Source organism: Pedobacter planticolens (assembly GCF_014172375.1).
GTDB lineage: Bacteria > Bacteroidota > Bacteroidia > Sphingobacteriales > Sphingobacteriaceae > Pedobacter > Pedobacter planticolens.
Map to the genome: position 1 here is coordinate 922,744 of NZ_WNXD01000001.1, position 115,343 is coordinate 1,038,086.

The 115,343-nt window shown below is 35.4% G+C and carries 84 protein-coding genes and 1 tRNA gene (2 of these 85 only partly in view); 36 read left to right on the forward strand and 49 right to left on the reverse strand.

Features of this window, described 5'->3' with window-relative positions:
* From GM921_RS03910 to GM921_RS03920, 3 genes are all read left to right on the forward strand, one after another.
* Positions 1-906, forward strand: partial view of a CHASE2 domain-containing protein gene (locus GM921_RS03910; RefSeq protein WP_182921301.1) — the 3' portion only. 258 nt of this gene lie to the left of the window's left edge; 906 of the gene's 1,164 nt are visible here — the last part of the coding sequence; the start codon falls outside the window, past its left edge; the stop codon is at positions 904-906.
* Complete coding sequence (locus tag GM921_RS03915; RefSeq protein WP_182921302.1) at positions 890-1,765, forward strand: hypothetical protein; 876 nt, start codon at positions 890-892, stop codon at positions 1,763-1,765. The genes GM921_RS03910 and GM921_RS03915 overlap by 17 nt, the downstream gene beginning before the upstream one ends.
* A 139-nt stretch (positions 1,766-1,904) precedes the next feature.
* Positions 1,905-1,978: transfer RNA gene (locus GM921_RS03920), tRNA-Arg, on the forward strand.
* A gap of 88 nt (positions 1,979-2,066) precedes the next feature.
* Here the strand turns inward: GM921_RS03920 and GM921_RS03925 are convergent.
* The 8 genes from GM921_RS03925 to GM921_RS03960 all read right to left on the reverse strand — a co-directional run bounded on the left by GM921_RS03925 (position 2,067) and on the right by GM921_RS03960 (position 9,255).
* On the reverse strand, positions 2,067-3,257 hold the full coding sequence (locus tag GM921_RS03925) for a DUF3570 domain-containing protein (protein WP_182921303.1): 1,191 nt from the start codon (positions 3,255-3,257) through the stop codon (positions 2,067-2,069).
* A gap of 12 nt (positions 3,258-3,269) precedes the next feature.
* Entirely contained in the window at positions 3,270-3,506 is a 237-nt protein-coding gene (locus GM921_RS03930; RefSeq protein ID WP_182921304.1) for a DUF4266 domain-containing protein, read from the reverse strand.
* Positions 3,503-4,453, reverse strand: a complete 951-nt coding sequence (locus tag GM921_RS03935) for an FAD:protein FMN transferase (RefSeq protein ID WP_182921305.1) — start codon at positions 4,451-4,453, stop codon at positions 3,503-3,505. The genes GM921_RS03930 and GM921_RS03935 overlap by 4 nt, the downstream gene beginning before the upstream one ends.
* A complete protein-coding gene (locus GM921_RS03940) occupies positions 4,440-4,877 on the reverse strand; it encodes a thioredoxin family protein (protein ID WP_182921306.1) in 438 nt (145 codons plus the stop codon). The genes GM921_RS03935 and GM921_RS03940 overlap by 14 nt, the downstream gene beginning before the upstream one ends.
* Positions 4,878-4,922: 45 nt before the next feature.
* Positions 4,923-5,633: a VIT1/CCC1 transporter family protein gene (locus GM921_RS03945; RefSeq protein WP_235969771.1), complete on the reverse strand. Its 711-nt coding sequence runs from the start codon at positions 5,631-5,633 to the stop codon at positions 4,923-4,925.
* Between the two features lie 444 nt (positions 5,634-6,077).
* Complete coding sequence (locus GM921_RS03950; protein ID WP_182921307.1) at positions 6,078-6,275, reverse strand: hypothetical protein; 198 nt, start codon at positions 6,273-6,275, stop codon at positions 6,078-6,080.
* Positions 6,276-6,451: 176 nt separating this feature from the next.
* Positions 6,452-7,306, reverse strand: a complete 855-nt coding sequence (locus GM921_RS03955; RefSeq protein WP_182921308.1) for a hypothetical protein — start codon at positions 7,304-7,306, stop codon at positions 6,452-6,454.
* Positions 7,303-9,255 carry a KAP family P-loop NTPase fold protein gene (locus GM921_RS03960; RefSeq protein ID WP_182921309.1) on the reverse strand — a complete coding sequence of 651 codons (1,953 nt, stop codon included), beginning with the start codon at positions 9,253-9,255 and terminating at the stop codon, positions 7,303-7,305. Before GM921_RS03960 ends, GM921_RS03955 begins: the two co-directional genes overlap by 4 nt.
* 214 nt (positions 9,256-9,469) lie before the next feature.
* Here GM921_RS03960 and GM921_RS03965 point away from each other — a divergent pair, with 214 nt between their 5' ends.
* Positions 9,470-11,593 carry a hypothetical protein gene (locus GM921_RS03965; RefSeq protein WP_182921310.1) on the forward strand — a complete coding sequence of 708 codons (2,124 nt, stop codon included), beginning with the start codon at positions 9,470-9,472 and terminating at the stop codon, positions 11,591-11,593.
* Positions 11,594-12,068: 475 nt separating this feature from the next.
* Here the strand turns inward: GM921_RS03965 and GM921_RS03970 are convergent, their stop codons facing one another.
* Entirely contained in the window at positions 12,069-12,266 is a 198-nt protein-coding gene (locus GM921_RS03970) for a hypothetical protein (RefSeq protein WP_182921311.1), read from the reverse strand.
* 245 nt (positions 12,267-12,511) lie between these two features.
* Between GM921_RS03970 and GM921_RS03975 the strand changes: the two genes are divergently transcribed.
* From GM921_RS03975 to GM921_RS04000, 6 genes are all read left to right on the forward strand, one after another.
* Positions 12,512-13,921, forward strand: coding sequence for a toll/interleukin-1 receptor domain-containing protein (locus tag GM921_RS03975; protein WP_182921312.1), 1,410 nt, complete (start codon positions 12,512-12,514; stop codon positions 13,919-13,921).
* Entirely contained in the window at positions 13,905-15,437 is a 1,533-nt protein-coding gene (locus GM921_RS03980) for an argonaute/piwi family protein (protein WP_202985624.1), read from the forward strand. The genes GM921_RS03975 and GM921_RS03980 overlap by 17 nt, the downstream gene beginning before the upstream one ends.
* A gap of 421 nt (positions 15,438-15,858) precedes the next feature.
* Positions 15,859-16,935, forward strand: coding sequence for a ComEC/Rec2 family competence protein (locus tag GM921_RS03985; RefSeq protein WP_182921313.1), 1,077 nt, complete (start codon positions 15,859-15,861; stop codon positions 16,933-16,935).
* Positions 16,928-18,049 carry a trypsin-like serine protease gene (locus tag GM921_RS03990; protein ID WP_182921314.1) on the forward strand — a complete coding sequence of 374 codons (1,122 nt, stop codon included), beginning with the start codon at positions 16,928-16,930 and terminating at the stop codon, positions 18,047-18,049. Before GM921_RS03985 ends, GM921_RS03990 begins: the two co-directional genes overlap by 8 nt.
* Positions 18,049-18,507 carry a hypothetical protein gene (locus tag GM921_RS03995; protein WP_182921315.1) on the forward strand — a complete coding sequence of 153 codons (459 nt, stop codon included), beginning with the start codon at positions 18,049-18,051 and terminating at the stop codon, positions 18,505-18,507. The genes GM921_RS03990 and GM921_RS03995 overlap by 1 nt, the downstream gene beginning before the upstream one ends.
* A 3-nt stretch (positions 18,508-18,510) precedes the next feature.
* Positions 18,511-20,661, forward strand: coding sequence for an SMC family protein (locus tag GM921_RS04000; RefSeq protein WP_182921316.1), 2,151 nt, complete (start codon positions 18,511-18,513; stop codon positions 20,659-20,661).
* Between the two features lie 6 nt (positions 20,662-20,667).
* Here the strand turns inward: GM921_RS04000 and GM921_RS04005 are convergent, their stop codons facing one another.
* The gene (locus GM921_RS04005; RefSeq protein ID WP_182921317.1) at positions 20,668-21,432 is read right to left on the reverse strand and encodes an FRG domain-containing protein; all 765 of its coding nucleotides are present in this window, start codon (positions 21,430-21,432) and stop codon (positions 20,668-20,670) included.
* A 154-nt stretch (positions 21,433-21,586) separates the two neighbouring features.
* The gene (locus GM921_RS04010) at positions 21,587-22,885 is read right to left on the reverse strand and encodes a hypothetical protein (protein WP_182921318.1); all 1,299 of its coding nucleotides are present in this window, start codon (positions 22,883-22,885) and stop codon (positions 21,587-21,589) included.
* Positions 22,886-23,324: 439 nt separating this feature from the next.
* On the opposite strand from GM921_RS04010, the gene GM921_RS04015 reads away from it, so the two are divergent.
* On the forward strand, positions 23,325-23,861 hold the full coding sequence (locus tag GM921_RS04015; RefSeq protein WP_182921319.1) for a hypothetical protein: 537 nt from the start codon (positions 23,325-23,327) through the stop codon (positions 23,859-23,861).
* Between the two features lie 39 nt (positions 23,862-23,900).
* On the opposite strand, the gene GM921_RS04020 is transcribed toward GM921_RS04015, so the two are convergent.
* The 3 genes from GM921_RS04020 to GM921_RS04030 form a co-directional block, all read right to left on the reverse strand.
* A complete protein-coding gene (locus GM921_RS04020; RefSeq protein ID WP_182921320.1) occupies positions 23,901-24,215 on the reverse strand; it encodes a hypothetical protein in 315 nt (104 codons plus the stop codon).
* 314 nt (positions 24,216-24,529) lie between these two features.
* The gene (locus GM921_RS04025; RefSeq protein WP_182921321.1) at positions 24,530-25,078 is read right to left on the reverse strand and encodes a hypothetical protein; all 549 of its coding nucleotides are present in this window, start codon (positions 25,076-25,078) and stop codon (positions 24,530-24,532) included.
* Between the two features lie 276 nt (positions 25,079-25,354).
* The gene (locus GM921_RS04030; protein ID WP_182921322.1) at positions 25,355-27,757 is read right to left on the reverse strand and encodes an outer membrane beta-barrel protein; all 2,403 of its coding nucleotides are present in this window, start codon (positions 27,755-27,757) and stop codon (positions 25,355-25,357) included.
* A gap of 716 nt (positions 27,758-28,473) precedes the next feature.
* Between GM921_RS04030 and GM921_RS04035 the strand changes: the two genes are divergently transcribed.
* The 6 genes from GM921_RS04035 to GM921_RS04055 all read left to right on the forward strand — a co-directional run bounded on the left by GM921_RS04035 (position 28,474) and on the right by GM921_RS04055 (position 33,406).
* Positions 28,474-29,172: a DUF1826 domain-containing protein gene (locus GM921_RS04035; RefSeq protein WP_182921323.1), complete on the forward strand. Its 699-nt coding sequence runs from the start codon at positions 28,474-28,476 to the stop codon at positions 29,170-29,172.
* A gap of 171 nt (positions 29,173-29,343) precedes the next feature.
* A complete protein-coding gene (locus tag GM921_RS17430; RefSeq protein WP_202985625.1) occupies positions 29,344-29,499 on the forward strand; it encodes a hypothetical protein in 156 nt (51 codons plus the stop codon).
* A gap of 84 nt (positions 29,500-29,583) precedes the next feature.
* Positions 29,584-29,829, forward strand: a complete 246-nt coding sequence (locus GM921_RS17435; protein ID WP_202985626.1) for a hypothetical protein — start codon at positions 29,584-29,586, stop codon at positions 29,827-29,829.
* 115 nt (positions 29,830-29,944) lie between these two features.
* Positions 29,945-30,685 (forward strand): sugar transferase, encoded by a 741-nt coding sequence (locus GM921_RS04045; protein ID WP_182921324.1) that lies wholly within the window; start codon positions 29,945-29,947, stop codon positions 30,683-30,685.
* Between the two features lie 53 nt (positions 30,686-30,738).
* Positions 30,739-32,340: an ATP-binding cassette domain-containing protein gene (locus GM921_RS04050; RefSeq protein WP_182921325.1), complete on the forward strand. Its 1,602-nt coding sequence runs from the start codon at positions 30,739-30,741 to the stop codon at positions 32,338-32,340.
* A complete protein-coding gene (locus tag GM921_RS04055; RefSeq protein ID WP_182921326.1) occupies positions 32,333-33,406 on the forward strand; it encodes a glycosyltransferase family 4 protein in 1,074 nt (357 codons plus the stop codon). The genes GM921_RS04050 and GM921_RS04055 overlap by 8 nt, the downstream gene beginning before the upstream one ends.
* On the opposite strand, the gene GM921_RS04060 is transcribed toward GM921_RS04055, so the two are convergent.
* From GM921_RS04060 to GM921_RS04070, 3 genes are read right to left on the reverse strand one after another with little or no spacing between them, the layout of a single operon-like run.
* Positions 33,382-34,482 carry a glycosyltransferase family 4 protein gene (locus GM921_RS04060; protein ID WP_182921327.1) on the reverse strand — a complete coding sequence of 367 codons (1,101 nt, stop codon included), beginning with the start codon at positions 34,480-34,482 and terminating at the stop codon, positions 33,382-33,384. The genes GM921_RS04055 and GM921_RS04060 overlap by 25 nt on opposite strands.
* Before the next feature lie 3 nt (positions 34,483-34,485).
* Positions 34,486-35,643: an amidohydrolase family protein gene (locus GM921_RS04065; RefSeq protein WP_182921328.1), complete on the reverse strand. Its 1,158-nt coding sequence runs from the start codon at positions 35,641-35,643 to the stop codon at positions 34,486-34,488.
* A complete protein-coding gene (locus GM921_RS04070; RefSeq protein ID WP_182921329.1) occupies positions 35,640-36,380 on the reverse strand; it encodes a class I SAM-dependent methyltransferase in 741 nt (246 codons plus the stop codon). Before GM921_RS04070 ends, GM921_RS04065 begins: the two co-directional genes overlap by 4 nt.
* A 169-nt stretch (positions 36,381-36,549) precedes the next feature.
* On the opposite strand from GM921_RS04070, the gene GM921_RS04075 reads away from it, so the two are divergent.
* From GM921_RS04075 to GM921_RS04095, 5 genes are read left to right on the forward strand one after another with little or no spacing between them, the layout of a single operon-like run.
* Entirely contained in the window at positions 36,550-38,052 is a 1,503-nt protein-coding gene (locus GM921_RS04075; protein WP_182921330.1) for a B12-binding domain-containing radical SAM protein, read from the forward strand.
* On the forward strand, positions 38,053-38,793 hold the full coding sequence (locus tag GM921_RS04080; RefSeq protein WP_182921331.1) for a class I SAM-dependent methyltransferase: 741 nt from the start codon (positions 38,053-38,055) through the stop codon (positions 38,791-38,793).
* Positions 38,794-38,803: 10 nt separating this feature from the next.
* Positions 38,804-39,844: a radical SAM protein gene (locus GM921_RS04085; RefSeq protein WP_182921332.1), complete on the forward strand. Its 1,041-nt coding sequence runs from the start codon at positions 38,804-38,806 to the stop codon at positions 39,842-39,844.
* Between the two features lie 2 nt (positions 39,845-39,846).
* Positions 39,847-41,310 carry a B12-binding domain-containing radical SAM protein gene (locus GM921_RS04090; RefSeq protein WP_182921333.1) on the forward strand — a complete coding sequence of 488 codons (1,464 nt, stop codon included), beginning with the start codon at positions 39,847-39,849 and terminating at the stop codon, positions 41,308-41,310.
* Positions 41,310-42,137, forward strand: coding sequence for a class I SAM-dependent methyltransferase (locus GM921_RS04095; protein WP_182921334.1), 828 nt, complete (start codon positions 41,310-41,312; stop codon positions 42,135-42,137). Before GM921_RS04090 ends, GM921_RS04095 begins: the two co-directional genes overlap by 1 nt.
* Here GM921_RS04095 and GM921_RS04100 read toward each other — a convergent pair.
* The 8 genes from GM921_RS04100 to GM921_RS04135 all read right to left on the reverse strand — a co-directional run bounded on the left by GM921_RS04100 (position 42,134) and on the right by GM921_RS04135 (position 51,638).
* Positions 42,134-42,868 (reverse strand): nucleotidyltransferase domain-containing protein, encoded by a 735-nt coding sequence (locus GM921_RS04100; RefSeq protein ID WP_182921335.1) that lies wholly within the window; start codon positions 42,866-42,868, stop codon positions 42,134-42,136. The two genes, GM921_RS04095 and GM921_RS04100, sit on opposite strands and share 4 nt — an antisense overlap.
* A gap of 272 nt (positions 42,869-43,140) precedes the next feature.
* Positions 43,141-44,406: an O-antigen ligase family protein gene (locus tag GM921_RS04105; protein ID WP_182921336.1), complete on the reverse strand. Its 1,266-nt coding sequence runs from the start codon at positions 44,404-44,406 to the stop codon at positions 43,141-43,143.
* Positions 44,378-45,511, reverse strand: coding sequence for a DUF1972 domain-containing protein (locus tag GM921_RS04110; protein ID WP_182921337.1), 1,134 nt, complete (start codon positions 45,509-45,511; stop codon positions 44,378-44,380). Before GM921_RS04110 ends, GM921_RS04105 begins: the two co-directional genes overlap by 29 nt.
* Positions 45,508-46,650, reverse strand: a complete 1,143-nt coding sequence (locus tag GM921_RS04115) for a glycosyltransferase family 4 protein (RefSeq protein ID WP_394354292.1) — start codon at positions 46,648-46,650, stop codon at positions 45,508-45,510. The genes GM921_RS04110 and GM921_RS04115 overlap by 4 nt, the downstream gene beginning before the upstream one ends.
* Complete coding sequence (locus GM921_RS04120; protein ID WP_182921339.1) at positions 46,634-47,644, reverse strand: glycosyltransferase family 2 protein; 1,011 nt, start codon at positions 47,642-47,644, stop codon at positions 46,634-46,636. The genes GM921_RS04115 and GM921_RS04120 overlap by 17 nt, the downstream gene beginning before the upstream one ends.
* Positions 47,637-49,301, reverse strand: coding sequence for a hypothetical protein (locus tag GM921_RS04125; protein WP_182921340.1), 1,665 nt, complete (start codon positions 49,299-49,301; stop codon positions 47,637-47,639). The genes GM921_RS04120 and GM921_RS04125 overlap by 8 nt, the downstream gene beginning before the upstream one ends.
* A gap of 107 nt (positions 49,302-49,408) precedes the next feature.
* Positions 49,409-50,827: an oligosaccharide flippase family protein gene (locus GM921_RS04130; RefSeq protein ID WP_182921341.1), complete on the reverse strand. Its 1,419-nt coding sequence runs from the start codon at positions 50,825-50,827 to the stop codon at positions 49,409-49,411.
* Between the two features lies 1 nt (position 50,828).
* Complete coding sequence (locus GM921_RS04135) at positions 50,829-51,638, reverse strand: glycosyltransferase family 2 protein (protein ID WP_182921342.1); 810 nt, start codon at positions 51,636-51,638, stop codon at positions 50,829-50,831.
* 170 nt (positions 51,639-51,808) lie between these two features.
* Between GM921_RS04135 and GM921_RS04140 the strand changes: the two genes are divergently transcribed.
* From GM921_RS04140 to GM921_RS04165, 6 genes are all read left to right on the forward strand, one after another.
* Entirely contained in the window at positions 51,809-52,414 is a 606-nt protein-coding gene (locus GM921_RS04140) for an RNA polymerase sigma factor (protein ID WP_182921343.1), read from the forward strand.
* Between the two features lie 17 nt (positions 52,415-52,431).
* A complete protein-coding gene (locus tag GM921_RS04145) occupies positions 52,432-53,709 on the forward strand; it encodes a porin family protein (RefSeq protein ID WP_182921344.1) in 1,278 nt (425 codons plus the stop codon).
* Positions 53,710-53,961: 252 nt separating this feature from the next.
* On the forward strand, positions 53,962-57,258 hold the full coding sequence (locus GM921_RS04150) for a tetratricopeptide repeat protein (RefSeq protein ID WP_182921345.1): 3,297 nt from the start codon (positions 53,962-53,964) through the stop codon (positions 57,256-57,258).
* Positions 57,251-59,173 (forward strand): DUF3857 domain-containing protein, encoded by a 1,923-nt coding sequence (locus tag GM921_RS04155; RefSeq protein WP_182921346.1) that lies wholly within the window; start codon positions 57,251-57,253, stop codon positions 59,171-59,173. Before GM921_RS04150 ends, GM921_RS04155 begins: the two co-directional genes overlap by 8 nt.
* A gap of 4 nt (positions 59,174-59,177) precedes the next feature.
* A complete protein-coding gene (locus tag GM921_RS04160) occupies positions 59,178-61,148 on the forward strand; it encodes a DUF3857 domain-containing protein (RefSeq protein WP_182921347.1) in 1,971 nt (656 codons plus the stop codon).
* A 261-nt stretch (positions 61,149-61,409) separates the two neighbouring features.
* Positions 61,410-62,756, forward strand: a complete 1,347-nt coding sequence (locus tag GM921_RS04165) for a sensor histidine kinase (protein WP_182921348.1) — start codon at positions 61,410-61,412, stop codon at positions 62,754-62,756.
* A gap of 5 nt (positions 62,757-62,761) precedes the next feature.
* Here GM921_RS04165 and GM921_RS04170 read toward each other — a convergent pair whose 3' ends face one another.
* From GM921_RS04170 to GM921_RS04225, 12 genes are all read right to left on the reverse strand, one after another.
* Positions 62,762-64,156: a c-type cytochrome domain-containing protein gene (locus GM921_RS04170; RefSeq protein WP_182921349.1), complete on the reverse strand. Its 1,395-nt coding sequence runs from the start codon at positions 64,154-64,156 to the stop codon at positions 62,762-62,764.
* 4 nt (positions 64,157-64,160) lie between these two features.
* Entirely contained in the window at positions 64,161-65,093 is a 933-nt protein-coding gene (locus tag GM921_RS04175; RefSeq protein ID WP_182921350.1) for a sugar phosphate isomerase/epimerase family protein, read from the reverse strand.
* 78 nt (positions 65,094-65,171) lie between these two features.
* Positions 65,172-66,683, reverse strand: a complete 1,512-nt coding sequence (locus GM921_RS04180) for a DUF1501 domain-containing protein (protein WP_182921351.1) — start codon at positions 66,681-66,683, stop codon at positions 65,172-65,174.
* Positions 66,684-66,689: 6 nt separating this feature from the next.
* On the reverse strand, positions 66,690-69,428 hold the full coding sequence (locus GM921_RS04185; protein WP_182921352.1) for a DUF1553 domain-containing protein: 2,739 nt from the start codon (positions 69,426-69,428) through the stop codon (positions 66,690-66,692).
* A gap of 60 nt (positions 69,429-69,488) precedes the next feature.
* Entirely contained in the window at positions 69,489-70,502 is a 1,014-nt protein-coding gene (locus tag GM921_RS04190) for a zinc-binding alcohol dehydrogenase family protein (RefSeq protein ID WP_182921353.1), read from the reverse strand.
* Positions 70,503-70,563: 61 nt separating this feature from the next.
* Positions 70,564-72,789: a glycoside hydrolase family 95 protein gene (locus GM921_RS04195; protein WP_182921354.1), complete on the reverse strand. Its 2,226-nt coding sequence runs from the start codon at positions 72,787-72,789 to the stop codon at positions 70,564-70,566.
* A 24-nt stretch (positions 72,790-72,813) separates the two neighbouring features.
* Positions 72,814-75,000, reverse strand: coding sequence for an alpha-galactosidase (locus tag GM921_RS04200; protein WP_182921355.1), 2,187 nt, complete (start codon positions 74,998-75,000; stop codon positions 72,814-72,816).
* 183 nt (positions 75,001-75,183) lie between these two features.
* A complete protein-coding gene (locus GM921_RS04205; RefSeq protein WP_182921356.1) occupies positions 75,184-76,896 on the reverse strand; it encodes a RagB/SusD family nutrient uptake outer membrane protein in 1,713 nt (570 codons plus the stop codon).
* A 21-nt stretch (positions 76,897-76,917) separates the two neighbouring features.
* Positions 76,918-79,956 (reverse strand): SusC/RagA family TonB-linked outer membrane protein, encoded by a 3,039-nt coding sequence (locus tag GM921_RS04210; protein ID WP_182921357.1) that lies wholly within the window; start codon positions 79,954-79,956, stop codon positions 76,918-76,920.
* 24 nt (positions 79,957-79,980) lie between these two features.
* A complete protein-coding gene (locus GM921_RS04215) occupies positions 79,981-81,666 on the reverse strand; it encodes a RagB/SusD family nutrient uptake outer membrane protein (protein ID WP_182921358.1) in 1,686 nt (561 codons plus the stop codon).
* A gap of 16 nt (positions 81,667-81,682) precedes the next feature.
* Positions 81,683-84,787, reverse strand: coding sequence for a SusC/RagA family TonB-linked outer membrane protein (locus GM921_RS04220; RefSeq protein ID WP_182921359.1), 3,105 nt, complete (start codon positions 84,785-84,787; stop codon positions 81,683-81,685).
* Positions 84,788-85,155: 368 nt separating this feature from the next.
* Positions 85,156-86,466 carry a hypothetical protein gene (locus GM921_RS04225; RefSeq protein ID WP_182921360.1) on the reverse strand — a complete coding sequence of 437 codons (1,311 nt, stop codon included), beginning with the start codon at positions 86,464-86,466 and terminating at the stop codon, positions 85,156-85,158.
* Between the two features lie 205 nt (positions 86,467-86,671).
* Between GM921_RS04225 and GM921_RS04230 the strand changes: the two genes are divergently transcribed.
* From GM921_RS04230 to GM921_RS04245, 4 genes are all read left to right on the forward strand, one after another.
* Positions 86,672-89,065: an NDR1/HIN1-like protein gene (locus GM921_RS04230; RefSeq protein WP_182921361.1), complete on the forward strand. Its 2,394-nt coding sequence runs from the start codon at positions 86,672-86,674 to the stop codon at positions 89,063-89,065.
* 4 nt (positions 89,066-89,069) lie between these two features.
* Positions 89,070-90,311, forward strand: a complete 1,242-nt coding sequence (locus tag GM921_RS04235; protein WP_182921362.1) for an MFS transporter — start codon at positions 89,070-89,072, stop codon at positions 90,309-90,311.
* Positions 90,312-90,447: 136 nt separating this feature from the next.
* Positions 90,448-91,812, forward strand: a complete 1,365-nt coding sequence (locus GM921_RS04240; protein ID WP_182921363.1) for a glycoside hydrolase family 88/105 protein — start codon at positions 90,448-90,450, stop codon at positions 91,810-91,812.
* Positions 91,813-91,827: 15 nt separating this feature from the next.
* On the forward strand, positions 91,828-93,087 hold the full coding sequence (locus GM921_RS04245) for a DUF2264 domain-containing protein (RefSeq protein WP_182921364.1): 1,260 nt from the start codon (positions 91,828-91,830) through the stop codon (positions 93,085-93,087).
* A gap of 93 nt (positions 93,088-93,180) precedes the next feature.
* On the opposite strand, the gene GM921_RS04250 is transcribed toward GM921_RS04245, so the two are convergent.
* From GM921_RS04250 to GM921_RS04290, 9 genes are all read right to left on the reverse strand, one after another.
* The gene (locus GM921_RS04250; RefSeq protein WP_182921365.1) at positions 93,181-95,838 is read right to left on the reverse strand and encodes a gliding motility-associated C-terminal domain-containing protein; all 2,658 of its coding nucleotides are present in this window, start codon (positions 95,836-95,838) and stop codon (positions 93,181-93,183) included.
* 177 nt (positions 95,839-96,015) lie between these two features.
* A complete protein-coding gene (locus GM921_RS04255; RefSeq protein WP_182921366.1) occupies positions 96,016-97,233 on the reverse strand; it encodes a hypothetical protein in 1,218 nt (405 codons plus the stop codon).
* A 20-nt stretch (positions 97,234-97,253) separates the two neighbouring features.
* Positions 97,254-98,600 carry a glycoside hydrolase family 2 TIM barrel-domain containing protein gene (locus tag GM921_RS04260; RefSeq protein WP_202985627.1) on the reverse strand — a complete coding sequence of 449 codons (1,347 nt, stop codon included), beginning with the start codon at positions 98,598-98,600 and terminating at the stop codon, positions 97,254-97,256.
* A gap of 10 nt (positions 98,601-98,610) precedes the next feature.
* On the reverse strand, positions 98,611-100,248 hold the full coding sequence (locus GM921_RS04265) for an FAD-dependent oxidoreductase (RefSeq protein WP_182921367.1): 1,638 nt from the start codon (positions 100,246-100,248) through the stop codon (positions 98,611-98,613).
* 20 nt (positions 100,249-100,268) lie between these two features.
* Complete coding sequence (locus GM921_RS04270; RefSeq protein WP_182921368.1) at positions 100,269-101,732, reverse strand: RagB/SusD family nutrient uptake outer membrane protein; 1,464 nt, start codon at positions 101,730-101,732, stop codon at positions 100,269-100,271.
* Between the two features lie 2 nt (positions 101,733-101,734).
* Positions 101,735-104,956, reverse strand: a complete 3,222-nt coding sequence (locus GM921_RS04275; RefSeq protein WP_182921369.1) for a TonB-dependent receptor — start codon at positions 104,954-104,956, stop codon at positions 101,735-101,737.
* A gap of 169 nt (positions 104,957-105,125) precedes the next feature.
* Positions 105,126-106,304, reverse strand: a complete 1,179-nt coding sequence (locus tag GM921_RS04280; protein WP_182921370.1) for a FecR family protein — start codon at positions 106,302-106,304, stop codon at positions 105,126-105,128.
* A gap of 56 nt (positions 106,305-106,360) precedes the next feature.
* Entirely contained in the window at positions 106,361-106,924 is a 564-nt protein-coding gene (locus GM921_RS04285) for an RNA polymerase sigma factor (RefSeq protein ID WP_182921371.1), read from the reverse strand.
* Between the two features lie 79 nt (positions 106,925-107,003).
* The gene (locus tag GM921_RS04290) at positions 107,004-108,233 is read right to left on the reverse strand and encodes an MFS transporter (RefSeq protein WP_182921372.1); all 1,230 of its coding nucleotides are present in this window, start codon (positions 108,231-108,233) and stop codon (positions 107,004-107,006) included.
* 143 nt (positions 108,234-108,376) lie between these two features.
* Between GM921_RS04290 and GM921_RS04295 the strand changes: the two genes are divergently transcribed.
* The gene (locus GM921_RS04295) at positions 108,377-108,892 is read left to right on the forward strand and encodes a DUF2911 domain-containing protein (RefSeq protein ID WP_182921373.1); all 516 of its coding nucleotides are present in this window, start codon (positions 108,377-108,379) and stop codon (positions 108,890-108,892) included.
* Between the two features lie 436 nt (positions 108,893-109,328).
* Here the strand turns inward: GM921_RS04295 and GM921_RS04300 are convergent, their stop codons facing one another.
* Positions 109,329-109,802 (reverse strand): VOC family protein, encoded by a 474-nt coding sequence (locus GM921_RS04300; protein WP_182921374.1) that lies wholly within the window; start codon positions 109,800-109,802, stop codon positions 109,329-109,331.
* 206 nt (positions 109,803-110,008) lie between these two features.
* Here GM921_RS04300 and GM921_RS04305 point away from each other — a divergent pair, with 206 nt between their 5' ends.
* A complete protein-coding gene (locus tag GM921_RS04305; protein ID WP_182921375.1) occupies positions 110,009-110,398 on the forward strand; it encodes a response regulator in 390 nt (129 codons plus the stop codon).
* Positions 110,399-110,464: 66 nt separating this feature from the next.
* Here the strand turns inward: GM921_RS04305 and GM921_RS04310 are convergent, their stop codons facing one another.
* Positions 110,465-110,779 (reverse strand): hypothetical protein, encoded by a 315-nt coding sequence (locus GM921_RS04310; RefSeq protein ID WP_182921376.1) that lies wholly within the window; start codon positions 110,777-110,779, stop codon positions 110,465-110,467.
* Between the two features lie 113 nt (positions 110,780-110,892).
* Positions 110,893-111,588, reverse strand: coding sequence for a FadR/GntR family transcriptional regulator (locus GM921_RS04315; RefSeq protein ID WP_182921377.1), 696 nt, complete (start codon positions 111,586-111,588; stop codon positions 110,893-110,895).
* A 179-nt stretch (positions 111,589-111,767) separates the two neighbouring features.
* Between GM921_RS04315 and GM921_RS04320 the strand changes: the two genes are divergently transcribed.
* Positions 111,768-115,142, forward strand: coding sequence for a SusC/RagA family TonB-linked outer membrane protein (locus GM921_RS04320; protein WP_182921378.1), 3,375 nt, complete (start codon positions 111,768-111,770; stop codon positions 115,140-115,142).
* A gap of 10 nt (positions 115,143-115,152) precedes the next feature.
* Positions 115,153-115,343 carry the beginning of a RagB/SusD family nutrient uptake outer membrane protein gene (locus tag GM921_RS04325; protein WP_182921379.1) on the forward strand. 1,390 nt of this gene lie beyond the right edge of the window, so the window shows 191 of its 1,581 coding nt (coding positions 1-191); it begins with the start codon at positions 115,153-115,155; the stop codon falls past the right edge of the window.

The following is a 115,343-nucleotide window of genomic DNA, read 5'->3' on the forward strand; positions in this document are numbered from 1 at the left end:
GCAGCACAACAACCCAAAGCAATTGGTGTAGATGTATTGTTCAATGAAAAGAAAGATCCAGTAGGAGATAGCCTTTTACTAAAACTATTTTCTACCAATGCTAAACTAGTAACTGCCTTTAACTATACTGCCACCAATAATAAAGGATATTTCTATACTCAAAGCATCAATAAAGGGTATGCCAACTTTGTTGGAGAAGAAGAAGGAGTAATTAGACATTTTACCCCGCACTTAGAAGAAGAGAATCTATCAGCTTTTGCTGCACAAGTTGTAAAACAAGCAGATCCTGAAAGTTATCAAGCCTTAATCAAAAGAAATAAACTAACCGAAACTATTAATTATACACGCAAAGCGGATAAATATGTAGTTATAAACGGTATGGATTTAATTAATGGCAAAGCTGATAGCAGCCTCTTCGCCAATAAAATTGTTTTAGTAGGATATGTAGCCAGCACCATAAACGATGTAGAGGATAAACACTTTACGCCAATGAATGAAAAATACACAGGCAAATCATTGCCAGATATGAATGGTATTTTTATCCATGCTAACATCATCAGCATGATCCAGTCCCATCAATACATCCATCACTTACCCGCTTGGTTAATGTGGGCAATTGCATTCTTATTATGTTGGTTACACATGGCGCTCTTTATTAAAGATTATCTAGAAAACCACATCTGGTTTCACCTCATCGCAAAAATTGCACAAATCATTTCGGCTGTTTTCTTTGTATATTTAGGCTTGCTGAGTTTTCATCAGTTTAATACACAAATGAACATGACCGCCACATTAGCAGCAATTATTTTAGCGGTAGATGTTCTCTATTTCTACGAAGCCTTCGCAATTTGGTTACATAAGAAAAAAGGATTTAAAACAATTTTCACACATGGGAAACACAATTAATAAAATCCTTTTGCTTTTAGTTCTAGTTTGCTTAAGTCTATCCTCTTTCGCAGCAGAACCAGCCTTTATCGTATTTTACAATAGCGGAAAAGCAGTTAAAACAGTTTCAGGGAAATCTATCATCTTAAAAAAGGGCGATAATCTGTTAAGTACCGATCAAATTAATATACCAGAGCAAACTCAATTGGTTTTAGTGTGCGCAAATTTTTCGGTAGTACAATTAAAAACTAAAGGGATATACACTATAAAAACACTGTTGGCAAAGTGCAGTAAAGAAACAACCTCTGCATCATCTGCTTATTTTAAATACATCTGGCATTCATTTTCACATGCACATACAGCGCCAGAGAAAGACCCAAGAGCTTACATGCAAACTTACGGCGCAGCAAGCAGGGGCAGAGGAACATTAATCACAAAATTAAATGCAGATACCATTAACTATTATAATGGTTCACTTTCTATTGGTTGGTTACCTACCAAAGCTGTAAAAACCGAAGTATATAGTGCCGCAACAGATGGAGATTTACTGATAACAGGAAAACCTGCTACTTACATTAAAATAGATTCAATAGCTGCGCAATTAAAAAAGTCAGGCAGTTATTTTTGGGAGATGCAAGGACAACAAAACCCTAAAAGGAAGTACTTAAAACTGTGGACTAAAGCAAGCTATCAAACAGCAATAACAAAGATTTTAAAAGGAGTAGTTGCAACTAGTTCAGCAGAAAAAGCATACCTAACGGGATTTATGCTAGAAGAGCGACATTTCTTAGGTGAAGCCTCAAAATATTATCAAAAAGCTCTTCAATTAGAGTCAAATAATCAAATTTATAAAAGTGCCTTTGCCAGATTTACACCTTAATTGGTTATAAATCAATTAAACACTCTATTTATCGCCAATTAACAACTGATAATTTTAAAAATTTCTTAAAATTATCCTTTCAAAATTATATCTTTGCAACATCATACAGAAATGGTATTCATTATTTTTGTTTTGACACGCATCCATAGCTCAGCTGGATAGAGCACCGGTTTTCTAAACCGTAGGTCATAGGTTCGAATCCTATTGGGTGTACAAGCTCAATTAACACTTGTCAACTGGATTGACAAGTAAAAAAAAGCCACTTAGAAATAAGTGGCTTTTTTGTTTAATGAACTTTTTATTATTTATACTTGATGTTCAATGATATAATATCAGAACTCATATTTATGTTCTTTGTGTAATGACCATATCGCAGTTCGAGCATGCTGATACGTTGTAAACCAAGGATTCCTTTTGGTGGTGAAAAGCGAATGCCAGCGCCATAAAAGTTACTGTTGAACTTTGCTAAATCATAATTGCTATTGTAATATTGTTCTGCAGCAGTATGGGTCTGATAGGGTGCGAAATACTTGGCAGCTGTTTGGGTGTAGTACCTATAGAACGGACTGAGCGAAAAGAACGGTATAATTTTAATTGGTACTTCAATATCTGCCGTATGTGAGGTTAACCCCCAGTTATCTGTGTAAAAACGATAATAGGTTTTGATGATGAACATATCCCCAACAAAATAATTGGCCCTAAAGCCTAAAGGGATTTTTAATCTACTATTAGGTAAATTTTCTTGGTGTACAGAATTATCTTTGAAATAAACCCTGTGAAACGGTAGACTCAAATATCCATTTTGTTGTACCAAATCTGCTAGAAACATGACCTGAAACCTATCGTTGATGATTTGCGAGTAGGAAAGTGAACCAGCAAAAGTATTTCGAGCTGCAGAACCATATTGATCATGACCCATCACATTTGTTCGCAGCTCTACAGGTTGGATGAGCGTTACCTGATCAAGATAGGTCTGTAACTTGGCGGTAAATTCTCCGCTTCTGTCTTTTGTTTTTGCCGAAAAGCTGATGTTAGCCCCAAACGATTGGTAGTCGAACTCAGTTGATGAAGAAAGCCCAAATGCCAAAGTAGTTCCCTTTTTTTCATTTTCTATGCTCCAGCTTAACGAAGGGTACAGTCTAGTATCGGCATGTGAGGCCGAAGAGTTGGCCTGAAGATCGATTTTATCAGATGATGCTGAAGTATAATGATCTATACCAACTTCCAGACCGAAGGTATGTTTACGTGATTTGGAGTCGTACTTAACCAGTTTTACGTCGAAAACATTAGCAATATCTGTAAGTTTTTGTGAGCCGATACCGCCAGTTACAGCTGCATTATTTCCATTTTGGGTATAATAGCTCGATACCAAGTTGACTTCTTCGAGCTTCAGTTTCCTGCTCTGAAAACCCGCTGTGTCCTTTGGTGTAGTTTGTGCAAAGGAATGAAGTAATGCAAAAACTGCTGTTGCGGTAAGAAATATTTTTTTCATCTGATTTACTAATTAGTTACAACCACAACCACCACCACTCTTGCCAGAGTTGGCTCCCGAAGCACCTTCGCGATAACCCTGAAAACTTAACTCTGTTTTTTCAATTTTTCTATTACCAAGAATCATTTCCGCATCATTTAATCGGTTTTTCTGATATTCTTTTACTGCTGTGCATGAAGAAACAACTGTAGCTGTACTGCCTAATGCTAATGTGAACACTAGTGCCTTTTTTATGTTTTTTGTTCTCATTTGAGGTTGATATTTTTACTGGTGTAAATCTTGTTGTTATCGTCTATAATAATGCAGCCTAAGTAATTAATCTGGTTAATCATATCTAGACCAGCCGAAATACCCATAATGGTAACTGGGGTTGCCATGGCATCTGCTATCTCAGCATTCGGACTAATAATAGTAACACTCTTAATCCCAGTTACGGGTAGTCCCGTTTTGGGATTGATGGTATGAGAATACTTTTTACCATTGATCTTTATAAACTTCTCATAATTTCCTGAAGTGGCTATTGCCATATCAGTAACGTTAAGATAGGAGAAAGGCGTTTTTGCATGGTCTGGATTTGAGATTCCAATTGTCCATGGTTCGCCATTTGGCTGATTACCCCAAGTGGTAAGGTCGCCAGAAGCATTCACAATGCCAGATTGAGCACCTTCTTTTTTTAACAAAGCTTTCGCCATTTCTGCAGCGTAACCTTTACCTATACCTCCAAATCCAATACGCATGCCCTTTTCCTTTAACATCACCGTACAGTTTTCAGGGTTAAGAATAATATTTTGATAGTTGATTAGTCTGACCATGGATTTAGCTGTTTCAGCATCAGGCAAACGGTCCATCGTTCTGTCGAAGTTCCATAGTTTTTTGTCAACAGAGCCATAAGTAAGGTCAAAGGCTCCATCGGTAATAGAAGAGATTCTCATTGCCCTTTCAATCAATTGGTAAACCTCGAGGTCTACTTTTACTGGAGCGATGCCTGCATTTGCGTTAATTCGATTTGTTTGGCTACTCTCATCAAAGGTGGTAAACAACTTTTCGATCCTCCTAATTTCATTAACAGCCATTTCCATTTTCTGCTGCGCCCACATTTCATCATCAGCAACAATGGTGAGCTCAAAAGAATTTCCCATTAGGCGTTCGGTTCTCTTAAATGCTCTTTCAATGTTAATCATGTTATTTATTTGCATCACAGATCTTTTTAAGCTCATTTGTAAATTCGGCAGCTGTTTGGTCTGGTAGACCATCGTAGGTTTTAATTACTTTGCCATTGGAGTTAAGAATCAAGGTAAATGGAAATTTTCCCTGCGGATTATATTTGTCCGCCAAACTTTCATTCTGCTTTTTGACGGCTGTTAAAGGCTGGTTTTTCTTGTTCCTCGGAAAATCGGCATTAATAAGTATAAGATTAGCATTTGCCATTTTTAGAAATGCTTGGTCTGCAAAGATTTCACTGTGCATTCTGATGCATGGTCCACACCAATCTGAGCCAGAGAAATTGAGCAGAATCAACTTATGCTGATCAGCACTGTTTTTTTTTGCTACTTCAAAACTAGTTTCCCAAGGTATTGTAGATGAGATTGCAACGAGTGCTATGAATAGTAAATGTTTCATAATAAATAAAATTAAAGTATTTGTTTTTCAATACGTTATATTAATTTAGCCTACCAATTTTGCAATACCAAATGCTGCCGCTGCCGCTATAAGCCCAATCATAGTCACTTTCAGTGCCCCCATAATGGGTGGTTGTGCAGTTACTTTGCTTTTAAAATAGCCAAAAATAAAAAGACAAAGAGTGGTAAAGATAGCCGATACGATAAGCCCATTTTCAGGAGTTTTAGTAAAAAAATAGGCTGAAAGAGGTAGTAATCCTCCTATAAAATAGGCAATCCCAATGGTTAGCGCCGAGTTTCTAGCCCTATTGGGATTTGGTTCTTCTAACCCCAGTTCAAATTTCATCATGAACTCTACCCACTTGGTCTTATCCTGTGATAGTTCTTTTGCCAGCACATCCTGTCCCTGCTCACTTATGCCGTAGCCAGCAAAAATATCTTTAACCTCTTGCATTTCTTTTTCTGGTATATGCTCAACCTCATTGTATTCTCTTTTTAGCTCGCTTTGGTAATGTTCCTGTTCAGTTTTGCCGGCAAGATAACCACCTAAGCCCATTGCAATACAACCAGCCACAATTTCGGCAATCCCAGCGGTTATGATAATAGAATTATTGCTTACTGCACTACTCAGGCCTGCGGCCAAAGCAAAGGGAACTGTCAATCCGTCACTCATTCCTATCACCACATCGGTAATAAAATCCGAACTTTTTAAGTGCTCTTCTTGGTGGTGACCCATAAAATGATCCTGTTTACTCATATTATTTTACTCTATTGATCATGTCTGAAATAATTCCTCTTTTATCTTTTCATTCTGCTAACAATACACCAATAATATGAAGAACGATAAAAGCGAGTATAATGTACATGGAAAATTCGAGTATTTTATTTAGTGAATGGCTAATCAATTTTGTAAGAATAGGCTTGAATTATGAAGATATACTGAAGATTAATAAATTAAGCAATTATTATCTAGCATAGCCAATAGAGTTAATGTGTATTTTACGGTAAAATTCATTCCAGTTTAGCACAAATTATATACTGGTTCCTTTGGTTCGAAAACTATCCTGTTGGGTTGCACTCGAACTCTTCAAACGATGCTAAAAGCCTTAAATCTTCCAATAAGCGGTTCGTACTGGATACTTCTGGGTGTACAAACCAGAAAAAAACTTCCCCATATGGGAAGTTTTTTTAGTTTTAATGCTTATAGCCTTTTTTGGGCTTCCTCTATGTACTTTTCCGCTAGTATAACTTGTTGCTTAATTGCCATTTTAAGAAATTTTTTTATGAATTCTAATGGTATTACAGCCTCTTCTTCTGTCATTTCTGTGCCGTGAGCTTTTAGTATTTCAACAGCTTTTTGAGGCGTAATTCTACTGTTTTCGACATCTGGATAATACATAGTTTTAATTTTTAATATGCATTTATAACGCCTTAAATTAACTTTTGGACATAAGTTGAATGGCTAACTTGCTCATTTTTTAAAACGTTCGATATTTGTTCGTCTGGGTTTAAAAATGGTTGATGATATTTACATAAAATGCTTAAGTACCTTAAAATATTGACGGATTATTTACCTTAATCAATTATTCGTAAATGGGCGTGGTGTTTTCTGTGGAGCCTGAAGCCTTGGGCATCGAAATATTCGCTCCCTGTCATCTTCATATAGGTGATTATCCTAAAAAGGTCATCTTTGAGCATCTGCTCGTCAAGGTTCACTGATTTAACCTGAAGGAAATTAATGAAATTATCCTGACTGCCAAAAATCTGTTTGTAGAAAGGCTCTGCCACGTGAAGAGTTGCATCAGGAAAGTCTTTGCTTTCGGTAAGGTAAAGTGGTCGGATGAAATTATGCAGATAGAAAAACCTGGACCTGTCGTCCTCCAGTTTTGCTTTGACGAGTTTAAGGGATTTGTCGCTCAAATAAATTTTGCTATTATCAAGTCCTGAAATGCAGCTATAAAGGAGCATCATACTCGAATCATCAAGTGTGTGTTCTGCAAGATACCTGCTAAGATAACTTTCATTGAAAGCTAAGATTTCAGTTGCGCTGAAAATTGATGCGATGTGCCTCGATTCAAAGGTATTAGAGTGTCTATACTGTTCCAAGATGAACATACCAAGCATATGCGCTGTTCTAGCATAGGGCTCTACTGCACCGTCGGAAAGTATCTGGGCAATGGCCATCCGTTTTGCTCGAAATTCGATAGATTCAAGATAAGAGTTTTCCTTAGTCAATAGGTCGATAAATACCTTGATTGCAGAATTTGAAAACTTGGATTTCTCGATCAGTACCAATGTAATTTCCAGATAAGATTTGAAATGTCCCAATGTCGACGGCGGACCTGCATTTTGCAGCTGCTTCAACATGGATTCATCTTGGTTCTTTTCTATGACATCCAATATAAGTTTTGCTCTTTTAGATAGAATCATGGTGTTATCGCTTGTGCAAAAGTACTAGCTGGAAGGTTCTTTTCCGCATAAATAAAATAATTCTCAAAATTGTCCACTATTCTAAGCGCTTTGTCGGACTGGTGGTCGGACATTGTAGCTGGGGTAAAAAGGCTGCTGATCAGGTCAGTTAGTGCACGATTTTTCGATTCCAAGATGTCTTCTTTGAGATTGGTGTGGCCAAGTGATCTTGCCGTAAACGTTAAGGTTGAGCGCTGGGTAATAAGCTTGTAAGCTTTTGGCAATGACGAGCTGCTGATGGCCAGATAATTATCTGGGCTCGATAGTTCCAGATAGCAATTATGGTCCATCATCTTGATAAGTTCCAGTATCGCCAGATCAGGAAGGTATACCCATTTCTGGTTTACCTGGAAAATGACCGACATGGAATTTACAAACCTGATGATATCTCGCTTATTGGTGATGACATTCCATATCTGTCCCCTGAAAAGGTTCATTTTTGGATCGGTGGAACTGTTGGTTGCAAAGATTAGATCGCGGAACTGATCCAGAAGTTTTTGTTTTTCCGGAGCTTGCATCACAAGGTTGTCCATTGACGCCTTGAAAACATCGTTAATCAGTTCTTTCAAAAGCATATTCTCTATCTTAGGTAGCATGATCTCAAGATCAAAGATCTTTTGCAGGTACTTGTCCTGGTTAAGAATACTATGTGACTTCAGCGCGTTGCTGAGATAATTCTTGTCATATGCGGCCACAAAGATTATTCGGGGGAAGTTCGCAGTATTTCTAATCAACCTTAGTACTTCCATGACCTCACTATTGTCCAACCTGTCCATATCATCAATTACTACAAGCACGCGTTTTTTTATACGCATCAGCAATTCTTTAACCTCATCATGCTTATCTTTCAAAGAACTTTCGTGTTCAAAAATGCTTGCAATAGATTTAAGCGGATTTTTTTCGACATCAATCTTGGAAAGCGCCCTTCCATATTTCATAATCAGGTTTTCGGTTTCGATATGTTCTGATAATGCCTGGTCGAGCTGAACAAAAAAGTCCATGGTTAAGCCTGACTTCGCTGTTGACATCCAGGGATTGTACTGCAGATAGACCGTATGCGGTTCTTTTTCCTCAAAATCCTTTTTTAATATCTGTAGCAGAGAAGTTTTTCCATACCCCCACATGCTGTTGATGCCGATGGCAAATGCCTGTTCGGTTGAAAATTCAATTGACCTTATCTCATTTACGAGTGGCTCGAAATAAATTTTTCTGTTGAATTTATCATCTTTTAGCAGACTGATCGGCATGTCCTGGATTAATAGGGAGCTGTTCTTAGGTTTTCTTGCAAATCTGAATAAATTGATAGAAAGTATTATGCAGCCAAAGCTTATTAAAGCTACTATGGGATCGACCAGTCCTGATTTAAACAACAATTGAAGGAGTTGGGCAATTCCGGCCAGCGGTGGAGGCATGAAACTGAGGTACTCAGCGATCTTCAAGAAATCTTGTTTGACAGTGGTATCGAACAATTGGGCCTGGACATAATCTGGGCGATGGGTCCAATATAAAATCGTCCCTGCGCCAATCAAGAAGATATGCAAAGGGCGCATCTTGTACATCTTCCGGTAGCAGTTTGCCAATATTTTGAATCCTGGTATGCCTATTACTAGGAAATAGATTAAACTTCCTAAGTACCCCAGATTCATGGGCTTTAAGTTGGCCAGTACCTTTTTTACAAGGAGAGCATCAAAAGATTTCCATAACCACCCGCATGCAAAAAGGTACATAAGAGTGATAAAAAGGATCGACCAGAGCGATTTTTGATAGTAATCGTCAATTAGAATTGATACAATGTTCTTGAAGCTTCTGATAAAAAAATCGTTTATCCTTTCCGAACCTTTTCTTATGATGGCAATACCCCGATTGATATAGGTCGATGCCTGTTGCTTTTTTGTCGAAAACCAAGTCATTTTGAGAGCATAATAAAATAGATCGATGCTGATCTAGCTATTCCAAATATAATCTTTTGGACCGAAGTTAACAATGTGGAATTAAACTAAGCATGGACTGCACAAAAAAGCTTTTGTTGATAAGTTTTGAGAAACTACAGGGATTTAGCTGTTGATTTGAGATTTGTGGAACAGACAATGAAAGCATAATTTAGGAAAAAATGTAACGAGAGGTATGAGCACGAAACCAGAGCAGATTGATATGTTAAAACTTTTGAAAGAGGTTGTGGATTCAGTTACAGAACCACATTGGCCGAAAGATCTGGGAGAGCAATATGCCCAATTAAACCTATCTCATCAAGGCTTTCAAAGCTGGGAAGTGGTTGGGAAAGAGATTGATAGGCGGATTGTCAGCTCGATCGGTTCGCACGTTGCCGATAAGAGCTGTTCCCATATCCGAATTCTTGATCAATTGGTTTCAGAACTGGTGTATAGGGAAGTTTTAGAAGGAGAGCCAGCTTCGGAATATATCAAAGTAATAAATGCACTAAAGTATGCTCTTCGCAATAGCGTTAAGTATTTCAGATCATTAGAAAACAAACCTGAATGGACAAATGCGGTAGAAGATAGCAAGCGATTAATACAGGCTTCTCCAGGTGGCTATGGGCTGATTTATGACGACCTTCGCGAGAGTTTTCCTCGCGAATTCGATGTGGCAGTGGCGGTAAAGTTCCTAGCTGAGAAAGGCTGTAAATATCAATATTTTAACGGCAGATTAGAAATCACCTCTGGCCTGGAAAAAGTTTTTACCGAACTTGAAAGCCTGGTTTCCAGATTTGGAGGGGCAAACCTGATGACGATAATATTTCAACACCTTAACCTGTCAAATCGTTATTCCGATCGATATCAACGATTTCATATCTATAGGACCGCCAGTATGATGGTCAGCGATCAACAGAGGCAAATCCCCTTCGGTTTTTTGCTCCATCTTTGCCTCAAGCATCCAAATTACAAATTTCCTTCCGGCCTAACCCAAGGCTTCGATAATCCCCAGGCAATATTTGAATTTGCCAGTTATGTCGTACAGGCTGCCTATGATGTACAGGTATATAACAGATGGGAATTCATAAACAAGGATGGTGGGGACATCCTTGCCCTATGCAGGCAGATTGTACTCTGGGATAATATCTTCGCGCTTCCACAGGCAAGGATGTCCCTCTCCCTGGAAATAGCAGAGGAGCTCTTCCAGTGCATAGAGGATGGGAGAATAGAAAAATCTCTCGGATTAAAAAAGTCTGAATTTTTTGAAATATGCAGAGCTATCGAAAACATCTGCGGAGATTTTTTAGGTCCGGTCGTTTTTAGCGCTAAGGATCTAAAGCTGATATTGCCGATGATCGAAATGCAAAGATTGGTCAGAGTAATTGGGCTGCTGACCCACCCAAGAGGTTTCAATGAGCGGTATTCTAAGCCAGCAAATTTATTTGAGAACGACTTCTTTAAAAAACCTATCATTCAACTTGCAGATGGCCGTCTGATGATCCCTCAAAAATCTTGGTCTGCTCCGAATTACTTCGAGTCACTTGCATCATCGCTCCGTCCTTACTTTCCAAAAATGGATTCTGATATCGGCCTTGAACTGGAACGTTTTCTGATTAGAAAACTTTCCAGCAAGGGGTTTCAAATCGTTGTTGGTAAATACGCAATTGGGAAAATTGAGGGTGAAACAGATATTCTTTTGGTAACGGACAGCATCCTTGTAATTATCGAATGTAAAAAGAAGAACCTAACCCGGGCTGCAAAATCTGGAACTGCCTATGGCCTGTTAATCGATCTATCAGAAAGCCTTCTATCGGCTCATATACAGACCGGCAAGGTTGAGCTGTTGATGCGACAGGTAGGTTCATTAATCTTTAAAGGTGCAAACAATTTAGAAACCGAGGTGATGCTCTCAGACAGGCAAATAATACGTATCGCACTGACGCTTTCTGATTATGCAGGTTTCCACGATCGGGCTGTGATGGGGAATTTCCTTGAATCTTTGATCTCTCATTCTTTTACGATCTCAAACGGCTCATCGCATCTCGAAGATAGATTTGCAGAACTGGAGAAAAAAAGGCAAAAATGGGTTCGTCAGTTTCAGGAACTCGAAAAGCTTGATACCTTTATCGACACCTACCCATTCCGAGATTTAATGTTCATGAACCTAGTTCAATTTCTGGAAACACTTGAAGACAGCAAAGATCCAATATCCTTTGTTTCCAAATTGATCGAAGGCAGGCATATCAACTATGGTACGTTGGATTATTTTTTTGAAAGAAACCTTGTGTCTCTATTGAAAGATGGCCATCAAGAGTAAAGACATTTTCATACAAGATTAAGGTTTCTGATAAAATCAGCGTCGCAAAACTGAGGATTTGAAATTATATTTTATGTTTCAGCAATTTTCTAGAGTATATTTTCTAATCGTTTCAATCGTGCTCATGTGGTTTCGTATTTCTTTGTGTCACTAGTGTTCAACTAGACGGAGATGATTCTGTATGGGTGTTTAAATAGTTTTTAATTATCATGAGTAATGACAATGGTTTTTGGGAAATTGTGCTTAAAGACAAAGCTCATCAATAAAAATAGGTCTTTCATTCTCGATAGTTACACATTCAAATGATGTCCAATCGTTCAGTGTTTGTTCGCCTGGGATATTTACAATCTATCTTGCGCTTCCCTAAAGCCGAAAATCTTTGTAAATCTGCCATCAAATCCGCAAGATTAAAGTTTTCCGGGGGTACGAACCAGAAAAAAACTTCCCATATGGGAAGTTTTTTTAGTTTTAATGCCTATAGCCTTTTTTGGGCTTCCTCCATGTATTTTTCTGCTAGTATAACTTGTTGCTTAATTGCCATTTTAAGAAACTTTTTTATGAATTCTAACGCTATTACAGCCTCTTCTTCGGTCATTTCTGTGCCGTGAGCTTTTAGTATTTCAACTGCTTTTTGAGGTGTAATTCTACTGTTTTCGACATCTGGATAATACATAGTTTTAATTTTTATATGTATTTATAACGCCTTAAATTAACTTTTGGACATAAGTTGAATGGGATAACACGTACATTTTTAAAACGTTCAATATTTGTTCGCCTGGGTTTCTGGCCAGGAATAAAAATGTTCATAATTTTTGTATTTACTCCTCTACTGTCTTTTATCAATACCTTGAGTAACAATACACATAGTGTTAATAAAAATTATAGGTAAACAAGGTTTAAATTGGTGACCTTTCACAAATGGAAAAAGCAACGATCCGTGATACCCTTTTCATTAGTCACGCTACACCAGAGGATAACGAATTTACCATTTGGTTGGCAACCAGGCTGGAACAACTTGGCTATAAGGTATGGATTGATAAAAATGAACTACTCGGCGGAGAAAACTTTTGGGGGGACATTGAACAGGCAATCAAATACGAGACTGTCAAGTTTCTATTGGTTTATTCAAACAACATTGTTTATAAGCAGGAAGAAATCGAGATTAAATCTGGTATCCTTAAGGAAATTAATTTCGCGAAACAGGCAGCTGCTGAAAACCCAGCTCTTAAAGACTTTTTTACAATCCTTAACATCGACCGGGCGCCAAGGGGTCTTTTTGAAGGCTCCGCAGATACCAACCAGATTTCGTTCGATGAAAACTGGGCCGCTGGCCTAGGGATTTTGGTGAAAAAACTGGAAAAGGATCAAATCGTTAAAGCTTATGAAGGGGAGAAATCAGCGATTGCGAAGTTTTATCTTTCTCAATATCTCTCAGGCAACAAAGTGGTCAAAAAGAAGGAGTTATACTATACCAATTGGTGGAATACGGAAAAACTTCCCAAGCACTTCTATATTTTCAGGTTTGTCAACGAAGTGCAGGCTATCGCCGTGAGTAAGGCTAACAACCTGAAAATCAGTTTCAGGGCTGCAAACTGTATTGTGTGCTTTAGTGAAATTCTCGATCAGATTGTCGACAGCACTGCTGGAAAGGTCGAAATCGAAAATGTTGAGCGATTGGATGTTGAAATCGGAAAGCTCATTGCAGGATATGATTCAGATACCTTCCCAAGCTACCTTGATGCATCAAACTATTTCAAGAGATTGCTCAAAAGAGCACTTCACGTTTCCCTAAGAGAAAAAGGTCTTTCCTGGTATGAGCTTTCCAACAAGAACAATATCTATTTTCATACGATAGAAAGTTTGCCCAAGGGAAAGGTGACATTTGATTTTGCAAAACAGGACCGTAAAAAGACAAAAAACCTTTTCGGTAAACATCTTGAAATCGGAAACTGGCATTTTGCACTATCATTTAGAAGTGTATTGCACCCAGAGCCAGGTTTCCATATCAATAGCCATATCCTTTTTACAAGCAATGGAAAGATTCCCATTGAGAGTAAATCAGTCCAACATAGCCACCGCAGACGAAAGGGAAGACGTATGTTTAATGAGGAATGGAGGGACCAGATGCTCGCCTTTCTTGCTTCGCTGAAAAGATATGAAGATCCGTGTGTCTCGATGAGGACCGATTGTACTTCTGCTATTGAAATGAAAGCATTTCCGGAAATCTTTTGGTCACAGTATGGCTACATGGATCCAAAAGAAAAAGAGAGAATGGAAATTTTTATTGACGAAACCGACTTATACGATCTAGATGATGAAGAGTTTTGAAATCTATAACCAGCAACCCGAGCTCAGTTTTTTAAGAGAACCGACATTATCATTTGGGCATGGGCAAACTACTGCTGATCCTAGAGATGGACTAATGCTCTATGGACCGTTTGATAGCAGAAAAATGAAGGGCCAGGTTAATATTGGGGTCATCGGTAGTTCGACCCAGCGAAGATATATGATAGAATACCTGCAAAAGCTGCATGGACCCGTTCTGCCTTCGGAAACGGCAAGGCCATTTTTTCCTGGGCTTGAAACGGCCTTTGGAATACATATCAATCTTGATAATATCGTTGAGATTGAAGTTAGTGATAATGAAGTGAATAAATACCTGTCTTATGAGGACGGAAACCAACGGGTACATAACCTAACGAATCTATTTGCAGATGCACTTGCAAGGTATGTTCGTGAAGAGGAACGACCGGTAACGCTTTGGTTTGTGGTTATCCAAGACGATATCTATAAGTTTGGAAGACCCAAGAGCCGGCTGCCCAAGTCAGATGGTAACATAAAATTAGGGTTGAAGAAAAAACAGGTTCAAGGCAACCAGTCCCTTTTATTTCCAGAGATGGAAGAGCTTCGGGACGCCTATGATTTCGAGATTAATTTCCATAACCAATTAAAGGCAAAACTGCTATCGGAAAAAATAGTCACCCAAATCATAAGAGAGGGTACGATCGCATATCGACATTTGGAACAGGACGAAAAGAAGATCAAGCAACTGGCAGTCTTTGATAGTGCCAAGGCGTGGAATATCTCTACTACAATGTACTACAAAGTTGGCGGGCTTCCATGGCGCCTGGGAGATATACGTGAGGATGTTTGCTATCTAGGGCTGGTATACAAAAAGCTCAACGACGATCCGAACAACCGAAGTGCCTGTTGTGCGGCCCAGATGTTCATAGATTCTGGCGATGGGATGGTCTTCAGGGGCAATATTGGGAATTTTTTCAATCCCAAAACCAAGGAATTCCACGTTTCGGAAAAAGATGCTATTGACCTGATTACCCAATCGCTCGAAGTTTTTAAAGAAAAACTTGGTAAGGGAAAATATCCCAAAGAGATATTTGTCCATGCAAAGACCTATTTCGATGATAAAGAGTGGAAGGGATTTGCCGATGCTGTTGAGGGAAAATCAAAGATTATCGGTGTGAGGATTCAATCTTCTGGTGCGTTCAAGCTATATCGGCAATTCTCCTTCTGTGTTCCAAGAGGCATGATGATGACTGTTGGCACCACTAAGGCTTTTCTATGGACAAAAGGATTCGTGCCTAGATTACAAACGCAGGTTGGGCTTGAAGTACCAAATCCTATTTCAGTGGAGATCACCAGAGGTAATGCGGACATAAAACAGGTCTGTAAGGATGTTCTAGCACTGACAAAACTCAACTATAATGCCTGCATCTTTGCAGACGGGCAACCTGTAACACTAAGGTTTGCTGATTCGATTGGTGAGGTGCTGACTGCCGGAAAAAACATCACAACAGGAATCTTGCCTTTTAAACATTATCTATAGTTCGTGGAAAGATTCCCCAAAGTAAAGATTAGAATATCCAATGTGGTTCCTGCTGCCAATTGGGCTTCATTCCCATTGCATTCTGGTCGACACTCGGGTATTTTGCAAAGAGTTCGACGAGTTGGACAGTGAGGTTGTTCTGTGTGGTTGGATTACATTTTGTAAATACTTAATGCAGCACAAGGCACATATATTTTTGAAGGCTCTGTATGTGTTGGCATATTTTCATCCTATGGATTTGGTGACACTGTATGGACAGAAGGATTATTTTCCAAAGATAGCGTGTGCTGTTATAGCAATAAGTTTTTCGGTTTATTAATGATTGGATACATTGTTGGAAATAACTATGATAAATGGATTTAATAAGATATATTTAGATTTTATCTGCCTGTAACAAATAAAAAAAACTTAAATAACGTTCTTGAATACTGAAATCCTAATTTTAAAGGCATATCAGGGTGACTGCATTTTAATCAAAACATTCGATGAAAATGAAGACTGCTTTAATATCCTAATTGATGGGGGTACCCCAAACACATTTGATTTTTCTTTGCGGAATGAATTAAAGGATATAGCTATTATTGATCTTTTGGTTCTGACGCACATTGACTCAGACCATATTGGCGGGGTGATCAAATTCTTAAAAAACTCCTTGGCCAATGGAATTGAGATAAGAAAATATTGGGTAAACTGCTTAAACTTGATCGAGGTAGGTTTTTCAAGTGGCAAGATCAGTTACGGACAGGCAAAGAGCCTCGAAGAACTATTGTTGGAAAAGAAGGAACCTTTATCAAAATTCAATGAGGCCATTTTTTTTAGTTCGCAAATTCGACAGGACAGAGGAATAACTATTACAGTTCTCTCACCAACATCAGAAATTATTGACTCATTGAAGAAAGGTTGGCCCGAACTGAGTGAGGAGTACCAGAAAAAACTAAAAGAGGTCAAAATCTCCGGTACGGTATTGTCACAGGTATCTAAAGGCAGCCTTAGGGATTTAGCCAAAGAAGATTTCCGGCACCAGAAAACCATTGAAAATGATATTGTCAATAGTTCCTGTATTGCAATGTTGATTAAAGGAATCGATTTCAGCTTTCTTGCATTAGGTGATTCCCGTGCCGAAGTCGTGGAGCAGAGTTTAAGAAAACTCGAATACAATGATACCGATAACAAGCTAAAGGTAGATTATGTGAAAATATCCCATCATGGCAGCAAAAATAATACCTCAGCTAGTCTATTGGATCTAATAGAAAGTGAAAAGTTTATCATATCGACAAATGGCGGCGGAGCCGCAACTAGACATCCAGACCGTGAAACAATAGCCAGAATATTATTTCACCCCAAAAGGGATTTTACAAAGAAGGTCACAATCATTTTCAATTATCCTTTGTCCAACATTGCATCAAAGTCGGGTGAGTTGTTTACAGAAGATGAAATGGAAGATGGAAATTGGTGCATCCAGCAGGATATAACTAACCTTGAATTAAACGATGCCTAAGAAAATTTTAAATCAATGTTGCGTCAGGACCTATTTGATGCACGATGGCAAAAGAGTGAACCAAGGTAGCGGGGTAATTGTCACTCACGACGAGAAATTTTTCGTACTGACTGCTGAACACTGTATTGCAGGAGAAAATGATGAATTTAAAGATATAGATCCTGAAAATATTATCATAGAATATCAGGATGATTTTTCAGCTCCTTTCCAAAAAATAAATGTGCTGTCGGTTTTCGAATTGGATAAAATAAATGATTGGGCACTTTTGGAAATTGAAAAGCCGAATATCGATTGCGATTTTATGCAGGTTAAACTTGGTGATAAATTCGTGATGGATGAAGGCATTTATTTTAGGGGGTATCAAAGTTACAATGATTCATCTCCAAGGACATGGGAAGGAAGCATTATAGACCTTGCACAAAAGGAATTCAAGATTACAATCAAAGGAACTTTTGAGCAAGGCGGTGAATTAGGAGCCAATCTTGCTAAGGGATTATCGGGAAGTGGCGTATATATGATCAGGGGAAATACTCTTTATTTAATAGGTCATCTAAAAAATGTTATTGGTGAAATTGCGTTAAATAATGATATAATGTGCTGTAAGCTCACAAATCTCAATGAAAAGCTAAACAAAAGGGATTGGACGGATATGGGCTCTCTTAATGAGTTGGATGTCTGGGAAAAAACCAATCAAAAATTGGTTACTGAAGAGGACGTTAAAGGCTGGATCGAAGGGCATGACGAATACTTTGATAAGCTACTTAGGAAGTCGAAAACACTTTACCCAGATGAAAAGGCCGAAACTGTAGCGAGGGAAAGGATTTTAAGTTTTCTGGAACAAGAATATAAAAATGACCAGATAAGGAATGTAAGTGACCTTATCAGCAAGTATGAGGCAACTTCTGAAGTATTTGAACAGGCTGTAAAATCGGATTATACAAGAACAGTAAATACAAGAAATGAGGCGAAGGACCTATTGTTAAAACTGCAGACAGAGTTTTCCGAGCATATTAAGGACCTGGTTAACGATAAGAGTAACAAGCGCAATTTGGAGTTGGCAAAGCATAAAGTGACATGGTGGTTGATGAATTGTTCATTTAATTTTGTTGAGTGATGATAGAAGTCAAATTAGATATAAAAGCAATACCCGTTCCGTTGCGGTACCAGCCAATTTATAAGATCATAATATTATTAGCTATATTAAGATATGGTACTTCCAGGCCTTATAACTCAACATTTCTCAAACTGCATCTATATATGTGGGCTTTGAGATCAGAGGAAAACTACGAAATTTTGCTGTCGGTAAAACAAAAAAAACGTGATACTATTGTCCCTTGGATTTTTGAACCTTCCTTGGACAAAATCGTTACTCTGGCAGTTATCAATGGGCTCTGTAAACGAGAGATTTTAAGCAATGAATTGCAAATCCAAATTGTCGATAGTGGGTTAGAACTCTTGACGAAGATTGAGCAAATGAACTTGTTTAATGAAGATATAGGTAAAATAAAGCAAATAGGAATCATACCACAAACTTCTATTTCTAAAGCAAACAGTAATTGGGAAATTTTTTAGATTATGTTCAGAATAAATAGATTAAGATTAGAAATACAACCAAATGAAAGTCAACCTTCCAATGAAAAATATGGGTTTGATATTTCTTTTAAGTCTGGATTGAACATAATTGCAGGTCAAAATTCAAAAGGTAAGTCTACTATAGGTTCGAGCATTTATTACGCCCTTGGTATGGAGGAGTTATTAGGAGCGAAAAATGAGGCTGCACTTGGTAAAGCCTTGAAAACTGAATTTGATATAATGGATACCAAGACTAATGAGCTTGTTCCACACAGAATTTTGTATTCCAAGGTATTTATTGAAATTTCGAACGAAAGAGGAGAACTAGCAACAATAAGAAGATACATCAATTCGAATGAGAAAGATTCGAATCAAAATGATGTCAACACCAAAAAAGCAGTTGTCTATTTTTCTTCCTACGATGATATTTCTCCGGAAGTCAAAAGTCAGCCACTTTTTCTTAGAAATAACAATAACAATAGTGATAATTATGGATTTTACCACTGGCTTGCTGAATTTATAGGATTTGAACTCCCTGAGGTGTTGAATAGTTCCGCAAAAGAGGGTAAAAGTGTGCTTTATCTCCAAACCATCTTTACAGCAATCTTTATCGAACAAACAAAAGGTTGGTCAGACTTTTTAGCGACGATACCCTACTTCGGCATACCGAAAAACAAAGAAAAGGTCATCGAATTTTTACTTAACCTGAATGAATTGAATATTTCCTCAGAACGAGATCGTTTGGAGAAGGAAGAAAACCGTATTCAGTCCAATTGGGACAGAATTACAGCTAAACTTGAAGTGCTAACCTCAGAATATGGAGGTCGACTTTCTTCACTACCGGAGAATCTCACAGCGGATGAAGGCAATTTAAAATTAACTTCATTATTCCTTAAAGATGATACAGCTGAAAACAGCGAAAAATCAATAAGGGCGTTACGAGAAAAATATACTGCTGACCTTGATGCACTGAGGAATATTCCCGTGAAAAAAGTTGGTGACAACAAGGATTATATACGCACCCGATTGGAGACTTTATACAAGGATCAGTCACTGTTTATGAAAAGGTTCGAGGAATTTGACCTTGCTCTATCTCTGCAAAAGAGCCAGCATGATACAATTCAGAAACACTTAAGTAATATTAATAAAGAACTTGCCTCACAAAAAGGAATACAAAATGTAATCGATGAGTCTTTGCTGATCACTGATGTGTATGATAAATGTCCAACATGTAAACAAACTGTTTCCGATGATCTTTTGCTCGAAGAGGGAGTTACCATTGAGAAATTGAGCCTCACCCAAAATATTACCTACTTAACCGGTCAGCAAAGAATTATCAAGAATTCAATAACGTCGTTAAATTCGGTTATAGATGAAAAAGATGTTATGCGCAAATATTATCTCAGAAAGCAACGCGAACTGGAAGAAGAAATAAAAATCATACTTCAAGAGTTGATAACTGATGATAGAGATTACTCTGACACTGACACGTTAGTTCGTGTACGTTTGGAGAAAAAATTAAATGAATTAAGCGCGATAGATGACAGATTTTCTCATTACATCTCTCTGTTAAAAGAAATAGCCGTGGCTTATAAAAATCTTCTAAATCAGAAAAGTAATCTGGAGGGAAGTTCTGCCGTTGACAATAGAAAATTAAATGAACTTGAAACAATGTTCAAATCTGATTACTTATTCCCATTCAAATATTCAAGCAATAAACCATATAATATTTACATCCAAAAAAACCAACCATTCAAATATTATCCGGTATTTAAGTATAGTGAAAGTGATGATTTGCCCCAATCAATTAAAACCAATTCATCCGCCTCTGACTTCATAAGGACTATATGGGCCTACTCTTTAAGTTTATTGAACAAGGGTTCAAACCATCCAGGTATTGTATTGTTCGATGAACCGGGGCAGCATTCAGTTAGTAGCGAAAGCTTGAAAGTTTTGTTTGAGAAAAGTGCAGCGGTGAAAGCTAAACAGATTATAATATTTACTTCTATTCAAAAGGTGCTCATAAAAGATGGTGACAAAGACACAGATACCCTGGACTTGGATTCACTATTATCCAATCTACAAGTAAATACAGATTATCATATTTATAGGTTACCAGAGATAGGAAAAAGCATCAATTTATTGCAAAGTTAATTATAATTAAAACTTTTCATCTTCTAGCTTTGAATATCTCCATTCCAGATTCTTGCAAAACCCATCAATGTCTGGAAATACTGAGGCATTATTAATTCCAAGGATGCTAAGTTGTTTCCTGATAGACGCAAAATCTTCCCCTTTTATATGAATTGGGATTAGTTTTTTCTTAAATACCTTATTGTTTTCAAATCGGACAAAGCCATCTGAGTCTAAAATCTTGTGTACTGTAAATACCCCTGATTGCGCAGAGATTCTCTTACTTATTATGGTAGATTTGAAAACCTTCGTAATGTTGTTGTTGAGTGGGTCGGCAGTAGTAGTATCGGTTCGGTAATCAGTTGATGTTGGTGCAAACACCCATACAATACCATTCAAAGCTTTACCATATTTATTTATAACTGGAGGCTTACAGACTGCAAACCATAAACCTATCAAAGCACTACAAGACCAATCTAATAAACGGGTAGGTAATCCATGATGCTGTGCGAGAGCGAGTAGGTCCCAGTTGTTTTCTGGTTTAAACTCGGATAGCGGTAGTATTCCCCGCCTAAATTCGTCAAGAATTAATTTCTCCGTTTTGATTTTGCTATCAGTTTTCTTCCTTAGATTTAACCTTCCAATCTTAGGAATTAATGGTAAATCCACAGTCTGACCTCTAAAAAGAAGTTCTGAGTTAACTTCTTTGTCGCAATATAGCATATATAACATGTCAACTTCATCTATATATTGGGATACATTTTTAATAACTATAGGTTCATTCTCGCTCATGGTTGTTACTTTAGCTCATCTAATATAAGTAATTAAATATCAACTTGATTTGGATTCTGAACAGCCGATAATTTATCGCCGCAAATTCTTTTCTATGGTCCAACAGGCGAATCTCAAAAGCGATTTAAGAGAAATATATAATTTCCAATTAGGATTATATTTCTACCACCGAATGTAGGTTAGCCCTCCATTGTTCAAAGTTTTCCTGTACCCCCTTCGTAATGCCACGATGGTTAATCCGACTGAAAAGAATATCCTGATCGACTGCCCTTTCAACATATCTGCTGCGGTATTTACTTCTTCCAATCTCCAGTACCAGTTTCAGGCTTTCATCAATTCTTTCATAGGAATGATTTGAACTTTTGGAAACAGACCAGATATATGTCGCATTTTTATCCAACAGTTCCCAACAAAAATGCATATGTTCGCTTCCTTCCACATGGAACAAAAAGCCAAATGACGGCCTGATTGTATATCTGAGGTTATGGACATTGGATTGTTTATGGGCAGAAAGGTATTCAAGTTGTTCCCTGTTACGGATGCGTCGTCTATTGCTCAGTAGATGCACGATCTGCTTGGGCTCCACGATCAAAAGATGATTTGGGTCGTCGCCCAATAATTCGTTGAGCTGGATTCCAGATATAGATGGGCCATGGGTCTCAGGCGAATTCCTGTCGGGAGAGATCCTTAAGATCCTTTCTGTTGCAATGGCTTCAATCAGCTCGGATGTTATCTGGGCAATTTCCACTGATGTGCCATCGATATGGAGTAGCTGGAGCCCTTCAATGGAAACCTCGTAGCTGACCACAAAATAATTCTTTCCATTGATCTTCTTTCCAAAATAAGACTTGATGGTGTCGAACTCCTTTTTAAGGAATGTATTTTTCACTCTTAGGGTTATTGGTTGTGACTGCCATTCAACTTTAATTTGAACGCTTACTTTTCCATCTTCGAATATCGCATCGCTGTATTTAATCTTTCCTAGATACATCCGTTTGCGGACTTGCCAGGTTTCGGAAGCTGACAGCTGTTCAAGATCTGTTAGCTGGTTCTTTTCAGGTCCTTTCTTACTTGAATTGCTATCGTTCCTCATTGACTCTACATTCATTTTTTCAATTGTCTTTGGATCGATGAATTTTAGTAAGGATATCTTTTGGTACATGAACAGCAACTTTGAGAATTCCCTCCAATCGAGGTTCTGGAATTCAATCCGGTCTATAGCTACACGCACCTGCTGGTTGTAGAAAGCGGAAGTTCGGGTGGGGTGGTAGTTGGTGATGATCATGATGGCTATTCCCACCATAAAATGGAGCTCGACTTCAAGAAACCTGTCCAGGTGTGGCGAAAAATTGACAGATCCGTTCGGGAAGGTAGTTTGCTCAATTGAAAAGGACGTTTCTGGATTGATGAAAATCCTGCCGTCCTTGATTTTTATGATCCTTCTGTTGCGCATTGAGAGAATAATTTAGAGTTCAATTTATTAAAAAATCTATTAGGAAAAAATATTTTACCTAGTGTCGGTTTGTCAATGTGGCGATATATCTTCCTATTTCCCATATTGGTTTTTACCTTGCTCAATAGGTGAAAAAATCCAATATGGGAAAACTTCGCCAACTGATTGCTCATCTTGTGGAGATGGGATATTGACTGAAGAAATATAGATTACATTATCTCCATAACGAATCGTTCAATATTTGTTCGCCTGGGATATTTAAAATGTGCTTTTAGGCTTTCCTAAAGCCGAAAACCGCTGTAAATCTGAAATCAAATTCATCAAATTAAAGTTTTCCGGGTGTACAAATAAGAAAAAGCTTCCCATAAGGGAAGCTTTTTCTTATTAAGTCCGATTTTAACAAATCATCTCATAAAATCAGTATTTTTAAACGATGAGAATGAAAAATATATCCTTTTTTACGCTTAAGCTAATTTTCCTGCTGACATTTTTTTCTTCGTGCCAACAATCTAGTACTAACAGAAAAAAAGTACTCACAGATAGCCTGATAAAGGCGACTGAAAATATCGCGATTGGCAACGCTAATTTTGGTATTACAGAAAAAGAATTTAATCTCTTGTTCCCAGATTCCCTTGTTGAATTAGGCGGTAATAAACATATTATAAGTTCGTATTTTGATGAGATTGGAGGGCTTAACAAAGTTTACATGATTGATATGGCCACTTTTCATAACCTAAGATTTGATGATAAATTATTTGAAAGAATGGAGTTGCTTAAGCGATATTTTATGGCTACTTATGGTGCTCCAAAAGAAGATAGGGGATATCCGGTACAGAAAAAAATGAAAGATGGTAAGGTATTCGAATCTTGCATATGGGATGTTGGTAGAAAAAGAATTTCGATTGGGATTGCTCTTGAAAAAACTGATCGCGGCAATATCTACTATGTGCTTTCCCATGTTGACAAAAAGGAATAGTACAAATCGTTCTGTCTCGTTCCGAAATAGGTTTACAGATTAGGCGTTATTCCCCTTCAAAATTTCAACTTTCTCTCGCTCACTAGCCGACAACCTTTCATAAAGTTCTTTATTAGCGTCTAAAGCCTGCATTAACTTTTCTAAAGGATTAAATGTGCATTGGAAGTTCAATGATGCTGAATTATCAAGATATGTATTACCAATAATGTTGAATACTGTCTCTTCATTGAAGTTTTTAATCGCTTCAGCCGAAAGCCCTAACACCTTCGCCACTTTCTCCAACGTACTATCCTCAATTTCTTCGCTCTGCTCTAATATTAGCGTAAGAAACAACTCGGTAATTGTTTTTAACAATTGGTAGTGGTTTGGTACGGGCTTTAGTAAAGCTAATTTAGGTTTTTATTCACAACCTACAGCTATGAAAAACAAAATTAACTTAAACGAAAATAAGCAGTCCACAGGCTTTACTACCCTAATTGAGCTTTTGGTAACTACCCATTTCATTGGGTATTGTTAAGGTCTTGTTCGGGTCTTGTTCGAGAAAACAGCCCCTTCCTCGAACAAGTCTCGAAGGAGACCCGAAGCAGACTCGAAGAAGACCTTACAGAAAGGGTTTCGGTTTAGTTGGTTTTAATTGTCTTTGTCGCTAATCACGAGACCCCTAATCCTTAACAACGGTTATTTTTGCTAAAGTCACGTTTAAAAAGCACCTTATTATTTTGCGCAATATAGTCGCCCGATACTATTAAATATGGATGATTAGGCGAATACCCTGCGCTGTGGCTTCTTACACTAATTTTGTCGTTAACCTTCAGGTCATTTAACTGCTCAAATTCCTTAGGAGTAAATTGCATCATGTATTCTTCGCCATCAATCCTGACGATAAGCCATTTTATTCCTGATGATTTCCCGCTGCGCTGAAAAGTAACAGAGGTTACCACGGCCTCCATATTGGTGAAAGCCTTTATGTACTTCCTTATTTTATCATGACTGGCATGTACCTTTTTACCTTCAGGAGAAACCTCCCATTCTTTATACTTTATACCTTCAGGAGAAGCCTCCCATTTTTTCTTGTCATCCACTAGGCGGGCTTTCCTGTCAGCAATAGACAAGGGCTTTGAGGATGGCTTGGTTTCATTTTTAATTTCGCGATTAGCAAATACTAGTCCGCTCACCACAACCAGCGGTAAGATCAGCACATAGATTGTTTTTTTCATATGTTTCATATCCTTTCAAATTGATTAAGCGAATCTAGTTTGATATTTTTCGGATTGAATGATTTCGATTGTAAATAAAAATGTAAATTTTGTAAATAAATCGTAAATAGTATTTAATATGGGGGTTATTCCAAAAGAGGTCACATCTTTTGCCCAAAAGTGACTCATTTAATATTTTTATTTTTTAAAAAAGAAGCTTATAAACTAAATAAAAATCAGCTTAATTGAGTAAAAGCTTGGAGCGCCTATTTTCCGTTCAACGCTCCAAGCCCTCCACTACAAACTTGTACCTTCAGAAACGTCGTTGTTGTTAATTCCTTTTTTGTTTTTCTTAATGCTATCTTTCAATCTACCGAAGCGGTAATTTAAGCTTGTGGTAAAATTACGCTGATAATTTTGACTGTAATTCTCTTGAGTAAAGCCGGTTCCGTTGATATATCTAATATTATCTCTGTACTTACTAAAGGCATTATTAGCAGCAAATGAAAGTGAAAGTTTGTTATCTAAGAAGTCTTTATTCACACTAAATGAATAGAAAACAAAAGAGTTTGAAGTACCTTGGATAGATAGGTTAGGGCCATTATAATTCACACTTCCGCTAGCTTGCCAAGTTTTAGTTGGACGAAACGTTAATGAAGTAAAAGCACGTCTCATTAATCCTTTTTTCTCTATGTCTACGCCATTAATTTCAGCTGTTACCATACCATAATTCGCCATGGCGCCAAGAACTCCCCTTAATTTGTTATTAAATGGATAGTTCAAATTAAGATTTAACCCTATTAAAGTAGCAGTACCCGTGTTTGCATAACTATTCTGCGTAACAGTGCCTACTGTTATAGCACTTGGCATAATAATATTGGTACCTCTAAGTGCACGTATACCTATATTGATGGCTAATTTTTTAAATCGGCTATAACTAACCTCAATGCTATGTCCTTTCATTGCCTTTAAATCAGGATTTCCTGATGAGGTAAAGTTTGGATTAGAACGATCAACAAATGGATTCAATTGATTGATACCAGGACGTTGTATTCTAGAAGTAAAACCGAAATTGATACTGCTCTCTTTAAATTTACGGTTAACAGAAATGGAAGGAATTAAATTTAAAGAATTTTTATCTAGGATTGTACCAGATGAATTTGCATCAATTTGGGTCTGTTCTAATCGAACTCCAGCTTTAACACCCCATTTTTTGATAGTAAATTGATAGGTATTGTATGCCGCATATACATTTTGCTGATTATCAAAAACATTTGTTCTTAATGGATCAAGTATATAATTTCCTGAAGAGTTTAACGATAAATACTCGAAATCACTGCTATTATCTCTAAAAATAGCTTTGATACCTGCTTCCATCACTACTTTTTTAAATGGATGCACATAATCTACCTGAACGGTTTGCTCTACAGAACCACCTGTATTGTCTTGTTTATAATTAGGCTCAGGATAGGCAACCGGGTTAAATACACCAACATTGTTAAACTGATTATTACTAAATTGATAGTAACGATAGGAGAAAGTTAATAATCTATTTTTATCTTTTTTAAACCCTAACTGATAGTTCAAAGCGGCATCAAAACCATCTCCAGAACCTTCTAAACTATTGCTAAGGCCATAACTTTGGATCAATGAAGTTGTATTGTTAAGGATAGAATTTTGCGTGCTTAAGCTTTCATTCGAATTGGCATTATAATTTAACTGTCCAGAAATTAAATTCAAACTATCAATCTCATAACTCAATTCTGCTCCCACATATCCACTTTTCCCAGAAAAATCACTGGTACCAGTTTGAAATAGCTTAGTCGGATTATTTTCTTGAGTAAGTCTTAAAATAGTATTATTTAATTGTGGAGTACTGTTTAAGCTTCCACCAGCATTCGTTGCAATTCCAAATTTTCCAGCCTTAGCTGTAAATGTGCCACCAATACCAGGGCCACCAACAGGGAAACGCTCACTTACATTAACAGTACCATTAGTGCCATTATCGGCTTTCTTATAGGTAATGATATTAATAATTCCTGCTAATCCTTCTCCATCATATTTTGCAGGCGGAGTGGTGATTACTTCTATTCGCTCAATACTAGAAGCAGGCATGCTTTTTAAAATATCTTTTGGGTTTCGCTCCATCATTCCAGATGGCCTTCCATTAATTAAAATCTTATAGTTGCTATTTCCTTGTAGTTGTATGTTGTCGTCTCCATCAACAGATAGCATTGGTACTTTGCGCATCATTTCTAAAACGTTATTTACTTTGCTTTCTGGATCAGCCTTAACGTCATAAGAAATACGATCAATTTCTTGTTTAATAAGCGGACGATCTCCAGTAACCGTTACACCCTTAAGCTGAGTAGGAGATGGGATTAAAGAAATAGGGTTTAAATTTTTTGAAGTAGTACCTAACGCTACTGGGATCGTTTTGGTTTGGTAACCTACATAGACAATAACAAGTCCGTAATTTCCGGCTGTTAAACCTGTAAGTGCAAAAGAACCATCCTTTGCCGATACAACCGATTTTACTTGAACCTTTTTGTCGTTTTTAAGTAGAACAGTAGCAAAACTGATTGGTTTTTGAGCTACTGAATCTGTTATTTTGCCGCTAATTTGTAAAGTCTGATTAGTCTGGCTCCTTGCGCCTAAACTTAAGAAAAGGCAACAAATTAAAAGTAATAGTGGTTTCATATACTTGTGTTAAAGTTAGTGTATTAGTTAAATAGTACACAAGTATACGTACTTTTTTTATTCTTCCAAATTAAATGTGATAAACAGCTTAAAAAATGTGACGAAGGTGGGATTTTTGGAAAGGTGCTGAGCTAGACTAAGAATATTCGAAGAAACCTTAGTTCTTCATCTGATGATTAGGTTTTGTTGTTATCATTATGCTCGAAATTTAAATTTTGCAGAACAAAGTAAAAACTTGGTAAGACCCAGATAATAACATAAAATATATACATCCTTCAATTACACTCAGGATGACAAGAGATGGTGGAAATATAGAAAGCATTATGGTAAATAGGTAGAATGAACCGCTTTACAACCTTTCCCAAGCTACAACTCACCACCAAGAACTAGGATCGGCCTTGTAGCATCCCGAAGGAGAAAGCATTAAAACTTGTGCAAACACGTTCAAAAACTACTATTCAAGACAGAAAGCAGTTCAATCCTTCATTGAACCTTTTTCTGTCGCCCTAAAAGTTTTGATCGCTTAATCCGAGAGATGATACACAGCCTTGATCTTTTGTTTCTTTTCTATCAAGAGAAAAGAAAGAGCCAGAGCGGTGGCGAGCTAAAAACAAATAGATCCTTCGCTACGCTCTGGATGACAAAACAAATGTTGCTTTCTATTATAATTCTACTTGCTGTTCTTAAATTGATTAGCTAAAATTGTTTAATTTAATATGAACAGCAAATTCTCCGATAACAATCAAATTAAACTGGTTTCAACATTTGATGAATTGATAGATACGGGGTTTCAGGGTGCAATGAATGCAATTTGTTGGCACAGGAATTTAGTTGGAGATTTTAATGAAATTGTTGCTAAGCTTCAATTAAAAGAAAACGTCACAGCTGTTTCTATCGAGGATCTTTTAGCCTTATCACTATCAGAGCAAGGGAATGTAGCCAGAGAAATTATCCTAAATGACTTTAATTTATTGACAGATTTGGGAGCATCGCCCGCTCTCAATTTACTCAAAAGCTACGAACGCGATGAGGAATTCGATTTCATTTCAACTGATGTATATTCCTATCACGTAGATCGTTCACCTATTGCTGTCGACACTTTTTTATGCACCTATTACGGAGCTGCAAGTGATATCTTACCTAATCATCAGGCAGAACAGCAAGTTTTAATTCCTGAAATCAAGCAAAAACTGCAAGAGGTATACGATGGTCCAGCAGCTGAATTTGAAACCTTTTTGAAGGAATATTTTTTCGATCTGCACTATCGACCTAAACCCAATGCCAATCCTATAAATTTAGGCGTAGGTCATCTGTGGAAATTGGCAGTAGACCATCCTGAACAACAGGCATTACCATGTGTTCATCGAGCACCGATGGAAAATGAGGATGAATACAGACTGCTTTTGATTTGTTGATACTTAATAGCGCTTTTGCTTAAGTTGTTCAGGCCGTGACAATACGTTTCAGTATAATTACTTAAATTGTGTAGGATAAAAGTCATGACAGTACATGACGGCTGAACCATCTATTTTATTCAGTTTTAAAGCTGATTGATTAAAAAACTAGAATAATAACAATACTAACTTATGCAACACTATAAATTAAAAATAGGTCTTTTTGGAATTGGGCTGGAAGCCTATTGGAGTCAATTCGAGGGGTTGGAAGAACGCTTAAAAGGATATGTATCTATTGTAGAGGAACGCTTAGGTAGTTACGGGGCAGATATAATCAATTTAGGTTAATTGATACTCCTGAGAAATCTTTTGAAACAGGTCATGAATTCAGAAAACAAGATGTTGATTTAATCTTTTTATATGTAACCACTTATGCCTTGTCGTCAACGGTTTTCCTATAGTAGAGCAAAAGTGCCTGTAATTGTATTGAATTTAGCTCCAGAAGCCGCAATTGATTATACTTCCTTTAATCAGATGAAAGACCGTACTCAAATGACAGGAGAATGGTTGGCTTTCTGCTTTGCTTGTCCGGTACCAGAAATTGCAAATGTTTTTAAACGTTCTGGTAGTTCTTTTTATCAGGTAACTGGAACTTTGAACAATGATACCCATGCTTGAAATGACATCCGCTCTGTTTGGGATAACAAATATTATTTATTTTCTATTTACCCAAGGCAACTAAAATAAAACTCCATCCGTATTACTGATATCAACTTAAGATGAGATACAGTTAATGAACAATAGTCTACTCAAATTAAAAGAACCTTACGATCAGAGATACATCAATGGCTCAAGTCATGCTGCTTCAGTTAGTACAGAAGTAGTAAGTTTTAGAGTAATAACCAGTATCAATTGTTCACCATTGTTTAAAACCCAAAATAGAATAGCTAAACGCCTGGTAGACTTACTCATTTCTACTACCGCAATCGTATTTCTGCTCTCCTGGTTAGTTCCAATTTTAGCCATACTCATTAAAATAGATTCTGCCGGACCAGTATTTTTCGTTCAGAAAAGAAATAAAAAAGACGGAAGATTTTTTTACTGCCTAAAGTTTAGAACAATGGTTGTAAACACACAATCAGATACCTTAACAGCAACAGTAAACGATAAAAGAATTACTTCCCTAGGTAAATTCTTAAGAAGAAGCTACATCGACGAACTCCCACAATTAATTAATGTGCTAATAGGAGATATGTCCATAATCGGACCCCGACCACACATGTCTGTAGAAAACATCAAGTACAGCCAACTATATACCTTTTACCATAAACGACATGCCGTAAAACCAGGAATAACAGGTCTGGCGCAATCATTAGGCTACCACGGTCCAATGGTAAAACAAGGAGAATTAGAAAAGAAAATCGAATACGATATTCACTACATCAATAACTGGTCAATTTTTTTAGACATGAAAATCTTGAAAGACACAGCGGCTATCATTTATAAAAAATTTGCTCATCCCTTAAAATCTTGAAACGGATAATGCCTGCGATCTTAGCTATTCTTACCTCAAAAGAAAGAATAAGAATGATCAAACTCATTGTATTTGATCTGATGATAGGGATATTAGATATTGCGTTTTTGGGCTTAATGTTATTAGTAATAGATTTTTATACCAAAAGCAATACCGAAAAAAACATCTTTCACAATACCTACTTCGGCACCTCCAATTCTTTAGTACTCATTGTTATTTTTTTCCTACTATTCAGTATCAAAAACTGGTTTGGTTATTATGTTTCTTCCCTACAAAGACATTTTTTCTTTAACGTTGCTTCGAGACTATCGAAAAGAAACATCAAACATTACATCAACGAGAATTACAGCCAATTTGTAAATATTGGTTCAGCCGCACAAATCAGAAAAATAAGTCAGCAACCTGTTGAGTTTAGTAATTATATTTTGGTAAACCTGCAACAAGTTATTTCACAAGGCATCCTGATTTTCTTTACTATCGTTGCTATTTTAACCTATCACCCCAGTTTATTTCTATTGCTATTTTTGTTACTATTGCCCCCCGTTGTAGGCCTAGGTTATTTCATCAGATTAAGATTAAAAAACATTCGAGGAGAGATTAAAGTAACCAGTGAAAAAGCATTACAACACCTTCAAGAATCCCTAGCGGGATATGTAGAAAACAATATTTATAACAGCGCAGATTTCTTTATCGACAGATATTACACACATCAAAAAAAATTAAACACCAACATCGCTACCCAACAAGCACTACAAAGTTTACCAGCAAGAATGATAGAAGTCTTCGCAATTCTAGGCTTTCTAATACTATTAGCAGTAAATAAATTTGCCAGCCCTTCATTAAACATTAACCTACTAGAGATTGGAATTTTCATGGCAGCAGCCTATAAAATTATCCCCGGAATTGTCAAAATTCTAAGTAGCGTTGGTCAAATTAAAGCATACGATTTTACCTTAACAGATTTATTGCCAGGATCAACTCCAAAACAAAAATCAAGTGCAAAACACACATCTATAGAGATGATCAGATTTGAAGAAGTAAAGTTCCAATATGGAAACCAGCAACCCATCAAAAAAATGTCCTTCGAAATTAACGCAGGAGATTTTGTAGGAGTTACTGGAAAATCAGGAGCAGGAAAAACCACAATTATTCATCTTTTAGTAGGTTTTTTAGCACCTAATGCTGGTTCTATTTCTTTCAATTACGCAACTGCGGATGAAGCAACAAGGCAAAGCTTTTGGAATAGAATTTCATATGTGAAACAACAACAATTTATTTTTAACGATACCATAGCTAACAACATTTGTCTTTCTAACACAGTTAATGAAATTAAATTGGCTGAAGTAGTTGAGTTTTGTGGCTTAGCTAACCTATTAAACCAATATCCTAAAGGTATTCATCAAATAGTAACAGAAAACGGTAAAAATATAAGCGGCGGACAACGTCAGCGAATTATTTTGGCAAGAGCATTATACCATGATTTTGACTTACTCATTTTAGATGAACCATTTAACGAAATGGATGAGGTTTCAGAAAAACGGATCTTAAACAAATTAGTAGCATTAGCTAAAACTGGTAAAATCATTATGCTCATTACACATGATGAACTTGGGTTAACCTTTTGTAATAAAATTATCCCCATTGGTGATGAATAAGCCTAAAGCACTGGTAGTAATTACACCTGGTTTCCCTAAAAACGAGGACGATACCACATGCTTACCACCTATACAAATAGCCCTTAAAGCTTTTCAACAAGCAGATCCATCATTAACCATTATTGTTCTATCGCTTCGGTATCCTTTTTCCTCCGAAACCTATCAATGGAATGGCATAACCGTAATCTCATTTGGCGGAGGAAATAAAAGCAAACTTTTTAGAGCATACACCTTCATTCAGACCTGGGTAAGATTTAAAAAACTACACCAAGAATTTAATATTGTTGGTTTACTAAGCCTCTGGTTAGATAGAAGTGCATTCATTGCAAACCTGTTAGCAAAAAGATATCGCATTCAACACTTTTGTTGGTTACAAGGGCAAGACGCAAAAAAGGGCAATAAATTTGTAAAACTGATTAAACCAAAAGGACTATCACTCATTGCTATTTCAGATTTTATAGCAGATGAATTCTATTCCAATTACCAAATAATGCCAAAACATATTATTCCTATCGGGATAAATACCAATAGGTTTACCAATGAACTAAACGAAAGAGATATTGATATTTTAGGTGTTGGATCTTTAATTCCACTGAAACAATACGATCTATTCTTAGCAGTTATTAAACAACTTGTAGTAGATTTCCCGACTATCAGAGCATGCATCTGTGGAGCAGGCCCAGAAATGAATAAACTCGAGAAATTAATAAAAGAATGGAATTTAAGCGCTAATGTCTCTTTAAGTGATGAGCTACCACATTCAGAAGTATTACAACTAATGGCTAAATCAAAAATACTATTGCATACCTCGAACTATGAAGGTTTCGGGATGGTAAATTTGGAAGCACTTTATGCAGGAGCAAAAGTGATAAGCTTTGTTAAACCCATGCATCAAGAAATTGAAAACTGGTTTCATGTAAATAGTAGTGATGAAATGGTTACAATGATCAAAGCTACTTTAAGTAATCCAGATTATACATACAAACGAATAATGCCCTTTTCTGTTTCAACAACGGCGACAGCTATTTTGCAATTATATGCCTACAAAGCCAATGCAATTTCCTGAATTTTATTCCCAATGGCATCAAAAGAAAGATGAGCTTTAAAAAAAGCTAAACACTTTTCTCTTTCTTCAGGCAGATTTAAGTGCTGTGTAGAAATTAAGATTTTTAATAGCTCGTCTGTATTTCCTGCTTGATATAAAAAACCACAATCGCCATTATTGGTTAACATTTTAAAAGATGGAATTGCAGTCACAATTGGAACACAACCCGCCGACATCGCCTCGCTAATTACAGTGCCACCGCCCTCATAATAAGAACCCGAAATAAGAAAATCAGCAGCATTAAACCAATACAACAAATCATTGTGTTCAATATTTCCAACTAAAACAACGTTTTTCCCATTGGGCTGATTAATCAGTCTCTTTTCTATTTCAGACAATAGTTCTGTAGTCTGATAACCCATGTAAAGCTGAGCATTCGGGTTTAGTTCAGTAAATCTTAAAAAAGCGTCTACTACAGTTAATGGGTTTTTATTTTCATTGAGCCTTCCAACCCACAAATAAATTGGATTTCTAGAAACATCAATGTGTTGTTTAGCTATTTTTTTCTCAATAGGATAAAATCGAGAAGACAATCCAGCAACTTCGTATATTTTTCCTGCAGTTTTTAAGTTTTCAAACTTTACCCATTCCATGCCTAAAGCTATTGAGCCAAACAAATAAGCATTTACACATCGATCTGCCAATTGCTGAAAAACTTTTTTATAACCTCTAAAAGGTTTTTCAGCCCGATGTTGTAAGATAATTTTCACTTTCGAACCTAAAATTAACCGAAGTTGAATAACTCGCAAAGGGCAATGTAAACCTTGAATTATAATTACATCTGGTTTAAGATTTTTGAGATATAAATTTAATTTATGCGGAAAAAATCGGAGTGCTACTTCATTATACTGTTTAAAATGATAATCAACACCTTCTAAATTGTGTGAACCCTCAAAATTAATTTGTTGAATAGAGTGTACTTCATTTGTTTTAGCTAGTGCAGAAAGTATTCCCGTAAAGGCACTAATTCGCTCCAGCCATTTAACTGGATGATTAAATTCTTTAGTATACTCATAAGCAGCAAAAACAATACGCATAAACTAAGAGGGAATAATTTCGATTGGAAATTGAGCACTTGGTTGATAGTGTTTAATCTGTGCTATTAGCTCATGTAGATTGCCAAATACATATTTTAAACTACCATTAACCCTTATTTTTTGATAGTTTGTATTCACTAAATTTTCTAGCTGTGGTACTAAACTTTCATCAAAGAGTATGATTTTTCCTTTACTCATCACCAATAATAAGTCAGCAGGTTGAGTTTTAAAAAAGGCATCAAATGCATCTGGATTATTTTTTCTTTTAGCAATTACTATATCAGCAACATAACCTTTTTCAAGCGTACCACTTAATTGCTGCCAAATTTTAGCTGGATTACTATTCAACGTATGGTAAAGTTCCTGATCACTTAGCATTTTCAACTTGCGAGCAAAATCTAAATGATCCCAAATGTTCCAATTACTAGTTAATGTAGAATCCGTTCCAAATAAAACTGGTCTGAACTTCTTTATCAAATTTATTCGGGCAGTTGTGTTCAACAAAAAATAATTGGATTGTGGGCACCAAATCAAGGCTTTAAAATCTAAAAAATGTTGAGGGTTCATAGCTACTCCATGAATTCCTATTAAATTACGTTTAAGTAAATTCCATTTAATAAGCGTATCGATTTCCTTTTTAGCAGATTCATCAACTCCTTCGCCAACATGAATAACTACATTTTTATGCGCCTTAAAAGGATTATTTAACTTAACCTTCCACCATTTATCGAATTGAACAGAATGTAAATTTTGCCCACCCTCAAGTACTTTGATTAATTTTTCAGAAGGCTGAACCTTTGGTCCATGGTTAACAACAGTTGTCACACCGCAAATTAAATTCTTATATATTCCCCAATGTTCCCTTAATGATTTAGGGATTTTTAAGATAGCTGCAATCTCATTAGGATAATCTTGATGAATTTGCTTTCCCCATTCAGTATAATTTTGATATAGTTTTTCGCCAAACTGTGGAAAAAGATTGAAGTCCAAATGATCGTGTGAGTTAATTAATCCTGGAAAAGCAATCGCATCTTCAAAGTTTAGCTGGGGTTCATCATTAGCATTAAATTCACCCATTAAAACTGCTGAAATCTTGCCATCCTTGATTTGAATACTTGCTTTTTGGCTATTTTCTACAAGTATTACATCTTTAAGAATCATTGTCGTTTAAAATGTAATCCATATAAAATGGGAAAACCTTTATAGGTTTCATATACTTTTAAGGCGTTCTTATTTTCGTAATAATGTTTAAAAGTTTCGTCAATGTATATTTCCTCTTGGGCAATTAACGAAAATCCATGTTTAGCAAGAATTGATCTTATAGCTTCAATGTAATGAACAAAGTTTTGAACAGAAATCAAACCGCTCTCAGACATAAAAGTTCTTTTTCCTCCAGATCCAAGCGTTTTAGGATGGAAATCTGTTAGGATAATATCGCTCTTGTTTTTTAATATACTTGCCCATGCATTTAGAGCAGGAACAATATCTTTGATATGAGCCAACGTTAACGTAGAGATGATTAGATCGTAGCTTTTACTTGGAATGTCACTAAAAAGATCATCTGTTATCCGTTTCACATTGGCTTGGGGAAACTTCTCTTTCAATTGAGTTAACATTCCTTCAGAAACATCAAAGCCCACTAAATCAGCTGGATTTTTAGCTAAGATTTTCTCCCAATGCCTACCTGTGCCACAACCAATATCTGCAATCTTTTTACCAGTAATGCTCACATTTTTTAGCAATTTATTCAAAGTAGTTTCATCAACATCAAGCATCAAATTACCAGGTTGTGCATCATAATTTTTAGCCCAAATATCATAAGCCTCCACAGGATTTTTCTCCTTAATCTGAGATGGAAGAAATGTTTGTTTGATATATTTTTTAAGTGTAGCGATCATTGCCATCAAAGAATTTGAACTGATTTAGAGAGAATACGCTTTTTCTTATGTTAAGGTTGCTCATGTATGGTTTTTTAATTTAACATCAAGGCAACCTTTAGTTAAATGCAGGCGTATTTTAAATTAGGTTAGTCAAATAAAACAAAGTTGAAGTTTTTGTTCAGGATACATGAAAAAAGTTATCTTATTTAATCCTAAAAGTGCCGATCATAAACATCGTATTCCGAATTCTATTTTAAGCATTGCAGCCTCAATTGAGGGCAAGTACGATTGGGTTGTAGTAGATGGAAATTTTGAAAATGATGCGTTAGCAAAGCTTGAAGAGTATTTAAATATAGGAGAATATCATTATTTAGGTTTTACGGTAATGCCTGGTCCACAGCTTAAACAGGCCATTGCATTTTCGAAAGCAATTAAAGCCAAGTTTCCTTTTACGAAAATGATTTGGGGCGGCTATTTTCCATCTAGTCAACCAGAAGCAGTATTGTATTCAGGTTATGTGGATTTTATTATTAACGGTCCCGGCGATTATGCATTTCCTTTATTAATTGATGCATTAGCTAATGATAAACCATTTGAGTTTATTAAAAACTTGATTTATAAAACGGTTGATGGGAAAATTTTTAAGACTGCCAAAGACGATTTAATGGAACAGGACACGTTGCCCGCATTACCTTACGATAAATTGGCAACTTTTTACCCTTTCCAGAAATTTTTAGGCAAAACCTATCTTGGCGAAAAAACAATGGCATACCATTCAAGTATTGGTTGTCCATTTACCTGTTCTTTCTGTGCTGTTGTTCCAATTTTCGAAGCTAGATGGAAGGCGAAATCTGCGCAAACAGTTTATAACGATATTAAATACATTAAAGATAATTGGGGCGCAGATGCGATAGAATTCCACGACAATAATTTTTTCGTTTCAGAAAAACGAGCAGTTGAATTTGCAAAACTGATTGCTCCAGAAAAAATGACTTGGTGGGCGATGGCAAGAATAGATACCATGTCAAAATTTAAGGATTCTTCTTTGGCAGCAATTAGTGAAGCAGGTTGCAAGATTATCTTTTTTGGTGCAGAAAGCGGTAATGATTCTATACTTGAACAATTGGATAAAGGTGGAACACAAACTGGAAATCAGATTATCGAATTTGCAGAACGGTTAAAAAAGTTCAATATCATTCCTGAATATTCTTTCGTTTTAGGCACTCCAGCACCAACTCAAGAACAAGTGCAAGCTCAAATTGATTTCGAAATTGAGTTTATTAAAAAAGTTAAAAATGTAAATCCAAGAACGGAAATTGTAATTTATACGTATAGCCCTGTGCCGACAGAAGGCTCTGAATTATTTAAACAAGTATTAGCAAGTGGATTTAAATTTCCTGAAACATTAGAAGATTGGATTAGTCCTGCATGGGAAAACTTTGATCTTCGTAAAAATCCGTTAACACCTTGGCTTACGCCCGAAATGATTAATAAAATTAGAAATTTCGAAACGGTGTTGAATGGCGTTTATCCAACCGCTACAGATATAAGGTTGAATGTAATGAAGCGAGTGATCATCAGTTTGGTTGCAAGATTACGATATAAGGTAAGCCTTTATAAATATCCATACGAGATTAAACTTTTACAAAAGATTTGGCGTTATCGTCAGCCTGAAATTCAAGGATTTTAATTGGAAGTTTTAGATAACATATCGCATGTACGTAGTTTGAATGATAGATTAAATTCTTTCGAATTTTCCTATCTTTCGTTAAGAGAAAAAGAACAGCGGATTTATACGGATAAAGAGTTGGCTATATTGCCTAACGTACCAAAATCACATGTATACTACAAAGAATGGCAAATTAGAAGACAATCAGCTGAGAGATTTATCAATTATTTGAAGAAGAAAAACCGACCCTTAAAAGTATTAGAAATTGGTTGCGGAAATGCATGGTTGAGCTCAAAAATAGCTGAGCTTAATTTTACAAATGTGGTTGGAATTGATACTAATCGTGAAGAAATCAAACAAGCTAGTAGGATTTTTAAAAAAGATAATTTAGAATTAAAAGCATTGAATTTTTCAACTGAAGCTATGAGCGATATGAGATTTGATATTATCTTATTTGCAGCCTCTATTCAATATTTCCCTTCAATTCAAGAGATTATAGCTAAGTCGAAACAATATTTATTAAAAAAAGGCGAAATCCATCTAATAGATACAAATTTTTATGATTCAATAACTGCTATTGAAGCTAAGAAAAGAACACAACTTTATTTTACAAAAATGGGATTTCCTGAAATGGACAAATTTTACTTCCATCATCAACTCGATGAATTAACAAATTTTAACTACCAAGTTATCTACAATCCCAAACTGCTGTTAAATAGACTGTTTATTAAAAATCCATTTTATTGGATCTGCATTAAATAAAATTGATGAAATGTCATTAACTGATGTTATAAAGCGCTATCGTACGTTGCAAACTGATAAAATTTCAGCTTTGCCAATTGTGATTCTCATGCCTCACAGTGCTTGTAATTGTCGGTGTGTAATGTGTGATATCTGGAAAGACAATAAAAATCTGAAACAATTAACCACTGCAGATTTGAAAGAGCTGATTTTACCACTCAGAAAATTTGGAACAAAAGAAGTACTGATGTCTGGAGGTGAAGCTTTGTTAAACATCAATTTTTTTACGCTTTGTGAAATCCTTAAAAAAGAAGGAATAAAGATCACTTTGCTTTCTACTGGTTTATCTATCAAAAAACATGCTGCAGAAATTTTAAAATGGGTAGATGAATTGATTGTTTCGATTGACGGGGATGAGTTTTTACATGATGCGATTAGAAATATTGATGGTGCATTTAATAAATTAAAAGAAGGTGTTGAGTTACTCCATGAACTTAATCCAACTTTTCGCATTACAGCGAGAACGGTAATTCATCGACTAAATTTCAGAAACTGGAAAGAGATAATCAATTCGGCTAAAGCTATCGGAATTGATCAGATTAGTTTTTTACCTGCGGATGTAAGCAGTCATGCATTTAATCGACAAATAGCATGGAGCGAACCTAAACAGCATGAGATTTTGCCAAGCCATCATGAACTTTTTGAATTGAAAAAGATTGTCGAACAATTGATGTTGCAACATTCAGATGATTTTAAATCTAGATTTATTGCAGAATCTCCTTCAAAAATTAATGATATCTATTTGTATTATGCTGCCTTTTATGGGCTCAATGATTTTCCTTTTAAGAAATGTAATGCACCATGGGTATCAACAGTAATAGAAGCTGATGGAAGCGTAAAACCTTGCTTCTTTCATGAAACCATTGGGAATATTCGTGATTCATCGTTAACAGAGATATTGAATAGTAAAAAGGCATTATCCTTTAGAAAATCACTTTCTATAGAAACAAATCCGACCTGTGTTAAATGTGTTTGTGCTTTAAATCTTTCGCCATTGGCTAAAATAGGATAGTTATGAAAGATATATTATTCACACATTCTTATTTTTCAAAATTCGACCCTAAACAGTGGGCATTGGAACAACCATATTCACCACTGGGTACTTTACATGCGGCCGCCTTGATGCGAGAAAATGGTTATCAAGTATACTTATTTGATACGATGTTTGCAGGAAGCGCACTAGAAGTTTTGCCAGAACTTAAAAAAATACAACCCAATTTCTTTGTAATTTATGATGATGGTTTTAATTATCTGACCAAAATGTGTCTTACCAATATGCGTGAGGCTGCTTTCGAAATGTGCAAACTGGCAAAAGCACAAGGTTGTACAGTTATTGTTTCAAGCTCAGATTCGACAGATCGATTTGCAGATTACCTTAATGAAGGCGCAGATTTTGTGATTTTAGGGGAAGCAGAACACACCTTGTTGGAGCTAGTTACATTGTTAAAATATGGAGGTACGGCTTTTGATACGGTAAACGGGTTAGCTTTTAAAACACAAGATGGATTGCATAAAACCATGCCTAGGGCTGTACTTAAGGATTTAGATTCATTACCATTACCTGCATGGGATTTGGTAGATATGAAGAAATACAAGGAAATTTGGATTAAAAATAAAGACTACTTTTCTATCAATATCAGTACTACACGCGGCTGTCCGTTTAAATGCAATTGGTGCGCAAAACCCATTTATGGAAATCGCTATAACTCGAGAAGCCCAGCACATGTAGTGCAAGAAATCAAGTATTTAAAAGAAAATTTTCAAATGGATCACATTTGGTTTTGTGATGATATTTTTGGACTAAAACCTGGTTGGGTACTAGAGTTCGCAGCACTTTTGAAAAGGGAAAATCTGAAAATTAGATTCAAAATCCAATCAAGAGCTGATTTGTTAGTGCAAGATGAATTGGTTGCCGCTTTACATGAAGCTGGCTGTGAAACCGTATGGATTGGAGCAGAAAGCGGCTCACAAAAAATATTGGATGCCATGGATAAAGGCATTACCATTGAACAAATTAAGATTGCGACCGGTTTAATGAAAAAATACCGCATCAATCCTTCTTTTTTTATTCAATTTGGTTATCCAGGAGAAACTAAAGCAGATATTAAACAGACTATTCAAATGATTAATGAATTGTTACCATTTGAAATAGGAATATCCGTTTCATATCCATTGCCAGGCACTGTTTTTTATGAAAGAGTGAAAACAGAGCTAAAAAGTAAAACGAATTGGACGGATTCTGATGAAATGGCGCTCATGTTCAAAAACACTTTTCCCGCTTCTTATTACAAGCAATTACATTCATACGTGCATCAGAATTATCACAAGCATTTGGCAAAAAGTAGTGTATTTAAACTGTTTAAAAATCCATTAGCCATTAATCGAAGTAGTTTGAAAAGAGCTTGTTCAATTCTTTATTACAGTCCTTTAACCTTTATCTCAAAATTAAAATTAGATAGATTGGAGGGAAAAATCTAATGGAAAAAGTGCTTACCGAAAATGAATTTCTTGTCCAATCTGCTTTTAGCAAACAGTCCAAAATATTTGATGAACTCTATAGCAATAATACCATCATCAACTATAAAAGAGAACGTGTTAGAAATCATATTCTCCAATATGTAAAACCGGGTAAACAATTATTGGAATTGAATAGTGGAACTGGAGAAGACGCCTTATTTTTTGCCCAAAATGGATTTAAAGTACATGCTACCGATATTTCTGTAGGAATGCAAACTAAGCTTCAAGAAAAAGTTATTGAGGCTAGACAGGAAGCTAATGTAAGTAACGAACTTTGTTCGTTTACGCAATTGGAGTTGTTAAAAAATAAAGGCCCATTCGACCTTATTTATTCAAATTTTGCTGGGTTAAATTGTACAGCAGAGTTGGATGTAGTGTCATCGTCTTTTGCTGATCTTTTAAAAGACGATGGGGTAGTCACTTTAGTCATTTTACCTAAATTTTGTTTGTGGGAAACTTTATTGCTCTTTAAAGGGAAGTTTAAAACTGCTTTTCGCAGATTTTTTAGCGCAAACGGAAGAATTTCATACTTGGAAGGAATTTATTTTAAATGTTGGTATTACAATCCTTCATTTATAAAAACACACTTGAAAACTGACTTTGAAGTACTCAGTATTGAAGGCTTATGTACAATTGTACCACCATCGTATATTGAACATTTTGCAGAGAAATACCCAAAAATCTATCAACGGTTGGTAAAGCTCGAAAACAAATTAAAATACAGTTGGCCGTGGAGAAGTATTGGTGATTATTATATTATTTCGCTCAAAAAAAGATCGACAGTTTAGCCTACTTTTATTTCATGAATTGCTAAAAGCGGTACTAATTTAGATTGATATTTTTCAATAAGTTTAATCTGGAAATTTTTAGGATCTGGCTTGGCAAAGTGCTGATCTGCAGCCATCCCCATAATTGTACCTCTAGAATTTAATTTTCTCAACTGTGTTTTTTTATTCCATCGCTTTGCAGTGATTTTCATTAATCTTTTTTCTATCCAACTGCCAACTGCATTATTACATAAAAACTCTACACAACTTTTTAAAATGTGTCTTTTGCTAGGTTTTGCTGATGAAATCCGCATTACTTTATTGGGTAAATAATCTTTTGTCCAGGCATTAGCCGAATAGAAAGACGCAAATGCACCATCGCCCTGCAAAGGAATTAGGGTAACCACTTCTATAGCCGTATAAATGTTCTTCTCTACAATCTCCAATTGTTCTTCATCTATATAATAATTCATGCAGTAGTAATGTTGTTTATTTACTAAAAAAGTTAATTTTTTAAATAAATGCATTAACGTTCTGGCAATCCATAATCTGTTTTTCTTGGTGATGATAAAAAGATCGATATCAGAGTTTTCATCTGCAAAATTTTTAGATAAAGATCCTGAAATTCCTATGCCCCTTACATAAGGAAATTTGATGAGTAATTGTCCGACAGCTTTTGCTTTCTCCAACAGTTCTAATGCTTTCTGATTACCTTTATTTCTTCTAGTGATGATAAAATGATCGTTTTTCAAAGAGTAAAATTTACCAATTTGGTAAATCAATTTGCATGACACTAAATAATTTATCGTTTTTCTTAAATCTGTTTCCTCACACTTGCATTCCAAGAACAAAAAGATTTCGTTGTATGATAATGGATAATCAAACATGTCGAAATACGCAAGCGTTGAAATGATGTTCTTTTTTAGATTTAACAATTGAATTTCTAATTTTAAGATCCGTTGAAAGATAATTTACTGTTATATATAAGACGTTTTAAGCGTCAATTTGGTTGCCTAGTTTAAAATTATGTTGATGAATTTTGACGGTTTTTAGCGTGTTTATGATTACTTGAAAAATACAGCAGGGAAAAGAAAAAACTATAAAAGATAATCCCCTTATCTACATCCAATAGGTTTTCTGAAAAGGAAACTAAAGCGACTAAAACGATGAAAGAAAAGAGCAATACATCTTTATTTCTGATGCTGATAGTAAAACCATAAATTAAAGTAATCAGATATACCAATAAACCGAAAATGCCTGCTTTGATTAATAGACTTAAAAATTCACTGTGTGCATTTAATGATGCGAGATAAGAACGATATAACTTTTTTTCAAAATAACCCGCTCTCAATAATTGAGTTTCTGAACCAGCGCCATGTCCAAATATTGGTTTAGTTAAAATCACTTCTCTTGCAACTTGCCAACGAGCTAAACGCGGTTCAATTAAATTTTGAGAAATAGTGCTGTTTAAGTCGCTTTTGAATTCGGTAAGGTAACGCGTTTTTAATGCATCAATTTTATAAATACCGACAAACAATAACACACTGAATGTTAACGTAATCAAAATGTATAGAATGCGTTTTTTAGAATTCAATATAAAATAGGGGATGGCAAAGTTGATAATCAATAGTAACGAAACAAATACTGATTTAGAACTCAATTGAATAATGCCAGCAGTTAAAATGCAACAACAGAACAACAAAGAAATAGTTGATTTAATATTGGATGATCTTAATGCTACAGAAAGTAAATAGATCAATGCCAAAGAAAGTTGCATGGAGAAAAAAGTAGCATGAATGCCAAATGGTTCTGAAAAATTATGATTAATAAAGGCTGGTGAAAATAAAGCAGCTAGCGGTAAATGATAATAATTGATTGTTACTAAAGCTTGTACATATAGATACACAACTGAAAGTGTACAACCAATTGAAAAGACGAGGAAAAAGTTGTTTCGATATTTTTTTAGATCGATGGGATTTAAACAAAATAGTATGGGCATTAATAATATGAAAGCTTGTTTGCCGATTTCTTGATAGCCATGGGTTTTATCAATACTGTAAAATATACTAATTAACGTGACCAAAAAGATAGATTGAAGTGTAATATTTTGAAGCGTAAACAGTGGCTTAATATCGCTTTTCCGTAAATGAATGAGGGTATGAATAAAAAGGCATACTATAATTAGATGGCTATAAAACCTATCAAATGGTAGGCTCAATAAGAACAATAAAATTAGGTAATAGCTAATCCGATTTGCAGTACTATCTTTTATTTGAAATAATTCTTTCATCTTTCACTTTACAATAACATTCAATTATAAACTCTTCGTAGGCATCGATTACTTTCTCCCAATTAAATTGATATTGGATTTTGAGTAAATTATTTTGCACCATTTGCTTTTCTGGATCTTTCCGTTGGACCGTTTCTATCAATTTGCGAACATCAACTGCGTTGTTAAAGTAAAAAGCATCCTTCTCCAATACTGATTTATTGAAAGGGTTATCATGAGCAGCAATCAAGGCTTCACTCGCCATCGCTTCTAGCAAAGAAGGATTTGTTCCACCAACACTATGTCCATGGAAATACAGATAAGAATTATTTTGCAACGACCTAACTGCTACATTATTAAAATTTGATCCTTTAAATTTAATCCGTTCATCATTTTTAAACTTATCAGTGATGAATTTTCCGAATTTATTTTGAGTATCGCCCAGCACTTTAAAGTTCTTTTCCGAATTGCTATTGGTGAAACCATCTAAAATAGTTTCGATGTTATTTTCTGGTTCCATTCTAGCCATTAATAAAAAATAATCTTCTTTTTGCATTTCGGTCAAGCTAAACTGCTCTTTTTCTTGTGGAGAATAAAGATCAGCTCCATAAGGAATGTAGCTACTATTGATTGCATACTTATCCTTCAAATAGGATTTAATAACCATCGAATCGGCGATGTAAAATTGACTGTGTTTTACAGCTAATTTCTCAGCATATTTTAAAAACTGCTGAACTGGTTTGCTGTATTTAGTTCGTTTCCACTCCAATCCATCCATATTTGTGATAATGACACTTTCCTGCGGATATAATTTCCCCCAAACTGAACTGCTGGTATATCCCATAATCAATATCACATCAAAGTTTCTTTTTCTGGCATCTCTTAAACAATTAAAATCGTAGATAAATTGTCCTGCAGTTCCAATTAAATACTCAGGATCATAGCAATGGACAAGGTTTACACCATTCCACGATTTTTGCTGATAAGGATGTTGATGTGAATTATAAACCGTAACCGAATGCCCTTTTTGAACAAGACCTTCACTTATGTATTCAGAAATATGTTCAAACCCCCCATAATGATTTGGAATTCCACGTGTACCGAGTATGGCAATTTTCAATTTCATTGATAGGTAGTTAAAAGATTATAAAATAGATTTCCACTGTGTTGCCAATTGTATTTTTCCTGAACTTGGTTAGCAACCTTATTTAGAAAATCATTACTCGGTGGAGAGGCAAGAATAGAAGTTAGTTTTTGCTCAAATTCATTTTTATTTTGAGGATTGAATATGTGCGGTTCAAAAAAATCAAAATCCTTCATTGCAGTAGCATTTGAACATAAAACTGGGCAATGAAATCCGGCAGCCTCAAGTGGAGGAATACCAAAACCTTCTGCTTTTGAAGGGTAAACGAAAAGCCTAGAAGCGAGATAAAAATTATTCAGATCTGATTGTTCAACTTGCTCTATCCAATAAAATAACTTGCGTTGCTCATTATTCAGGTTTTCAATTAAAAAATTTAACTCTTTAATAGGAATAGATTCCTTTCCGATAAAAACAAGCGCAATGTTTTGCTGATATAATTTAAGCTTTAGATAGGTTTTTAAAAGGAGTAAATGATTTTTCCGAGGCTCGATTCTACTTACATAAAGGATGAAATTCTTTACTCCGAATTTTTTATCAACTACTTTGACTGCATCTTCTTTCAAAGTTTCAGTTTTGATTTTTGACAAATCAATCCCATTTGGAACAACATGTAGCTGTTGAATTGCAATATGATAATGTTTATGAATCTGCTGCCTTGAATATTCACTTACTGTGGTTTTCATAGCTGCATTTTTAATGCTACGCCCAAAAAGTAAATTACGACTGAAGCGATAAATTAAACCGAATTCAGTTTTAAAATCACTAAATAAAGTATCGTGAAGTGTTACAATGTACTTACAGCCTTTTATTTGTTTCGGACTGGTATATTGAAAATGAGCAAAATCAAATTGGTGTTTTTTGAGGAAAAGAGGAATATCGAAAAGAAATCTTAGTAAGCTAAGTCTTCTCTTTTTATATATCAATATTCGGTTTTCAGGAAAGCCTGGAAATTCGATATTAAACTTAGCTACATTTTGTACACCAAAATAAATTTCGAGGAGCGGATAATCTATCATCAATTGTGTATACAAGCCCTTTAAAAAAGTTTGTGAACCTTGATATTCTTTATCGAATACATGTCCATCAACAAATATTTTTAGCGATTTAGTTGCCGTTGACATAATTTGTTGAGTTAATAGAAAGGTCGTGTTTTTGATATCCTAAATTTGTTTTGAACAAATGATATCCAGCATGTAAAATAGATTCTGGCAAAAATGAAATCAGAAGCAGTAGGTAATTTTTAATGTGAAAAGGACTTATAGATAATGTTTTACGTAGATTTTCTCTCGCTTTTAGCGGTTGATAATTATTCCACAAATATTTTTTCCCTAGTAAAGCGTAATAAGCACCTTCCTTTATCTTACGACCATGTTGTCTTTTGCCAATTTCAATTAGTTTAAGTCCATCATGTTTAGAAATATCAAGTTGAAGAATAGCTGTGTATTTTATTTTTTTAAATGAAGCAGTTCTCCATTTTTCATCAATGGTGATTGAGTCCGGATTCAACCTTACTTTAATAAGTGATTGATTTAAATTGCAGACCTTTTCATTTTTAATAAGATTTGCCCATAACAAATGATCCTCAAATGTGTAAGCATATTCATTATAACCGCCATAATGTATAATTACCTCTTTTTTATAGAACACACTAGAGTGTATAAATGGGCAAATTTTAGGGTTAAGCGCTAATATTTCAGAGTAACTTAAAGCACTTGGTCTATAGGTGAAAATATATTCGCCATCCACACTCACATAATCAACGCCAGAACCAATAATTTGATAGTCTGGATTGGCCCGCATAAAATCATATTGCACTTGTAGCCGATTGGGGTGGCAAATATCATCGGCATCAAAACGAGCGATGTAATCTGCACTGGCATGAGTTAAACCATTATTCAATGCTGCTGCAACTCCTTTATTTGGCTGACTAATTACCTTAATTCTTTCATCTGTAAAGGATTGAATTAGGGCTAAGGAATTATCTGTTGAACCATCATTTATAATCAAAAGTTCGAAATCTGTAAACGTCTGATTTAGCACTGAACTTATTGCTTTTTCAATAAATTTCTCGGTATTATAAACCGGCATAAGGACAGTAATTTTTGGATTATTCATTTGCTAATCCTCCTGTAGCTTGAAGCGAACTTTCTTTGATATTTAACAAGAGCATCAACTCAAATAAGATTAAAACAGAGAGTTGTTCAAACCAATAATCAATAAAGAAAATGCCTAACAATAAACATAGCAATGGAATTCCATAGGTTAATTTTCGGAAATCCTTTAAGAAATAACCGATATAAAAAATAAAGAAAAGTAGTAACCCAATTATTCCATATTCTGAAAGTAATTGATCATATCCAGAAAATGGGCTGTTTGTAATAGAGTGATAACCAGATTGTTTGCTAAAAAAATAAAGATAAATATCGAGATGGTTAACCAGGAAATCCTCATTGATGTACGCATATTTTTTTGGGTAATTACCTGTGATTCCTAAATTGGTAGTTCTGAAAGCTAATTTAGAAGAGAAGTTACCCATTCCATTTCCTACTATAATTTTTGAGGGATGACTAATGAAAAAATGAACTGATTGCAAAAGACCAACTGCTTTGCCTGGAAAAGATGGGATTGGAGTTCGCTTTGAGGAATAAGGTAAAGAAGCACTGTTTTTTTCGATAAAAAGCAACATTGGTTCTTGTATTTTCAATGGAACTTTAATGCTCTGAAACGTTGGAGTATGAATGCTGTCTTGTGGTAATAAAATTCGACCATGCTCATCCTTGATTAGTGTTTTATTGTTTTTTGCAAGACTTACTTTAATGGGGTTTTGTAAAAGATTGAGGCTATCCAAATACAGCGTTACAAATTTTTCCCTTTTCTCTTCTTGAGTAAGAATTGAATCAGGCTTTTCTCTTAGTGGAATAGGTTTAGTTTGTACATTACTTAATTTTTCATCCCAATTCTTATCAAAAACTCTTTCGAAAGTTTCATTCACATATTTATTGTTCTGTGGCGATATTTTGACCATAAACACGACCAACAAAAACAAGCAGATTACAATCATGCTTTTTTGATCTCGACTACTTTTAAAAACAAAAAGTACTGTCAGAATGCCAATAAGCATAATATTTGAAAAATTACTTGCTGTGAAAATTAATACAACCATGCACAGAATTAACATGGGATATTGCTTTTTTATCAGGAAATAAATTACACCAACGGTATTCAAAATAGCATTAGTTGTTGAGGTATCGAACGTTACGCCTTTGATGTAATCTCCAGTTCCCATAAAGTATTTTTGAAATAATCCCTGATAGATATATGGATTAATTTCGCCGATTTCCCAAATAATCTTGAATAGATTAAGTGCCGAAAACAAAGCATTGATGATGAAAAATACAACTATCGTTTGGTGAATAACCTTTGGCTGTTGTTGTTCTACCGTAAGTTTCACCTGATGAATTGCCAATACACACAATAGCCAAAATCCTATGCCAGTAAATAGTACTAAAAAGTAATTTGAGTTTTGGTAGCTTTTATTTATCACCATGGCTACTATCGCCAATACACTAATGAAAGGATAAAAAAGAGGAAGTCGTGGATTTTTTAGCTTAAAACCGAAATTAAAATTTGGTTGTAATACATAAACCAGTACAATTGCAGGAACCTTTATGGCCATTTTCACATCCAAAAAAAACAATAATAAAACCAGCAACTTCCAGTCAATTAGCGTCTTTAATTTTTTGAAATTGATGCGAGTTAAACCGATGTTCATCCTTTTTTATAAGGAGAATAGCTTGTTTGGTTTTATCTAAATTTTGATCTACTATTCTCTACTTGCTCATACGATTTAGCTTAGTAAAAGGTTGCTTTTAGGAGAAGCTAATTAAATTTAAAAGTATGCACAATGGTTTTAAGATCGCTCCATTTAACTTGGCGAGTAGCAATCAATAAACTAATAAAAACCAATAAAGAGAGTATAAGATTTAAAAGATAATCTACTTGCAGATATCTAAATAAAAATCCGCTAAAAAGAGCAAAAGTTAAAAAAATCACAAGATCTTTCAAGATTGAATTTAGTATTGTTATTTGATTTTTAGACAAGTAATAAATGGTTTGAACTATAGTTGCAACCAAGAAAGAGATAGCTGCTCCTTCGTTGCCAGCGTAAGGAACAAGTATAATGTTAAGGAGTAAATTCGTCAAAAATGAAATGATAAAGCCAAACAAAATCATTTTCATCCTTCCTTGAGCAAAATAAATCGTCCATAAAAAATTGTTTAGATAAAGAAATGGAATGCATAATGAAAGGAGAAAAATAGTATTAACATTAACGATTCCATACTTACCATCAGTTATAAAATCAATAACTGGCTGCCAAAGAACGTTAAGAAACAAACAACTTACCATTGCTATAATCAGCTCTGCTTTTACTAGTAATCTAAATTTATCTGTTGAGTAATTATGTGTATTAAAAATTTTAATAAATCGTGGTAATAAAAGCGGCGCTACTGCTAAAAGAGGAAGAGTGGCAATCTCAAAAATTTTATAGGCAAAACTATATTCAGCCAATTTTACCGCAGAAATCATCACTCCGATAAAAATCCAATCTAATCGAGCCATAACTGATGTTAAAATTACAACTCCAGTTTGCGGCATGGCTTCACGCAATAAATTGAAGTAAGTCTTTTTTTCTAACGAAACACTTAAGGGAACTTTTATATTTCTTTTGAAAAGATAGAGGCAAACAATGAATTCGGTGAGATCGCCTAAAACAAAAAGAATTACAGTTTCCTTTAACGTAACTATTTTAAAAATAGCCAAAATTAGTAGTGCTAAACTTCTGGTTACGTTGGAAATGATTAGCATGTAAGCCATTAGTTTAAATTTTTCGAGTCCATTTGCCAATGTTTTAAATGGGGTAGAAAAATAAATTAACAGTTTACCAACGCCAATGGCTAGTAGTATTGGATAAATTTCATTTTTTGGGTCGAAGAAAAAACTGCACAGTACTAGAACTATGAAAAATAAAAATCCAGTTAATAAAACATGTAAAAAATAGAGCGAAAGAATGTTTTTGAGTTCATGATTGGATGCAATTTTCCTAATCAAAACCTGATCAATTCCTAAAGTAAGCAGATTAAAAGCCATCAGCATAATGGCTAAAACGAAGTTAATTTTACCGAAACTAGCTTTATCCAATTGTGTAGATAATATATAAAATATAATTAACCCACATAGTTGATTAACGAGTAGTTGTGCAGTATTTGCTGATAGATTTTGGAGTAGCTTGTTTTTCAAGTTATTTATATTCCATATCAAAATCTTTTATGATATGCGTTTTAGTGCTAAGGGAATCTAATTTACGTTGAAGTTGTTTTAAACGATAATACTTCGACCAAGTATTTTTATAGGTAATAAGAGCAATATCCAGTCCTTCTGCGCCATCTAAAAAGCCAAGCCGGATAATATAATTTTTGATAAAACCGAATATAGGAGAAAGATAAAGCTTTAAAAACACGTTTTTCTTGTTATTAATTAAGTATTGTTCGGTACTTAAATTTGCATAATGATTGGCTTTTTGATAAAATTCTTGTACAGATTGAACCGTAAAATGATCAATATGACCTTTTAGTCTTTTAATATTAGTGAAATTTGGAAGTAAAAGCGTTTCGTGAACTTTAGAGTTAGACCATTTTACATGAATTCGATTGAATAAACGAATTTTATGATTATTTCCCCAACTTCCATACTGTATTATTTTTTTGCCAAAGTATGTTTTGAATTTAATGTCATACACAACCTTTGAATCATTAAACGACAATTGATGAAGTGCAGTAATCAACTCTGCATCTGGTATTTCATCTGCATCAATACTTAGTATCCAATCGTATTTTGCAAGAAGACCACCTTTATTTTTATTCGCACCGTAACCATCCCAATTTTCTAAAAACACTCTACATCCAAGACTTTCAGCAATTTTAGGGGTGTAATCTGTACTGTCGTTATCAATTATAATTATATCATCAGAAATAGGTTTACATGCAGTAATGCAGTTTGCAATTAGTGCAGCTTCGTTTTTGGTGATGATAACAATGGAGACAGGAATCATTTTATACTTCTTGATATTAGGTATATCGTATTAAACTGCAATTTGGTTGCCTTTACCTAAAATTAATTTTAGTAATCCTAAAAAATAACCGTTAGGGGCGGCAACCTTTATTAGTCTTTGCCCGTAATAGTAAGTAAAGTTGGTGTTGTTAAACCTTTAGCCGATCCACTATGGATGAAGAATTACTACTACTTATTAAAAATTGCTTAAGAAAGGATAGAAAATCTCAACAATTGCTCTATAAATCATTTTATGGTTACGCAATGGGTATTTGTCTTCGTTATACCAACAACCGAAGTGAAGCAGTAGAAGTTTTAAATCAAGGTTTCCTAAAAGTATTTACTCATATAGATCGATTTGATCAGACTAGAGAGTTTAAATCTTGGCTTGGCCGCATTATGATGAACGCTTCCATAGATAATTATCGGTCGAATTTAAGAACTGCTCATGTACTTGATATTGATGAAGTAGATGATATTGGACATGTTAATCTTTGTGATAGTAACCTTAATTATGCCGATTTGTTAACCATGGTTCAACAGCTTCCACCAGCTTATCAAACCGTGTTTAATTTATTTGCAATAGATGGCTATACACATGAAGAAATTGCAGCACGTTTAGACATAAGTGTAGGAACTTCTAAATCGAATTTACACAAAGCGAGAAAAAAATTGAAGCAGATGATCATTACTATAGATGAATCAGCTAAAAATATTCAGTATTACAGAGAAACAGGTGAAGATTTTACACCGATTATATCAATTGGTTGTGCATAGAATAGTTAATATAGACAATGAAAGAAGAAGATAAAGAATTGGATCACCTTTTTAAGAAAAGGCTTCAGGATGCCGAGAATATCTTCGCTTATAATGAAGAAGATTGGATGGCGCTTGAAGCTCGTCTTGACAAAAAAGATAAGAATCGAGTGGTTTTACGCTGGTTACGTATTGGGAGTGGAATAGCTGCTATGCTATTACTTGCATTTGGTTGGTGGTTTTTTGGTTCAACCGACTTAAATAACAATCCAGCAACTGTAAAAAAAGTAAAACAAAGTGATGATAAAATATCAAATCAACCAATATTTAAGTCCGAAACGCAAAAAAATGATAATGAATTATCGCTAGAAAAAACGTTATTAACTCATAATTCAATTCCTAAAAAACACAAAGTTTCTGTTCCAACAAAACAACTGGTTCAAAATTTAAACACCCAACAAAATACGGAAGAAAATAGTATAGCTTCAACAGTTCCTGCTGCAAAAAAAGAAGAAGCAAATGCAGCAATTGTTATTGCAGCTGTATCACCTGAAATTAATAACAGTGTTGTCGTTCAACAACAAGTTGCAAATAACGTTAATACTACACAAGTGGTGATAGATGCCGTATTACCTACCGATTCGAGTTCTTCAATAGTTGAACCTGAAAAAATCAAAAAACCAAAAACAGGGAAAACAAAACGTCCAATACTATTCGCTATTAGTGCTGTTGCTTCATCTGATTTGAATGGTACTAGTTCTTTAGGGCAAGCTAAAGTCGGCAATAATTATGGAGCACTATTAAATGTGAGTATCTCTAAAAAAATAACTATTCAAACTGGTCTCATTTATTCTAACAAGCCGTATCAAGGTAATTTTAATAGCTATATTTCTGCGTATGGCAGTAATCCATATGCTACTAAATACGTTCCAACAAGTATAAATGTGGTTTGTAAAATGTTCGATTTACCCTTAAATATTGATTATCGTTTCTTCGAAAACGAGCACAATGTACTATCATTTGGTACCGGACTTTCATCATATTTCATGCTTCATGAAAATTACCAATATAACTTTGAACCAGTACAATATGCCTCAAAAAACTATGAAGTTCCAAATAGTAAAACATATTTATTTAGCATCTTAAATTTAAATGCAACTTACGAGCGCAAGCTTAATCAGAGAATAGGGGTAATGGTTCAACCCTATTACAAACTTCCCTTAAGAGATATAGGTTACGGTAGTGTCAAGCTTCACTCGGTTGGCCTTTCTGTCGGGCTTAGATTAAACCTAAATAATAACAAACTAGGACGTTAGTAAATTAGCGAATTAGTTTAAAAAAATCAGAGATTGAATTTTTGCACTATACTATCCATTTAGGTTTCAATAAGCTAATTCAATCCTCTCCACATATTTCCTCAAATAAAATCTTCGAGTTTTATTTTCCCTCTGCAACATACGTAATCGGTGCTATTTGTAAACCATAATAAACAAAACAAAATAAATTAGTAGTCTTTGTTTTGAATTTTTAAAAAAAACTATATTTTTAGGTTTAACTAACGCCCCTTCATGAAAACCCGTAATTTAATAGTACTAATATTATTTCTTTTTCTTTCAAAATTCTCTCTTGCGCAAAAATCAGAAATTATAAATTCTGGCGATATCATTACTAAAAGCCTAGCCCTTGCTGATTCTGGCCAGTTTAAACCTGCATTGGCTCTCCTTAATAAAGTTAGCCGAAGTGATACCAATTATGTATCTGTACTACTTAAAAAAGCTTTGGTATGCCGTGCCGATAGTCAGTATAACGAAGGAGTTAAATATTGTCAGCAAGCATTACTTGTAAAAACCAATCATGAATTCGGACCCGATATCTATAATGCATATGGAAGTCTACTGCTTGATATGGGGAAATATGACGAGGCGATAAAGATTTTCGACACAGGGCTTGGGAAATATCCAGAGTTTAGCATGCTATATTTCAACAAAGGTGTGGTTTATCTAAGGTTAGAAAAACCTGAGGTAGCTGAACAATGGTTTCAAAAAACGCTTTTAATTAATCCTTATACATACAGTGCTCATTATCATTTAGCTCTCTCAGCAGTACTTCAAGGGAAAATAGTTCCAGCGTATATCAGTTACATGTCTTACCTTTTATTCTCTCCCAAAGGGAAATTTGCACAAAGTTCTATAAATATGCTGCAACAAATATCAGTTAATACAGATGAGATATTGAACTTTAAAAACAACCGAAAAACATATCCTAATGCCAATTATCAAGCAGTAGAAGATGTGATATTCTCAAAAATAGCACTCAATAAATCGTATGAAATATTAACACAAGTAGATGATCCTATTAGTAGGCAAATTCAAGCAGTGATAGAAAAATTGGAATATACAGATGATGATTCTGATTTTTGGACTCAGTATTACCTTCCATTTCTGAAGAAAGTATATGCTGATAAAAAGTTTGACTTAATGATTAACCACATGTTCTCAAATGTTAAAATTCCTGCAATTGAGGCTTATGTTGAAAAAAACAAAAAGCAGATAGATGTTTTTACAGGTGAGGCGAGTGTTTATTTTGATCTCATTCAATCTACACGCGAATTAATGTTGAAAAAACGAGATACAACAAGCACAAGGTTTTTTTATGAAGATGGAGCGCTATTAGGAAGAGGTACACTTTCAAAAACAGGAAAAATTTTATTAGGTGCTTGGACTGGATATTATCCAGGTGGTAACATCAAAAGTCAAGGCATATTTAATAGTTCTGGTCAACGCAGTGGCAGCTGGACTTGGTTCAATTATAAAGGAGCAATTAAAGCAAAAGAAAATTACCTAAATGGTAAACTTGCTGGGCAGCAGGAATATTATTTCGCGAATGGCAATAAATCTTCAGTTGAAAATTATATAAACGGACAACTTCAAGGTACTATAACAGTGTATACTTATGGTGGTAGTATTAAGAGTGTATCCAATTACAAAGCAGGTAAATTAGATGGAGAAGAAAAAAACTACTACAATAATGGTGATTTAGAAAGTGAGAAAAACTATACTTCTGGAGCACTTAACGGCAATGAAAAGGCATATTTTAAAAATAGAAAGTTGAAATCTGTTGTACAATACATAAACGGAAAAGCAGAAGGTAGTTATAAGGAATATAACAATCAGGGTATTTTAGTTACAGAAGGAAATTTTTTAAAGGATCTTACCGAAGGAGAGTGGAAGTATTATGATGATCACGGAAAAATTAAGCAGTCTTCGCAAAGGCATGCCGGAATAGAGAATGGTCCTCACAAAGAGTATTATCCAACTGGAGAGCTATCATCCACTTACAATGCAGTAAAAGACAAAATAGATGGAGAGCTTTTAGAATACTATAAAGACGGCAAAATATTCTCTAAACGCACTTATGAAAACGGTGCATTAGTGAAGGCTTCATATTTAGATAAATCTGGTAACGCACTAAGTTCTCTGATCAGCAATGGTGAAACTAGTAAATTAATATCCTATGGAAATAATGGACTTAAAAAATCTAGCTTAACTTATAAAGCTGGTGTATTAAATGGTCTTGATACTATTTATTACAATTCAGGTAAAATTAATCAGATACTTAATTATAAAGATGGCTTGATAGATGGAAAAGTAGTAACCTATTACCAAAATGGAAAAATCAAATCAGAAACTACAATGACTGATGATAAAACCAATGGTTATTATACTAGTTTTTATATGAATGGAAACATTGAAACGGAAGGGTGGATGGTTGAAGATCAGTACCAAGGACCTTGGTCTTATTATAATGAAAATGGTAAATTGAATTCTACCCAATATTACCTAGCTGGTGATATAGATGGTTATAAGGAAGAATATTTCGCTAACGGACAAAAATCAGTTGAATATAAATATTACAGAGGATGGCTAGAAGAAGTTACGAATTATGATGAACAAGGAAAAGTAATCGCAACCGATATTTTCGATAAAGGTCAAGGCAAATTCAAGTTATTACATCCAAATGGTAAGTTAATGGCAGAAACAAATTATAAAAATGGAGAATTTGATGGTGTCTTTAAATCCTATTATTTTGATGGAAGTCCTGAACGCATTTTTTATTATAAATCCGGATTGTTAGATAGTACTTATGTTAATTATCTACATGGTGGTATAAAATCTATGGAAGGCAAATATGCTAATGGAGAAAAAATAGGGGTATGGAAATTTTACGATGAAGATGGTAAAATTTCTCGAACGTATAATTACAGTGGCGATAAATTAAATGGAGAATACACTAGGTTTTTTGAGAATGGAAATAAAAAATACGTTTCCTATATAAAGGATGACCTTTACCAAGGATATGGTAAAATGTACGATCCAAAAGGAGCTTTAGCCTATCAAATTTTATTTAATGATGATTTAGCTGTCTCTTATTCTTTTAATGATAGTAACGGGAAATTACAAAACGAAATGCCTATCAATAATACAATGGGGGTAGTAAAAGCATTTTTCGCTAACGGAAAGCCATCACGAGAATGTACCTATTTGGGTGGCGAAAGACATGGCGATGATCGAGTATATTACGAAAATGGAAACCTACTCTCAGATGAACATTTGGAATACAATGTATCAGAAGGAGCTGCTAAAACTTATTATGAGAGTGGTAAAATTAAAACAGATTTTAACTATTTGAACGATAATGAACATGGTCTATGTAAAACATATAATGAAAATGGATCTATAAAACGAGAAACTAATTATGAATATGGTGTAATTCAGGGTCCTGTTAAAATCTATAATGAAAATGGTAAGCTGTTACAAACAAAAAATTACGAACAAGGAGTACTTAAATCTGTTAAGTATGAATAAACATATACCAGTACAGCTCATTATTTTCCTCACACTTTCTTTTAGTATATTTTCTTTAAAAGCACAAAATATGGATGAGCTTCGTAAGCAATATCCAAGCGAAAAAGCAGTGTTTGTAGATAAGCTAGTCGATTACACATTCGTACTAAAAGAAGATAAACCATATGTAGAAAGTAGAGAAAAAGAAAGCATTGCCTTTTTAACTGAAAATGCAGCAAATTATGTAGGCTCATTTAGTTTTTATCACAGCTTTTTTCGTGAACTTATCAATTATTCAGCACAAACACGTACAGCAAGCAACAAAGTAATCAAAGTAAACAGTTTCAAAACAACATCAGATAAACAAGATTTTGTTTTTTATGATGATTTAAAAAAAATGTCTTTCAATTACCCTTCTATTGAACCTAATGCCATTGGTTCGCTAGATGTTTCTTGGGTAAATAAAGATGCACACTTATTACCAACACACTATTTCAGAAGTTACTTGCCTGTGCTCAACAGTGAGTTAAAATTAACTGTGGCAAATGATATATTCATCAAATACCAAAAGAAAGGGCTTGATACAGCCAATATCATCGTTACAATTGACAAAGGGAAACGCAATACCATCTACTCTTTTAAATTTAAAAATTGCACAGCAGATAGAGCATATGGAGATGCTCCTGGATACGCATGGTACTCACCACACGTAGTTTTTTATATAGATAGTTATAAAGATAGTCAAGGAAAAAAGATTTCGTACCTATCTAATAGTGATGACCTATATGCATTAAATTATAGCTACATAAAAGACATAAATACTAATGTAAGCACACAAGTAAAACACATTACAGATTCACTTACCACCAATTTAAAAACAACCGAAGAGAAAGCCCGTAAAATCTACAACTGGGTTCAACAGAATATAAAATATGTAGCTTTTGAAGACGGTATGGGAGGATTTATTCCAAGAGAAGCTGCGCTTGTATGCACCCGTCGTTTTGGCGATTGTAAAGATATGTCGAGTATTTTAACCCAAATGATGAAAGTTGCAGGTATAGATGCATATTATACCTGGATAGGAACCCGAAATATTCCATACAAATTTAGTACAACACCGCTACCATTAGTCAGCAATCACATGATTTGCGCCATCAAATTAAACGGCAACTATATTTATCTAGATGGTACAGATCCTACCTGCGTATTTGGTACCCCATCTTCCCATATTCAAGATAAGGAAGCAATGATTGCAATAAACGATAAAGAATATAAAATTACTACCGTTCCAACAGTCCAAAAAAATCAAAATGAACTTGTAGATACAACATGGGTTGATATTATTCCAAACGGTATTAAAGGTCGTATCACACAAAATTTAAAAGGTTATTTTGCCTCCGAAGCATATGCTAGTTTAATGTATTGGGGCGAGAAAAACCTTAACGAACACATGAAAGGTGAATTTATGCGTGGAACAAATAAATTTAATCTAGATTCATTTGCTATTGATAGGAAACCTATTGCGAGCCACATTGCATGGGAAGGTAACTTTACTTTACCAGGATATGGTACCAAAGTAGGAGACGAGTACTACCTTAACCTAAATCTCTTTCGCTTTTTCGAAAACTCAAAAATTGAAACCCTCAAACGAAATGTTCCAATAGCACATGATTTTAAGTTTGTTAAAAAATACGTAACCATATTAAACTTACCCAAAGGCTATAAATTAACCTATTTACCAAAAGGACAAACCTACAATTCAGAAGCAATGAGCTTCAGCCTATCTTACGAACAAAAAGGTAATCAACTAATTTTTATCCAAGAGTATACAAATAACGAATTAATGCTTACCCAAGATAAATTTGAAGCTTGGAATAAAATGCTCGACAACCTATTTCCAATGTACAAAGAAACCTTAAGCCTTTCAAAAATATAACGCTATGAACAAACCGCTACTTATACTCTTTATTTTACTTGTTTCAGTTAAAATTTGCAATGCCCAACAACCAACAGTTAAAATAGAACCATGGTCTTCCAAACCAGTTATTCATTCTTTTGATGCTAAATACAAGAAAGAATCTGCACTAATTATTAAAGATATTCGCCGCATAGAATATGCAGATAACGCTAAAGGAGACGTTGAAAAATATTATACACTCCATAAAATAGTTCACGTTAATGATGATGCTGCAGTAGAACGATACAACAAAATATACATCAGCGTTACCGACGATTCAGATATTGTAGATGTTCGAGCAAGAACCATTCTCGCAAGCGGTAAAACAGTAGAATTAAATAAAGCAGATATTAAAGATTATAAAGAAAAGGATGGAAGTGTTTATAAAATCTTTGCTATGGAAGGACTTGAAAAAGGGTGCGAAATAGAATATGCTTATACTATAAAAAGACCTGTTTCCTATATGGGAAGAGAAAACCTGCAAATTGATATACCGCAATTAGAAACATCATTTGAAATTATTTGCCCTGAGCGACTTAGGTTCGAACTAAAACCTTTCAATTTCGAATGGACACCCAAAGATTCAGTCGAGGCCGGAAAACGTTCTGTAAAATGTATTCAGAAACAAACAGCAGGAGTAGATGAAGAAAAATATGCTTTTTACGACGCTAACATTAAGTACGTAGAATTTAAACTAGCCTATAATGATGCAGCCCGTAAAGGAGAACGATTATTTACATGGAATGATTTTGGACGTCGTATCTACGAAATGTACACAGCAGATGTTACAACTAAAGATATTGCGCTAGTAGCTACAATTAGTAAAGAAAACGGATGGGATAAACTTCCAGATGAAACTAAAAAATTGATTGCAGTAGAAAATTACATCAAAACAAAATACACGTATAACGAAGATTTGAATGATGAAGAATCAAACGCTATTTCAGTTATCATTAAAAATAAAATTGCTGGTCAAACAGGTATAATGCGACTTTATACTGCTATTTTTCAAAATTTAGGCGTTAAATATCAATATGTTGTAGTAGGAGATAGAACCAGTTCTACTATTGATCGCACATTTGAAAATTGGAATAACTGTGATTACAGCTTATTCTTTTTCCCTACACAAAATAAGTTTATCGCCCCAACAAGACCAGATTTTCGCTACCCTTGGATTCCTCCAGTATGGGGCAATACCAACGGAGTATTTTTGCGCACCACCACTTTAGGAAGCGTATCTACCGCATTAGCCGAAGTAAGAAATATCGAATTACAACACTACAGCAAAACCGTACATGTAATCGAAAGTACAATTCAGTTAAGTAAAAAGCTAGATTCACTTGAAATCGATGCCACACAGTCTTACTCTGGGTACGCAGCCGTAGATATGCGAGATGCTTTCAATTACGCTAATGATGAAGTCAAACAAAACATCATCAAACAACTAGCAAAAATGCTAACCGGTTCAGAAAACGTGCTATCCTCAAAAATAACCAATCAAGAATTTGAAAAAGCAAATGATAATCAACCAATAACCTTAAATGTAAAAACAAAATCTGGCGAGTTAATAGAAAACGCAGGTAACAAGCTTCTAATAAAAATTGGACAAGCAATTGGTACCCAAGTAGAAATGTACCAAGAAAAAGAACGACAATTTCCTATGAACATTGAGTACGCACACATTTTAGATAGGAAAATTAATCTCATTATACCAGAAGGTTATACAATAAAGAACCTAAAAGATTTAAAATTAAACGAAATTTATAAAGATAAAGACGAACAAACAATGGGTTTTGTATCCGATTATAAACTTAACGGAAATATCTTAACAATAAACGTTGTAGAAGATTATCGGAATACCCAATACCCAATAACCCAATACGAAGCATTTAGAAAAATCATTAATTCCGCTTCAGATTTTAATAAGGTAGTGTTGGTTTTAGAAAAGATGTAGCATGTGTATTTGTTAAGGTCTTGTTCGAGACTCCTTCGAGACTCCTTCGAGAAAACACTGCTTTTCTCGAACATGACCTTAACAAGACCTAAAGAATACCTTAACAATCGACTTGTTTTGATGTGGCTATAGATAATCTGTGATTTAGTATATTTTTGATGTACTCCCCTCAGTAATTACCATTAGATTTTATCAAGTCCACATATTTTAGCTATAATTGTGTATCTAAATACGCCAAGCCATCATCCTTTCTAACTATCCATGCCGAAATTAATTAATTTCAAATTTCTAAAAGCCCAAGCTGTAACTGAAAAATCAACCGTTTGGACACAACTAATTGGACAACCAGCACAATTCTCTTTAGAAAGTAGGATATTTCATTCCCTAAGTATTGGCTTAATAGCAATAGCAATTATATACACACCCTATAATCTATTCGCAGGCCTATATGTCGGCTCAATCTCAGCCTTCTTAATCGGCTTATTCTTCTTCTATCAATACTATTATTCAAGGTTTCATAGCAAACCACACAACAATACACTGTTTGGTATAATTGGCTTGTTAATTTTTGGCGTTAACTATTTTACAAACTCAGGCATACATGGCTCAACCGATTTAATTTGGCCAGCATATTTGTTAGTGATACTTACCATTTCGCCATATAAACAGCACTTAAGGTGGTTAATCATTTATTTATTATGTTTTCTAGCGCTGCACACTGTCGAATATTATTATCCTCATCTAATACAGCACCCATTTACAGCAGGCAAAGGAGAATTTATTGATAGAATTACAGCCTTTCCAATGCCCGTATTCGTTATTTATATCATTATCAGATTTATAAGACGCAGTTATGATCTAGAACGCAAAGCAGCCGAAGAAAAAACAAAGCAGATCTTACAACAGAAAGACGAATTGGAACAGCGTAACATGGAGAAAAATAAGTTGATGTCTATCATCTCACACGATGTGAAATCACCTTTAATGAATATTCAAAACTACCTTACTTTACTGCAAGAAAATGCGTTGAGCAACGAAGAACGTAGTATGCTCGAGAAATCGCTACAAAATTCCACCATGCACACCATTACCATGCTCTCTAATTTACTAAGCTGGTCCAAATCACAAATGGAAGGAGCTATTGTGCAACTAGCAGCAGTAAATGTATTACAAGTACTAGCCAATACCATAGCATTAGAAAAAATTCAAGCCACCAAAAAATACATCACATTCGTAGATACTATCCCTCCACAGCTAATAATAATGACAGATGTAGATATGTTGCAGCTAGTAGTACGTAATCTTATCAGCAATGCGATAAAATTTACACCAACTGGTGGATTAATCAATATCAATGCGGAAATCATTAACAACGAATGTAAAATCACAATTAATGATAATGGAAAAGGAATTGCCCCAATAGATCAAGAAGACATTTTTTCTATCAAAGCAGCGCCAACCTATGGTACCAATAACGAAAAGGGAGTTGGTTTAGGCCTAGTTTTGTGCAAAGAATTTATAGAACGACTTGGAGGCAAAATTGGTTTTGAAAGTAAACTAGGAGAAGGTTCCAAGTTTTTCATTTCTCTGCCTTTAGCTACAGTATAGCTATTTTATAAAGCCTTAACTACAATCGTATCTTTAGCTAAAAATGGAATCTTATAATTTCCAGTATCTAAACTCACCTTTGGCAATAGTTTTTTAATGCTCGCTAAATCAGCTTTGCTCACCTTAGTTTGATACACATACAAGAACTTTAAATTCTTAAGCTGCTTCAATTGTTCAATACCTTTTAATGAGATGTTTGTACCAACCAAGCTCAATGACTGTAATTGATCTAAGCCTTTTAACTGCGCTAAACCTGCATCAGTAATAGAAGTATAATTTAGATTTAACCTTGTTAGATTTTTACAATTTTTAAATGCACTCAGAGTTTGGTCATTTACTTTTTTATTCTCTAGCTTAAGCCAAAGCAATTGTTTTTCTATCGATTTTATCAAGTCTAAAACATCTTTCCCCATCGCGTCTGCATTGATAAAATTCGCCGACAAATAATTTGTGTTTTGTGCAATAGGGGATATAGTAACACCTTTAGCAGTGAATTTTTTCAATACTTCTTGATCAACCATATCCACTTCTTCAGTAGGGATATCATTAGATTTAGCTACTTCTTGTGTACTTTCGCCTTTCTGTAAACCTGTTAAAACCGATTTAATTCCTTCAGGTTGAGGCAAATCTTTAAATTTCTTCTTAAAATCAGCACCATTATCTATCCACCATTTCAATAACTTAATTTCATTTTCAGTCAGCTGTGGCTTCTCTTTCGGAGCCATATGATCTTTGTTATCCAAAGGAAGTAACAATCGTCTTATCAGTTCACTTTCTTCAGCTTTGCCCCTCACAATGGTATTTCCATCTTCGCCACCTTTTAAAATATAGACTTCTTCATCCAATCGCAATTTGCCTTTTTGTTTTTCACTACCGTGACAACTGTAGCATCTGTTTTTTAATAAAGGCTGAATAGCATTTTGATAAACAAAGGCTTCTTGCACATTCGGAATAGGAGGAATGGCCGCACCACTTTTTGTATTCCCTGATTTTAATGGAGCAGTTAAATAATCAGAACCATGCGTTAAGGAACCACCTAAATGACCGGTTATAGAAATCAATACAATAAGGATTACAGAAATTGTACCCAATACTGCATTAGATTTTACTTTCTTATAAATTGCAAATAAAATAATGGATAAAACAGCAACACTAATACCCATCCATTGGTGATTACTGACTAGTTTACCATCATAATCTCCACTATTGGATAAAAAATATCCTGTTAAGCAAGAAACAACAGCACTTAATGCGCCAAGCAACAACATGATAGGAACAGCATGTTTTAAATTAACAAACTTTGCACTGAACGATAAAAGAATAAAGATGCAAGCAAGAAGCAAAATCCCAATAGGGAGATGCACAAAAACAGGGTGAAAGCGACCAAAAAACTCTAACATCTTTTTACTGATATCTCTTTCTTAATAAATTCATCATATAAACATTTATTGCCCACTGGTCTGCAACAGGTTGACGCGTATAAGGCAAAGTAGGCATATAATCTGGCGGACCAAATTCGGTAAGGATTGTCATTCTTTCTCCTTTTTCTTTTTTGTAAGCAATTACTTTATCCCACCATGCTAAATGTGCTTTTACAGCATTTTCCCACTCTGGTGCTCTTGGATCATTTACTTGCGGCCCTTCAGGATGTCCTATTCTAGAATGGATATGATCAACTCTTTTCAATAAGTAATCTATGGTTTCTTTTTGATCGCCTAGTAAACTTTCATGAACCGCACACCAATGCGAAATATCTAGTGTTAAGCGTAGATCTGCATTCTTTTCTGCAAAATTACGAGTTACATGTGCAGCAAACATCATTCTACTCCTATGAGTTTCGTGATAAATAGGAATACCAGATGATTTTGTTTTTGCAGTGGTATAATCTATAAGCTGCTTATTCTGCTCATAAGTAAAATAGTCTCGTCCTGAATGGCAATTTACATATACTGGTTTTTGATAAGCATTTGCACAAATCGCATCCAAATTCTTTTTAAACAATGCAAAATGTTCATCTGCATTTGACTGATTTCCTGCACATAAAAATCCAATTTGTAGCTTATGTTTTTTCACAGCATCAAAAAGCTCTTTTTGATCTTCAGGTTTATCAGTCCACCACACTTCAATTCCTTCATATCCTTCTTTTTTTGCAGCGGCACAAAACTCATCTCTGGTTCCATCAAAACCCCAATCGGTTTGCATAAACAACAATTCATATCCAGCTTTTGCAGTTATGTTCTTAAATTCATTAGCACTAATATTTTGTATCGGCGCTAAAAGCGATGCTGCAGTTACTACAGCTGTATTTTGTAAGAATGTTCTTCTGGTTTGGTTCATCTTTTAGTTCATTGGTTCACTAGTTCATTTGTTCATTGGTCATCCTCATATTCAATAATTCTCACATTCAATAATTAGTTAGGCCACTATCTCCGATATCACTTTCCCAGCAACATCGGTTAATCTAAATGGTCTACCCTGAAAAGGATAAGTAAACTGTTCATGATCAAAACCTAACTGATTTAAAATAGTAGCTTGAATATCAAAAGCATCAACTTTTCCGCTTATTGCGCTGTAACCTATTTCATCGGTTTCACCATGTGTAAACCCTTTTTTAATTCCTCCACCTGCCATCCATATCGTAAATGCTTCTGTATGGTGATCTCTTCCTTTAAATGGATTTTGTATACCATTACGATTCTCCATCATTGGCGTACGCCCAAATTCCCCACCCCAAACTACTAGCGTTTCTTCTAATAAACCACGTTGTTTTAAATCGAGCAATAGGGCCGTTATAGGTCTGTCGATACTGCGGCATTTATTCTTTAATCCAATATTTAATGAATTGCCCGGACTATCACCATGCGCATCCCAACCCCAATCAAATAATTGTACATATCTAACACCCTTCTCTACCAATTTACGAGCAAGCAACACATTATTTGCAAAACATGCTTTACCTGGTTGTGTGCCATACATTTCATGAATATAAGCGGGTTCATCATTAATGTTCATCACCTCTGGTGCAGATATTTGCATCCGATAAGCCATTTCATATTGAGCTATCCGCGATAATATTTCTGGATCATTATACTCTTGATATTGTTGCTCATTAGCTTTATTGATAGCTTCGATAGATGCTTTTCTTAAATCTCTATTCATCCCATCGGGATCTTTTATAAATAGCACAGGATCACCTTCACTACGACATTGTACACCCTGATAAACTGAAGGCAAAAAGCCACTTCCCCAAACACTTTTTCCAGCATCAGGAAAACTACCACCGCTAGTTAATACTACATAGCCCGGTAAATTTTGATTTTCTGAACCCAAGCCATAAGTAACCCAACTTCCCATACTTGGTCTGCCTAATCGTGGCGAACCCGTATGCACTAACAATTGCGCAGGAGCATGGTTAAATTGATCAGTCTTAACTGCTTTTAAGAAACTAACCTCATCTACCATAGTAGAAAAATGCGGTAAATTATCACTTACCAAAGCACCACTTTGTCCATGTTTTGCAAATGTAGCTTGCGGACCAAGCATTTTTGGAACTCCTGTAATGAAGGCGAACTTTTTTCCTGCCAATAAAGATGGGGGACAATCCTGCCCATCCATTTTCATCAGTTCTGGTTTAAAATCAAACAACTCTAATTGAGATGGTGCACCAGCCATATGCAAGTAAATTACACTTTTAGCTTTACCAACAAATGGTGGCGATTTAGCCAACAAAGGATGTGCAGGGTCATAAGCTATTTTGGTTTGTGGGCTAGAGAAAAAATTGCCACAGCCACCTAATAACGAACCCATTGCTAAAGCACCCAATCCCATTGCACTTTCTTTTAAAAAATGGCGACGTGATTGCAACAATGCTTCAGCTTCTTGTGCTTCCTTAATTAATCGATAGGCATTTAGTTCATCTCTTGTCATGATCCATCAATTTTTGGTAATTACTTCATCAAGATTTAACATCGCATTAGCTACTAAAACGAGTGCTGCTTCTTCAGGTTTATACTTCTTTTGTTTATCGCCCATAAAAGCAGATGCACTAGCACCATCTTTTTTAAACGAGGCAAAGGCTTTTGTATATAAATCTTCAAATACTTTTAATCTATTTTGCGGAATAGGTTTGTACAATATCAATTCATATCCTTTTGATATTTTAGATGTACTTGTACTTCCACCAACTTTTTCCATGCGTAGCGCTAGTTTTCTCGCTAAATCAACATACACACTATCGTTTAGTGTAACTAGGGCTTGTAAAGGTGTGTTGGTTCTAATGCGGCGTGGACTGCAAACTATCCGCGATGCGCCATCAAAAGCAATAGCCGATGGGTAAGGAGCAGTTCGTTTCCAATAGGTATAAATTCCTCTTCTATATTTATCTTCTCCAGCACTAAGTCTCCATTTATCGCCATTATAGGGCGAAAACCAAATCCCTTCAGGTTGCCAAGGCATTACTGGTGGACCATACATTTTAGTACTTAATACGCCACAAACCGCTAAACTCTGATCTCTTAATTGCTCAGCACTTAACCTTATTCGCGAGCCTCGAGCATAAAACTTATTAAACAAGTCTTTCTCTTTTAACTCTTCAGTTACTTTACTGTCTTGCCTATAAGTTGCCATCATAACCATTTCTTTCAGCATTTTTTTAATGCTCCAGTTATATTTATACATCAACTGGTAAGCCATAAAATCTAATAATTCTTGGTGAGTAGGAGCCATGCCTTGCGTACCCATATCCTCTAAAGTTTCAACCAAACCAGCTCCATACAATTGCTCCCACAATCTATTCACCATAGTTCTAGATACTAACGGATTTCGTTTATCGGTAAGCCACATAGCTAATCCCATTCTATTGTTTGGAGCATTTTTAGGCATAGCGAAGGCTAGAGATTTTGGTACGCCAACATTTACTTCTTTACCTTTTGATGTCCATGCACCCCGCACAAATACATAGTTTTTGCGGCGCATACTTTCTGGGTTTTCAACCATAATAGGCGTTGTGGGTACTTGAACATTCATTAAGTCTATAAATGTTTTTTTGTACGATATATAATCTGGCTTACCCACACCTGGAAACTGCTTTGTAAAGTAAAACCAATCGAAATAAACCATAAATTCATCAGGGTTTTTAACAGAAGCATTCGTGTATTTTAGGTATACATCTTTTACACCGCTTTGCTTAGCAAAATCTATACTAATATTCTGATTTCCCTTTGTAACGTCAGCTTTCCATGATTTGATAAGAGGTCCATTTGGCGAACCTAAATGCAAGCTCATCGTTCCATTTGGCTTCGTACAATTATATCTCAAAATCAATTGATCAACACCCTCTAAATTCACACCTTTTAACCTCGCAGCCGAATTGTTTTTAAAATATAAAGCAATGTTATGATTACCAATTACCGAATTTACCATTTCATCAGCCGTAGTAGAATTGATGGCTGGCTGTCCAGTCTTTAAAAACAAACTCATTTGATCAGCTCTTTCCTTACCAGAAACGGTTTTAACCCAACTAATTAAGTTGTTGAATTGATTTTGAAGACTATCATTAAACTTTTTAAATAGGGGATATTCTGCAGATACATCTTCATCTCGTGTATTATTAAAATACGACATGAATTTATAGTATTCATCATGTTTAAATGGGTCATAAGGGTGAGCATGACACTGCACACAAGAAAAAGTGGTACTCATTAATCCTTCCCAAGTTGCATTTACCCGATCTAAAACGGCTGCCGTTCTAAACTCTTCATTATTTGTGCCGCCCTCATCGTTGGTAGATGTATTTCTACTAAATGCCGTAGCAATATATTGTTCATCCGATGGGTTTGGAAATAAATCTCCAGCAATTTGATCAGTAATAAACTGATTATAGGGCATATCCTTATTATAAGCCTTAATTACCCAATCTCTATAGCTCCAAATATTTCGATTAGGATCGCTCTCATAACCTTTTGTGTCAGCATAGCGAGCAATATCCAACCACATTGTTGCCCAACGCTCACCGAACTTAGGCGAAGTCAGCAAACTATCTACAAGTACCTCATAAGCTTTTTGTTCATCTTTAGTATTCAAATAAAACTTCGCTAATTTTTCCGATGGATAAGTACCAATCAAATCTAAACTTACCCTTCTTAATAAAGTAGCTTTATCGGCAGTTTTAGAAGGTGTTAATTTATTTTCTTCCAGTTTTGCAAAAATAAATTTATCCAAATCATTGCGCACCCAATCATTATCCACCTCCGGTACCTCCGTAGGTTTTACACTCACATACGCCCAATGATTGCCCCATTTTGCACCTTGTTTTACCCAAGTACTCAAAATATCTATTTCATCATTGTTCAAAGCTGGGTGCTTGTAAGGCATCCGTTCTTCAGGGTCGTCAGATTTTATTCGTTTAATAAACTCGCTGCTATCAGGATTTCCTGGAATGATGGCTGGTTTTCCACTTTTAGTATTTGCCAAAGCTTCTTCCCTAAATAACACGCTAAAACCGCCTTGTTGTTTCACCCCTCCATGACAAGTAATACATTTTTTATTGAGAATTGGTTTAACCTGCGAATTAAAATCAATTTCCTTTTCTGCAGAAAAAAGTGAAAAAGCAATCAAGCATATTGCTATTAAAGCAAATCCAGATGCAAATAATATCTTTCGTTTTGATAACATTTTGTCAATCGTAATTAAAGCAGAGCTGAAATAATTTCAGTTTAAAGCTCACCCTTTATTCTAATATTTTATAGCAATTTTACCAATCGTTTTACCTGATTCTAATAATCGATGTGCCTCCTTAAAATTATCAGCAGTTAATCCTACTAAAGTTTTATTCAAGGTCGATTTTAAAACACCAGCATCAAAAAGCTCACTCATTTTGTTTAAAATATGATGTTGTTCAATCATATCATCTGTTTCAAACATAGAACGCGTATACATTAACTCCCATGAAAAACTAACACTCTTTGTCTTTAATAAATTTAATTGTACAGGTTCATTACTTCCAGTAATAGATGCAATATGTCCCTGTGGTTTAATCAGTTCAACCATGCTATCCCAATACAAATTAGTACTAGCAAAATCAACAATAAAATCTACATATTCAAATCCTGCATTGCGCACCTCATTAACCAAATCTTTATGGTTTACCACCACATCAGCGCCTTGCTCTTCGCACCAAGCTATAGTTTCTGGTCTAGATGCTGTCGCGATTACAGTTAGTCCAGCCAATTCTTTTGCCAATTGAATAGCGATTGAACCAACCCCACCGGCACCTCCAATAATTAAAAGAGTTTTTCCTTTATCTTTTTCAGGATGAATGCGAATACGATCGAAAAGTATTTCCCACGCAGTAACACCAGTTAAAGGCATTACAGCAGCCTCTTCCATACTTAATGAAACTGGCTTTTTTCCTACTATACGTTCGTTAATAACTTGATAAGCCGCATTACTTCCCTGCTTATTCAAATCGCCTGCATAATAAACTTTGTCGCCAACACCGAATAATGTAACCTCACTACCAATTGCTTCTACTATTCCTGCCGCATCCCAGCCAATAATTTTAGGCGTAGCTAAAACAGTTTCTTTTGCACTATTCTGACGAATTTTATAATCTATCGGATTTACTGATACCGCTTCAATCCTTATCAACAGTTCACGACCCAAAGGCTGTGGTATTTCTGTTTCAAACTCAATAAAACTAGTGGTTTCATTAATTGGTAACGATGTTTTAAATCCAACTGCTTTCATAACCTAATCTATTTTTTAATCGGTAATCATCTCGACAACAAAATACTAAATAGTGTTGAAATTATTTTAATACTTTCATTAAATCATACCTTTCTCCCTTTTTAGTTTTAAGAACCGCAGTTTTTCCTTGATATTTCACAGTACAACTACCACCAGCTCTAGCTAAAAGTACAGCAGCAACTAATTTATGATCGCTCCACTTCATATTCAATTCAAAATTGCCCCTTGCTACCAGCCCTTTTACCTCTCCGTCTTTCCAAGCACTAGGTAAAGCAGGTAAAAGTTCAATAAAATCATCCTGACTTTGTAAAAGCATTTCTGTAATGCCAGCTGTTGCACCAAAGTTTCCATCAATTTGAAAAGGCGGATGTGCGCAAAACAAATTAGCATATATTCCACCACCTTTGTTGTAATCCGTACCCGAACCACCAACAGGAGTAATGAAGTTTTGCACTATTTTATAAGCATGATCCCCATCTTTTAACCTAGCCCAAAAATTAATTTTCCAAGCCATAGACCATCCAGTCGATTCATCACCTCGAGCAATTAAACTCACCTTAGCAGCTTTAGCTAATTCAGGGGTTTTAGCAAAACTAATTTCTTTACCAGGGTGTAAACCAAAAAGCTGAGAAACATGTCTATGCTGATCTTTTGGATCATCTCTATCCGTTTCCCATTCCTGCAACTGTCCCCACTTACCAATTTTTGGTTTCAACAAATGAACCCTCAAATCTGAAATATGATTTTTGTAAGCACTATCAATCCCTAATATTTTTGCAGCCTCAATGTAATTAGTAAACAAATCGTACACAATTTGTTGGTCGTGTGTTACCCCATCTTCAGTAGGTCCATGCTCCGGCGACCAGCCCAATGGCGAAACTAAAGTTCCATCTGGTCTTCTTTTTAAATGATCATCCCAAAACTCAGAGATTTCCTTTAAAATAGGATAAGCGAAATTCCTTAAATAAGCCTTATCATTTGTAAAAGCATAATGCTCCCAAAGCGCCTGAGCATACCATGCACTTCCAGGTGTATTCCATAAGTAGCTCATCCCGCCAAAAATATTGTTTTCAGTTCTTACCGTCCAACCGCGGGTATTCGGGTACTCTTTACGCGTATTTACTTTGCTTACCTCACGCATACTATTAATGTAATCTAAATAAGGAATGTGGCATTCCGAAAGGTTAGTCGGTTCAGCCAACCAATAATTCATTTGAATATTAATGTTAGAATGGTAATCACTTCCCCAAGGCGGGTTATTGCTCTCGTTCCAAAGCCCTTGCAGGTTAGCAGGCAAGCCACCCTTTCTCGATGAGCTAATTAACAAGTACCTGCCATATTGAAAGATTAAAGCCTCCAATGCAGCGTCAGCAGTTTTCTTATAATTTATTAAACGCTGATGGGTTGGTACATTAATGTTGCTTGCAGTAGCAACGCCCAAGTTTAAAGAAAAACGATTAAACAATTTTTCATAATCCGCCACATGCGCTTTCAATAAAGCCTCGTACGGTTTTGCAACTGCTTGCTTTAATACACGTTCAATTTTTGGCGCAGGTTCTTCACCCTTCCAATTATCCTCACGCTTATTACTATAATTAGTAGCCGCAGTAAAAATTAAAGTAATCGCATCTGCCTTTTCTATTTTTAATTGCTTATTACCGCTTTCATCTGCAACAATACGACTAGTTCCGTTTTCTATTTTAACCTGTGCAGTAGCCTGATAAGGCATTCCATTAGCTAATTTGCCACTAAATTGAATTTTATTCCCAACAACGGTTGTTAAAGTAGCTCGCATATCTTTTAGCCGAATAGTTGCAGAATAACTAGCCTTTTTATCAGCAACTAACCTCAATACCATTACCTTATCTGGGAAACTACAAAAGTATGTTCGCTTATAATTTACCCCTTTCTGAGCATAACGAATAACATGATTAGCTGTTGCTAAATTAAGCTCACGGCGATAACCAGAAAATGTCTTATCAGCCTGAACGAAATCAATAAACAGATCGCCAAAAGCCTGATAAGCACCCCTGCTATTTTCATCCCCAGTCCAAAGCGTATTATCATTAAATTGAATATGCTCTTGGTTTACTCCGCCAAAAATCATCCCTCCAATTTTTCCATTACCAATAGGGTAGGCTTCAGTCATCCAATCCGTTGCAGGTTTATTATCCCAAAGCAATAAAGAAGGAATTACCTTTTGTTGAGCAAAAATTGGTGTATATAAACCAACTGCTAAGTATAAAAATAGTAGCGTTAGTATAAGTTTATAGTGTGTGTATCGCATAATTTAAAATGTATTGTATTCAATTTAGTTAGTCGCTTTTACGCGTAAAACCACACTAGTTCTATTTCCACTTGCCTGCGGATTAAAACCAACCTTCATTAAAAAATCACCTGAATAAATCTTGTTATTATCAATCGGCGATTTTGCGCCAGGATATAAGTTAATCTCTTCTATCCTATAATTCTTGGTAGCATCTAATCCTTTAAGTGGTATAGGCAGCGAAACCCCATTAGTAAAAAGAGTAGCCACGTAATAGTTAAAAACAATAGCTTCATCCTTAGCATCATTCACATAAGCAATCGAAGCAACCTTGTTTTCATAAGGATCCTGCAAGCGATATTGCTGTCCATGCCAAACAATGTCTTTAAAACTGTTATATGTTTGCACCGCTTGCTGACTAAAAAGCAAATCGTTCTTGCTCAACTCATTTACCTTAACATCATAACCTAATTTACCCATCATTGCCACATCAGTTTTAAATTTAATAGGCTGGTTGCCCATGTCCGTAATATGATTATCAACTGCAATAGAAGGGAAATAGTAAGAATATTCCCATTGTATAAAAATCCTATCGTATGCATTCGTGTTATCACTTGGCCAAAACTCAGTAAAGTATTTTAAAGCACCATAATCAACCCTCGAACCCCCACCAGCACAAAGCATCATCGGTACTTTAGGATATTTTTTGCGTATTCGCTCCAGTACATTGTTTAATCCGTTAACATAGTCAATGTAAAAATGATCCTGATTCTTTAAAGTAGGAGAGTTCGCATTATAAATTAAAGAGTTACAATCCCATTTAATAAAAGCAAGCTCCGGAACCTCCTTAAAAACATTGTCAACAGTTTCATACAAAAAGTCTTGCACCTTAGGGTTCGTTAAATCCAGCACCAACTGGTTGCGCATGTAAAATTCTTTTCTATCAGGCTGTCTAATTATCCAGTCGGGATGATTTTCATACAATTCACTCTTCGGATTAACCATTTCAGGCTCTAACCAAATGCCAAATTTCACACCATTTGCCGTAGCTTCCTTACCTAAAGAACCAATACCGTTTTTTAACTTTTGTTTATTGTATTGCCAATCCCCCAAACCAGAAGTAGAACCATTGCGAGGATATTTGTTCCCAAACCAACCATCATCCAATAAAAAAACATCAACACCCAACTTCTTAGTGTCCTTAGTCAACTCATTTAGCTTTTCATCATTAAAATCAAAATACGTAGTCTCCCAGTTATTTAAAATGGTCAATCGCTCTCCTTTGCCATCCAATAACTGATAATTCCTTGCCCAATCCTGTAAATTTCTACTCGCTAAACCCTTTCCAGCAGATGAGTAGGTATACACAAAATGAGGTGTCACAAAACGCTCACCCGCTTTTAAAGTATAGTTCGATGAAAAGTTATTAATACCAGCAGTTATTCTTAAATAGTACTCATCAAAGGTCTCAAAGTCAAGCTTAAAATTGCCCGACCAAGCTAACGAACCAGCAATTACATCACCACTATCTTCAGTAGCAGGTTCATCTATCGAAACCATAAACGAAGAGGAGTGAAGCAAATTAGCTCTCGTTCCTAACTTCGAATCAATAGTTTTAATGCCATGCAATAATTGTTGCTCCTCAGACCGCATTTCTCGAGTAGCACCACTATAATGGTTTTTCAAAAAGAACTTTCTACCACTTAAAGTAAGGTTAGCCGATGCATATTTGTTCAACACTACAGTCCCTTTTTCCTGATGTTTGATTTCAGTCCATTGCTCAATTACATCCTCATTATAGTAGGCTAAATACTGCAACACCACTTCAAACTTGTACTTCAAATCTTTAAGCACAACACTAGTCAATTTCCTATTCCCATCAAGCTGTTTTTCTTCTACCGATGAAAAAGTAAGAACCGTAGATTTATTTCCATCACCATGTGTTACCGTTAAAGCAGGTTCCAATAAATTAATAGAGCCAGAGGCTATGTAAGCTTCTCTTTTATTAAACAAATCATCAGAACCTGGTCTATATTTATCTAATGTTTGTACCAATGGATATTCACTAACATTAGCCAATTTCTTTCCAACATAGGTTGATAATAAAGAATTGTCCTTATCAGTTTCTAAAACCAAGACGTTATTCTTAGTAACAATCGAAATAGTCTGTTGAGCAAATGTGTTCATCACTAATAAGGAAAATAAAAAAGATAAAAGAAATCTCTGGTTCATACGGTGTGCTTAATGGAATAAGTATTTGGTTAGTAGTATTTAAAAAATAAAACTAGGGTAATTAGGTTATTTGTAGCATACGAAACTTTGCAATAACTAAACGGATTTTGCTTTTTAAAACTTAATAGAATGCTTAAAAGCTCCTGACTTTTGATCAAGAGCTTTTTCTTCTGTTGCTAAAATCTATTTAGTCCAACCAGAATTTTGTTTCAAGTTAGGGTTTGCCAAAATCTCGCGTTGCTGAAAAGGATATAGATTCATATATTCTTTAAATATCCTTGTCTCTACTTGATAAGGAGTATAAGTAAAGGTTGTTGTTCCAGTTTTTACAATTTTCATCCCATAAAAAGGGCCATTAAAAACATCCTTTGCAATATTCCAGCGTCTAGCATCCCAATACCTATGCCCTTCAAAAGCAAGTTCAACACGTCTTTCATTTCTAATTCTATCACGCATTTGTTCTTTTGTTAAGCCAGCAGGTAAATTTGGCATTGTAGCTCTCGTTCTTATTCTATTAATCGCAGTATAAACATCAGCAACAGGTCCTTGCGCTTCATTCAATGCTTCGGCAAAGTCTAAAAGCATTTCTGCCAATCTGAAATAAATAAAATTGTGCTGACTGGCTTGGGTTGTGGTAAGGTTTAAGTTAACATCTAAATGTTTCTTCATGTAATAACCCGTTAAAGATCCATAAACCTTTTGTGGCCCATCTAAGCCGCCATCAAAAGTTTCTATACTTCTTCCTGTTTTAAACAATGCGCCATTGTAAAAAATTGTAGCACCTAACCTTGGGTCTCTATTTAAGTATGGATTAGCTGGGTCATAACCACTTGTTGCATCTGAAATAGGTTTGCCAGATGGTTTCATTTCATACGCATCAACTAAAGATTGTGAAGGATTTATACCTCCTCCAGAACTTCCATCAATACCTATCGGGAAATTTAATACTTCCGGCGTACTAGAATTAGTTGCAGGTCTAGACCAAATTATTTCGGTTAAATTAGTTGTATTGCCTCTAAATAACGCTTCATAACCAGCAATTCCTGCGTTTAATGTCATCGTAGGAGTTACTGGTGTTACATCAAAAAATGGCTTTGCAGCCGTATAGGCAGCCGTCCATTTTGTAGCATCACCACTAGGGTTATTTAAAGGGCTTGCAGCATACAATAAAACCCTTGCTTTTAAAGCTTGTGCAGCCCATTTTGTGGCTCTACCATAATAATTAACTACAGATATGCTTCTTGGTCCTGCAATAAGATAAGAAGTAGGTAATTTAGCCATTGCAGCATCACAATCATCAGAAATTTGTTTCACAACTTCATCATATGTATTTCTTGGTAAATCTAAATCATCATCAACACCAAGCACCTTAGTTACTATTGGCACACCACCATAACGTTTTAATAATTCAGCATAAAAATAAGCTCTTAAAAAAAGTACCTCACCAATAAGCCTATCTTTTTGTTCGGTGGCGGTATAACCGTTTATTTTAACATCAGCAGTATGGTCTTTTAATTTAACCAAATCTATTTTACTAAAAAATAGGTTGCATTTACGTATACCAGCATAATATGATGAATATTTATCATCAGCGTTTATGGTAATTCCCCAGCTATCATTAGTAAAACGATAAGCACCATTACCAGGATTACCATGTCTGGCATCATCTGTAGCTGCTTCGTTTAACGTTCCAGAAAAATCTGCATATCCACTTGGGATAGTGGCATAAATATCAGTTACAAAATCTGTAGCATAATTAATATAACCAAAAACAAGGGAGTCTTTTACCTCTATATCCAGAGGTCTATCTAAAACACTTTTCTTACAAGAAGTAATGCTTGCAATTAGGCAAAAAACCATGCCTATACAAGTGATTAATTTTATCGTGGTTTTCATAAAGTTTATTTATTTATGAGGTTAAAATTCTACATTAAAGCCTAAGTTGAACGATTTTGTTCTTGGATAACTACCCAAACCTGCACCTATAAATTCAGGATCTAAATTAGAAGGCAAATCACTCCAGGTATATAAGTTAAAACTGCTGACAAAGAAGCGGGCGTTTGCCAACTTCACTTTGCTTACCAATGATTGTGGTAACGAATATCCAAGTTCTACAGTTTTTAATCTTAAATAGCTACCGTCTCTAGTCCAAAATGATGATGATTGATAATTATTGGCATTATCACCTAATGATAGGCGAGGAGATGTTGCGGTTGCAGTTGTTGCTGGTGTCCATCTGTTCAACACAAAGTCGGTTGGTTTATTGCCACCACTAAATCCAGATGTTCCAGCGTATAATATACTAACTGTTCTGCTGCCTGCACCTTGAAACAATACCTTCATGTCAAAGCCTTTGTAAGCAACATCTAAACTAGCTCCGTAGTATAGTTGTGGTAAGTTCGGATTACCTAAACTAACTTGGTCATACACATCAATTACACCATCATTATTTTCATCTTTATATTTGATGTCGCCTGGTTTAACATTGCTAAAGTTTTGACGTGGGCTGTTGTTAATATCATTTTGATCTTTAAAAAAGCCAATTGAAGTTAAACCAAATGGTGTTCCTAACGGATTACCTGTGCGATACAAATAACTATATGGTTGTATCTGTTCTTCCATGTTGGTTATTTTGTTTTTAACGAAAGAACCTAATGCATGTACAGCGAATGAAAGATCCCCAATTTTACGCTGATAATAGATATCCCAATCAATGCCTTTGTTTTCCATAATACCCACATTGGTAGGTTTGGTTGTAAAACCACCAATGCTAGAAATTGATGACGGATAAGCTAATATGTCATTTCTTCTTTCTTGAAAAACGTCAATGCTGCCGCCAATACTGTGTTTAAAAAACTCAAAATCTAAACCAATATTTGCAATTTTGTTAGTTTCCCAAGTAATGTTTTCATTTCCTAATTGTCCTTCTCTACGACCAGCTGCACTAGCCGGGGTATTGCCAAATACATAGCTACTTCCAGTTTCGTAATTGCTTAAATACAGGTAACGTGCTCTAGCGTCGCCACCAATACCAAAATCGGTATTTCCTAATATGCCATAAGATGCACGAAGTTTGAATAAATCAATTTTAGCATTTTGCATAAAATCCTCATTGCTTACAATCCATCCTAATGCAAGCGAAGGGAAAAACCCATATCTATCGCCTTTTGGTAAGTTTTCACTACCATTATAGCCCGCATTAAATTCAGCTACGTATTTTTTATTGTAATTGTAAAATACTCTACCAAAAAAGCCTTGGGTGGCATAAGGGTAATCATCCCCAGACTTAGTGTTTACGCTTTGGTTAAAGCCCACGTTGGCATTAAGTTCGTGTTTTGTACCAAATGTTCTTTGATAATCAACTTTGCCCCAAAAGATGTTTAATCTATCTTGAGAAGCCGTTCTGCCTCTTACTGCTAATGAAACATCATTTCCGAATTTTTGATAAGAACCATTTGACTGAAGTTCATAACTGGCAAAATCCATTGTTCTACCTTCAATATTATTGTATGAATTATAATAAGAGAAAGCAGCAGTTGCACTTAATCCTTGAACTAATTTGTTAAAATTTTGATTTATCCTTGTAGTACCTAACAAATTACGCGTTGCAATATTGGTATAACCAGTGTTCGTAATAATACCATAAGGGTTTCTCGCATATTGGCTATTACCACCAATGTTACCATTACTATAAATCATTGGGAAAAGCCCTGATGGGTACCTAGAAAGATTTAACCAAATCCCATTTGTACCACTTGATCCAGCACCTGGAGATTTTTGATTTTCTAATCGGCCACCCAAATCAACTGATGCAGTTAAACTTGGAGTAATTGCAAAATCAATATTTGTTCTAAAGTTGTAACGATCAAATGAGTTATTGCTATTAAACTGATATAGTTTTTCAGGAACATCACCATATTTAAAAAGACCTCCTTGTTTGGCATAACCTAAGAGGACAAAATAGCGTACTGCATTAGAACCTCCAGAAAAGGTAAGGTTATATTTTTGTTGAACTGCCTCAGTTTTTATCAATTCTTTATACCAATCTACATCAGGATATTGATCCATATTTCTATTTGGATCATCATATGCTGCTATTTGTGTTGGCGTAAAACGAATTGGAAGTCCATCATTAACAGCAGCTTCATTATACAAGGTCATATAATCTTTAGCGCCTAAGTAATTTTGTGGCGCATTCGGCTTGATAAAACCAAATTGAGAGTAAAAATTAATCTTGTTCTGATAAGCAACACCTCTTTTCGTAGTTACAATTAATGCTTTATTAGCACCAGTAATACCATAAGTGCCATTAGCAGTAGCATCTTTCAAAATAGATATTTGATCAATTTCTAAGGGATCTAACTGACTAAATGTTAATGGAACATTATCTACATAAGTACTAATGCCGCTAAAATTATAAGTGCTGGTTCCTCTAATGTAAAGTGCAGATCCATCATAACCAGGTTCATCACTACCTTGTACAGTAATTAAACCAGCCATGCTACCGGCTAAGGAGTTGGAGTTGTTAAGATTATGATATCTCGACATTTCATTACCCGTAATGGTATTAATTGAGCCTGCGTAATACTTTTTGGTAGTAGTTGTATTCCAAGGTAATAAGATATTCCCATCAAAGTTTTGCTCGGTTTGCAAAACTAGTGCGTTATAATCTTTTATTGTATTAGCAGCCTGTTTAAATGGTAAATAGCCAGATTTACTAATACGTACAGTATCAATATCCTTATCTGTTAGCGTAAATTCGCCTTTAGCATTACTAATAATAGGATATTTTGGGTTTCCTGCATCAATTCTGGCCCCAACAATGGGTTTTCCAAATTGATCTTTCACCACTCCTTTAGTTACGTCTTGTGCAAAAGCATTTAGTGCAACTAAACAAATTAGGTTTAATGTGGTTACAAAAACCAGGGTTTTTATGTTTTTTAAAAAAATATTCATCATAAAATTGTTAAGCGTTAAAAATTAATAACCTGGATTTTGAACGATGTTTGCCCCTTTAAATATTTCTACATCTGGTATAGGGTATAAATACATTCTGGGATTAAATTTTCTAACCTCTAACGTATAGCGGTTATGAGTTATAGTAGATCCATTTTTCTCTACTACAAAACCTTGAAAAGGTCCATTATCGGTTTGATCTGCAATTTTCCAGCGCCTCACGTCAAAATACCGTTGATTTTCGAAAGCCAGTTCTACTGCACGTTCGTTTCGTATACGTAAGCGCATTTGCTCTTTAGTTAAACCCGCTGGTAGACCAGGCATAAGTACGGTTGCTCTGTTTCTTACAGCATTAATTGCAGTATATGACTCGGTAGTAGGGCCATTAACTTCATTTGCCGCTTCGGCTAACATCAGGTATATATCCGCCAATCTTATAAAATGATATTTTGTAACAATGGCCGCATTATCTGGTCGTTGGAATTTTTTAATGGTCATAGCAGTTTGATTTTGGCTACCCCAATCTAAACCTGGTAAGTTGTTGTTTGAGATATCTTTTGCCCAAAACTCCATCGTGTTTCCTCGCCACAAATCACCATTTCTTAATACGCTAAAAGCTAAACGCGGATCACGGTTAACCCACCATTGCTGTTCATTATAACCAGAACCAGCATCGGTAATGGCTAAGCCTGATTTCATTTCAAATTTATCGACCAAATTAAGTGAAACATCAAATCCTGTAAAACCACCCATACGGTTTGGTGGATCGAAATAAGTATTAGATTGGCTAGAAGCTTGTCTGTACCAGATAATTTCTTTATTATTTGGATCTCTTGATTCAGTAAAAAGTTTATCGAAACCACCTGCGTATAATGTGTAATAATTTGCACCAGTTACATTTTTGGTAAAAAAATCACGTGCAGCATCGAGTGCTAATTGCCAACGATTAGGGTCAGCATTTGCATATCCAGTAATTTCGTTTCCAGATCCATTAAACAATGGACTAGCTGCATATAACAATACTTTTGTTTTTAGTGCAGCACAAGCTGCTGCTGTTGCTCTACCTCTTTCTAAATCAGTTGGCGGCGACCATGGCAATACTGCAGCAGCAGAGTCTAATTGCTTAACAATAAAATCTACACATTCTGAATACTTAGCTCGTTTTAAGCTTTTCTTCAGCTCTGCCTGTGCATCAAAATCTTTAATCTGCTCATAATCTACTGGGGAAGTAACAATAGGAATACCCCCATATTTTTTCAGTAATTCACTGTAAAAGAAAGCTCTTAAAAAGCGAGCTTCGGCCAAATACTGATCTTTTAATGCTGGTGTAAAAGTCATTAAATCTTTATTGGCCAATAGGATATTGCATTTTCTTATTTTGCGATAATTATCAGTTAATGCGGCATTATCAGGGTTGTTACTACCATCAAAAGAACCCACATTGCTTCCATTAGAAGGGTAATAAGGATAACCTGCTTCTGCTTCATCACTCATATTGGTAAAACTGGTGCCCGCTCCAAACTCATCTGGTCCGCCTGTTAAATCGGCATAAATATTAGCTAAAAACCCAGCCGCTTGTAATTGATTGCCAAAAATTGCTTTTGCATCAACTACGCTTACTGGTGGCGATGATAAAAAGTCTTTCTTACATGCTGTAACTAATGATAGCGGAATAAGAAATGCTAGCGTATATTTTATAAATGTCTTCATTTTTTTAAATTTTAGGTTAGAAAGAAACACTTGCGCCAAAATTGAAAACGCGTTGCTGTGGATAATACCAAGCCCTTAAATCTCTATTCTCTGGATCTATATATTTTATTTTATCCCAAGTGTATAAATTAGCGCCGTTGGCATAAACTCTTGCATTTTTAAGTCCGATTTTACTTATCCAGCTATTCGGAAGTGCAAAGCCCAACTCAACAGATTTAATTCGCAGGTAACTTGCATCTATGGTCCAAAAATCACTAGGTAAATAGTTGTGTTGACTAGCATTTGGAGATGATGATAACCTTGGGTAGGTAGCAGTTGCAGCTGTTGCTGGTGTCCATCTGCCTAAGTGTATATCCATTACCTTGGCCTTGTTAAAAAATTCGTATCCAGCTTCTAACGTTCTTACCATTGATGTTTTACTTGCACCCTGCAGTAATAAGCTAAAATCGAAGTTCTTATAATTTAACCCTAAAGTACCACCATAGGTGAACACAGGAATTAGTGGGTTTCCTACTGGTACTTGGTCGTATATATCTATAATTCCATCACCGTTTTGATCTATATATTTAAAATCACCTGGTTGTAACTTTCCAAGCGGACCAGGATCTGCAGATGACTTTGCCCACCCATCAATTTCTGCCTGACTATTAAAGAAACCAGCAGTTTGGTAGCCCCATTGTTGTCCAATTGATTGACCTGTTCGTCTCATCCATGGATATTTTTTTCCAGCTTCGTCACTAAAAATTATTTTGTTTCGTGCATAGTTCAAATTTGCTTTAATCGCATAACCAAAATTGTTGATCTTTTTACTATGGCCTATCTCTATTTCATAACCTTTGTTTTCTACAATACCAAGATTGATGATTGGTGATGTTTGACCAAAAGTTGCTGGTATATTGCCATATCTACTTAATATGTTACTTCGTTTATCATAAAATACATCCACATTAAGTGTAATTTGATTTTTGAAGAAAGCACTCTCTAAACCGATATTGGCTTTGTTGGCCTTTTCCCAAGTTACAATTGGATTTCCAAATGCGCCTTCAACATAACCAGCTACTGCATTGTTATTGGTTAGTCCGAAAGAATATCCTGTTCCAGTTGTATAAGAATTTTGGAAAAATAAAAAGCGGTCTGTTGTATTCGTTTCGGCACCATATTTATCATTACCTACCTGGCCATATGATCCTCTAATTTTAAGTAAACTGATCCACATTACTGGTTTCATAAACTCTTCATTTGTAGCTACCCAACCTGCAGATACGGATGGGAAAAATCCATACTTTTTATGAGTGGGAAAGTTCTCTGAACCATTATACCCTAAATTTGCTTCAAACAAATATTTATCGTCGTAGTTATAAGTAGCTCTACTTACCAATCCTTGATAAGAAAGTGGCCAATCATACGCTGCATTATTTCTAATTTTTCGGCTTCTATTGCCAAGTATTAATCCAGTTATGGTGTTTTTGCCAAATGTTGTCGTATAATTTAAACCCGCCTCCATATAAGTTGTTCTCGCTACGCCTGGATCAAATGTTTGAGAAAAACCTAAAGTAGGAGTGTATGAGCCTGATGCATCACTATAGATATAAGAGCCATCTGGATTTTTACCTAATAATCTATACCTTAAATTATCAGCATAAGAACGTGTTATGGTTTGTATGTATTCATTGGTAAAAGATACATTGGTTTTAAAACTTAAGCCTTTAAGTAATGAACTTAATTTATAATCTAATGCAACTGTACCTTCTAGTTTATTGTTATACTCTCTAACAAAACCCGATTGGTACTGTGCCATGATACTGGCCTGTCTAAAATTGAAAGCATAAGAACCATCTGGATTTAGTAAAGGAGAATTATTTGGCGGGTAGGTGTAAAGCGAACTCATTAAAGCTGAAGTACCTGCCGAAGGTCCATTGCGTAATTCTGCCCTTGCAGCTAAATTAGCTGATATTCTTAGGTTTGGTGTTACATCTAAATCTACATTAGACCTGAAATTGTAACGACTATAATTTACATTGGCATTAAAAGGGTTTTCGTCTGGCCCAGTGTGTTTAAATAAACCATCTTGAGAAAAATAACTTCCTGAGACAAAGTATTTAGCAATTCTTGTTCCGCCAGATACATTAGCATTTACCTGATATTGCTGCGCTGTAGGCTTTAAAAATTCCTTAAAATAATCTACATCAGGATATAGATATGGGTCGGTATGGTTTTTAGTGTTATCTAAAGCAGTTTGAGAATAAGCATAAAAAGGACCTTTGCCTTCATTTGCGTAAGCTTCATTTAATAAGAGCGAATAATTATAGGCATCTAAGAAATTTGGTAAACGGGTTGGCTCTTGTATAGCATTGTTTGCACTCACACTAACTACAGGTTTACCTAGTACACCACGTTTGGTAGTGACCAATACTACACCATTCGCGCCTCTAACACCATAAACAGCAGTAGCTGATGCATCTTTTAAGATACTAATGTTTTCTACCTCATTTACGTCAATGGTACTAAAATTACGCTCTATCCCATCAACCAAAATTAAAGGAGTAGCATTGTTATAGGTTCCTTGCCCTCTAATGAATAGTGCAGCTGCATCTCTGCCTGGATCGCCAGAAGTTTGTTGCCCAATTAATCCAGGCAGTCTGCCCATCAAGGCGTTGTTAAGGTTAGCAACAGGCGATTGCTTTAATTCTTTTGATGAAACTGTTGAAATTGCAGCTGTAACACTTACTTTTTTCTGGGCACCAAAGCCAACAATAACCACCTCATCCAATCCATTCTTATCTTCTTCTAATGAGGCATTAATAATTGCGCTTTCACCTACAAGAACTTCTTTAGCTATAAAACCAACATACTTTATAATAAGAATATCGCCTTTATTAGCATCAATCTTGTAGTTTCCATCTTGATCTGTGATAGCAGCTTTTTGTGTGCCCTTAATAGTTACACTAGCGCCAGGGAGCCCTTCGCCTTTTTCATCTGTTACTTTCCCCCTAATTTCTTTAAAGAGATTTTTGGTTGTTGTTTCATAAATATCCGTATTGGCGTACAGAGGCTGATTGATTAGCTGAATGCCTAATACAAGTATAAAAACAGTTACCAGTTTGGTAAAAAATTTACTCATGCTGTTTAGATTTGGTTTGTAGATTTAATAATTAGTTTTTTGGTATAAGTAAATCTACTAGGAAGCAAAGCCTTTAATTGCCGAATGCATTATCCAAAGAAAAAGCAAAAGATTGTATAAGTTAAAATATTGATTTTCAAATATTTATATACAATTATGAAATTAGAATGTACAAGGGAGTTTAATGGATAAGTTAAATTTTACTGCAAAAATTGACTGCGTAAACATTAGTTTTGAAGTAAAAAGGACCTAATAGCGATTTTTTGCTACAGATTTTTTACAAAGCGAAAATAAAAAGGGCAATTGTTTTTGAATGAGTTAATCCAATCAGATGTAATTCAATAAGTTATAGGTAAATAGAACTAGAATTAAAATTTTTCGCCAGTCTTAATATCCGACAATTGGAAATTTTGGAAAGATCCAATACCTGCAAATAGTATTTTTATACCCATTAATTTGCCAATAGGTTTGTTATAGGATGTTGTAAACACCTCTTTGTTCTCAATATAGAGCTTAACATGCTTGTTTTCAATGCGTAATTTTAAAAGTGCTCCATTGGTTAGGTCATGGCCAAGTGCTCGAAGATCATTTTTATCGCCATCTTGTTCAATTTCTGAAAACTTAAAAGTACTCCACGCCACACATTCTGGTTTAATAAGACTAAGATAGTGTAAGTCTTTTTCTCCATAAATAATCAGATCAACTTGAGAGCATCGAACGCCTGGTCGGTTAGCAGATGTTTTAATGTTAGCACTAACTTCAAAATTATCTGCATTAATAGTGGTTGGTTTTACATTAGCGAAAGAGACGAAAAAAGTTTTATTGGTATCAATACCAGCATTAAGTACTTCTCTTGCTGATACAAGGTAATTTTGCTGCTCTTTCTCAATATTTTTAAAAATGGGATATACCCTAGTTGTATCATGTTGCATAGTTGCAATGATATCCCAACCTTTACTCTGAAGGTAAACTGATGCAGTATCTATAGGTGTCTTATTATGATATAGCACAGGAAAGTACATACCAGGAGCTTCGTAATAGTGATTGACTAAACTATCTTTAAAATTTGATTTTTTAGGTTTGAAATCTGCAAAATCTATATTGAAATTAGAAGAATCATCTGTTAAAGTCCCTTTTATGTCCAGTTTAAATATAGCCGAATGCGGAACTTGCCCATTTGGATTGAGGCAAACTAATTTTACATTACTTATGAAATCGTCGCTTTTATAGAAATAGAAAAGACTTAAAATTACGGCAAGTAAAAAAATACCAACACCTATAAATAGAGTAGTATAGCGTTTCTTTTTTTTAATACTCTTTTCAGGTAATTGTTTATTGTTTTCAACCTGAGTTGCAACATTTTTTTCCTTAGTAATCGGATGTAAAAGCTCAAATTCATACCAATCTCTAAAGCCAATAAATTGCGCAAGTGCATCTCTAGTTGCTTTTTGTGGGTAATAACGTGTGGATGTTTTAAGTTTGCCAAATATCCTTTTCAGTGTATTTTCACTAAGGTTAACTTTAGTTTGGCGATGCAACAAACCACTTAACCTAACATAATCACTATTTTTCCATTCGGCTATATCTTTATCTCCAACCTTTAAGGCAACTTTCTGACAACACATGTCCAATTGTTGGAAGAAAATCGAATTTTCACCTTGTACAGAATGTATATCCATTGGTTTTAAGATGCTGTTTTTTAGTTAGTTGCCTTATGAATAATATTGGTAATGCGTTTGGATAATCCTTTTTGGATTTGCTTCGTTGTCGAATACTAAATTTACATAACAAAGATAGCATTTCAAAGCCGCAGTCATTACTAGCAGCAAATATGGAAATGAAATTAAATAAACCAAATAAAAAATTAGAACAAATACTATTTATATGAATTTTCGTCACCTAAAAATATCAGCTGTTGTAATTGGAAGTACATTGCTAACAATGAATGCAATGGGGCAAAATAACAATAAACCTTTAAAAGTCAGTGGAGTGTACCCGCACTTGGCAACTTTTAATGAAGGTTGGACCTTGCCAGGAAGCAAAAAGAAAACCAATGGCGATGGTGGAGAAAATGGAATTGGTGCCATCACACCTTGGGCAAATCAATTATGGATGGTGACTTATTCGCCTCATATGCCAAACGGAAGCTCTGATAAATTATATAGTATTGATAAAAATCTGAAAGTAACCATACATCCAGAAAGCATAGGTGGCACGCCAGCAAATAGAATGATTCATAAAGAATCTAATCAGTTAATTACAAGCAATTATTTTATTGATGATAAAGGAAAAGTGCGAACCATTCCATTTTCAGTAATGCCAGGTAGAATGACCGCAACAGCACGTCATTTAACAGATCCTGCAAACATGGTCTACTTTTACGATATGGAAGGGATGTTATATGAAGCTAATGTACATACACTTGCTGTAAAAAAGCTGTTTAATAAGCCAGTGCCAGGTTGGCACGGAAAAGGAGCTTATACTGCACAAAACCAATTGGTTGTAGCCAATAATGGAGAAGAAGCAGTTTTTAAGCTTACGAAAGATATGCTTGAAGCTGGAGATCTACCTAAAAATGCTGAAGAAAAAGGAGTTTTAGCAAGTTGGGATGGTAAAACTTGGAAAATTATAGAGCGTAGACAATTTACTGATGTAACTGGGCCAGGCGGTATTTATGGTTCACCAACAGATAAAAGCCCGCTTTGGAGCGTCGGTTGGGATAAACGTTCAGTAATGCTAAAACTTTTGGACGGCGGAAAATGGTATACCTATCGTTTACCAAAAGCAGCGCATACATACGATCATAGAGGTGGTTGGTATACAGAATGGCCACGTATACGTGAAGTTGGTAATGGAAAAATGATGATGGATATGCATGCCATGATGTACGATTTCCCCAAAACATTCTCTCGAAGCAATAGCGGTGGCATTACACCAATAAGTAGTCACTTACGTTACATTCCAGATTTTTGTAGCTGGAATAACCAAATTGTAATTTCAACCGATGAAACTACCGTATTAGAAAACCCAATGGCTGGTAGAGCACAATCTAACTTATGGTTTGGTCAATGGAACGATTTAAAAACTTGGGGTGGTGCAACAGGATGGGGTGGCCCATGGGATAAAGACGAAGTGAAAGCAGGACAAATATCCGATCCTTTTCTAGTGAAAGGTTTTGAAAATAAGACATTGCATTTAACACAAAGCTCAAATCAAACAGTAAGTTTTACCATACAGATTGATAAACTAGGCAATAATAAATGGGAAGATTATAAAACCATTGCAATCCCTGCCAACGGGTATCAATACTTTATTTTCCCTGCAGATTTCTCGGCAACGTGGGTGCGCTTTAAAACAAATAAAGACTGTATTGCAACTACATTCTTTCACTTTACAGGTAAAATGCACAAAACAGCAGACCCAATATTTAATAGCCTTGCAGGCATTAACGAAAAGGTGGCAATTAATGAAAACTTAATTCGCCCATCCGGATACAATAAAAACCTTCAGGTATTAAATATCAACAATGGTCAAAAGAAATATAGTGAGATTGATGAAAAACTACAGGTTTTAACTAATACTGCCGACAGTACAAGTGAAATGGAAAGACTGTTAGCGTTTAAGAAAACCTACACCATAGATGAAGCATCAGTAATCATTAAAGATAAAACAGGCACATTTCGCTTACCTAAAACTTCTAATGCTTACGAAACCTTTGCAGCAAGAGATAAACGCGAAACCGAATCAGAACGCTTTATGTTAAACATTCAAGGTACTTTTTATGAAGTAGGTCGTGAATCTGGTTTTATTGCTACTCGCCCAATTACCACACACAACAAAAAAATAATTGATTTTTGTACTTGGAGAGGTTTATTAGTACTAAGTGGAACAAAGCTAAATGCTAAAACCGATGGACATTATTTTGGTAATACAAACAACGGTTTATGGTACGGCGGTATAGATGATCTTTGGAAAATGGGTAAACCAGTCGGACAAGGTGGTGTTTGGAAAAATACTGAAGTTAAAGCCAATACAGCATCCTTACCTTATTTAATGACAGGATATGATAAAAAATCTGTTCAATTAACGGCCGATAAAGACGTAGATATTACTCTTGAAGTTGATTTTGACTTAACAGGATTCAATAAATTTAAAACTTTCCATATACCTGCCGGAAAAACAATTACCTATAATTTTCCCGTTGGTTTTAGTGCACATTGGATAAGAGCAATAGCTAATAAAGAGTGTAAGGCTACAGTTTGGTTTACTTATCAATAATAAAATGGAGAAAGTAGAAGATAAGAAACCAATCCAGTACCTCTTAAGCTCAGTAGTTATTGTAGCTGCGTTAGGTTATTTTGTAGATATATACGATTTGCTGCTGTTTGGTATTGTAAGAATACCAAGTTTAACAGATTTAGGTTTAAATGAAGGACAAAGATCAATAGAAGGAGCTAGTATTTTAAACTGGCAAATGAGCGGCTTATTAATTGGGGGTATATTATGGGGAGTTTTGGGCGATAAAAAAGGAAGATTATCAGTTCTTTTTGGATCTATTATTACCTATTCAATTGCCAATTTCGCTTGCGGATTTGTCCACGATGTAGCTACCTATAAAATACTACGTTTCATTGCCGGTATTGGACTAGCTGGAGAACTTGGCGCAGGAATTACACTAGTTTCTGAAAGCTTGCCTAAAAAATTAAGAGCAATTGGTACATCAGTCGTAGCAGGCGTAGGTCTTTTAGGGGCTATCGCAGCCTATTTTACAGTAGAGCTTTTTAGCTGGAGATATGCGTATTTTACAGGAGGGGGATTGGGTGTATTACTATTGTTTTTAAGAATTGGGGTTTTTGAATCTGGAATGTTTAAACACATCAAGAAACAAGACCAGATTAAAAAAGGCAATTTCCTTTCTTTTTTTACCAATGCAAAACGACTAAAACTCTATCTAAAATGCATTGGTATTGGCTTGCCAACTTGGTATGTGATAGGTATCCTAGCAACCTTTAGTAATGAATTTGGTAAAGCACTCCACATTTCAGAAACCATTAAACCAGGTTTAGCAGTAATGTGGTGTTATATAGGCTTGGCAAGTGGAGATTTGCTGAGCGGTGTACTAAGCTATTATCTTCAATCAAGAAAAAAAGCTGTTGCATTAATGATGCTATTTACCTTAATTGGTACGGTAGGCTATTTATATGCCGGCATTAACAGCTCAGGTGCATTGTATGGAATGTGCTTATGGCTTGGATTTGGAATAGGTTACTGGGCAATGTTTGTTACCATTGGTGCAGAGCAATTCGGAACTAATGTAAGAGCTACAGCAGCAACTACAATCCCTAATATGGTACGAGGAACAGTAGTATTAATGACAAGTTTATATGTCTATTTAAAACCTCAAGTTTTGCCACTACATGCTGCAGCAATTATCGGTTTCATTTGTTTTTCAATTGGCTTTTATTGCATACTTACCATTCCAGAAACACATCATAAAGACCTTGATTTTATTGAGCCAGAATAAAATTTATGGTGATAACATTTCATTAACTTAATAAACAAACGTTTGCGCTATTATAAACTAGCATAAAAGAATTTACATTGCTACTTTGGTGCTATTAATTCAACAATTAATAAACTAAACACCAAATATAAACCAAATGATAAAGCGAACATTTTTAATTCTTTTAATCCCTCTTTTTTTTAGCACGGTAACAGTTAAAAGTCAGTCTGTAACACTAAACGGCGACTCTATTTTCTATCAAATGAAGAAAGTAGCCGACTGGCAATGGAAAAATTTAGAAACAGTAGGATGGAAAAATCCAAAGAAAGACTGGACAAGTGGCGCCATGTATACAGGCATGATGGCATGGGCCAAACTAGCAAATAACGAAACCTATTACCAAAAATTAATTCAAGTAGGAGAAGATAATAAATGGCAAGTAGGAAAATACCGACACTTTGCAGACGATTACTGTGTAGGGCAGCTTTACTCTCAATTATATACCATTTATAAAGAGCCAAAATACATTGCAGACTTTAAAGCATTGGCTGATACAATTACACTGTTGCCACATACCGAAACCCTAGAGTGGAAAAAAAGCATTCATTTAAGAGAATGGGCATGGTGCGATGCCTTATTCATGGGTCCTCCAGCTTTGGGTTATTTAACCGAAGCAACAGGAGACCCTAAATATTTAAATAAATCTGTCCAATTATGGGATAAAACAACAGCATATCTGTACGATAAAGACGAAAACCTGTATTACAGAGATAGTCGTTATTTTGATAAGAAAGAAAAGAACGGAACCAAAGTGTTTTGGGGTAGAGGCAATGGATGGGTAATTGGAGGCTTAGTAAGAGTACTTACTGTAATGCCTAAAAATCATCCAGAAAGAAAAACATTAGAGAATTTATTTGTAAAGATGTCAGCTAAATTAGCAACCCTACAACAACCAGATGGGAGTTGGCATGCTAGCTTACTCGATCCCCAAAGTTACCCATCAAAAGAAACTAGTGGCACTGGTTTCATCTGCTACGCAATGGCATGGGGCATTAATAACGGACTAATCCCAGCTCAAAAGTATACACCAATAGTTAACAAAGCATGGTTAGCCCTAACTACCTCAGTTCACCCAGATGGAAAACTAGGTTTTGTACAAGCGCAAGGTGCAGCACCAGATAAAGTAGGTTACGATGATACCGATGTATACGGAGTAGGTGCCTTCCTTTTAGCAGGCAGCGAAATGCTTCCTTTATACTTAAACCATAAAAGTAATACATTAATTAAAACAGTTTACAACGGAACTGCTACTTCAAAACAACAGCTTGTAGAATTAAAATGGACAGCCATTACTAAGAAAATAAAGAATGCTAACCCTAAAAAACTGGTAGTTCGAGATGGCGCAACTGGCGAAGTAATCAAATCAACCATCGTTTATAAAGGTAAAATACCACAATTAGTGCGATATACCGTAAATGTATCTGCCGGAACCAATAGATTTTTTGTAATCAGTACTAAATAAAAGAACCAACACATCATGAATAAACTTAAATATATGTTTTTGTTGGCGATGATTTTTTTTATCGCTAACACCAACGTTCAAGCACAAGCTGCAAAGAAAACAAAACAAACTCCAGTAGTTAGCGGAGCTCAAGATCGCGAGTATTGGGCAGAGCTATTGTACAAAATAGCTTCCCCAGTAATCTTAAATCTATCAAATAGCACCTTGAAAAAGAATATGCCTGTAGAGGTGCCACCTGGTATGAAATCAGATCCCTTTAAAAAGGTAACCTATCTCGAAGCAGTTGGACGTACAATGGCTGGTGTTGCCCCATGGTTAGCCTTGCCAGATGATGAAACTAAAGAAGGCCAAATGCGTAAAAAACTACGTACGGCACTTTTAAAAGGTATTGCAAATGCAGTTGATCCAGCAAACCCAGATTACCTAAATTTCAGAACGGAAAGCCAACCCATTGTAGATGCTGCGTATATGGCTCAGGCATTTTTAAGAGCACCAAAAGCATTATGGGAACCATTAGATGCCGTAACAAAAGCAAGAATTGCTGAAGAATTTAAAGCGTTGCGTACACGTACAGGTGCATATAACAACTGGTTACTCTTCGCCGGAATTAACGAAGCTTTCTTATTAAGTATTGGCGAGCAAGCTGATCCAGTACGCTTAGAGTTTGCAAAAAGAAAGATCTTAGAATGGTACCAAGGAGATGGTTGGTATAGTGATGGACCAAGCTTTAGCATGGATTATTACAACTCGTATGTTATCCATCCCATGCTAGTTGATTTCTTTAAAGTACTGTCGGATAAGAAAAGAGTAAACGTAGAAATGTACGATACTGCTGTAAAACGTATGGTTCGTTACTCAGAATTTTCTGAGCGAATTATAAGTCCAGAGGGTACTTACCCTGCAATGGGCAGATCTGTAACCTATCGCACTGCAGCTTTCCAAGCACTAGGTCAAGTAGTACTAATGGAGAAATTGCCTACACAAATTAGCCCTGCACAAGTTCGTAGTGGCATAACCGCTGTAATGCACCGCATGTTCGATCAATGCAATAACTTTGATGCAGCCGGTTGGCTAGTTTTAGGTTTCTGTGGTTCACAACCTGAAATTGCCGATGGATATACCTCAACAGGTAGTTTATACATGGCAACACTTGGTTTTTTACCTTTAGGCTTACCAGCAGATAATGTGTTTTGGACATCGCCAGCTGCAGATTGGACTGCTAAAAAAGCTTGGAGTGGACAACCATTTAAAAAAGATTATCACGTAGAGTATTAATCATATAGAGCATACTGAACCAATAACCACTTGTATTGTAATAAAAAAAGAAAGCCATTTATCTCGTTAAGTGGCTTTTTTTTGACTATTTACCTATCGGAGCAACGTTAATGTCCCATTTAAACTTTGGGGTAACGTTGATGTAGTAATCACATAATAATACACGCCAATAGGAGCAGGAGAATTCTTTATATTTCCATCCCATACCGGATTGTTTCCTCGCCCATTAAATACTAAAACTCCTAACCGATTAAAAATCTGGATACTGGAGTTTGGTTCATTTTCTAATCCTCCAACTCTCCAAAAATCGTTTATGCCATCACCATTTGGGCTAAATGCATTCGGTGCAATTATTTCCTTGCAATAAGGAATAACTTCAAAAATTTTACTAGCCTTACACCCATTAATGTCTTCAACTTCAACACTATAAATCCCAGGCTGATTTACTTTTAAACTCGATTCAATTCCACTTTTCCCATTCCAAGTATAATATAAGAAACCTGGTTCGGCATTCAGTGTGAGTTCTTCTTTAAGTATTGTACAAATTTTTAATTTTTCATTTGTTGTTAATGAGGGTAGTGGATTTACCTTCACTTCTACTGGATCACTAATAGTAGCACAATTAAATTCACTTGAAACTTGTACCCAATATGTGCCAGAATGGGTTACACTGATTGTTTCTGTCTTTTCCCCATTGCTCCATAAATAATTCGCATTCGGAAATACGCCTGCACTCAGTTTTACACTTTCACCTTCACAAATGGCTTTATTAACTGAAGCTGAAATAACTACTGATAATTTGTTATTGAAGGTAATAGGTAATTCTGATGTACTTTTTGAACAGCCTAAAGTATTTAGTAGCTCTACTTTATATTTTCCATCAGTGGTTGTTGTAAGTTCGTTTTGATTAGCGAAAGCTGTAAGTTCCACTCCATTTAAATACCATTTTGTTTGATATCCTTGACTATTTGCAATACTTAATGTTGCCACTTCTCCAACACAATAACTTACCTTGTCTTTTGCGATGTTAGGAATATCCATGGTTATAAAGTTCAGGCTAACACTTGAAGAAAACTGAGCCCCAGGACAAGCGTTATTATTCACTTCAACTTTATATTTTCCTGTAGCTGTTGCTGAATAATGGAATTGTGTCGCTCCAATAATCTTCACTTCATCCTTGTACCATTGATAGCTGTAGTTGCTTATACTTTTTGTTTCCATTACATAAGGTTGATTATTACAGATATTAACATTTGATGGAGGAGAAAAAGTGATTTCTGGACCTGGGTTGTTAATAATTACGATTGGAATGGAAGTGAGTGAAATCCCTTCGCACAATACTGTTATCTTCACTTTATAGGTTCCCGACTCCTTGAGGTCTACTGTTAATTTACCAATCCAATCCGTTATTTCAATATCATCTTTGTACCATTGTGTTAAAACTTCGTTTTTAGATACTTCTGGAATTCTAGCCGTTATAGTTTGCACTTGACTACCGCAGATTTCAAACACTAATTTTGAAAAATCACCTGTATTTTTTGGAAAACCTAAATAATGAAAATCTGAGTAAGCAAAATCCTTATAATAGTCTTGATCCAAAGTTGCATACACTTTGCGCAGACCAGTAGAAGAAGCCACCCATAAAATTTTTTCGCAAACAGAGGGAGCATACCATCCTGAGCTAATATCTATTATACTTTCAACTTTTGTATCCATGCTCAATGAATAAATTTTTTCATTGGGAAAAATGTTATGTTTTACAAATTTTACACGGTTCACATCCGAATAGCCATAGAGTTCATGGAAAATTGAACTTGGTGTATAATATAAACCATTATTGGTGGCAGCTAACACAAAATTCTGACGATAAATAGGTGTTAATGCAAATATTTCTTCTAAATCATTTATTGTTTCGTTGGCAATTACTTTTTTAATTGGGCTACTACAGCCATAGGTTCTCATTACAAATAAATCATTGTTATTACCCCAAAAGCTTAAAATATTTGGAGTCGCATATTCCCTCCAACCCAATGCCATCAATGAGGCATTAACAGTACTATAATCAGGTGCTTGGTCTGGCAATATCGAAACAATAGTAGTAGATCCTCCAATATAATTTACAGTAACATGATCTGCAGTTTTACAATATGTATAATTTGGATATTCGTACTGAAAATCAACAGATTTGTATCCTTTATTTGTTATTCTCCAATTAGGTTCATTCACAATTGGCGGATTGTCATAAGGAATTTGCACTGTTACAGCTACATCACCTCTTACCAATTTATAAAGATGTTTGTTTGTTGCTACTGCCAGATAATTTGGAATTATTGTCTGCGGGTTGTTTATGTAATAAGTAGATAGAGCGGTCGGATAAACTACAGAAATATCGTTTATTCGAGTAACATCTGGAAATGGCACTTTAATTTCATACTTAATACCAGACTTAAAATAGATAATGATGTCTGGTTTTAACAAGAAGTACATTTCGCTTTCATTGAACCCACTAACTTGATCAATTTCAAACATGCTAGTTGGTTGATAGATTATAAAATCTGCATCAACAGGTCTCTTAAGAAAAACTTTTCCATCTATTGTCAGTGCCCATACAGAATGATCTTCTACTGCTACAAAAACTTGTTTTATGACTTTTCCATCTAGAAATTTTTCACCTACGGTAAGATTAAGCTGTGCATACGTATCAGAAATAGAAATAAATAACAAAATTATAAACAGTGGGATTGAGCGCATATATTAAGATGATAATCGGACCCAATTTATTAAAATAGTATGATAAATTTTATTTGTTTGTTGTAACAATGAAAATTCATTTCCAATAAAGATCTTGATAAGTGCTAGTACTACTAGGTTATTAAAAAAAGCCACTTATGTACATAAGTGGCTTTCCTTTTAGTAGCTTTTTTAGTGTTAAGGCTGCATTTTAACATCAATAGTAATAAAGCCAGCATTGTTTGCAGGGATCGATTTAATCAACATCAACCCATGTTTGCCTTTCACTGTTTTAAATACAATGATATCATTTGCTACAATTTTATTTACGTTATCTGTGGTTACACCACCAGCAGTAAACATGGCTTCAATTTCTTTATCCATTTTAAGTGCAGCAAAATTAGCAGGCGTAACAGTGGGGTTTAACCTTATCATTTGTGTTGCATTTCGTACTGGCCAACTCGCTACGGCATCAACCCCAGAATTGGCTGTAGTATAAATAACAGGTGCATTCGCAAACGAAGGTGCAGTAATATTCACCCCAGTTGCAGCTCCACTCACAAAGCTTAATAAATCAATACTAGCACTTCTCGCAGCAACTCCTGCTCTTAAATAAGTTGCCCCGTCTGCCGAACTATAAAACTGACCATTACTTGTATTGTTTTGTCCACCCATTAAAATAGTATACTCTTGTACAGCACGAGGTGGTCGTTCTCCCTTCACAAAAAGCGAATACGTAGCTGTTTTTTCCTTGTCCTCGCTATCAGTTACCAAAATAGTGAAAACTAAAGTTTGCCCTGCATCATCATCAGTTGTCGTATACAAAAATGCAAACTTGTCAGTTAATGGATTTGCAAAAGTAGTCTTAGTAAGACTAGGTAATTCTACACCATTTTTTAATACCTGAATACTTTTCATAGCCAATTGTGAGGTAACATCAACCGTAAAATTAATATCTTGATACAGAATGGTATTTGCAGGTGCCGTAGTAGGAATTTTTATGTCGATAAAAACTGGTGCAGCTTTTACATTTACTACATAATTTGCGGTTGTAGTCGAACCTTCAGTATCATACGCAACAATTACAAAATTGAATTTTTTACCAATATCAAATTTACTTGCAGTAAATGTAAACTTATAGGTTCCTGTTTTTGTATCTGTATAGGTTTTAACAGTTCCATCAATTAGTTGAAAGTCTTTTCGAACTTCCACTTTTTGTAAACCAGCACCAGCTATTACTTCCACATCAAAGCTAACAGGTCTATTAGCGAAAATGGTATCAGAAACTGATGTCGGAATATTAATCCTGAAATTTGCATTGCTTTTCTCTACTACATCAGTTTTTTCACAACTTGTAATCAGAGAAACTGTACCTATTAATAGGATTACGGCGAAGTATAAAATTAATTTCTTCATTTTATTTAATTTATAAAAGATTATTCAACAAGAAAAGGAACACAAGCACTGGCTACTTTGTTATGATTATCGTACACAAACACATACAATCTATATTCTCCAGGACTCGCAGGCGCAGTAAAATTGATGTTTTTACTATTTTGTGTTTCAATCAATCCTGGAATTCCAGGAGGGAAACCCCCATCAGCAGCGGAAGTACCTTCTAGCATCACAACCCATTCGTACGTTAAAGGATCACCATCAGGATCACTAGCAGTAACCGTAGCAATGTTTTTCGATGATTTTTTAACTTTAACAATATCTTCAGGTCGTTTTCCATTCATCAACATATCGTTTCGAGAGGTAATTACTGGTGCTCTATTGCTTGGGTATTGTCCTGTCCAACTAAATTGTAAGGCATCTACAGTAGCATTTGTTCGACCTTTTCTATCATGTGTACCATACCAGTTTACCACATCACCATGCATTTGATATCCCCACACAAAAACATAAGAACCAATACAACCATTATTTACATTTCCATAAATCCAATCTTTATACACCTGTTGATAAATGACAGCTTTTTCTGTGCTGGTTTGTTCTACAATTCCACCCCATGGTAAAACGCGAGTAGGTTCTGGTGCCATAGATTGTGCGCCACGTGGACCATATTCTGAAACCATATAAGGTTTTGTCCAACCTGCCGCTTGTATATTGCCAAGGTTAGTCGGCATTTGTGGCGCATACGTATTAATGGATAAAATATCAACATCTGGTGCACGTTGCATCATGTCTTTAATCCTAACGGGATCAACGCCTGCTAAAGCAACAGAAGTAGGATGATTTGGATCAATTTCATGAATCATCTTTGCAATTTCGCCAACAGCATCCCATAATTTTAAATTGGTATACATCGACTCTGCTTCGTTTCCAATACACCATATTAATACTGCCGGATGATCTTTAAACCGCATTACTTCTTCTTTAATACGATCTAATTGTGCTTTTACAGCAACAGGGTCATTGTAATTAAAACCGTCTCTTTCGCGATTAACCCAAATCCCCATCATTACACTTAGGCCATTCGCTTTAGCTAGATCCAATGTTTTTTGGGTACTATCATTTGTGCTATACGTTCTAAAGGTATTCCCACCATAATCGTCAATCTTATCGTAAAACTGATTTGCTGCAGCCCCACGAACATAATATACCTGTCCATCTTTATATAAGCGCCATTTACCATTTACTTTAACGGTCTGAACTTTTGCTGATGTTAAAACTGGGGCATTTACAGTTTCATTGGGCAAAGTATATGCTGCGGGATTTTTCTCACAGGATAGTGTGAAAATACTTAAGCATAACATACAAAGTTTCATTAACTTCTTCATCTCTTTAGATTTATTTACTTAACGTTAATATCTGTTTCCCTTCCAATAATTGCTTTTGCAAAATTGAATAAGGGAGGTCTTGAATAGGTGTATTTTGATCAATTGCAAGTGCAGCTGCAGTACCTGCCGATTGTCCAAGTACAAAATAAACAGGCTCCATTCTAATGGTAGTAAAGGCTACATGTGATGCCGAAAGACATACGGGTACTAATAGATTGGTACATTCTGCTTTCTTCGGTAAAATAGCTTGATAACCGATAGGATAAGGAGTTGTTGCTGCGAAAACTGAACCTTCATCATGTACTTTTCCATCTGTGCCAACCACTCTCGAAACCATATGGCAATCTAACGCATAAGAGCCCATACCAATGGGATTTGGAGTTTCTTCACGATTAGTTTTAACCACATTCTTTTCGGTCATTACATAATCTCCAACCAATCTTCTCGCTTCCCTTACATACAATTGAAAGGGAAAGTTGTTATTGTCTTTAAATTCATCCTTAGGAAAACCCCATTCTTTCATTTCTGTTCTAATGTGCAATGGAATTCTTTCGTCATTTCCTAATAACCACAACATCCCAATGGCATAATCTTCATGTTGTTTAGCTATTTCTTCTCGTGTCTTATAATCTGCATTGGTATAATCAAAACTAGCACCAAAAAAATCAAGGTGATTAGTGTCAGTTTTACGATTTGGCATAGGAGTGAGGGTAATGATATTTTGAAGCTTAGTATCTGGCGATAGCATTAATCGACGAACCAATACTTCATGCCATAATGGATTATAATTTGCAGGTTTCTTAATTTCAACTCTGTTTTTAGGATCGTTAGTTAAGGTTACACGATAGGTGAAAGCCTGAAAACGTTGATCAGCTTCTCCTTCTTTACCCCATAGTTTAGCATCAACAAAAGGTAATAAACCCGATGAAGGAACGCCTGGAGTAATGTAAGGATCAATAGAAACGCCATCTTTACCAATCACACCATTTAAGCGTATACCATTCAAAGTTTCATTATACTGGCTATTTGCCTCTCTTCCAGTCGCAAAAGATACACCTGCTTTGGCTAGTAAATCTCCCTCATATGAAGCATCGATAAATATTTTTGCTTCATACTTGCCACCATTCTGCATTTGAATACTCGTAATTGTGGTTCCAATCTTTGTGACTTGCAGCTTTTCATCTATTTTCTGATTGTAAACCAAGGTTACACCAGCAGTTTTAAGCATCTCGGTTAATACTTTTTCGGCAACTTTAGATTCATAAACCCATTGCATTTTCAACGAATCATTTTTACCGGTATAAGTTCTTTTTTTCGAAGCAACAAAAAAGCTATCGCGATTTTGATTCTTCCATGATTGTGGTTTTTGATAATAGGAGTAAATGTTTTGGTAAAACTCACGAGCAACACCACCTACAACTGCAAATCGGTTTAAATCGGTCGCGGTTAAGCCAGATGCGGTAACACCACCAATGTGTTTGGTTTGCGAAATTAAGACCACTTTTTTTCCCATTCTCGCTGCCTGTATTGCCGCACCAGCGCCAGCTACAGTTTCTCCATACACACACACGTCGTATTTTTTAGGTGCGATGGTAAAGGCAGTGCATAATGCAGCTAAAAATAGAATAGCAATAAATTTATATTTCATCTCTTTTGTTCGTTTTATAATTAGTATCCAGGGTTTTGTACCAGTGCCTTGTTCACTATTAATTCATCCTGTGGTAAAGGCAAGAATAGGTGCTTATCTTCAATTAATATAGTGGGGTCTTGTGCATTTACAGCAGCTTTTAACTTGCCCATTCTTAACAAATCAAAGCGACGTTGTCCTTCAAATGCAAATTCTAATCGGCGTTCTAACAATACACTGTCCCTAAATTGTTCAGTGCTTAAACCTCTAGTTAAATCTCGTGTAGAAGGTGTATTAATTGGTAAACTAAAAGCACGTCGGCGTACTTGATTAAAGGCTTCATACGCATCATTACTGCCTAAACTAAGTTCATGCAAGGCCTCTGCATACATCAACAATACATCTGCATAGCGAGCGATATAATAATTATTTCCGCCATCCTCTAAGGTCAGCTCTGCTGGATCTTGGTATTTGTTTACATAGTATGGATATACCACCGATGCGGGTGCTGTAGGCACATAAAGTACATTCACATCTCTACGCAAATCACCTTGAGAATATGCTTGATAATGATTTAGCGTAACCGGATTATCGCCATTTCCAGCCAATACACCTGTTGGTGGTTTAATAACTAATGCCGATGGTCTAAAAAAGCCAGCATATGATGAACCAAAGCCCGCTCCAGAAGTTGCTGTATTACTATATTGAACTTCAAAAATAGATTCCTTCCTGTTTTTATTAGCAATTGTAAATACTTCCTTATAAGTAGGCCAAAGCGAATAGATACCCATATCCATTACTTTTTTGGCTTCTGTTGCAGCTTCTGCATACATTTTTTTAGTAAGGTATACTTTAGCTAATAAGGTCATTGCCGCACCTTTTGTAGCTCTGCCTAAATCACTACCAGTATAAGTAGTTGGAAGATTAGCGCTTGCTGCTTTAAAATCTGCGATAATCTGTGCATAAATTTCATCAATTGATGATTTAGCAAGATCAAGATTATCTAAGGATGTAGTAGGTTTATTGGTTAAAGGAACTTCACCAAATAATCTCACCAAGTTAAAATACATCAAGCCGCGTAAAAAATAAGCCTCACCAACATATTGCTTTTTCTTGGTTTCGTTAATGTTCATTGGCGGCACATTAGCAATAATGATATTGGTTCTATTAATCACTCGGTACTGAATTTGCCAATGGCGATAAATTACATCGGTAGCGGCATTAAAAGTGAATTTATCAATTGCTAATTTTCCTGCATTTCCAGTATTTCTACCTTTTCCCCATTCTGCATCATCTGTTCCCTGCGACTGCATAGTTTCGCTAAACTGATTGTACAAATCATGAGAAGTTAAAGAGGTGTATAATGCATTTACAGCAGCTTCTGCATCTTTTTGCACCAGAAAAATATTCTCAGAAGTATTTATACTATCTGGCACTTGTTCTATTTTAGCACATGATGAAACTAAAACCATAGCTACAAACATGTATGTGTATATCTTTTTCATAATTAAAACTTCGCTAAAATTCCTAATGTAATTGTTCGTACAGATGGATAAGCACCCGAATCATAACCTTGTCTAACATTATCAGATGCATATCTACTTACTTCTGGATCTAGACCTGAATAATTGCTAAACGTGAGTAGATTTTGAACATTTGAATATATTTTTACCGACTGTAGTTTCACTCTTTTAGTAAGAGATGATGGCAGGGTATAAGCAAGTTGAACATTCTTTAAACGGAGGTAAGATCCATCTTCTATATAGGTATTGTTCGCTTCAACATCAGATCTTGTGCTACTTGCTCTTGGAATGTTCGTGTTTTTGTGAGTAGGGGTCCATCTATCCAATGCCTCTATTGTTTGATTTTGTAAACCTCTTAAATTAAGTAGCACATTTCTATTCAAGTTGTAAATTTCATTGCCATATACAAATTGAAGGAAGAATGAAAAATCAAATCCTTTATAAGAAAAAGAGTTGTTGAACCCACCAAAAAATGCAGGTTGAGCATTTCCCATTACTCTTCTATCCAAAATGTTGATGATCCCATCGCCATTAAAATCGATATATCTCAAATCACCAGGTTTTGCAGTTCCTTGAGAAGACGCTAAAACTTCTTCATCAGATTGAAATAAACCATTGCTGATATAGCCTAAAAAGTTACCTACAGGTTGTCCAACTTTTAAAAGCGCAGTAGTTAAGCCCGAAGGAATAATTTCATCTTCAACACCTAGGTCTAAGACTTTATTTTTGTTGAAGGAAATATTAAAACCTGTGTTCCATTTAAATGCACCATCTAGTGGAACAGCATTTACAGTAAATTCTAAGCCCTTATTTTCTAAGGAACCTACGTTTTTAATCCCATCGGTAAAACCTGAAGAAGCTGGAACAGTAACTTCCAGTAATAAGTCTCTTGTTTTTTTATGATAGGCATCGATAACAAATGATAATCTATTTTTAAAGAAACCAAATTCTAAGCCGATGTCTGTTTGCAAAGTAGATTCCCATTTTAAATTCTGATTACTAATTTGAGTAGGAGTAATACCACTTACTACATGACCATCAAATACATAATTAGAAGCTCCCCATAAATCTAATGCACTATAATTTCCAATGCCTTCCTGATTTCCAGTTAAACCATAACTTGCTCTAACTTTTAAATCGCTAAATACGTTTAAGTTTTTGATAAAATCTTCTTCTATTCCACGCCAAGCAAATGCTGCAGATGGGAAAAATCCCCAACGGTTATTCTTTCCAAATCGAGAAGAGCCGTCATATCTGCTAGTTAAGGTTAATAAATAACGATCTTTAAACGCATAATTTACTCTACCTAACCAACTTAATAATGTCCATCCACTAGTAGATGAAGTAGGTAATTGTGCCAACGCCTGACTACCTAATCCTAAGTTATTGCTTCCAGTATTATCATTTAAAAAACCTTGTGCTGTTGCAGTTAATACCTCTAAACGAGAAGATTGTTGAGTAAAACCTGCCAAAATATCAAAACGATGATTGCCGAAGGTTTTGTTGTAATTAACTGTATTTTCATTTAACCAAGTTAGGTTTCTACCTGTAGTTATTTCCGCATCTCCACCAACCAATGAACCTGTATATACGCTTTGCGGCATATAGGTGTTGTTTTTGCTGAATACTGCATCTAATCCCCACATGGTTCTTACAGTAAGGCCTTTAATAATTTCGGCACTGATGTAGGCATTACCTAAACCCCTAAAATTTCCATTTTTATTTTCATAGCCATTAATTAAAGCTACAGGATTGTTAAATCCATTTCCTTGGTTATTGAACTGGGTATAACTACCATCTAATTGTTTAATGGGAAGATTTGGAGCAGTCGTAGACATAGACGATAGTGAGGCTGCATTAATTCTATTCGTAGTTACATTGCTAACCGTTACGCTGCTTCCAAATTTTACCGCAGGTGATATGTTATAATCTGCATTTAAACGCAATGAATAACGTTCTAAATCAGATGATTTGATAATTCCTTGTTGATCGAAATAATTAAATGTTGCCAGATACTGTGATTTATCGCTTCCTCCACTTGCCGATAACGAATAACTCTGCATAGGGGCAATGTCTCTAAAAAGCTCATTTTGCCAATCGGTAGAAACTGGATTTAAAGCTGGGTCATAAACTAATGGACCGCCTTCAGCCAAACTTGCATCATTTGCTAATGTTTCAAATTGTTTGGCATTGAGTAATTTGTATCTTTCTAATTCATTTTGGAAACCTGAATAAATATCTAAAGCAATGTTTGTTCTATTTTTAGCACCTCTTTTTGTAGTGATTAATACTACTCCATTTCCACCTCTAGAACCATAAATTGCAGTAGCGGACGCATCTTTTAAAACTTCCATCGATTCTATATCTGATGGGCTGATCGTATTTAACGGATTTAATGATGAACCATCGCTTGTTGAGCTCACAAAAACAGGAACCCCATCAATTACATATAAAGGTTCATTACTACCATTGATTGAATTTCCACCTCTAATTCTTACCGATGAACCACCACCTGGCATTCCAGAGTTCTGCACAAAGGATACACCAGCAACTCGCCCCTGTAAAGCTTGATCAACTGAACGCAAAGGAGTACCTTCTAAATCTTTCATTTTTACCGAAGAAACTGATCCCGTAATATCGCTTCGCTTTTGTGTACCATAACCTACTACAACTACCTGCCCCAAAGCCATGTCTTGAGGAATAAGATTTACGGTAATAGTAGTTTGATTGCCAACAGTTACTTCTTGAGGGGCAAAGCCGATGTAAGAAAAAACTAAAATGGAATTTTCTCCACTTACGGTGATGCTATAATTGCCTTTATTATCAGTAATTGCAACTGTAGTTGTACCTTTTACCTTAACACTAGCTCCAGGAATGGGTGAGCCTTTTTCATCATTTACAGTTCCTTTAATAACTACAGGTGCCTTTTGCTCATCAGATCCTTTCTTTTTTACCACAATTGTGCCTTCAAAGATTTTGTAGGTAAGCGGTTGCTCCTTAAAACAAAGGTCTAGTGCGTCCTTTAAGGCAACATCCTTTACATTAATAGTTACTTTTTCTGCGCCAATGAGTTCTGTAGCATCATAAAGAAAAGAATATCCTGTTTGCTTTTTTATGCTTTGAAAAACCTGTTCTAGGTTAGCATTCTTTTCATTCAGGCTTACTTTTTGACCATTTACATAGCTGCTTGCTAGTAAAAATGGCATTATCATTGCCAAAACAGATAACTTTAGAAAGAGGGTAGGTTTTCGGTGTTTAAGCCATAACAATACCCTGTCCATTTTTAGGTAGACGCTGTTCATCATATTTAATATTTGGTTAATTGTATCCTAGGTATTAAATCCTAAGATTGGTTATTCATCGGTTTTACCCGAATTATTTTGCTTTAATTGTAATCGTTTTAGAATCTAAACTGAGGTTGATACCTTTATATTTCAACATATTTACTAATTCTTCAAGTTTTACTTTTCTCGGAATTTCACCTGTTAATTTTGTTGTGGGCACTTTACCGTCATAGCTTACGTCAACATCATACCATCTTTCTACCTGACGCATAACAGTTGGTAAATCAGTATCATTAAAGGCAAACAAGCCGTTTTTCCAAGCCACAATCTGATCGGTATTTGCTTTAATTACTTTTAACTGTTCACCAGAAATCTGTGCCTGCTCACCTGGTACTAATATTTTTGATGAACTTCCATTACTCACATTTACAGAACCTTCTAATAAGGTAGTTTTAATTACTTTTTCGTTTGGATAAGCCATCACATTAAAGTGCGTACCCAATACTTCAACTGATGTTGAACCAGAAATTACTTTAAATGGCATTTTCGCATTTTTGGCTACCTCAAAATAGGCTTCACCCTCTAAGTAAACTACACGATCAGCACCTTTAAACTGTGTTGGGAAACGTAGCGAAGAACCAGCATTTAACCAAGCCTTAGTTCCATCTGCCAGCACCAGCTGATATTGTGTTTTTCGTGGAATAACAATCGTATTATAGGTTAAAGCAGTATTTTTATTTTCGTTTTTACCATAAACTAAAGTGCTCGAGTCGTTTTCTATAACTGTCCCATCATTCTCACTTAACTTTTTATTAGCACTTTTAGATAAATCGACTACACTTCCATCATTCAAAATTAATTGCACCTGATTATAAGTGGATGGATTTGCTTTTTTGGTACGCAATTGCGCCATTTGAACTTCATTCAATGCATTGCGATTAGCTTTATAAACTAATAAAGCACCAACAATGAATAACGGCAAAAGCAGTGCGGCTGCCCAAGCCCAACGTTTAGTAAATAAATTCCTAGTAGGAATTTCTGGTAGCGTTTGCGCCTTTATCTTACCCCACATTTGGTTGCTGTTAGCAATTTCCCAATGTTTAATTTGCTTGCCAACATAGTTTACGTCTGTAAGCTGATTAAATAGGAGTTGATTGGATTCATTTTGCTTGCACCACGCTTGAATTTCATCAATTTCTGATGGAGTAGTTTCTCCTTTCAAGTATTTGGTAATAAGATCGGCAATATGAAAATCCATAATTCTTTGCATAATTAATATAGAAACAACAAGTTTTGATTTAGGGGTGACAATAAGATGAAAAAAAATTAATTCAACTTACTAATCAGTATAATTAAGGCAGGAGCCATTTCCTTAAGTAAATTTCTTAACGCCCTTAAACCTCTCATTTTTTGAGTTTTAACGGTGTTTATAGAAATATTTAATTGATCGGCAACTTCTTGATTACTTAAACCTTCGAAATAGCTAAGATTGATCACATTACGACAGCCTTCTGGTAATTCTTTAATCGCTTTGCTCACTTCTTCGAGAACTTCAGCTTCTACAATTTTTAAGAAAATAGGATTATCATCTATCGCTTCTTCTAACTGCGATCGATATTTTTGCGTAACCTTATCGTGCTTATATGCATTACGAGATACATTTTTAAGACTGATGTACAAAAATGCCTTAATTGAAGTAAGATCTTTAAAATTTAAACGCTTATCCCAGAGTTTTACAAATGCATCTTGAACCAGATCTTCTGCTGAATCAGGGTCTTCAACAATTCCCTTCGTAAAAAACACAAGCCTATTATTAAACATATTAAAAATATGCTTGAATGCCTTTTCTTCGCCTGCTTGAAAATGAATTATTAGCTGATTCTCATCCATCCTTTGCAAGTTATCAAAAAATAAATTTTGTTTAATTTATCATTTGCACTTTTAATTTATTTTATGTGGAGGTATTATTTTATAATTCTTCGGTATAATCTAAGTCCTTAGAGAAAGTTTCGCTCATTTTACTTAAAGAGAAGAAAGCGAGAAATAAACAAATTACACCAACAGCAATTGCTGCATTTAAAATTGTGAACTGTAAGGAATTATTAAATAAATGGAAAAGTAAGGTGAGCGGAACAACTGCGCCCCTTACAAAATTAGGTACAGTGGTAGTTACCGTAGCTCGAATGTTAGTGCCAAATTGTTCGGTTGCAATCGTCATAAAAATAACCCAATAACCAACAGCAAAGCCCATAGCAGCACAAATCCAATAAAAAGCCGTTGCTGAAATTCCTTGTAATGTGAAAAATCCTACAATAGTTACAACAGAAAGAATGAGATAGATATACACTACTTTTATTCTGCTTTTTAACCATTGACTTAATAATCCGCTGGCAATATCGCCAAAAACCATTCCTCCATAACACCATGCTACTGCAGCACCAGCATTTACTGTTCCTTTAATATTTAGTGCTTTTCCAAATTCTGGCGAAAGTGTAATCAATAATCCAACTACATACCAAAGTGGGATACCAATTAAAATGCAGCGTAAATATTTCCAAAAATTGCTCGCATTTTTAAATAGTGCTAAAAAATTACCTCTGTTTTCAGCTTTGCTGGTATGCTTAAACATGCCCGATTCGGCAACGCCAACACGTAATACTAATAAAAGTAAGCCCAAACCACCACCAATAAAAAAGGAAGTTCTCCAGTCAAAGGTTTGCGCTACGAAGTAAGCCACAACTGCACCAACTAAACCTACAGCAGCAACAATAGTAGTGGCATAACCTCTTTTTTCTTTTGGCATCAGCTCTGCTACTAAGGTAATACCAGCACCCAATTCGCCTGCTAAACCAACTCCAGCAATAAACCTACAAACGGCATAGGTTTCAACGCTATGTGCAAAACCATTAGCAATGTTGGCCAAAGAATACATGCAAATGGACCCAAAGAGTACCGAAAGTCGCCCTTTTTTATCGCCCAGCATGCCCCAAAATATCCCGCCGATTAGCATACCAATCATTTGTACATCCAATAACATCAATCCATAATGTGTTAAATCAGTACCTGTTAATCCAATGGATTTTAAACTTGGTAATCGTACAATACTAAATAATAATAAATCGTAGATATCGACAAAATATCCCAATGAGGCTACTAAGATTGCGGCGAACAATCCTTTATTTTCTTTAATTTGATTCATGAATACAGATTATTTTGGTTTAGTAATGGAAACAACAAGTTTAGGAAATGGGGTGACAAGAGGGTGCATATGTTGTCATGTAACAATATGGATTATAGTTGTACAATTGCAAAATATCATTTAACTTAACTGAAAAAAATAACATGAAAAATCTGAAAACAACTTTGTCTTTAATTTTATTGTTCGTGGTTTCGGTAAGCGCTTATGCGCAAAAAGCCAGTCCTGCGGCTACAGCTACCGGAAAAATAGGAGAGGCAACCGTTACAATTTCCTACAGCAGTCCGGCAGTGAAAGAAAGAAAGATTTGGGGCGAATTAGTACCCTACAACAAGATATGGAGAGCGGGAGCAAATGAGGCTACCATTTTTGAAACCGATAAGGCATTGAAAATTGATGGCAAAGACCTTCCTGCAGGCAAGTACAGCATCTATATGTTGCCTACCGAGAGCGAATGGACAATTATTTTTAATTCACAGGTAGGACAATGGGGCATTACCCGTGCTGGCGAAACAACAAACGACCCCACAAAAGATGTACTTAAAGTTACTGTAAAGCCTATGAAATCTAAAGGCTTCAATGAAAGAATGACTTATGAAGTTAACACTAAAGGTTTTGCGCTAAACTGGGAAAATCTTACTGTTCCTGTAAAAGTAAAATAAGACTAATCCATTTACATCCGTAATAAGCAAAACCCGCCTTTGAGCGGGTTTTGTTGTTTAAGACAGCCTCTGCATTAGGGCCATACCTAATAAATTTACCTACACTTCTTCTATATTGCTCCTGTATTTGTTTTGCTAAAAGCGGTTTGAGAAGAACAAACATAGGGCAAACCTAGAACAAGAGCAGAACAAAGCACCTTGTTGATATGACATTTCCAGACATTTGAAGACATTTTTAGACATTTTTTAAGCTATTGTTAATGATGGTGGGGAAGTTATCCTATCTAAAAAAAGATATCTGATAAAACGGCCTTTAGACGGGGTTGGTTCGGGGTTAGTTCGGACTTGTGACAATTGTATCCGAACTAAGTCCGACTGAAATGCGAACTAAATCTTTCCAAATAGTGAAGTCGTTATAACGCAATAGACAAACTAGCTACCCTTTTGCAGCGTCTTCAATATCTTTGATAATTATTTTGCTCATTTTCATCATTACATTCATTACACGTGTAGCTTTCTCAGCATCTTTATCACGGAGTAGCTGCCCTAAAATTGTTGGTGAAATTTGCCATGATAAACCAAACTTATCTTTTACCCATCCACATTGTGATTCTTCACCACCACCAGCAGTAAGGTTTTTCCAGTAATAATCAATCTCTTCTTGTGTATTGGCATCAATAGAAAAGGATACTGATTCATTAAATTTAAAGATTGGGCCTCCATTTAACAACATAAACTCCTCATCTTCTATTTTTATATCAACTACCAATAGTTCACCACCAAAACCTGGCGAATCTTTAGGGTAATAACTGGTGTTTAGTACTTTTGAGTTTTTAAATACCGAGGTATAAAAAGTAATTGCTTCTTCAACATTATGGTTTAGCCATAAACAAGGTCTTATCTTTTTCATACAATTTGATTTATTAATTTACTAAGCTAATTCTCCTACTAAAACAAACTTAATGTTTACATGTTTTGCGGTGCTGCATAATAAGTTATACATTAACCAGATTTTTTTTATCTTAGTTCTCATATTAACTAGATATACTTAATCGATGTTCACTACTATTTGTTGAGAAATAATTTTAAATTTGTTAGATAAACCCATACGTCAAAGTGATATTCAACTATAAAAAAAATGCAGTCAAGAAGAAAAGGATTCTGATTGTAGAAGATGAGCCTATTAGCGTTTTAGTAATTGAACGAATACTTAAACCCTTTCAGTTTGAGTTGGTAGTAGCTATAGACGGTTTAGATGCTGTTGAAAAATTTAAAGCTGAAGCGTTTGATCTGGTTATTATGGATTTATATATGCCTAAAATGGACGGATTTGAGGCATCTAAAATTATACGGTCATTATCTAAAACTGTTCCGATTATAGTAATATCAACTGCAATTGTAAATGAAGAGGAATTAAAGAGAGATATTGGAATAGACTATTTGCTTGCAAAACCTTTAAATGTCGAGAAATTTAAAGATTTCATTCACATGTTATTATTGGCCTAGATTAGGCATTTTACCAATAGCTTTATCTACCTCAATTTGTATTGAAGTAGATAAATAAAATTGATATTAAGAAGGAGTATTTTCTTTTTTTACTGCAGGTTTCGCTGTAGGTTTTTTAACCACTTTTACAGAAGTATTGATATTTTCAGTTTCAGTAGCTTTTACTTTTTCAGTAGGAATAGTCTGATTTACGGTAATCTCTTTAATAATTTCTTTTGAAAGCTTTGCAGCACTTTTTTCAATCGCTTTGCTTAATTTTTTAGAGCCTTTTCCAAGTTTCTCAGTAAACTCTTTTATAAGTTGAATTAAACTTGCTTTAATTTCTTTTTTCGCAGTTTTCTTTAGCGATTTAGCAAGAGCCTTTGATTTATCCTTTTTCATAAAATGTGATTTCTGCAAATTTATGTTATTGCAAAATTAATTTCATATTATGTTTATGTTAACTAGAGTAGTTAAACTTAACATGGATTGCAAAGTGTATACTTAATATGGAATTAAGAAAACAAACGAGTAAAATGATTTTCTAAGTGATTGCGCATACCGTTACGGAACATTTCTGGAGAACCATTTTCCAAAATATCCACCAAACCTTTATGTGAAACATATTTATGTTCACCTTGCTTTTTTAATAAACCGCTTTTGTGTACAAAATCAAAAATAGGAAGTAACATCCCTTGAAATTTACGAAGTGTTGAATTCCCAGTGATATCGTAAAGTTTACCATGAAAAATAATCTCATGATCAATATTAAACATATGATCTTGAGACATATCAGGTTCATTGTCAACAATTTCTCTAAGTATTTTAATATCCTCTGGCACCATTCTCTGAAATAGAAGATCTGCCATACCAATTTCTAACACTAAACGAATCTCAAATATCTCTCTAAGTGTATCCTGATCAAGAATATGAGGATTCATACTCTTACTTAATATTCCAAAAATATCAGGACTGGTAATCACAGCACCTTTTTTCTTTTTGGATTCAATAAGCCCCATTAGCCTTAGCCTTAATAAAGCCTCTCTAACTACAGTTCTACTAACACCTAATGAACTGCTCAATTCGAGTTCGGTAGGTATACTGTCTCCAACTTTAAGTTTACGTTCTTGTAATAGCTGCACCAAGCTGTCTTCTACTCGATCAACTAATGAGCTTGTATCTAGCTGTTTAAAATTAGTAATAGCATCCATTATTATGTATAATTTATTTTTAGGTAAAGAAACGCCCTTTCCAAAGCGTAAATGCAAATATAAGCGTAATGTTAATAAATTTCTTAAAACAAAGTAGCAATATTATTTGCAAATAAATAAAATTATTTAGTACTTAGTGGTATTATGTATAACATAATAATCAAATTAAACCACAAAACATGAAAAAAACTTACCAAAATTACGTTAGTAAATTCTTACTAACGATGGTAATGAGCTTAATGATGCTCATTGCAAATGCCCAAAACAAAAACGTTTCTGGGCGTGTAACAGATTCATCTGGCGGAGGAGTACCTAGTGCTGGAGTAACAGTAAAAGGCACTAAAGTTTCTACCGTTGCAGATGCAAATGGAAATTTTACAATTTCTGCAAAAAACGGAGATGTATTAGTCTTCACTTCCATTGGATATAGTACTCAAGAGGTTATAGTAGGTAACCAACAAAGTATTAACGTATCCTTAAAAGAAGATGACCAAGCTTTAGATGAAATCGTGGTAACTGGTTATGGAACGCAAAAGAGATCAACCATAACAGGTTCGGTTTCTAAGTTAGACCACGCAGTACTTGAAACAGGTATTCGTTCTAATCCTGCATCTGCATTAGCGGGTACCATACCTGGTTTACGTGTACAACAAACTTCTGGTCGTCCGGGTGCACAACCTCTCGTTATATTGCGTGGAGGTACTAATTATAATGGAACGGGGTCTCCATTGGTGTTGGTTGATGGTTTGGTAAGGTCTGGTTTCTCTGATATTAACCAAGACGATATCGAATCTATCGAGGTTTTAAAAGATGCCGCATCTTCGGCCATTTATGGTGCAAGAGCTGCCAATGGTGTAATTTTAATTACCACAAAAAAAGGGAAAGTAGGTGCATCTAACATTTCGGTTAAAGGGAAAGTAGGTGTAAATAATCTAAGCCTCCCTTATACCTACCTGGGGGCTCAAGATTATATTTACTGGTCTCGTAAAGCAATAGAAAATTCTGGAAAGTATGATGCGAGCCGCCTTAGTCAATTAAACACTACAGGTCCATTTGGAACTGGAAACCTTTACAAAGATGCTGCAGGTAATATTTTAGACGGAAACGTAACTGCTAATGCAGTATGGAGCCCAATGTTTAGAACTGCTGCCAACGAAGTGTTATTAAGCCAAGGTTGGAGTGTAATGACAGACCCGTTAAAAACAAATGCTTTAGGTGCATACGATAACGTTAACGGAACCAATAAAGAAATTATCTATAAACAATTTAACTACGAAGATTATGCGCTGAGGGATTTGGCAACTACTCAAGATTATAACATTAGTACGAGCGGCGGTAATGAAAAAGGAAAATATTACGCTGGTTTAGGTTCTTATAGTGAAAAAGGGTTACCTATAAATACATTTTACAAACGTTTAACTTTTGTATTAAATGGCGATTATAAAATTAAACCTTGGTTAACTTCTATATCTGGTTTAAATTTTGCCAATGCACAATGGAGAGATGTTGCTAATATACCTGGGGTTCCCGTTGCTCAAGCTGAAGGCAATTATTTAACCCGTGCTTTAGGAGCACCACCAACAATGAGAGGTTTTAACCAAAATGGCGATTTACTTATTGGTAGAGACTATCAGGATGGAAACCCAGCAATAAATGATGACAAGTTCATTAGAAACAACAACACAGATAAATTTACGTTATCTCAAGCTTTTAAAGTTGATTTTCTAAAAAGTTTAAATTTAAGAGTTAGCGGGAATTATTTTTACAATAATTCAAATCTAGAATCTTTTAATAAAGATTTCCTATCTAGCCCAGGTAACTACAATCGTGTTAGGAGTAGTTCGGCTTCATATGGTAGAGCTTTAAGCCAAACCTATAATGCCACATTAAACTATAATACTACTATTGCTACTAAGCACCATATTAGTGCACAGGCAGGATCTGAGTATTATGATATTTATTCTCAAGGACTAGCTGCATCAGGTAGTGGTGCGCCAACTGACGATTTTAGAGATTTGGAATATACCAATTCAACAACAAATAGCAGAGCTGAAGATACTGGTCATAGTCGTCAGCGAATACTTTCGTTTTTTGGGAATGTAAACTATGACTATGATAATAAATATCTTTTAACTGCTATTGTTAGAAGAGATGGTTACTCAAGGTTAATTAACAATCGTTTTGGAACATTTCCAGGGGTTTCTGTGGGTTGGAACCTTCATAACGAAGAGTTTTTCAAATCACTTAATCTTAAAGGGATAGTAAACACGTTTAAACTTAAAGCCGGATATGGTGAGGTTGGTAATGTAAATCCTGATTTTATTGGTGATTATACTTTACAAGGCTCTTACGGCACTACAGCTAAATACAATGGAAACATTGGTTATGGGGTAGGGGCAATTGCTAATCCAAACTTAAAATGGGAGTCTTTAGCAACTAAAGAGATTGGTTTTGAAACTCGTTTAATCAACAAAATAGATTTATCAGCTGTGTATTATATCCGTAAAACCACTGATAAAATTGCTTCACTTGTGTTTCCAATTACTGCAGGTATAGGGGCAATTAATACTAATAATGGAAGTATGCAGAACCAAGGTGTGGAGGTTGATTTGAACTACGCAGTTTTCCGTAATAAAGATTGGAATGTAAATTTCAATTTGAATGGAGCATATAATGCCAATAAAGTTTTAAAACTGCCTAGCAATGGTTTGCCAAATAATAGACAAGGTGGCCTCCAAGTTTATGATCCAAACACTAAGCAATTGATTTGGGTTGGAGGTACACAAGAAGGTCAAGATCCAAATGTTGCTTATGCCTATCAAGCGATAGGAATTATCAGAACTCAAGCAGATTTAGATAAATACGCCTCATCTACCTTTGTTGATTTATTAGGCGCAAGAAAACTGGTTCACCCAAATGTTTATGCGGCAATGAACGCAACTGATAAAGGCCTTAACTTTCCATTGGCTTTAGGGGATGTGATGTGGAAAGATGTAAATGGGGATGGTATTATAAATACTAATGACAGAGTTTATCAGGGGCGTACGGTGCCACGTTGGACAGGTGGTTTTGGAGCCAATGCTACTTGGAAAGGCTTAACACTAAGTACCCGTTTTGATTATGCCCTAGGTTTTGTAGCCTATGACGGTGCTCTTGCTTGGTTTTTAAGTAATGCACAAGGTACATTTAACACTACAACAGCTGTTTTTGATACCTGGACACCAGAAAACCCAAATGCGAAATACCCAACTTATTATTGGGCAGATCAATTGTTCAAAAACAATACTTTTAGAGATCCAGGTAATAGTAGCATGTTCTATAAAAAAGGAGATTATTTGGCTTTAAGAGAAATTAACTTAACTTATAAAATACCCACAAAATGGGCAAGTAAATTAAGGAGCGAAGGCATTAATTTATCAGTAAGTGGTCAAAACCTGGTTTATTGGAGCCAATCTACTTTGTATTCTCCAGAAAGCGGAAGTGTTGGGATAGGTGGAACAGGCGGATATCCGCTACCTAAAATTTTAACTTTTGGTGCACAATTTATTTTTTAATCTAAACAAAATGAAAAAGATATTAATCGGCTTTGCCGCAATATTGTTAAGCACTGCTTTTAGTGCTTGTAACAAACTACAATTAGCTCCAGAAGATAGCTATGGAAGTGAAAATTTCTGGAAAAATAGCGCTCAGGTAGATGGTGCAATGATTGGTTTACATAGTCAATTAAGAGGTTATCAATTTACCTTTTTCAACTT

What these genes read in the sequence shown, in the direction of transcription:
- GM921_RS04230 (WP_182921361.1), top strand. Translation starts at nt 86,672, where the DNA reads ATGAATTTTCGTCACCTAAAAATATCAGCTGTTGTAATTGGAAGTACA.
- GM921_RS04005 (WP_182921317.1), bottom strand. Translation starts at nt 21,432, where the DNA reads ATGAGCGAGAATGAACCTATAGTTATTAAAAATGTATCCCAATATATA.
- GM921_RS04265 (WP_182921367.1), bottom strand. Translation starts at nt 100,248, where the DNA reads ATGAAATATAAATTTATTGCTATTCTATTTTTAGCTGCATTATGCACT.
- GM921_RS04195 (WP_182921354.1), bottom strand. Translation starts at nt 72,789, where the DNA reads ATGCGATACACACACTATAAACTTATACTAACGCTACTATTTTTATAC.
- GM921_RS04060 (WP_182921327.1), bottom strand. Translation starts at nt 34,482, where the DNA reads ATGCGTATTGTTTTTGCTGCTTATGAGTATACTAAAGAATTTAATCAT.
- GM921_RS04255 (WP_182921366.1), bottom strand. Translation starts at nt 97,233, where the DNA reads ATGAAGAAATTAATTTTATACTTCGCCGTAATCCTATTAATAGGTACA.
- GM921_RS04235 (WP_182921362.1), top strand. Translation starts at nt 89,070, where the DNA reads ATGGAGAAAGTAGAAGATAAGAAACCAATCCAGTACCTCTTAAGCTCA.
- GM921_RS04085 (WP_182921332.1), top strand. Translation starts at nt 38,804, where the DNA reads ATGTCATTAACTGATGTTATAAAGCGCTATCGTACGTTGCAAACTGAT.
- GM921_RS04175 (WP_182921350.1), bottom strand. Translation starts at nt 65,093, where the DNA reads ATGAACCAAACCAGAAGAACATTCTTACAAAATACAGCTGTAGTAACT.
- GM921_RS04290 (WP_182921372.1), bottom strand. Translation starts at nt 108,233, where the DNA reads ATGAATCAAATTAAAGAAAATAAAGGATTGTTCGCCGCAATCTTAGTA.
- GM921_RS04160 (WP_182921347.1), top strand. Translation starts at nt 59,178, where the DNA reads ATGAACAAACCGCTACTTATACTCTTTATTTTACTTGTTTCAGTTAAA.
- GM921_RS03970 (WP_182921311.1), bottom strand. Translation starts at nt 12,266, where the DNA reads ATGTATTATCCAGATGTCGAAAACAGTAGAATTACACCTCAAAAAGCA.
- GM921_RS04055 (WP_182921326.1), top strand. Translation starts at nt 32,333, where the DNA reads ATGAATAAGCCTAAAGCACTGGTAGTAATTACACCTGGTTTCCCTAAA.
- GM921_RS04225 (WP_182921360.1), bottom strand. Translation starts at nt 86,466, where the DNA reads ATGGATATACATTCTGTACAAGGTGAAAATTCGATTTTCTTCCAACAA.
- GM921_RS04315 (WP_182921377.1), bottom strand. Translation starts at nt 111,588, where the DNA reads ATGGATGCTATTACTAATTTTAAACAGCTAGATACAAGCTCATTAGTT.
- GM921_RS04010 (WP_182921318.1), bottom strand. Translation starts at nt 22,885, where the DNA reads ATGCGCAACAGAAGGATCATAAAAATCAAGGACGGCAGGATTTTCATC.
- GM921_RS04190 (WP_182921353.1), bottom strand. Translation starts at nt 70,502, where the DNA reads ATGAAAGCAGTTGGATTTAAAACATCGTTACCAATTAATGAAACCACT.
- GM921_RS04125 (WP_182921340.1), bottom strand. Translation starts at nt 49,301, where the DNA reads ATGAACATCGGTTTAACTCGCATCAATTTCAAAAAATTAAAGACGCTA.
- GM921_RS04050 (WP_182921325.1), top strand. Translation starts at nt 30,739, where the DNA reads ATGATCAAACTCATTGTATTTGATCTGATGATAGGGATATTAGATATT.
- GM921_RS04185 (WP_182921352.1), bottom strand. Translation starts at nt 69,428, where the DNA reads ATGTTATCAAAACGAAAGATATTATTTGCATCTGGATTTGCTTTAATA.
- GM921_RS04300 (WP_182921374.1), bottom strand. Translation starts at nt 109,802, where the DNA reads ATGAAAAAGATAAGACCTTGTTTATGGCTAAACCATAATGTTGAAGAA.
- GM921_RS04135 (WP_182921342.1), bottom strand. Translation starts at nt 51,638, where the DNA reads ATGATTCCTGTCTCCATTGTTATCATCACCAAAAACGAAGCTGCACTA.
- GM921_RS04205 (WP_182921356.1), bottom strand. Translation starts at nt 76,896, where the DNA reads ATGAAAACCACGATAAAATTAATCACTTGTATAGGCATGGTTTTTTGC.
- GM921_RS17430 (WP_202985625.1), top strand. Translation starts at nt 29,344, where the DNA reads ATGCAACACTATAAATTAAAAATAGGTCTTTTTGGAATTGGGCTGGAA.
- GM921_RS04000 (WP_182921316.1), top strand. Translation starts at nt 18,511, where the DNA reads ATGTTCAGAATAAATAGATTAAGATTAGAAATACAACCAAATGAAAGT.
- GM921_RS17435 (WP_202985626.1), top strand. Translation starts at nt 29,584, where the DNA reads ATGCCTTGTCGTCAACGGTTTTCCTATAGTAGAGCAAAAGTGCCTGTA.
- GM921_RS04295 (WP_182921373.1), top strand. Translation starts at nt 108,377, where the DNA reads ATGAAAAATCTGAAAACAACTTTGTCTTTAATTTTATTGTTCGTGGTT.
- GM921_RS04260 (WP_202985627.1), bottom strand. Translation starts at nt 98,600, where the DNA reads ATGAAGAAGTTAATGAAACTTTGTATGTTATGCTTAAGTATTTTCACA.
- GM921_RS04170 (WP_182921349.1), bottom strand. Translation starts at nt 64,156, where the DNA reads ATGTTAGAGTTTTTTGGTCGCTTTCACCCTGTTTTTGTGCATCTCCCT.
- GM921_RS03955 (WP_182921308.1), bottom strand. Translation starts at nt 7,306, where the DNA reads ATGATTCTATCTAAAAGAGCAAAACTTATATTGGATGTCATAGAAAAG.
- GM921_RS04270 (WP_182921368.1), bottom strand. Translation starts at nt 101,732, where the DNA reads ATGAAAAAGATATACACATACATGTTTGTAGCTATGGTTTTAGTTTCA.
- GM921_RS04070 (WP_182921329.1), bottom strand. Translation starts at nt 36,380, where the DNA reads ATGATCGCTACACTTAAAAAATATATCAAACAAACATTTCTTCCATCT.
- GM921_RS04210 (WP_182921357.1), bottom strand. Translation starts at nt 79,956, where the DNA reads ATGAATATTTTTTTAAAAAACATAAAAACCCTGGTTTTTGTAACCACA.
- GM921_RS04120 (WP_182921339.1), bottom strand. Translation starts at nt 47,644, where the DNA reads ATGAATAATCCAAAAATTACTGTCCTTATGCCGGTTTATAATACCGAG.
- GM921_RS03935 (WP_182921305.1), bottom strand. Translation starts at nt 4,453, where the DNA reads ATGCAAATAAATAACATGATTAACATTGAAAGAGCATTTAAGAGAACC.
- GM921_RS04150 (WP_182921345.1), top strand. Translation starts at nt 53,962, where the DNA reads ATGAAAACCCGTAATTTAATAGTACTAATATTATTTCTTTTTCTTTCA.
- GM921_RS03975 (WP_182921312.1), top strand. Translation starts at nt 12,512, where the DNA reads ATGGAAAAAGCAACGATCCGTGATACCCTTTTCATTAGTCACGCTACA.
- GM921_RS04115 (WP_394354292.1), bottom strand. Translation starts at nt 46,650, where the DNA reads ATGTCAACGGCAACTAAATCGCTAAAAATATTTGTTGATGGACATGTA.
- GM921_RS03940 (WP_182921306.1), bottom strand. Translation starts at nt 4,877, where the DNA reads ATGAAACATTTACTATTCATAGCACTCGTTGCAATCTCATCTACAATA.
- GM921_RS04075 (WP_182921330.1), top strand. Translation starts at nt 36,550, where the DNA reads ATGAAAAAAGTTATCTTATTTAATCCTAAAAGTGCCGATCATAAACAT.
- GM921_RS03990 (WP_182921314.1), top strand. Translation starts at nt 16,928, where the DNA reads ATGCCTAAGAAAATTTTAAATCAATGTTGCGTCAGGACCTATTTGATG.
- GM921_RS04285 (WP_182921371.1), bottom strand. Translation starts at nt 106,924, where the DNA reads ATGGATGAGAATCAGCTAATAATTCATTTTCAAGCAGGCGAAGAAAAG.
- GM921_RS03995 (WP_182921315.1), top strand. Translation starts at nt 18,049, where the DNA reads ATGATAGAAGTCAAATTAGATATAAAAGCAATACCCGTTCCGTTGCGG.
- GM921_RS04155 (WP_182921346.1), top strand. Translation starts at nt 57,251, where the DNA reads ATGAATAAACATATACCAGTACAGCTCATTATTTTCCTCACACTTTCT.
- GM921_RS04110 (WP_182921337.1), bottom strand. Translation starts at nt 45,511, where the DNA reads ATGAAATTGAAAATTGCCATACTCGGTACACGTGGAATTCCAAATCAT.
- GM921_RS03980 (WP_202985624.1), top strand. Translation starts at nt 13,905, where the DNA reads ATGATGAAGAGTTTTGAAATCTATAACCAGCAACCCGAGCTCAGTTTT.
- GM921_RS04280 (WP_182921370.1), bottom strand. Translation starts at nt 106,304, where the DNA reads ATGCAAAGAATTATGGATTTTCATATTGCCGATCTTATTACCAAATAC.
- GM921_RS04240 (WP_182921363.1), top strand. Translation starts at nt 90,448, where the DNA reads ATGATAAAGCGAACATTTTTAATTCTTTTAATCCCTCTTTTTTTTAGC.
- GM921_RS04145 (WP_182921344.1), top strand. Translation starts at nt 52,432, where the DNA reads ATGAAAGAAGAAGATAAAGAATTGGATCACCTTTTTAAGAAAAGGCTT.
- GM921_RS04245 (WP_182921364.1), top strand. Translation starts at nt 91,828, where the DNA reads ATGAATAAACTTAAATATATGTTTTTGTTGGCGATGATTTTTTTTATC.
- GM921_RS04180 (WP_182921351.1), bottom strand. Translation starts at nt 66,683, where the DNA reads ATGACAAGAGATGAACTAAATGCCTATCGATTAATTAAGGAAGCACAA.
- GM921_RS04030 (WP_182921322.1), bottom strand. Translation starts at nt 27,757, where the DNA reads ATGAAACCACTATTACTTTTAATTTGTTGCCTTTTCTTAAGTTTAGGC.
- GM921_RS03915 (WP_182921302.1), top strand. Translation starts at nt 890, where the DNA reads ATGGGAAACACAATTAATAAAATCCTTTTGCTTTTAGTTCTAGTTTGC.
- GM921_RS04215 (WP_182921358.1), bottom strand. Translation starts at nt 81,666, where the DNA reads ATGAAGACATTTATAAAATATACGCTAGCATTTCTTATTCCGCTATCA.
- GM921_RS04250 (WP_182921365.1), bottom strand. Translation starts at nt 95,838, where the DNA reads ATGCGCTCAATCCCACTGTTTATAATTTTGTTATTTATTTCTATTTCT.
- GM921_RS04200 (WP_182921355.1), bottom strand. Translation starts at nt 75,000, where the DNA reads ATGAACCAGAGATTTCTTTTATCTTTTTTATTTTCCTTATTAGTGATG.
- GM921_RS03960 (WP_182921309.1), bottom strand. Translation starts at nt 9,255, where the DNA reads ATGACTTGGTTTTCGACAAAAAAGCAACAGGCATCGACCTATATCAAT.
- GM921_RS03930 (WP_182921304.1), bottom strand. Translation starts at nt 3,506, where the DNA reads ATGAGAACAAAAAACATAAAAAAGGCACTAGTGTTCACATTAGCATTA.
- GM921_RS04035 (WP_182921323.1), top strand. Translation starts at nt 28,474, where the DNA reads ATGAACAGCAAATTCTCCGATAACAATCAAATTAAACTGGTTTCAACA.
- GM921_RS04090 (WP_182921333.1), top strand. Translation starts at nt 39,847, where the DNA reads ATGAAAGATATATTATTCACACATTCTTATTTTTCAAAATTCGACCCT.
- GM921_RS04105 (WP_182921336.1), bottom strand. Translation starts at nt 44,406, where the DNA reads ATGAAAGAATTATTTCAAATAAAAGATAGTACTGCAAATCGGATTAGC.
- GM921_RS03945 (WP_235969771.1), bottom strand. Translation starts at nt 5,633, where the DNA reads ATGAGTAAACAGGATCATTTTATGGGTCACCACCAAGAAGAGCACTTA.
- GM921_RS04025 (WP_182921321.1), bottom strand. Translation starts at nt 25,078, where the DNA reads ATGAAAAAAACAATCTATGTGCTGATCTTACCGCTGGTTGTGGTGAGC.
- GM921_RS03950 (WP_182921307.1), bottom strand. Translation starts at nt 6,275, where the DNA reads ATGTATTATCCAGATGTCGAAAACAGTAGAATTACGCCTCAAAAAGCT.
- GM921_RS03965 (WP_182921310.1), top strand. Translation starts at nt 9,470, where the DNA reads ATGAGCACGAAACCAGAGCAGATTGATATGTTAAAACTTTTGAAAGAG.
- GM921_RS03925 (WP_182921303.1), bottom strand. Translation starts at nt 3,257, where the DNA reads ATGAAAAAAATATTTCTTACCGCAACAGCAGTTTTTGCATTACTTCAT.
- GM921_RS04045 (WP_182921324.1), top strand. Translation starts at nt 29,945, where the DNA reads ATGAACAATAGTCTACTCAAATTAAAAGAACCTTACGATCAGAGATAC.
- GM921_RS04140 (WP_182921343.1), top strand. Translation starts at nt 51,809, where the DNA reads ATGGATGAAGAATTACTACTACTTATTAAAAATTGCTTAAGAAAGGAT.
- GM921_RS04065 (WP_182921328.1), bottom strand. Translation starts at nt 35,643, where the DNA reads ATGATTCTTAAAGATGTAATACTTGTAGAAAATAGCCAAAAAGCAAGT.
- GM921_RS04015 (WP_182921319.1), top strand. Translation starts at nt 23,325, where the DNA reads ATGAAAAATATATCCTTTTTTACGCTTAAGCTAATTTTCCTGCTGACA.
- GM921_RS04220 (WP_182921359.1), bottom strand. Translation starts at nt 84,787, where the DNA reads ATGAGTAAATTTTTTACCAAACTGGTAACTGTTTTTATACTTGTATTA.
- GM921_RS04165 (WP_182921348.1), top strand. Translation starts at nt 61,410, where the DNA reads ATGCCGAAATTAATTAATTTCAAATTTCTAAAAGCCCAAGCTGTAACT.
- GM921_RS04095 (WP_182921334.1), top strand. Translation starts at nt 41,310, where the DNA reads ATGGAAAAAGTGCTTACCGAAAATGAATTTCTTGTCCAATCTGCTTTT.
- GM921_RS04275 (WP_182921369.1), bottom strand. Translation starts at nt 104,956, where the DNA reads ATGCCATTTTTACTAGCAAGCAGCTATGTAAATGGTCAAAAAGTAAGC.
- GM921_RS04310 (WP_182921376.1), bottom strand. Translation starts at nt 110,779, where the DNA reads ATGAAAAAGGATAAATCAAAGGCTCTTGCTAAATCGCTAAAGAAAACT.
- GM921_RS04320 (WP_182921378.1), top strand. Translation starts at nt 111,768, where the DNA reads ATGAAAAAAACTTACCAAAATTACGTTAGTAAATTCTTACTAACGATG.